Origin of the sequence: Reyranella sp. (assembly GCF_036558665.1) — a bacterium.
Taxonomy (GTDB): Bacteria; Pseudomonadota; Alphaproteobacteria; order Reyranellales; family Reyranellaceae; genus Reyranella.
In genome coordinates, this window is the sequence record NZ_DATBFE010000038.1 from 1 (window position 1) to 98,435 (window position 98,435).

General features: G+C 65.6%; 109 protein-coding genes, 2 tRNA genes and 1 pseudogene. 59 read left to right on the forward strand and 53 right to left on the reverse strand.

What is annotated here, in order from left to right:
• The 5 genes from VH499_RS05460 to tsaD all read right to left on the reverse strand — a co-directional run.
• A partial coding sequence (locus VH499_RS05460) for a DMT family transporter (RefSeq protein ID WP_332051684.1) occupies positions 1-534 on the reverse strand: 534 nt, incomplete at its 3' end.
• Positions 531-941 (reverse strand): EVE domain-containing protein, encoded by a 411-nt coding sequence (locus VH499_RS05465; RefSeq protein WP_332051685.1) that lies wholly within the window; start codon positions 939-941, stop codon positions 531-533. The genes VH499_RS05465 and VH499_RS05460, both read right to left, overlap by 4 nt.
• Position 942: 1 nt before the next feature.
• Positions 943-1,932, reverse strand: a complete 990-nt coding sequence (locus VH499_RS05470; protein ID WP_332051686.1) for an NAD(P)H-dependent glycerol-3-phosphate dehydrogenase — start codon at positions 1,930-1,932, stop codon at positions 943-945.
• 6 nt (positions 1,933-1,938) lie between these two features.
• Complete coding sequence (locus VH499_RS05475) at positions 1,939-2,562, reverse strand: 2OG-Fe(II) oxygenase family protein (protein WP_332051687.1); 624 nt, start codon at positions 2,560-2,562, stop codon at positions 1,939-1,941.
• Positions 2,559-3,596, reverse strand: a complete 1,038-nt coding sequence (gene tsaD / locus VH499_RS05480; protein WP_332051688.1) for a tRNA (adenosine(37)-N6)-threonylcarbamoyltransferase complex transferase subunit TsaD — start codon at positions 3,594-3,596, stop codon at positions 2,559-2,561. The genes VH499_RS05475 and tsaD overlap by 4 nt, the downstream gene beginning before the upstream one ends.
• A 46-nt stretch (positions 3,597-3,642) precedes the next feature.
• Here tsaD and hemC point away from each other — a divergent pair, with 46 nt between their 5' ends.
• The 7 genes from hemC to VH499_RS05515 all read left to right on the forward strand — a co-directional run bounded on the left by hemC (position 3,643) and on the right by VH499_RS05515 (position 10,116).
• Entirely contained in the window at positions 3,643-4,566 is a 924-nt protein-coding gene (gene hemC, locus VH499_RS05485; protein ID WP_332051689.1) for a hydroxymethylbilane synthase, read from the forward strand.
• An 83-nt stretch (positions 4,567-4,649) separates the two neighbouring features.
• The gene (locus tag VH499_RS05490) at positions 4,650-5,462 is read left to right on the forward strand and encodes a M48 family metallopeptidase (RefSeq protein WP_332051690.1); all 813 of its coding nucleotides are present in this window, start codon (positions 4,650-4,652) and stop codon (positions 5,460-5,462) included.
• Entirely contained in the window at positions 5,459-5,686 is a 228-nt protein-coding gene (locus tag VH499_RS05495; protein ID WP_332051691.1) for a sulfurtransferase TusA family protein, read from the forward strand. Before VH499_RS05490 ends, VH499_RS05495 begins: the two co-directional genes overlap by 4 nt.
• A 40-nt stretch (positions 5,687-5,726) precedes the next feature.
• Positions 5,727-6,929, forward strand: a complete 1,203-nt coding sequence (locus VH499_RS05500; RefSeq protein WP_332051788.1) for a phosphoglycerate kinase — start codon at positions 5,727-5,729, stop codon at positions 6,927-6,929.
• Between the two features lie 11 nt (positions 6,930-6,940).
• Positions 6,941-7,540 (forward strand): NUDIX hydrolase, encoded by a 600-nt coding sequence (locus VH499_RS05505; protein ID WP_332051692.1) that lies wholly within the window; start codon positions 6,941-6,943, stop codon positions 7,538-7,540.
• An 84-nt stretch (positions 7,541-7,624) separates the two neighbouring features.
• Positions 7,625-8,689, forward strand: coding sequence for a S8/S53 family peptidase (locus VH499_RS05510; protein ID WP_332051693.1), 1,065 nt, complete (start codon positions 7,625-7,627; stop codon positions 8,687-8,689).
• A 95-nt stretch (positions 8,690-8,784) separates the two neighbouring features.
• A complete protein-coding gene (locus VH499_RS05515; protein ID WP_332051694.1) occupies positions 8,785-10,116 on the forward strand; it encodes a Rieske 2Fe-2S domain-containing protein in 1,332 nt (443 codons plus the stop codon).
• Positions 10,117-10,146: 30 nt separating this feature from the next.
• On the opposite strand, the gene VH499_RS05520 is transcribed toward VH499_RS05515, so the two are convergent.
• The 4 genes and pseudogenes from VH499_RS05520 to VH499_RS05535 form a co-directional block, all read right to left on the reverse strand.
• Positions 10,147-10,734, reverse strand: a complete 588-nt coding sequence (locus VH499_RS05520) for a septation protein A (protein ID WP_332051695.1) — start codon at positions 10,732-10,734, stop codon at positions 10,147-10,149.
• A pseudogene (gene ftsY, locus VH499_RS05525) lies at positions 10,731-11,678 on the reverse strand (signal recognition particle-docking protein FtsY); the annotation flags it as partial. The gene VH499_RS05520 and the pseudogene ftsY, both read right to left, overlap by 4 nt.
• 9 nt (positions 11,679-11,687) lie before the next feature.
• On the reverse strand, positions 11,688-12,536 hold the full coding sequence (gene dapF / locus VH499_RS05530) for a diaminopimelate epimerase (RefSeq protein WP_332051696.1): 849 nt from the start codon (positions 12,534-12,536) through the stop codon (positions 11,688-11,690).
• Between the two features lie 6 nt (positions 12,537-12,542).
• Positions 12,543-13,427 carry a hypothetical protein gene (locus tag VH499_RS05535; protein WP_332051697.1) on the reverse strand — a complete coding sequence of 295 codons (885 nt, stop codon included), beginning with the start codon at positions 13,425-13,427 and terminating at the stop codon, positions 12,543-12,545.
• Positions 13,428-13,506: 79 nt separating this feature from the next.
• Between VH499_RS05535 and VH499_RS05540 the strand changes: the two genes are divergently transcribed.
• On the forward strand, positions 13,507-14,109 hold the full coding sequence (locus VH499_RS05540) for a 2-hydroxychromene-2-carboxylate isomerase (RefSeq protein WP_332051698.1): 603 nt from the start codon (positions 13,507-13,509) through the stop codon (positions 14,107-14,109).
• 1 nt (position 14,110) lies between these two features.
• On the opposite strand, the gene VH499_RS05545 is transcribed toward VH499_RS05540, so the two are convergent.
• Positions 14,111-14,767, reverse strand: coding sequence for a type II CAAX endopeptidase family protein (locus VH499_RS05545; RefSeq protein WP_332051699.1), 657 nt, complete (start codon positions 14,765-14,767; stop codon positions 14,111-14,113).
• A gap of 146 nt (positions 14,768-14,913) precedes the next feature.
• On the opposite strand from VH499_RS05545, the gene ffh reads away from it, so the two are divergent.
• The 9 genes from ffh to leuB all read left to right on the forward strand — a co-directional run bounded on the left by ffh (position 14,914) and on the right by leuB (position 22,340).
• On the forward strand, positions 14,914-16,317 hold the full coding sequence (ffh, locus tag VH499_RS05550; RefSeq protein WP_332051700.1) for a signal recognition particle protein: 1,404 nt from the start codon (positions 14,914-14,916) through the stop codon (positions 16,315-16,317).
• Between the two features lie 45 nt (positions 16,318-16,362).
• A complete protein-coding gene (gene rpsP / locus VH499_RS05555; protein WP_332051701.1) occupies positions 16,363-16,740 on the forward strand; it encodes a 30S ribosomal protein S16 in 378 nt (125 codons plus the stop codon).
• Positions 16,740-17,255, forward strand: coding sequence for a ribosome maturation factor RimM (gene rimM / locus VH499_RS05560; RefSeq protein WP_332051702.1), 516 nt, complete (start codon positions 16,740-16,742; stop codon positions 17,253-17,255). Before rpsP ends, rimM begins: the two co-directional genes overlap by 1 nt.
• Before the next feature lie 6 nt (positions 17,256-17,261).
• Positions 17,262-17,981, forward strand: a complete 720-nt coding sequence (gene trmD / locus VH499_RS05565) for a tRNA (guanosine(37)-N1)-methyltransferase TrmD (protein WP_332051703.1) — start codon at positions 17,262-17,264, stop codon at positions 17,979-17,981.
• Positions 17,982-17,997: 16 nt separating this feature from the next.
• Positions 17,998-18,480: a 50S ribosomal protein L19 gene (gene rplS / locus VH499_RS05570; RefSeq protein WP_332051704.1), complete on the forward strand. Its 483-nt coding sequence runs from the start codon at positions 17,998-18,000 to the stop codon at positions 18,478-18,480.
• 7 nt (positions 18,481-18,487) lie between these two features.
• Positions 18,488-19,933, forward strand: coding sequence for a 3-isopropylmalate dehydratase large subunit (gene leuC, locus VH499_RS05575; RefSeq protein WP_332051705.1), 1,446 nt, complete (start codon positions 18,488-18,490; stop codon positions 19,931-19,933).
• A gap of 78 nt (positions 19,934-20,011) precedes the next feature.
• The gene (locus VH499_RS05580; protein WP_332051706.1) at positions 20,012-20,506 is read left to right on the forward strand and encodes an RDD family protein; all 495 of its coding nucleotides are present in this window, start codon (positions 20,012-20,014) and stop codon (positions 20,504-20,506) included.
• Between the two features lie 71 nt (positions 20,507-20,577).
• The gene (leuD, locus tag VH499_RS05585; RefSeq protein ID WP_332051707.1) at positions 20,578-21,192 is read left to right on the forward strand and encodes a 3-isopropylmalate dehydratase small subunit; all 615 of its coding nucleotides are present in this window, start codon (positions 20,578-20,580) and stop codon (positions 21,190-21,192) included.
• Between the two features lie 29 nt (positions 21,193-21,221).
• The gene (gene leuB, locus VH499_RS05590; protein ID WP_332051708.1) at positions 21,222-22,340 is read left to right on the forward strand and encodes a 3-isopropylmalate dehydrogenase; all 1,119 of its coding nucleotides are present in this window, start codon (positions 21,222-21,224) and stop codon (positions 22,338-22,340) included.
• 9 nt (positions 22,341-22,349) lie between these two features.
• Here the strand turns inward: leuB and VH499_RS05595 are convergent, their stop codons facing one another.
• Positions 22,350-23,117, reverse strand: a complete 768-nt coding sequence (locus VH499_RS05595) for an anti-sigma factor (RefSeq protein WP_332051709.1) — start codon at positions 23,115-23,117, stop codon at positions 22,350-22,352.
• Positions 23,098-23,655, reverse strand: a complete 558-nt coding sequence (locus tag VH499_RS05600; protein ID WP_332051710.1) for a sigma-70 family RNA polymerase sigma factor — start codon at positions 23,653-23,655, stop codon at positions 23,098-23,100. The genes VH499_RS05595 and VH499_RS05600 overlap by 20 nt, the downstream gene beginning before the upstream one ends.
• A 107-nt stretch (positions 23,656-23,762) precedes the next feature.
• Between VH499_RS05600 and VH499_RS05605 the strand changes: the two genes are divergently transcribed.
• Both VH499_RS05605 and VH499_RS05610 read left to right on the forward strand, forming a co-directional pair.
• Complete coding sequence (locus VH499_RS05605; protein WP_332051711.1) at positions 23,763-24,635, forward strand: metallophosphoesterase family protein; 873 nt, start codon at positions 23,763-23,765, stop codon at positions 24,633-24,635.
• A gap of 4 nt (positions 24,636-24,639) precedes the next feature.
• Complete coding sequence (locus tag VH499_RS05610) at positions 24,640-24,993, forward strand: cupredoxin domain-containing protein (RefSeq protein ID WP_332051712.1); 354 nt, start codon at positions 24,640-24,642, stop codon at positions 24,991-24,993.
• 2 nt (positions 24,994-24,995) lie between these two features.
• Here the strand turns inward: VH499_RS05610 and VH499_RS05615 are convergent, their stop codons facing one another.
• On the reverse strand, positions 24,996-26,678 hold the full coding sequence (locus tag VH499_RS05615; RefSeq protein ID WP_332051713.1) for a helicase HerA-like domain-containing protein: 1,683 nt from the start codon (positions 26,676-26,678) through the stop codon (positions 24,996-24,998).
• 63 nt (positions 26,679-26,741) lie between these two features.
• Between VH499_RS05615 and VH499_RS05620 the strand changes: the two genes are divergently transcribed.
• The 4 genes from VH499_RS05620 to VH499_RS05635 all read left to right on the forward strand — a co-directional run bounded on the left by VH499_RS05620 (position 26,742) and on the right by VH499_RS05635 (position 29,731).
• The gene (locus tag VH499_RS05620) at positions 26,742-27,629 is read left to right on the forward strand and encodes a sugar phosphate isomerase/epimerase family protein (protein ID WP_332051714.1); all 888 of its coding nucleotides are present in this window, start codon (positions 26,742-26,744) and stop codon (positions 27,627-27,629) included.
• Positions 27,630-27,668: 39 nt separating this feature from the next.
• On the forward strand, positions 27,669-28,307 hold the full coding sequence (locus VH499_RS05625; protein WP_332051715.1) for a hypothetical protein: 639 nt from the start codon (positions 27,669-27,671) through the stop codon (positions 28,305-28,307).
• A gap of 8 nt (positions 28,308-28,315) precedes the next feature.
• Positions 28,316-29,188: a PhzF family phenazine biosynthesis protein gene (locus VH499_RS05630; RefSeq protein WP_332051716.1), complete on the forward strand. Its 873-nt coding sequence runs from the start codon at positions 28,316-28,318 to the stop codon at positions 29,186-29,188.
• A 111-nt stretch (positions 29,189-29,299) separates the two neighbouring features.
• Positions 29,300-29,731: a CBS domain-containing protein gene (locus VH499_RS05635; protein ID WP_332051717.1), complete on the forward strand. Its 432-nt coding sequence runs from the start codon at positions 29,300-29,302 to the stop codon at positions 29,729-29,731.
• A 2-nt stretch (positions 29,732-29,733) separates the two neighbouring features.
• On the opposite strand, the gene rpe is transcribed toward VH499_RS05635, so the two are convergent.
• Together rpe and VH499_RS05645 are read right to left on the reverse strand one after the other, a co-directional pair.
• Positions 29,734-30,417, reverse strand: coding sequence for a ribulose-phosphate 3-epimerase (gene rpe / locus VH499_RS05640; RefSeq protein ID WP_332051718.1), 684 nt, complete (start codon positions 30,415-30,417; stop codon positions 29,734-29,736).
• Between the two features lie 8 nt (positions 30,418-30,425).
• The gene (locus tag VH499_RS05645; protein ID WP_332051719.1) at positions 30,426-31,322 is read right to left on the reverse strand and encodes a prephenate dehydratase; all 897 of its coding nucleotides are present in this window, start codon (positions 31,320-31,322) and stop codon (positions 30,426-30,428) included.
• 231 nt (positions 31,323-31,553) lie between these two features.
• Here VH499_RS05645 and VH499_RS05650 point away from each other — a divergent pair, with 231 nt between their 5' ends.
• Positions 31,554-32,132 (forward strand): cytochrome c family protein, encoded by a 579-nt coding sequence (locus VH499_RS05650; RefSeq protein ID WP_332051720.1) that lies wholly within the window; start codon positions 31,554-31,556, stop codon positions 32,130-32,132.
• A 14-nt stretch (positions 32,133-32,146) separates the two neighbouring features.
• Positions 32,147-32,926 carry a histidinol-phosphatase gene (gene hisN, locus VH499_RS05655; protein ID WP_332051721.1) on the forward strand — a complete coding sequence of 260 codons (780 nt, stop codon included), beginning with the start codon at positions 32,147-32,149 and terminating at the stop codon, positions 32,924-32,926.
• Positions 32,927-32,939: 13 nt separating this feature from the next.
• Here hisN and VH499_RS05660 read toward each other — a convergent pair whose 3' ends face one another.
• Positions 32,940-33,458: a GNAT family N-acetyltransferase gene (locus VH499_RS05660; protein WP_332051722.1), complete on the reverse strand. Its 519-nt coding sequence runs from the start codon at positions 33,456-33,458 to the stop codon at positions 32,940-32,942.
• Between the two features lie 89 nt (positions 33,459-33,547).
• Between VH499_RS05660 and VH499_RS05665 the strand changes: the two genes are divergently transcribed.
• The 8 genes from VH499_RS05665 to hisH all read left to right on the forward strand — a co-directional run bounded on the left by VH499_RS05665 (position 33,548) and on the right by hisH (position 40,112).
• Positions 33,548-34,024: a Spy/CpxP family protein refolding chaperone gene (locus tag VH499_RS05665; RefSeq protein ID WP_332051723.1), complete on the forward strand. Its 477-nt coding sequence runs from the start codon at positions 33,548-33,550 to the stop codon at positions 34,022-34,024.
• Between the two features lie 32 nt (positions 34,025-34,056).
• Positions 34,057-34,746 (forward strand): response regulator, encoded by a 690-nt coding sequence (locus tag VH499_RS05670; RefSeq protein ID WP_332051724.1) that lies wholly within the window; start codon positions 34,057-34,059, stop codon positions 34,744-34,746.
• Between the two features lie 9 nt (positions 34,747-34,755).
• Positions 34,756-36,009: a HAMP domain-containing sensor histidine kinase gene (locus tag VH499_RS05675; protein ID WP_332051725.1), complete on the forward strand. Its 1,254-nt coding sequence runs from the start codon at positions 34,756-34,758 to the stop codon at positions 36,007-36,009.
• A 10-nt stretch (positions 36,010-36,019) separates the two neighbouring features.
• Positions 36,020-36,451, forward strand: coding sequence for a GFA family protein (locus VH499_RS05680; protein WP_332051726.1), 432 nt, complete (start codon positions 36,020-36,022; stop codon positions 36,449-36,451).
• A gap of 13 nt (positions 36,452-36,464) precedes the next feature.
• Positions 36,465-37,730, forward strand: coding sequence for an acyl-CoA dehydrogenase family protein (locus VH499_RS05685; protein WP_332051727.1), 1,266 nt, complete (start codon positions 36,465-36,467; stop codon positions 37,728-37,730).
• Between the two features lie 153 nt (positions 37,731-37,883).
• Complete coding sequence (locus VH499_RS05690) at positions 37,884-38,756, forward strand: DMT family transporter (RefSeq protein ID WP_332051728.1); 873 nt, start codon at positions 37,884-37,886, stop codon at positions 38,754-38,756.
• A 129-nt stretch (positions 38,757-38,885) separates the two neighbouring features.
• Entirely contained in the window at positions 38,886-39,458 is a 573-nt protein-coding gene (gene hisB, locus VH499_RS05695) for an imidazoleglycerol-phosphate dehydratase HisB (RefSeq protein WP_332051729.1), read from the forward strand.
• A 12-nt stretch (positions 39,459-39,470) separates the two neighbouring features.
• On the forward strand, positions 39,471-40,112 hold the full coding sequence (gene hisH, locus VH499_RS05700; RefSeq protein ID WP_332051730.1) for an imidazole glycerol phosphate synthase subunit HisH: 642 nt from the start codon (positions 39,471-39,473) through the stop codon (positions 40,110-40,112).
• Positions 40,113-40,141: 29 nt separating this feature from the next.
• Here hisH and VH499_RS05705 read toward each other — a convergent pair whose 3' ends face one another.
• Positions 40,142-40,858 (reverse strand): hypothetical protein, encoded by a 717-nt coding sequence (locus tag VH499_RS05705; RefSeq protein ID WP_332051731.1) that lies wholly within the window; start codon positions 40,856-40,858, stop codon positions 40,142-40,144.
• Between the two features lie 242 nt (positions 40,859-41,100).
• On the opposite strand from VH499_RS05705, the gene VH499_RS05710 reads away from it, so the two are divergent.
• On the forward strand, positions 41,101-42,315 hold the full coding sequence (locus tag VH499_RS05710; RefSeq protein ID WP_332051732.1) for an SMP-30/gluconolactonase/LRE family protein: 1,215 nt from the start codon (positions 41,101-41,103) through the stop codon (positions 42,313-42,315).
• A gap of 131 nt (positions 42,316-42,446) precedes the next feature.
• Here the strand turns inward: VH499_RS05710 and VH499_RS05715 are convergent, their stop codons facing one another.
• The gene (locus VH499_RS05715) at positions 42,447-45,230 is read right to left on the reverse strand and encodes a DNA translocase FtsK (protein WP_332051733.1); all 2,784 of its coding nucleotides are present in this window, start codon (positions 45,228-45,230) and stop codon (positions 42,447-42,449) included.
• A 16-nt stretch (positions 45,231-45,246) separates the two neighbouring features.
• Positions 45,247-46,452: an aminotransferase class I/II-fold pyridoxal phosphate-dependent enzyme gene (locus VH499_RS05720; RefSeq protein ID WP_332051734.1), complete on the reverse strand. Its 1,206-nt coding sequence runs from the start codon at positions 46,450-46,452 to the stop codon at positions 45,247-45,249.
• A gap of 228 nt (positions 46,453-46,680) precedes the next feature.
• Here VH499_RS05720 and VH499_RS05725 point away from each other — a divergent pair, with 228 nt between their 5' ends.
• The gene (locus tag VH499_RS05725; RefSeq protein ID WP_332051735.1) at positions 46,681-48,819 is read left to right on the forward strand and encodes an alpha-galactosidase; all 2,139 of its coding nucleotides are present in this window, start codon (positions 46,681-46,683) and stop codon (positions 48,817-48,819) included.
• A gap of 39 nt (positions 48,820-48,858) precedes the next feature.
• Here VH499_RS05725 and VH499_RS05730 read toward each other — a convergent pair whose 3' ends face one another.
• The 3 genes from VH499_RS05730 to VH499_RS05740 form a co-directional block, all read right to left on the reverse strand.
• Positions 48,859-49,197, reverse strand: a complete 339-nt coding sequence (locus VH499_RS05730) for a P-II family nitrogen regulator (RefSeq protein WP_332051736.1) — start codon at positions 49,195-49,197, stop codon at positions 48,859-48,861.
• 178 nt (positions 49,198-49,375) lie between these two features.
• Positions 49,376-50,686 carry an ammonium transporter gene (locus tag VH499_RS05735; RefSeq protein WP_414709750.1) on the reverse strand — a complete coding sequence of 437 codons (1,311 nt, stop codon included), beginning with the start codon at positions 50,684-50,686 and terminating at the stop codon, positions 49,376-49,378.
• 43 nt (positions 50,687-50,729) lie between these two features.
• Positions 50,730-51,068: a P-II family nitrogen regulator gene (locus tag VH499_RS05740; RefSeq protein ID WP_332051737.1), complete on the reverse strand. Its 339-nt coding sequence runs from the start codon at positions 51,066-51,068 to the stop codon at positions 50,730-50,732.
• A 306-nt stretch (positions 51,069-51,374) separates the two neighbouring features.
• Between VH499_RS05740 and VH499_RS05745 the strand changes: the two genes are divergently transcribed.
• From VH499_RS05745 to VH499_RS05760, 4 genes are all read left to right on the forward strand, one after another.
• Positions 51,375-52,637, forward strand: a complete 1,263-nt coding sequence (locus tag VH499_RS05745; RefSeq protein ID WP_332051738.1) for a UbiH/UbiF/VisC/COQ6 family ubiquinone biosynthesis hydroxylase — start codon at positions 51,375-51,377, stop codon at positions 52,635-52,637.
• A gap of 76 nt (positions 52,638-52,713) precedes the next feature.
• Positions 52,714-53,679: a GTP-binding protein gene (locus tag VH499_RS05750; RefSeq protein ID WP_332051739.1), complete on the forward strand. Its 966-nt coding sequence runs from the start codon at positions 52,714-52,716 to the stop codon at positions 53,677-53,679.
• Positions 53,680-53,683: 4 nt separating this feature from the next.
• Entirely contained in the window at positions 53,684-54,730 is a 1,047-nt protein-coding gene (locus VH499_RS05755; protein ID WP_332051740.1) for a WD40 repeat domain-containing protein, read from the forward strand.
• Between the two features lie 4 nt (positions 54,731-54,734).
• Complete coding sequence (locus VH499_RS05760) at positions 54,735-55,523, forward strand: HEAT repeat domain-containing protein (protein WP_332051741.1); 789 nt, start codon at positions 54,735-54,737, stop codon at positions 55,521-55,523.
• Here VH499_RS05760 and VH499_RS05765 read toward each other — a convergent pair.
• On the reverse strand, positions 55,520-56,761 hold the full coding sequence (locus VH499_RS05765; protein ID WP_332051742.1) for a Bcr/CflA family multidrug efflux MFS transporter: 1,242 nt from the start codon (positions 56,759-56,761) through the stop codon (positions 55,520-55,522). The genes VH499_RS05760 and VH499_RS05765 overlap by 4 nt on opposite strands.
• 56 nt (positions 56,762-56,817) lie before the next feature.
• Between VH499_RS05765 and VH499_RS05770 the strand changes: the two genes are divergently transcribed.
• From VH499_RS05770 to VH499_RS05785, 4 genes are read left to right on the forward strand one after another with little or no spacing between them, the layout of a single operon-like run.
• Positions 56,818-57,591, forward strand: coding sequence for a molybdopterin-synthase adenylyltransferase MoeB (locus VH499_RS05770; RefSeq protein ID WP_332051743.1), 774 nt, complete (start codon positions 56,818-56,820; stop codon positions 57,589-57,591).
• Positions 57,588-57,983: a DsrE family protein gene (locus VH499_RS05775; protein ID WP_332051744.1), complete on the forward strand. Its 396-nt coding sequence runs from the start codon at positions 57,588-57,590 to the stop codon at positions 57,981-57,983. The genes VH499_RS05770 and VH499_RS05775 overlap by 4 nt, the downstream gene beginning before the upstream one ends.
• Positions 57,984-58,011: 28 nt before the next feature.
• Entirely contained in the window at positions 58,012-58,989 is a 978-nt protein-coding gene (locus VH499_RS05780) for an adenosine kinase (protein ID WP_332051745.1), read from the forward strand.
• On the forward strand, positions 58,986-60,374 hold the full coding sequence (locus VH499_RS05785) for an AmpG family muropeptide MFS transporter (RefSeq protein WP_332051746.1): 1,389 nt from the start codon (positions 58,986-58,988) through the stop codon (positions 60,372-60,374). Before VH499_RS05780 ends, VH499_RS05785 begins: the two co-directional genes overlap by 4 nt.
• Positions 60,375-60,531: 157 nt before the next feature.
• Here VH499_RS05785 and phoB read toward each other — a convergent pair whose 3' ends face one another.
• From phoB to VH499_RS05855, 14 genes are all read right to left on the reverse strand, one after another.
• Positions 60,532-61,236, reverse strand: coding sequence for a phosphate regulon transcriptional regulator PhoB (gene phoB / locus VH499_RS05790; RefSeq protein ID WP_332051747.1), 705 nt, complete (start codon positions 61,234-61,236; stop codon positions 60,532-60,534).
• A gap of 32 nt (positions 61,237-61,268) precedes the next feature.
• Positions 61,269-61,982: a phosphate signaling complex protein PhoU gene (gene phoU / locus VH499_RS05795; protein ID WP_332051748.1), complete on the reverse strand. Its 714-nt coding sequence runs from the start codon at positions 61,980-61,982 to the stop codon at positions 61,269-61,271.
• Positions 61,983-62,006: 24 nt separating this feature from the next.
• The gene (pstB, locus tag VH499_RS05800) at positions 62,007-62,834 is read right to left on the reverse strand and encodes a phosphate ABC transporter ATP-binding protein PstB (protein ID WP_332051749.1); all 828 of its coding nucleotides are present in this window, start codon (positions 62,832-62,834) and stop codon (positions 62,007-62,009) included.
• Positions 62,831-63,682 (reverse strand): phosphate ABC transporter permease PstA, encoded by an 852-nt coding sequence (gene pstA / locus VH499_RS05805; protein WP_332051750.1) that lies wholly within the window; start codon positions 63,680-63,682, stop codon positions 62,831-62,833. The genes pstB and pstA overlap by 4 nt, the downstream gene beginning before the upstream one ends.
• Before the next feature lie 3 nt (positions 63,683-63,685).
• Positions 63,686-64,621 carry a phosphate ABC transporter permease subunit PstC gene (gene pstC / locus VH499_RS05810; RefSeq protein ID WP_414709751.1) on the reverse strand — a complete coding sequence of 312 codons (936 nt, stop codon included), beginning with the start codon at positions 64,619-64,621 and terminating at the stop codon, positions 63,686-63,688.
• A 114-nt stretch (positions 64,622-64,735) separates the two neighbouring features.
• Positions 64,736-65,779 (reverse strand): phosphate ABC transporter substrate-binding protein PstS, encoded by a 1,044-nt coding sequence (gene pstS, locus VH499_RS05815; RefSeq protein ID WP_332051791.1) that lies wholly within the window; start codon positions 65,777-65,779, stop codon positions 64,736-64,738.
• 129 nt (positions 65,780-65,908) lie between these two features.
• Positions 65,909-67,300 (reverse strand): ATP-binding protein, encoded by a 1,392-nt coding sequence (locus VH499_RS05820; RefSeq protein ID WP_332051751.1) that lies wholly within the window; start codon positions 67,298-67,300, stop codon positions 65,909-65,911.
• A 23-nt stretch (positions 67,301-67,323) separates the two neighbouring features.
• Positions 67,324-70,479, reverse strand: a complete 3,156-nt coding sequence (locus tag VH499_RS05825) for a multidrug efflux RND transporter permease subunit (RefSeq protein WP_332051752.1) — start codon at positions 70,477-70,479, stop codon at positions 67,324-67,326.
• A gap of 18 nt (positions 70,480-70,497) precedes the next feature.
• Positions 70,498-71,616 (reverse strand): efflux RND transporter periplasmic adaptor subunit, encoded by a 1,119-nt coding sequence (locus VH499_RS05830; protein ID WP_332051753.1) that lies wholly within the window; start codon positions 71,614-71,616, stop codon positions 70,498-70,500.
• Positions 71,617-71,708: 92 nt separating this feature from the next.
• Positions 71,709-72,401: a rhomboid family intramembrane serine protease gene (locus tag VH499_RS05835; RefSeq protein ID WP_332051754.1), complete on the reverse strand. Its 693-nt coding sequence runs from the start codon at positions 72,399-72,401 to the stop codon at positions 71,709-71,711.
• 39 nt (positions 72,402-72,440) lie between these two features.
• On the reverse strand, positions 72,441-72,704 hold the full coding sequence (locus VH499_RS05840) for a hypothetical protein (RefSeq protein WP_332051755.1): 264 nt from the start codon (positions 72,702-72,704) through the stop codon (positions 72,441-72,443).
• On the reverse strand, positions 72,701-74,113 hold the full coding sequence (locus VH499_RS05845; RefSeq protein ID WP_332051756.1) for a radical SAM protein: 1,413 nt from the start codon (positions 74,111-74,113) through the stop codon (positions 72,701-72,703). Before VH499_RS05845 ends, VH499_RS05840 begins: the two co-directional genes overlap by 4 nt.
• The gene (locus tag VH499_RS05850) at positions 74,098-74,823 is read right to left on the reverse strand and encodes a prolipoprotein diacylglyceryl transferase family protein (protein ID WP_332051757.1); all 726 of its coding nucleotides are present in this window, start codon (positions 74,821-74,823) and stop codon (positions 74,098-74,100) included. The genes VH499_RS05845 and VH499_RS05850 overlap by 16 nt, the downstream gene beginning before the upstream one ends.
• Before the next feature lie 140 nt (positions 74,824-74,963).
• On the reverse strand, positions 74,964-76,220 hold the full coding sequence (locus tag VH499_RS05855; protein ID WP_332051758.1) for an argininosuccinate synthase: 1,257 nt from the start codon (positions 76,218-76,220) through the stop codon (positions 74,964-74,966).
• 95 nt (positions 76,221-76,315) lie between these two features.
• Here VH499_RS05855 and VH499_RS05860 point away from each other — a divergent pair, with 95 nt between their 5' ends.
• Positions 76,316-77,365, forward strand: a complete 1,050-nt coding sequence (locus VH499_RS05860; RefSeq protein ID WP_332051759.1) for a class I SAM-dependent methyltransferase — start codon at positions 76,316-76,318, stop codon at positions 77,363-77,365.
• A 69-nt stretch (positions 77,366-77,434) separates the two neighbouring features.
• Here VH499_RS05860 and rlmN read toward each other — a convergent pair whose 3' ends face one another.
• On the reverse strand, positions 77,435-78,571 hold the full coding sequence (gene rlmN / locus VH499_RS05865; RefSeq protein ID WP_332051760.1) for a 23S rRNA (adenine(2503)-C(2))-methyltransferase RlmN: 1,137 nt from the start codon (positions 78,569-78,571) through the stop codon (positions 77,435-77,437).
• 49 nt (positions 78,572-78,620) lie between these two features.
• Positions 78,621-79,181, reverse strand: coding sequence for an RNA methyltransferase (locus tag VH499_RS05870; protein ID WP_332051761.1), 561 nt, complete (start codon positions 79,179-79,181; stop codon positions 78,621-78,623).
• Positions 79,182-79,273: 92 nt separating this feature from the next.
• Between VH499_RS05870 and VH499_RS05875 the strand changes: the two genes are divergently transcribed.
• Entirely contained in the window at positions 79,274-80,524 is a 1,251-nt protein-coding gene (locus VH499_RS05875) for a class I SAM-dependent methyltransferase (RefSeq protein WP_332051762.1), read from the forward strand.
• Here VH499_RS05875 and VH499_RS05880 read toward each other — a convergent pair.
• From VH499_RS05880 to VH499_RS05890, 3 genes are all read right to left on the reverse strand, one after another.
• Positions 80,514-81,737, reverse strand: coding sequence for an RNA polymerase sigma factor (locus VH499_RS05880; protein WP_332051763.1), 1,224 nt, complete (start codon positions 81,735-81,737; stop codon positions 80,514-80,516). The two genes, VH499_RS05875 and VH499_RS05880, sit on opposite strands and share 11 nt — an antisense overlap.
• An 8-nt stretch (positions 81,738-81,745) precedes the next feature.
• Entirely contained in the window at positions 81,746-82,132 is a 387-nt protein-coding gene (locus tag VH499_RS05885) for a YciI family protein (protein ID WP_332051764.1), read from the reverse strand.
• A gap of 81 nt (positions 82,133-82,213) precedes the next feature.
• Positions 82,214-83,206, reverse strand: coding sequence for a D-2-hydroxyacid dehydrogenase family protein (locus tag VH499_RS05890; protein WP_332051765.1), 993 nt, complete (start codon positions 83,204-83,206; stop codon positions 82,214-82,216).
• A gap of 69 nt (positions 83,207-83,275) precedes the next feature.
• On the opposite strand from VH499_RS05890, the gene VH499_RS05895 reads away from it, so the two are divergent.
• The 7 genes from VH499_RS05895 (at position 83,276) to VH499_RS05920 (ending at position 86,891) form a co-directional block, all read left to right on the forward strand.
• Positions 83,276-84,160: a TauD/TfdA family dioxygenase gene (locus tag VH499_RS05895; RefSeq protein ID WP_332051766.1), complete on the forward strand. Its 885-nt coding sequence runs from the start codon at positions 83,276-83,278 to the stop codon at positions 84,158-84,160.
• 11 nt (positions 84,161-84,171) lie between these two features.
• Positions 84,172-84,342, forward strand: a complete 171-nt coding sequence (locus VH499_RS05900) for a hypothetical protein (RefSeq protein ID WP_332051767.1) — start codon at positions 84,172-84,174, stop codon at positions 84,340-84,342.
• Between the two features lie 50 nt (positions 84,343-84,392).
• Positions 84,393-84,605 (forward strand): SEC-C metal-binding domain-containing protein, encoded by a 213-nt coding sequence (locus tag VH499_RS26135; RefSeq protein ID WP_414709752.1) that lies wholly within the window; start codon positions 84,393-84,395, stop codon positions 84,603-84,605.
• A gap of 92 nt (positions 84,606-84,697) precedes the next feature.
• On the forward strand, positions 84,698-85,075 hold the full coding sequence (locus VH499_RS05905) for a hypothetical protein (RefSeq protein ID WP_332051768.1): 378 nt from the start codon (positions 84,698-84,700) through the stop codon (positions 85,073-85,075).
• A gap of 1 nt (position 85,076) precedes the next feature.
• A complete protein-coding gene (locus VH499_RS05910; RefSeq protein ID WP_332051769.1) occupies positions 85,077-85,334 on the forward strand; it encodes a DUF5985 family protein in 258 nt (85 codons plus the stop codon).
• On the forward strand, positions 85,334-85,606 hold the full coding sequence (locus tag VH499_RS05915; RefSeq protein WP_332051770.1) for a DUF5985 family protein: 273 nt from the start codon (positions 85,334-85,336) through the stop codon (positions 85,604-85,606). Before VH499_RS05910 ends, VH499_RS05915 begins: the two co-directional genes overlap by 1 nt.
• Before the next feature lie 40 nt (positions 85,607-85,646).
• A complete protein-coding gene (locus VH499_RS05920) occupies positions 85,647-86,891 on the forward strand; it encodes a DUF763 domain-containing protein (protein WP_332051771.1) in 1,245 nt (414 codons plus the stop codon).
• 55 nt (positions 86,892-86,946) lie between these two features.
• Here VH499_RS05920 and VH499_RS05925 read toward each other — a convergent pair.
• Positions 86,947-87,021: transfer RNA gene (locus VH499_RS05925), tRNA-Gly, on the reverse strand.
• A 77-nt stretch (positions 87,022-87,098) separates the two neighbouring features.
• The gene (gene rfbA, locus VH499_RS05930; protein WP_332051772.1) at positions 87,099-87,965 is read right to left on the reverse strand and encodes a glucose-1-phosphate thymidylyltransferase RfbA; all 867 of its coding nucleotides are present in this window, start codon (positions 87,963-87,965) and stop codon (positions 87,099-87,101) included.
• A 21-nt stretch (positions 87,966-87,986) separates the two neighbouring features.
• Here rfbA and VH499_RS05935 point away from each other — a divergent pair, with 21 nt between their 5' ends.
• Both VH499_RS05935 and VH499_RS05940 read left to right on the forward strand, forming a co-directional pair.
• Positions 87,987-88,478: a prolyl-tRNA synthetase associated domain-containing protein gene (locus VH499_RS05935; protein ID WP_332051773.1), complete on the forward strand. Its 492-nt coding sequence runs from the start codon at positions 87,987-87,989 to the stop codon at positions 88,476-88,478.
• Positions 88,479-88,521: 43 nt separating this feature from the next.
• Positions 88,522-89,379, forward strand: coding sequence for a metal ABC transporter solute-binding protein, Zn/Mn family (locus VH499_RS05940; RefSeq protein WP_332051774.1), 858 nt, complete (start codon positions 88,522-88,524; stop codon positions 89,377-89,379).
• Positions 89,380-89,448: 69 nt separating this feature from the next.
• On the opposite strand, the gene folD is transcribed toward VH499_RS05940, so the two are convergent.
• The 6 genes from folD to VH499_RS05970 all read right to left on the reverse strand — a co-directional run bounded on the left by folD (position 89,449) and on the right by VH499_RS05970 (position 92,262).
• Positions 89,449-90,351 (reverse strand): bifunctional methylenetetrahydrofolate dehydrogenase/methenyltetrahydrofolate cyclohydrolase FolD, encoded by a 903-nt coding sequence (gene folD, locus VH499_RS05945; RefSeq protein WP_332051775.1) that lies wholly within the window; start codon positions 90,349-90,351, stop codon positions 89,449-89,451.
• A complete protein-coding gene (locus tag VH499_RS05950) occupies positions 90,344-90,679 on the reverse strand; it encodes a DUF167 domain-containing protein (RefSeq protein WP_332051776.1) in 336 nt (111 codons plus the stop codon). Before VH499_RS05950 ends, folD begins: the two co-directional genes overlap by 8 nt.
• A complete protein-coding gene (locus VH499_RS05955; RefSeq protein ID WP_332051777.1) occupies positions 90,646-90,939 on the reverse strand; it encodes a YggT family protein in 294 nt (97 codons plus the stop codon). Before VH499_RS05955 ends, VH499_RS05950 begins: the two co-directional genes overlap by 34 nt.
• A gap of 91 nt (positions 90,940-91,030) precedes the next feature.
• Complete coding sequence (locus VH499_RS05960; protein ID WP_332051778.1) at positions 91,031-91,693, reverse strand: FHA domain-containing protein; 663 nt, start codon at positions 91,691-91,693, stop codon at positions 91,031-91,033.
• 1 nt (position 91,694) lies between these two features.
• Positions 91,695-91,949 carry a hypothetical protein gene (locus VH499_RS05965; protein ID WP_332051779.1) on the reverse strand — a complete coding sequence of 85 codons (255 nt, stop codon included), beginning with the start codon at positions 91,947-91,949 and terminating at the stop codon, positions 91,695-91,697.
• Positions 91,942-92,262 carry a Rid family detoxifying hydrolase gene (locus tag VH499_RS05970; RefSeq protein ID WP_422662701.1) on the reverse strand — a complete coding sequence of 107 codons (321 nt, stop codon included), beginning with the start codon at positions 92,260-92,262 and terminating at the stop codon, positions 91,942-91,944. The genes VH499_RS05965 and VH499_RS05970 overlap by 8 nt, the downstream gene beginning before the upstream one ends.
• Before the next feature lie 171 nt (positions 92,263-92,433).
• Here VH499_RS05970 and VH499_RS05975 point away from each other — a divergent pair.
• From VH499_RS05975 to VH499_RS05985, 3 genes are all read left to right on the forward strand, one after another.
• Positions 92,434-92,509: transfer RNA gene (locus VH499_RS05975), tRNA-Ala, on the forward strand.
• 95 nt (positions 92,510-92,604) lie between these two features.
• Complete coding sequence (locus VH499_RS05980; protein WP_332051781.1) at positions 92,605-93,264, forward strand: hypothetical protein; 660 nt, start codon at positions 92,605-92,607, stop codon at positions 93,262-93,264.
• A gap of 5 nt (positions 93,265-93,269) precedes the next feature.
• Entirely contained in the window at positions 93,270-93,923 is a 654-nt protein-coding gene (locus tag VH499_RS05985; RefSeq protein ID WP_332051782.1) for a hypothetical protein, read from the forward strand.
• Between the two features lie 60 nt (positions 93,924-93,983).
• Here VH499_RS05985 and VH499_RS05990 read toward each other — a convergent pair whose 3' ends face one another.
• Positions 93,984-95,051, reverse strand: coding sequence for a ferritin-like domain-containing protein (locus VH499_RS05990; RefSeq protein WP_332051783.1), 1,068 nt, complete (start codon positions 95,049-95,051; stop codon positions 93,984-93,986).
• A 151-nt stretch (positions 95,052-95,202) separates the two neighbouring features.
• On the opposite strand from VH499_RS05990, the gene VH499_RS05995 reads away from it, so the two are divergent.
• Entirely contained in the window at positions 95,203-96,225 is a 1,023-nt protein-coding gene (locus VH499_RS05995; protein ID WP_332051784.1) for a ferredoxin--NADP reductase, read from the forward strand.
• Between the two features lie 56 nt (positions 96,226-96,281).
• Positions 96,282-96,902, forward strand: coding sequence for a YoaK family protein (locus VH499_RS06000; RefSeq protein ID WP_332051785.1), 621 nt, complete (start codon positions 96,282-96,284; stop codon positions 96,900-96,902).
• Between the two features lie 69 nt (positions 96,903-96,971).
• Here VH499_RS06000 and VH499_RS06005 read toward each other — a convergent pair whose 3' ends face one another.
• A complete protein-coding gene (locus VH499_RS06005; RefSeq protein WP_332051786.1) occupies positions 96,972-98,039 on the reverse strand; it encodes a ferritin-like domain-containing protein in 1,068 nt (355 codons plus the stop codon).
• Positions 98,040-98,117: 78 nt separating this feature from the next.
• Positions 98,118-98,435 (reverse strand): winged helix-turn-helix domain-containing protein (locus VH499_RS06010; protein ID WP_332051787.1); only part of this gene is annotated, 318 nt, incomplete at its 5' end.

A 98,435-nucleotide genomic window follows, 5' to 3' on the forward strand; every position in this document is an offset into this window, starting at 1 on the left:
CACGACCAGGGTCGGCACGGCGGCAGATACATAGCGGCTCAGGATGTCGCGCAGGGCGCCGAGAAGCGCGGCAGCCACCACTGCCCACATCCAGGCATTGATGTCGCCGGACCTCGGCTGGATCACCATCACCACGCCGACGAAGCCCAGCACGATCGTGCTCCAGCGTCGCCAACCGACCTTCTCCCTGAGCATCAGCACCGCGAGCACAGCGAGAAAGAGCGGAGTCGACAGATTGACCGCCGTCGCAACGGCAAAGGGAATATGCGACAGCGCGATCAGATAGACGATGGCCGCGGCCGCCTCGAGTGCCCCGCGCGCCAGCACCGGCCGATGGGCGATTCCTGCCACATGGCGCCAGCCGCCGCTCGTCCACAGGGCCAATCCGCACCACAGGATTGCAAAGATGCCGCGCAACCCGATCGCCTGGACCGCCGGCATGGTCTCGGTGGCCAGCTTCATCAATGCATCGTTGAAGACGAAGACGACGACCGCACCCGACATCGCGACGATGCCGCGGCTGTTATCGATCACTTCCCGCCGGACATCTTCGAGAGCAGCTTCCAGTGCTCGGCACTTACCGGTACGACGGACAGGCGCGACTGACGCACCAGCTTGAAGTCCTTGAAGCTCGGATCGGCCTTGATGGCAGCAAGCGTGACGGGCTGCTTCACCGCCCCGACCGGCGCCACATCGACCGTCACCGCTTTGCCGGCCTTGTCGGTCGGGTCGGGGTAGGCCGCCTTCACCACCTCGGCGATGCCCACGATCTCCTTGCCCTCGCCGGAATGATAGAAAAAGCAGCGATCGCCCGCCTTCATCGCCTTGAGGTTGATCGTTGCCTGCGGGTTGCGCACCCCGGTCCAGGAGGTGCGTTTCTCCTTCACGAGCTGATCCCACGAATAAGCCGAGGGCTCGGACTTGATGAGCCAGTAGGCCATGTCACTCCCCTTCCCGGCGCAAGGGCCGCGCGAGCAAGCTGCGGATCGCCTGATCGAGATCCGCGCCGCGATGGAGAATAGCATCGACGGCGCTGCAAATCGGCATCTCGATCCCGAGCCGATCTGCCCGCGCGAGCACCGCGGGCGCCGTCGTCTCGCCTTCCACGACCTGGCGTCGCCCCTTCATGTAGTGCGCAAGCGACTGCCCCTTGCCGAGCGCGACGCCAAGCGAGCGGTTGCGCGACAGCGGCCCGTGGCAAGTCAGCACCAGGTCGCCGAGGCCGCTCAGCCCGGTCAGGGTTTCGAGCTCGGCCCCCATCGCCTGGCCGAGACGCGCCATCTCCGCGAAACCGCGCGTGATCAGTGCAGCCGCCGCATTGGCGCCCAGCCCACGGCCCTCGACGATGCCGGCCGCGATCGCCAGCACGTTCTTCACTGCGCCACCCAACGCCACACCCAGCACATCGTGCGTCCAGTAGGGCCGGAAGACGCCGGACGCGAGCGCTGCCGCAAGCGCGCGACCCCGCTCCGGATCGGCCGTGGCGATGCTGATCGCCGTCGGCAGGCCGCGCACGGCCTCTTCGGCGAAGCTCGGCCCCGAGAGCAGCGCCACCGGCCGTCCCGGCAGGATCTCGGCCAGAACCTCGGGCATGAGTAGGCCTGTCGTCGCCTCGATGCCCTTGGCGCAAATCACGATCGGCCCACCGCCGGCAAGTCTCGCCGCCAGGTCCCGCACGGCCTGCGCCGGGCAAGCGAGCAGGATGATCTCGCAAGCGGTGAGATCGCCCAGACTCGCGGCGGCTTCGATGCCCTCGTCGAGGACGATATCCCGTAGATAGACGGGATTGACGCGGCGCTCGGTGATCGATCGGGAGATCGAAGGATCGCGTGACCATAATGTCACCCTGCGCCCGGCACGGCGGGCAAGGCAGGCAAGGGCTGTACCCCAGGCACCGCCGCCGACCACGCCGAAGTGCGCGATGGCATTCACGGACGTTCAGAGGCTGAGGTTGAAGGCAATCGAGATGCGCTCGGCGTTTCCCTTGTACGGCCGCACCTGATGCAGCAGCCACGAAGGGAACATGACGAGCCGTCCCGCCCTGGGCCGGACCATTTCATTGGCGCCCACCGACAGTCCGGCCGCGCCAAAGGCAAGCTGTGGAGCATACATGGCAGGCCCTGGCCCGCGTGGATCCATGAACTCCAATTCACCGCCCAGCGACGGATCGTCGGCGATGCCGCCATCATCGACGTAGTAGACGCCGGACCAGAAGCTGCCGGGATGTGAATGGAATTCGTTGGCATGGCCGCTGCGATTGACGTTGGCCCACATGTTGGCGCGCCACACGATCGCCACCGGCTTGCCTTCGCGGTCGGTGGTAACGCGGTTGGCGGTATTGCGCCCGAACGCCAGCAGTTTGATCGCGGGAGCTCCTCCCCAACGCTCCATGTCCCAGCTCGATTGCCAGCCACCGAGATTGGAGTGCTGCGTGCCGGAGTGCGCCTTTTGCCGCTCGACGATCGCGGTGCGCAGCTCCACATTGAGCGCCTGCGCCTCCGGCACGTCGAACAGCACCACCGGCGTGCCGAACAGTGTCGTGACCTTCGGGGCCCCGGTCATGCGGCCGACTGCCCGACGGTATCGAGCGGCCAGCGCGGCCGCGGGCGAAAATCGAGCGTGTCGGTCCGGCCGAGCCGCAGGCGCTCGAGGCCGGCCCACGCAATCATCGCACCGTTGTCGGTACAGAGCTTTACCGGCGGCGCAACCAGCCTCATGCCGTGCGCGACGGCAAGCGCCTCGAGCCGCGTCCGCAGATAGGCGTTCGCCGCCACGCCGCCGGCGACTACGAGGGTCGGCGCAGAGGCAAGCGCGAGTGCATTGGCGCAGCGATCGACAAGCACGTCACCCACCGTGCGCTGGAACGAGGCGCAGAGATCGGCGACAGCCTGCCGGTCGTTCGCCGGCAGCTTCTCGGCAGTCTGCCGGATCGCAGTCTTGAGGCCGGAAAAGGAGAAATCGCAGCCTGGCTTGCGCCACATCGGTCGTGGCAGGGAGAAGCGGTCCGGATCACCGTCGAGTGCCGCACGCTCGACCGCCGGCCCGCCCGGGAAACCCAGACCCAGAAGCTTCGCGGTCTTGTCGAAACATTCTCCGACTGCATCGTCGACCGTCGTGCCGAGGCGCCGGAACCGGCCGGGACCTTGCACGGTCAGGAGCTGGCAATGGCCGCCCGAAACCAGCAGCAGCAAATAGGGGAAGGACACCTCGGCCGTCAGACGCACCGAAAGCGCATGACCCTCGAGGTGATTGACGGCGAGGAATGGCCTTTCGTGCGCGAAGGCGATCGCCTTGGCCATCATCACGCCCACCATGACGCCGCCGATCAGGCCTGGCCCGCCGGTAGCGGCGATGCCATCGAGATCGGCAAAGTCGAGCCTCGCCTCCGACAGTGCATCGGCGATCAGTCCATCGAGGCGCTCGAGATGGGCGCGCGCGGCTACCTCGGGCACCACACCGCCGAAGCGCCGGTGCTCGGTCAACTGACTGTAAACGACATCGGCCAGGATCCGGCCGACGGGCTTCGCGCCCGGCGGCGCCTCGACGATGGCGACCGCCGTCTCGTCGCAACTCGTCTCGATGCCCATCACGCGCATGCGGGCCCTTCTAGCCTCGGAAGCGGCGCTGCGCTAGAGCAGCGCCATGAGTTCCCTCCTCCTGCGGCTCGGCACGCGCGGCAGCAAGCTCGCCCTCGCCCAGGCGCGGCTGGTGCGCGATGCCCTCGCGGGGGCGGTGCCCGCGCTCGCCGCGCCCGACGCCATCGAGATCATCGCCATCAGAACGACCGGCGACGTGATCCAGGATCGGCCACTGGCGGAAGCGGGTGGCAAGGGCCTCTTCGTGAAGGAGATCGAGGAAGCGCTGCTCGCCCGTCGCATCGATGGCGCCGTGCACAGCATGAAGGACATGCCGACCGCGCAGCCACCGGGACTCGTGATCGCCGCCTTCCTCCCCCGTGAGGATGCGCGTGACGTGCTGATCGCGGGCGTCGACCGCATCGACGATCTCAAGCAAGGCGCGGTCGTCGGCACGTCCGCGCTTCGGCGCAAGGCGCAGCTCCTGCATCGCCGTCCCGATCTGCAGATCGTAAACTTTCGCGGCAATGTCGACACGCGCCTTGTCAAGCTCGCAGCCGGGACGGTCGACGCAACCCTGCTTGCCCTCGCTGGCCTCAAGCGGCTCGGCCTCGCCGTCGGCACGCCGGTGCCGGAGGACGAGATTCTGCCCGCTGTCGGCCAGGGTGCGGTGTGTGTCGAATGCCGCGCCGACGACGAGCGAATGCGCGGCTGGCTCGCTGCGATCGATCATGCTCCGACCGCCAACCGCGTCGCCGCCGAACATGCAATGCTCGCGGTGCTCGACGGTTCGTGCCGGACACCGATCGCCGGCCATGCCGTGCTGGAGGAAGCCGGCATGCTTCATCTTCGTGGTTTGATCGCCAAGCCCGACGGCTCCGATCTCATCGCTACCGAGAGGCGCGGCCCGTCCTCCGACGCCGGACGGCTGGGGCATGACGCGGGCGAGGAGCTCAGGCGCCGGGGCGGACCGGGTTTCTTCTCATTCTGATCGTTCTGGCCTTGCGGCAAACAAGAAGGAACTGACATTCGGTCGCGCTCGACCGAGTCAAGCGTGACGACTAGACTCGCGCCATGCACAAGCTTCTGCGAGTTCTGATCGCCCTCGGCGGCGTGTCAATCGTGCTGTCGGCGTGTGAATCGGCACCGGTCACCGGCCGGTCCCAGCTCATGCTCGTAAGCGAGAGCCAGGAGCGCGAGATGGGACTGCAGGCCTATCGCCAGGTGCTGGCCCAGGAGCCGGCGTCACACGACGCGGAGTTCAATGCCCTGGTCGACAAGGTGGGCCGGCGCATTGCCGCCGCGGCCGAATCGCCGCCGGCTGAAATGTGGCGTGCCCCGCACTATCACTGGGAATTCCGCGCCATCAAAAAGAATGTCCCCAACGCCTTCTGCCTGCCCGGCGGCAAGATCGCCGTCTATTCGGGACTGCTGCCGATTACCCGCAACGAGGCCGGTCTGGCGACCGTGATCGGCCACGAGGTCGCCCATGCGCTCGCTCGCCACAGTGCCGAACGGCTGAGCGATCAGACGCTTGTCACAGCGGGCGTCGCCGCAGCAGCGCTCGCTCTCAGTGCGAGCAGCGATCAGCGCACCGCGTCCTATTCCCCGTTGGTGATCGCAGCGCTGGGGGCCGGGGCCAGCGTCGGCATTCTCCTGCCGATGTCGCGTGAACAGGAAGCGGAGGCCGACCATATCGGGCTCGTTCTCATGGCACGCGCCGGCTACGATCCACACGAGGCGATCGGCCTGTGGGAGCGGATGCGCGCCGCCAACAAGGGCGGCAGGCAGGCCGAATGGCTGAGCACCCATCCGGCAGACGAGACCCGCATCGAGAACATTCGACGCTGGGTCCCGGAAGCGATGCGGTACTATCACCATCCATGATCCCGACGCTGGAATACGACGCCACCGGATTGCTCTGTCCGCTGCCCGTGCTGCGGGCCAACCGGAAGCTGCGCGAATTGCCGGTGGGCGGTGTCCTCACGGTACGCGCGACCGATCCCGCCGCGGAGCAGGATTTTCCGGCCTACTGCAGACAAACCGGCCACGAACTGGTTTCGGCCGGCCGCGAGGGCGAGGTGCTGGTGTTCGTCATCAGGAAGCGCTAGGCAGCGCTGATGAAGGCCTCAAGGCGTTCCAGAGAGTGAAATCATGAGCGACTTCAGGACGATCGATGCCGAGAAGGTCAAGGACAAGCGCGTGCTGGTGCGCGTCGACCTCAACGTTCCGATGAAGAACGGCAAGGTGACCGACGCCACGCGGATCGAACGCGCAGCGCCCACCTTGTCCGAACTCTCGTCCAAGGGCGCCAGGGTGATCGTGCTCAGCCATTTCGGCCGGCCTGACGGCAAGCGTGTGCCGGAGATGTCGCTCAAGCCGTTGGTCGAGCCCTTGAGCAAGGCGTTGGGCAAGCCGGTGGCTTTCGCCGACGACTGCGTCGGCCCCGCCGCGGAAGCGGCTGTGAGCGCGCTGAAGCCGGGCGAGGTGCTGCTGCTGGAAAATCTGCGTTTCCACAAGGAAGAGGAGAAGAACGATCCAGGCTTCGTCGGCAAGCTCGCGGCGCTGGGAGATCTCTATGTCGACGACGCCTTCTCGGCGGCCCATCGCGCGCATGCCTCGACCGAGGGCATCGCCCATCAGCTGCCGGCAATGGCGGGGCGACTGATGCAGGCCGAGCTCGAGGCGCTGCACAGGGCGCTGGGCAATCCCAGGCGGCCGGTCTGCGCGGTCGTCGGCGGCGCCAAGGTCTCGACCAAGCTCGAGCTGCTCGGCAACCTGGTGGGCAAGGTCGACAAGCTGATCATCGGCGGCGGCATGGCCAACACCTTCCTGCAGGCGCAGGGCATCCCGGTCGGCAAGTCGCTGTCGGAGAAAAATCTCGGCGGGACCGCCCTCGACATCCTCGACAAGGCCAAGACGGCGAAGTGCGCCGTCCTGTTGCCGGTCGACGTCGTCGTCGCCGGCGAGTTCAAAGCCGGCGCGCCCAACAGAGTGGTCGATGCCAAGGCCTGTCCGGACGACCAGATGATCCTCGATGTCGGGCCGAAGTCGATCGCGCTCTACCAGAAGGAAGTGAGCGAGTGCGCGACCCTGGTCTGGAACGGCCCGCTCGGGGCCTTCGAGATAAAGCCGTTCGATCGCGGCACGGTGGCTTTGGCCCGGACGGTCGCCGACCGCACCGCGGAGAAGAAGCTGCTTTCCGTCGCCGGTGGCGGCGACACAGTGGCGGCGCTGGCCGCCGCGGGCGTGGAGGACAAGTTCTCGTACGTCTCGTCGGCCGGCGGCGCCTTCCTCGAATGGATGGAAGGCAAGACCCTGCCCGGCGTTGCGGCGCTGATCCGGGCAGCGTAGGACGGCAGGCGATGAGCACGCCTCCCGTCCTTCCCGACCGGCCGCGGCTTCCCTGGGACCCGCCGGAGCATTTCGAGAAGCGCATTCCCGACGGCGACAATCGCGAACGCCTGGTCTGCGCGCGGTGCGAGTTCATCCACTACCAGAACCCCAAGATCGTCGCCGGCGCCATCTGCAGCTGGGGCGACAAGATCCTGCTCGCCAAGCGCGCCATCGAGCCGCGCAAAGGCTTCTGGACGGTTCCCGCCGGCTATATGGAACTGGGCGAAACCACCGAGCAGGCGGCGCAACGCGAGGCGCGGGAGGAGGCCTGCGCCACGATCGAGATCGACCGTCTGCTCGCGATGTACAGCGTGGCGCGGATCGGGCAGGTGCAGATCATGTATCGCGCGCGCCTCGTGAGCGCCGACGTGGCGCCGGGCGTGGAAAGTGAGGCCGTGGCCTTGCTCGACTGGAGCGACATCCCCTGGGAGCAGCTCGCCTTTCCGACAGTGGTCTGGGCGCTGGCGCATTTCCACGACGCGCGCGGCAAGGCCGACTTTGCGACCTATTCCAATCCAACGGGCGAGCTCGCCCGGATGTGGCCGCCGCGCAAGCCGCCAACGGTGTGACTTCGCAAGGCCCGCCGGCGCGGCGTCCGTCTTGCAGATCCCGCCTGCCGAGGGCCATCATGGACGGGCAGCGGGGAGAAGGGCATGCCAAGCAGTGCGTGGAATATCGATGCCGTGCGCTCTCGTGAGGCAATGACCCGTGTCTCGGCGGAACTCGGGCCGACCAACGACTGGCGGGGCGTCGTCGTCGCCCATCTCGATACCGGATTCACCAACCACGTGGTCTTCAATCTGGCGACCGCCACTCCGGCACTTCGGGTCGCCGATGGCATCAACTACATGGACCCGGGAGTCGTGGAGCCGCGCGATCCTCTCAACTATTCCGGCGGCCTGGGGATCAATCCCGGTCATGGCACCCGCACGCTCGGCACATTGTGTGGCGACCTTGCCGGTACCTATACCGGCGTCTGTCCGACCGTGCCCGTGGTGCCTTATCGGGTGACCAACGGTGTCGTGCTGACAGGCAGGACCATCGTGAATGTCGCGCTCGCGGTCATGGATGCCGTCGATCGCAACCTCGCCGACGTGATTTCGATCAGCCTCGGCGTGCAGTCGGTCTTCGGCAACATCAAGCAGATGCACGCCCTCGGCCGGGCCGTCGACCATGCATATGAACGGGGCGTCATCGTGGTTGGCGCTGCCGGCCAGACCGAGGATGCGCCGGAGCTGGTCGGCTTCACCGTCTATCCGGGCCGGTATTCACGCAGCATCCTCGTCGGCGGCATCAATTCCCGCCGCCGGGTGTGCTTCGACTACGATGATGGGCGAAAATACATCGATGTCTGGGCGCCGGCCGATGACGTGCCGCGGCCCAATTCGGTTTTCGGCCTGCCGGAGCCCTTCACCGACGTTTCCGGGGTCGGAGACGGCACCTCCTATGCTACCGTCCACGTTGTCGGCGCCGCTGCAATGTGGCTCAGGATGCGCGGTGACGAACTGGAGGCTTCCGGCTATGCGGGATGGCAGCGCGTCGAGGCTTTTCGGGCAATGCTGCGCGCCAACAAGCAGGCGCTCGCGGGCAACGACGTTCCGACGAAACCGACGCCGAGGGATACCGGCATCCTGGATTGCGTCGCCCTGCTGGATGCCAAGTTGCCGAGGCTCGACACTCTCAAGAAGGCGCCATTGGCCGAGCCGCAAGTCGACTGAGGCCAACGTATCGCTTCCTGCCTCTGATTGAAAACGGATCAAACTGTGTCTGAGGTGCCATACGAACGGTAGATCGGCGAGAACGGAGGAAACCGATGTTGACTGCCGCCAACAACGAGATGCTGTGCCGCGTTGGGCCAGGTACGCCCATGGGCAATCTCATGCGCGAATACTGGATTCCGGCGTGCCTTTCGTCCGAGCTCAAGGCGGACGGAGAGCCGATGCGGCTCCTGCTGCTTGGCGAGCAGCTCGTCGCCTTCCGCGACACGAATGGTCGCGTGGGCATCATGGAGCACCGCTGTCCCCATCGCTGCGCATCGCTGTTCTTCGGCCGCAACGAAGCAGGCGGCCTGCGCTGCATCTATCACGGCTGGAAGTTCGACGTGGAAGGCAATTGTCTCGACATGCCGAACGTGCCGCCCGCGCAGGACTTCAAGCATCGCGTCAAGGCGAAGGCCTACAGGGTCGTGGAACGCGCGGGCTTCGTCTGGACCTACATGGGCTCGCGCGCCGAGGCGCCGCCGCTACCCAACCTCGAGATCCTGATGCTGCCGGAGGAAGACCGCTTCACGCGCGTGCACCAGCGCGAATGCAACTGGTTCCAGTCGCTGGAAGGCGATATCGACACCTCGCACTTTGGTTTCCTGCACATCGGCGGGTTGAAGATGGAGGATGTCGATCCCGACACCATTCACAAATGGGGCGTCGGCGATCGCGCGCCCGAATACAAGGCGACCGAGACCGAATGGGGCACGATGTACGCGGCCTACCGGCCCGCCGAGCCGGGCCACTACTACTATCGCTTCGCCCACTTCATGTTCCCGTTCATTACGCTGACGCCGAACGGCTCGTTCGAGGACCAGGTTGCCTGCACCATGAACGTGCCGATGGATGACACGCATACCATGACCTACAACCTCGGCTGGAAGCAAAAGACGCGACCGCTCGAGACGCTCAGGAACGGCGACTGGATCCCGGGTCTCGCGCCCGACATGCAATTCTTGCCGAACACCAACGACTGGTACGGCCGGCACCGCCTCGTGGCGCGGCGCGAGAACGACTACTTCGTCGACCGCGAGATGCAGAAGCATGTCAACTACACCGGCATTCAGGGCATCGGCCGGCAGGACCAGGCGGCGGTCGAATGCATGGGAGAGATTGTCGACCGCACTCTCGAGCATCTGGCGCCGTCGGACCGGATGATCGCCCTCACCCGCAAGCGCGTCCTGGAAGCCGCGCAAACGCTCCTGAGAGAAGGCAAGGTGCCGGCGACAGTCGACACTCCCGATATCTGCCGTGGCGCGCGGGGCGGCGCGTTCGTGGCGCCCGCGACCGTCGACTGGCTCGACGCCTATTTCGAGAAACTCAAGACCGCGAGAAGTCCGCTGGGCCTCCTGACGCGCGACATGCCGCTGGCCGCAGAATAGCAGCGGTGACCAGGATCCTGCTGAACTCCTTCAGCCGAACGGACTCTCCTCGCCGTCCCAGTGCCGCTTCAGCAGCGGCACCTGCAGGAAGGCGAAGACCAGCGTCAGCGGAAAGCTCAGGAACATCTTGCTGGCGATCCAGGTCTCGGTCGAAAAGCTGCGCCACATCACTTCGTTGACGGCCGCCAGCACGAAGAAGAACAGCGACCAGCGAAGGGTGAGCTTGCGCCAGCCGTCGTCGGTGAGGCGGAAGGCAACGCCGAAAATGGGCTTCAGGAGTGGCCGGCGCAGTATCAGGAGCCCGCCACCCAGGATGATGCCGAACAGGCTGTTCACGATCGTGGGTTTGAGCTTGATGAAGGTCTCGTCGCGCAGCCAGATCGTGAGTCCGCCGAACACCAGCACGAAAAAGGCGCCGACCAGCGGCATGACGGGCCAGCGGCCCTCCAGCCAGCGGTAGCAGGGCAAGGAAAAGGCCGACGCCGCGATGAACACACCAGTTCCGACGTAGATGCCCCACCTCGAGTTCGCGATGAAGAAGAGCAGCAATGGCCCCAGCTCGAGTGCCGTCGCGTAAAGCCGGCGGATGCCGTGGTTCTGGCTTTCGCGCGTGCTCATGCCGGCAACCCCATCAATCCCCGCGCGAACGCCCGCGCCTCGAACGGCCGCAGGTCGTCCAGACCCTCGCCCACGCCGACCGCCACCACTGGCAGCTTGAACTTCTCGGCAAGCGCCACCAGTACGCCGCCCTTGGCGCTGCCGTCGAGCTTGGTCAGGACCAGCGCATCGACCGGCGACATGGTCTTGAAGGTCTCGACCTGGGCATGTGCATTCTGGCCCGTGGTCGCGTCCAGCACCAACAGGCAGGAATGCGGCGCCGAGGGATCGAGCTTCCTGATGACGCGCACGATCTTGGCCAGTTCCTCCATGAGATTGGTCTTGTTGTGCAGTCGCCCGGCAGTATCCACGAGAAGCACGTCGCACCTCTCGGCCCGCGCCTTTTCGAGCGCCTCGAAGGCGAGGCCGGCGGCATCGGCGCCGGTCGGCTTGGCGATGACCGGCACGCCGGCGCGATCGCCCCAAACCTTGAGCTGCTCCACGGCGGCGGCACGGAACGTGTCACCGGCGGCCAGCATGACCTTGCGCCCCTCGCCCTTGAAGAGGTGTGCGAGCTTGGCGATGGTCGTGGTCTTGCCGGATCCGTTGACTCCCACGACCAGCACGACGTGCGGCTTGTGCGCGGTGTCGATCGCGAGCGGCGTTGCCACCGGGTGCAGGATCTCGGCGATATCGTCGGCGAAGGCGGCGCGTACCTCCTCGTCCGTCACTTCCCGGCCGAACCGTTCCTTGCCGAGCTTCTCGACCAGCCGCGCGGCCACATTGACGCCGAGGTCGGCCTGGATGAGTGCGTCCTCGAGCTCGTTCAGGGTCTCCTGATCGAGCTTCTTCCTGGTGAAGAGGCCGGTGATGCTCTCGGTGACGCGTTTGGTCGACTTCGACAGTCCTGCGCGCAGACGCGACAGCCAGCCGCCTTTCCTCTCGGTCTCGACCACGTCGCTCACATCACACCTTCACGCCAGCAGCGAGACATCGAGCTCGCCCTTGAAGGCGATCGCAATGCCGCCGGTCATCAGCACGTGGTCGTCGCGCAGCCACTCGATCGCGAGCGAACCCCGCTCCAGGATCACCTCGGCCTTGCGGTCGATCAGCCCGCGCCGGCTCGCGGCCACCACCGCAGCGCACGCGCCCGAACCACACGCCAGCGTAATCCCCGCACCGCGCTCCCAGACCCGCAGCCGGAGCCGCCCTTCGCTCACGCGCTGGACGACACCGATGTTGGCACGCTCGGGAAAGAACGGATCGTGCTCGAGCTTCGGTCCCAGCTCCGCCAATGGAATGGCGCCAAGATTGTCGACGAAGAAGGTGGCATGCGGATTGCCCATGTTGGTGCCGACCGGATCGTGCAGCGGGCCAACGCCCACGGGCATGTGATTGGTGTCGCAGGCGTCGCGCACCGGGATGTCACGCCAATCGAGCCGGGCCAGCCCCATATCGACGGAGATCACCGGCAGGCCGTTGGCAGCGCGGCCTGTCCGCTGCGACTCGAGCAGGCCCGAAATTGTTTGCACCGTCACCAGATCGGTCTTGCGCTCATCCATCAGCACCGACGCAACGCAGCGTGTGGCGTTGCCGCAAGCGCCGGCCTCGCCGCCGTCGGGATTGTAGATTCGCATGAAGACGTCGGCGCCGCGCTCGGTCGGCGGTTCCAGCACGATCAACTGATCACAGCCTACTCCGAGACGGCGATCAGCGATGGCACGGCGACGCTCGGGCGTCAGGGCAAGCGCTGCCCTGCGGCCATCGAGCACGACGAAGTCATTGCCCAACCCGTGCATCTTCAGGAACGGCGCTCCGGTCATGGCGCGCTATATGGCCGTTCGGCCGGGCCAGCGCAACGAGCGGGCACGAACCTCGCCGGCATGATTACCGCCCACCTCGCGCACATCCAAGGCAGCAAGCTTCTTGGTATAGATCGTGAGATGCAGGATGCCGAGCGGCTCGTAGGGCATGGCCGGCTCGACAAACAGCCCATGCTCGGCGTCCCAGGCTGGCGTGGCATGATGCACCGGCCAGTTGCAGCGGCTGGGCAACGGCTCATGGGAAAAACCCTTGTCGTAGACCAGTACGTTGAGCGCAATCTGATCGGCCATGTCGGTCGAGCGCTGCAGCGCTTCATCCAGCAGCTCGGCCCAGCCCTGCCAGTGGCACGCATCGCGGGCAAGCGCAAAGACCCCGGCATTGATCAAAGGATAGCGGATCAGCCGCTCGGCGGTTTCCCTGCCGAAACAGGCCTCGTAGGCGGCGCCGTTCACCGTCGAGAATTCCTTCCAGGCATGGTGATAGTGCCGCATCGACCGGTGGATCTCCGGCGCCACTGCGAGCTTGCCGGTGCGCGCCGCGCCCAGGAACAGCTCCACCGCATTGCCCTGCTGCACCCAGCAGTCGCCGTCGACCCAAAGATAGAGATCGAAGCCCGGGAAGTAGCGCGGCAGGAAGGGCCGCGCGGTCAGCGCCTTGTAGCCGTCCCTGAGGCTGTCGCGTGCGGGAAAGTTGAAGTCCCATTCGGGCGCGACAAGAGCAGCGCCGCGCGCGCGACACCAGGCGCGCTGCTCCTCCGTCAGCCCGCAGTCGAGAATGCCGAGCGCGAGGGCACGACCCTCCGGAATGGATTGGAGGGAGCCGACGCAGTCGCGCATCAGCTCGAAATAGCCGGCATCGCCGCCGGTGATGGCGATCGCCCGTTCCGTCACGGGGTCAGGATGGCGTATCGCCCCTTTGCTGTCGCCTGCCTTTCGGCCACAGTCCGGGGGAAAGGGAGGGCCGCATCGCATGGCCAAGCACGTGGACTACTACGTTTCGCTGAATTCGCCCTGGACCTATCTCGGCTCCAGGCGCTTCGAGGCGATCGCCAAGAAGAACAACGCACATGTCACGATCTGGCCGGTCGATTTCGGCTCGGTCTTTGCCGTCTCGGGCGGCCTGCCCCTGCCCAAGCGCGCGCCGCAGCGCCAGGCCTACCGCATGATGGAGCTGAAGCGCTGGCGCGACGCCCTCGGCGTGAAGCTGAACGTCGAACCCAAGTTCTTCCCGGCCAACGAGCTGCCAGCGGCCAAATGCGTGATCGCCTTGCGCGAGTTGGGGCGAATGGCCGATGCGATCAAGCTCGCCCATGCGGTGCTGAACGCGCTCTGGGCCGAGGACAAGAATACCGGCGACCCTGCGACCCTGCGCGAGATCATTGCCGGCTGCGGTCTCGATGCCGATTCGGTGCTCAAGGCGAGCGAGACGCCGGGCATCGCCGAGAAGCGTGACTCCTATACGAAGTACGCCATCGATCAGGGCGTGTTCGGCGCGCCCTCATTCGTCATCGACCGCGAGATCTTCTGGGGGCAGGATCGCCTCGACTTCGTCGACCGCAAGCTCGCGGCCTGAATCAGTTTCCGAGATAGGCCGCCGCGAGCACGGCAAAGCCGTTGTTGACGATATGGGCCGAAAGGGACGGCAAGAGCGAGTCGGTGCGACGTCGCAAATAGCCGAACAGCACGCCAAGCGGCAGCACCAGAAGGATGTGCGCGGGCTCGTAGTGGGCGAGCGCGAAGGCGACCGAACTCACGAGCCACGCCGGGATCGTGCCCCAGCGACCGGCCACCCAGCCATAGAGCAGGCCGCGAAACACCAGCTCCTCCACGACGGGCGCCAGCAGCGCCAGGATGACGAAGGTCGTGGCCAGTGACCCCGGCTGGCGCGCGATCTCGACGGCCTCCTTCATGGCCTTGGGTTCGAGGCCAAGCTGACTGACCCCTACCGAGAGGGCGAGGGTGCCGATCACCCCGAATACCACCGGTCGCCAGTGCGCGGGCCGAATTCCCAGCCCCGGCAGCGCCGCCCGCCCAAGCGGAGCGACGGCCACCAGCACCGCACAAAGTCCTATGCCGTAGAACACCGCGAGGATGGTCAGGACCGCGCCGCTCGCCAGGAAATGCACGCCGACGAAGCACAGGACGGCCAGAGCAAACAGAAAGAGCAGGAGCGCCCAGCCCGGGATGGGGCGATAGTCCTTTTCCATCAACGGCTTGTACTCCGACGCCAAGTCTTTGACTCCATGCCCGTCTGGCCTTATACCCCGGCCGCTCAATCGGTCGTGCCGATTTCTATGGCTCCCCCTTTCGGGGAGCTCCGTCGATCCGCGAGGGTTCGCGCATCGGCGCGATACCCTTTTGGGCTGGCGGGAGTGCGATGTTCGAGGGTCTCAGCAAGCGTCTGGGCGACGTTTTCGACAAGCTGAAGGGGCGCGGGGCGCTTTCCGAGGCCGATGTCGATGCCGCGTTGCGCGAAGTGCGCACGGCCCTGTTGGAGGCCGACGTGGCGCTGCCCGTCGTCCGCCAGCTCATCGACGAAGTCCGGCCCAAGGCGATCGGCGCGGACGTCATCCGCTCGGTGACGCCGGGTCAGATGGTGATCAAGATCGTGAGCGATCACCTCGTCGAGATGCTGGGCGGCACGGTGGCCGACCTCGATCTCAATGCCATCCCGCCGGCCGTGATCCTGATGGTGGGCCTGCAGGGCTCGGGCAAGACGACGAGCTCGGCCAAGATCGGCTATCGGTTGGCGCAGGGCCCGCAGGGCATGGCCGCCGAAATGTTCGGCGGCACCTTCTCGACCCGGCGCCGCGTCATGATGGCATCGCTCGACACGCGCCGCCCCGCCGCGCAGCAGCAGCTCAAGGTGCTGGGCGAGCAGACCGGTGTCCCGACGCTGCCGATCGTACCGCTCGAGATGCCGCTCGCCATCACCCGGCGCGCGCTCGAGACAGCGCGGCGCGAGGGCTTCGATGTCCTGATCCTCGATACCGCCGGCCGGCTCTCGATCGACGAGGAGCTGATGGCGGAGGTCAAGGAGATCTCCGATCTCGCCAGGCCCAAGGAGACGCTGCTCGTCGCCGACGCCATGACCGGTCAGGATGCGGTCAATGTCGCCAAGGCGTTCAACGAGCGGCTGGCCGTCACCGGCATCGTGCTGACGCGCGTCGACGGGGACAGCCGCGGCGGCGCCGCGCTTTCGATGCGCGCCGTCACCGGCCGGCCGGTCAAGCTGATCGGCGTCGGCGAGAAGTTCGATGCGCTGGAGCCGTTCCATCCCGACCGCATCGCGTCCCGTATCCTCGGCATGGGCGACATCGTCTCGCTGGTGGAGCGGGCGGCCGAGACGATCGACAAGGAAGAGGCCGAGAAGCTCGCCGCCAAGGTGCGCAAGGGCCAGTTCGACATGGACGACCTGCTGGCCCAGCTCCGGCAACTGCGCAAGATGGGCGGCTTGCAGGGCCTGATGGGCATGCTGCCGGGCGCCATGCAGGCCAAGGCCGCGATGGCCAAGGCCAAGATCGACGAGAAGCAGCTCAAGCGCCAGGAGGCAGTCATCCTGGCGATGACGCCGAGAGAACGGCGCAACCCGGACCTGATCCATGCCTCCCGCAAGAAGCGCATCGCCAGGGGTTCGGGTGTGCAGGTCCAGGACGTCAACAAGCTCCTGAAGCAGCACGCCGACATGGTGAAGATGATGAAGCGCGTCAACAAGCTCGGGGAGAAGGGATTCATGCGCAGCCTCGGCGGCATGACGCCGCCGCCCGGCTTCCCGCGCTGAACTTTGGTGAACGTGAACCGTATCTGACGAATCAAAGGAGAGAGAATGCTAGCCATCCGCATGACCCGCCACGGCGCCAAGAAGAGGCCGTTCTTCCACATCGTGGTGGCCGATTCGCGCAGCCCGCGCGATGGCCGCTTCATCGAGAAGCTCGGGACCTACAATCCGCTCCTGCCGCGCGAGCACGCCCAGCGCGTGACCATGGACAAGGAGCGCATGGCGCATTGGCTCAAGGTCGGCGCCCGGCCATCGGACCGGGTCGCGAAGTTCCTGGCCGAAGCCGAGCTGATGAAGCCGCGCGAGCGCCGCGAACAGACCAGGAAGAACCAGCCGCGTGCCAAGGCGCAGGAGCGGCTGAAGGCGGCCGCCAGCGCGGGGGCCGCGCCGGCGGAAGGTGAGAAGACGGAGGCTGCTGCCTCCTGATGAGCAAGGGCCGCGTTCTGTTGGGCGTCGTCGCGGCGCCGCACGGAGTGCGCGGCCTGGTGCGCATCAAGAGCTTCACCGAGGACCCGATGGCGGTCGGCACGTACGGCCCGCTGTCGGACGAGGCAGGGGATAAGGAGTACCGGGTCGAAGCGTTGAGTGCCGCACGTGGCACGGTGTTGGCCCGGATCGAGGGTGTCGCCGATCGCGCGGCGGCGGAAGCGTTGCGCGGCTTGCGGCTCTACGTAGGGCGCAGCGCCTTGCCCGAGGCCGGCGAGCGGGAGTGGTACGAGGCAGACCTGATCGGTCTGCCGGCGGTTGGCCGGGATGGCCGGGACTGGGGGCAGGTGATCGCCTTCCACGATTTCGGCGCCGGGCCGGTCATGGAGGTGTCGGGAGGCGCGATGCTGCCCTTCACCGATGAAGCAGTGCCCGAGATCGACGTCGAGGGCGGCAAGGTCGTGGTGGATCCGCCGGCAGGCTTGCTGGCGAAGGACGAAACGAAGGAGGCGTGAAGCAACGTGTGGCGCACGACGGCGCTGACGCTCTTCCCGGAGATGTTTCCGGGCCCGCTGGGCGAGAGCCTGGCCGGCAAGGCATTGAAGGAAGGCGTGTGGTCGCTGAAGGCGGTCGACATCCGGCAGTTCGCCGCGGATCGGCATGGCACGGTGGACGATGCGCCGTTCGGCGGCGGCGCCGGCATGGTGATGAAGCCCGACGTGCTGTCGGCGGCGATCATCGAGGCGTCCGAACCCGGCATGCCGAAGATCCTGCTCTCGCCGCGCGGTGCGCCCTTCAGCCAGGCGCGCGGTCGGAAGCTGGCTGAGGGACCGGGGGTGCTGCTGGTGTGCGGAAGGTTCGAGGGCATCGACGAGCGTGTGGTCGAGGCCCACGCGTTGGAGGAGGTCTCGGTCGGCGATTTCGTGCTTTCGGGCGGCGAGATCGCGGCCATGGCGGTGATGGATTGCTGCGTGCGGCTGCTGCCCGGGGTGATGGGCGAGCCGGCGTCGGCCAGCGAGGAGAGTTTCGAGGACGGTCTGCTTGAGTACCCGCACTACACCCGCCCGGCAGTCTGGTCGGGTCCCGACGGAACCGAACGGCGCGTGCCGGAGGTCCTGGTCTCGGGTCACCACGGCAAGGTTGCCGAGTGGCGATTGAAGCAGCGGGAAGAGATCACGCGGCGACGGCGGCCCGATCTGTGGGCGCGCCGGCGGATCGCGTCAGGTAACGAAGAGAAGTGACGAAAGGATGGATGCGATGAACATTCTCGATACGCTGGCACAGGCCACGATGGACAAGGTGACGGCCGAGCGGCCGGTGCCGCGCTTTGAGCCGGGCGACACGCTGCGCGTGCACGTCAAGGTGCAGGAGGGCAACCGCGAGCGCATCCAGGTTTACGAGGGCCTCTGCATCGCGCGCAAGAACGATGGCGTGAACTCCTCGTTCACAGTGCGCAAGATCAGCTTTGGCGAGGGCGTCGAGCGCGTCTTCCCGCTCTACAGCCCCGGCATCTGGGAAATCGAGGTCGTCCGCAAGGGCACGGTGCGCCGCGCCAAGCTCTATTACCTGCGGGCGCTGCGCGGCAAGGCGAGCCGCATCGCCGAGGACGTCGAGGCCCAGCGCGAGCTGATCGCTGAGCAGGCCGAGGAGGCGGCGAGGCGTCCACGGCGCGAGAAGCTCAAGAAGGAAAAGCCCAGGGACGAGAGGACCGTCCGCGCGGCCAAGAGCGGCAAGAAGTAGGCGCGCCATGGCCTTCCGCAAGAAGTCGGCCACGCCGCCGCCGCCCCCGCCGCCGCCCCGGACGCTGTTCGAAAAGATCTGGGACGGCCACGTCGTCCACCGTCAGGACGACGGCACCTGCGTCATCTATATCGACCGTCATCTCGTGCACGAGGTGACGAGTCCGCAAGCCTTCGAAGGCCTGCGCATCGCGCACCGTCCGGTGCGCCGGCCCGACGCTACCGTGGCGCTCGCCGACCACAACACACCGACGACCGACATGAGCCAGGGCATCCCCGACGAGGAATCCCGCATTCAGGTCGAGACGCTCGAGAAGAACGTCGCCGACTTCGGCGTGCCCTACTTCGGGCTGAATGATCCCCGCCGCGGCATCGTTCACGTGACCGGTCCCGAGCAGGGGCTCACCCTGCCCGGCATGACGATCGTGTGCGGCGACAGCCATACCTCGACGCACGGCGCCTTCGGCGCACTCGCCTTCGGCATCGGCACGTCCGAGGTCGAGCATGTGCTGGCGACGCAAACGCTGATCCAGAAGCCGGCCAGGAACATGCGCGTTGCGGTCGAGGGCAGCCTGCCGCTGGGTGTCACGCCCAAGGACGTGATACTCGCCATCATCGCCCGGCTCGGCACCGCCGGCGGCACCGGTCACGTGATCGAATATTCCGGCCGCGCCATCCGCGAAATGACGATGGAAGGCCGCATGACCGTCTGCAACATGTCGATCGAGGCGGGCGCGCGCGCCGGCCTGATCGCGCCGGACGAGACGACCTTCAAGTACCTGATGGGCCGGCCCTATGCGCCCAAGGGCGGCGCCTGGGATCTGGCGCTGGCTCAGTGGCGGCGTTTGCCGTCGGACAAGGGCGCGCATTTTGACACCCAGATCGACCTCAGCGCTTCGGACATTCCACCGATGGTGACCTGGGGCACGAGCCCGCAGGATGCGCTCCCCATCACCGACGTCGTTCCCGACCCCGCCACTGCGCCCGACGATAACCGCCGCGAGGCCTGGGCGCGCTCGCTCGCCTATATGGGCCTCATCCCGGGCACCAGGCTCGTCGATGTGCCCATCGACCGCGTGTTCATCGGCTCCTGCACCAACGGCCGCATCGAGGATCTTCGCGCCGCGGCCGAGATCGCGAAGGGCCGCAAAGTGGCGCCCGGCGTCTCGGCGATGGTGGTCCCGGGCTCGGGCCTGGTGAAGGCCGAGGCGGAGAAGGAAGGTCTCGACAAGATCTTCCTCGAGGCGGGCTTCGAATGGCGCATCCAGGGCTGCTCCATGTGCCTGGCCATGAACGCCGACCGGCTCGAGCCCGGCCAACGCTGCGCCTCGACCTCGAATCGCAATTTCGAGGGCCGGCAGGGGCGCGGCGGACGCACCCATCTCGTGAGCCCGGCCATGGCCGCCGCGGCGGCCATCAAGGGATCCCTCGCTGATGTGCGCGACTTCCAATAGCCGTTCCGCAACGAATGGTGGTACATTTCCGGGCGGTGCAGCGATGCACCGCCCGATTTCTTTGGGGAGAGGAAGTCGATGACTACCGTGCCGCCACCACAGCCCGTGTGGAACGCTCAACCTGCCGGCCCCGCAAACGTCGCCTATGGCGGCTTCTGGGTCCGCGTCGTGGCCTACATTATCGACGCCATCTTGCTGAACATCGCTTTCGGAATCATTGGCGCGATCGTGGGCGTCAGCGTGATTCCGGTTGATCCGAGCAAGTTGGACTCGGCGGAAACCATGGCGCATGTGGGACGCCTCCAGGTCATCGCGCTCGTCATAACGTGGCTTTACTTCGCGTTCATGGAAAGCTCTCCACGTGGCGCCACCGTCGGCAAGATGGCACTGGGTTTGCGGGTGGTCGACGAACAGGGCAACCGGATCTCCTTCGCCAGAGCCACCGGACGCTTCTTTGCGAAGTTCGTCTCCACCATCATCCTGATGATCGGCTACCTGATGGTGGCCTTCACCGACAGGAAGCGCGGATTGCACGACATGATTGCCGGCACGCTGGTGATCAAGAACCGCTGAATCGGCTTTCGGAGGAGAACTTGACGGGGCCCGCGAAAGCCCGTTAATTCCGGCGTTTCGCGAGGGAATCCATGGAAAAGTTCACGACGCTACGCGGCGTCGCCGCACCGCTGCCGATGGTCAATATCGACACCGATATGATCATCCCGAAGAATTTTCTGAAGACCATCAAGCGCACGGGCCTGAAGGACGGCCTGTTCTACGAGATGCGCTTCACGCCCGACGGACAGAAGAAGGACTTCATCCTCGACCAGCCGGCCTACCAGAACGCCAGGATCATCGTCGCCGGTCCCAACTTCGGTTGTGGTTCGAGCCGCGAGCATGCGCCGTGGGCACTGCTCGATTTCGGCATCCGCTGCATCATCTCCGAGGGTTTCGCCGACATCTTCTACAACAACTGCTTCAAGAACGGCATCCTGCCAATCAAGGTGCCGAAGGACGTGATCGCCAAGCTGATGGACGATGCGAGCCGCGGCTCAAACGCCATCATCGAGATCGATCTCGAGAAGCAGGAGATCAGGGGCCCGGACGGCGGCACCGTCCATTTCGACATCGATCCCTTCCGCAAGCACTGCCTGCTGAACGGGCTCGACGATATCGGCCTCACCATGGAGAAGAAGTCGGAGATCGACGACTTCGAGGCCAGGCAGAAGGAAGCCCAGCCCTGGCTGCACCCCGCGGCCTGATGGCCGCTCTGGTTCGAGAGAAGAAGACAATGGCGTCAAACCGCACCCTGCTGGTGCTGCCCGGCGACGGCATCGGCCCCGAAGTCATGAACGAAGTTCGCAAGATCATCGCCTGGATGGGCAAGAAGCGCGCGGTCGGCTTCGACATCAAGGAAGATGTGGTGGGTGGCGCGGCACTCGACAAATACGGCGTGCCGCTGTCCGACGACGCCATGAAGGCGGCCCTCGATGCCGACGCCGTCCTGTTCGGCTCGGTCGGCGGGCCGAAATGGGACAACGTCGAGTTCGACAAGAAACCCGAGCGCGGGCTCCTGCGCCTGCGCAAGGAGATGGACCTCTTCGCCAACCTGCGTCCGGCCAAGGTGTTCGACGCGCTGGTCGATGCAAGCTCGCTCAAGCCGGAAATCGTCAAGGGCCTCGACATTCTGATCATCCGCGAGCTCACCGGCGGCGTCTATTTCGGCGAGCCGCGCGGGCGCACCACGCTGCCGAATGGCGAGTTCGAGGCGGTCGACACGCAGCGCTACAAGTCGAGCGAGATCCGCCGCGTCTGCGCCGTCGCCTTCGAGCTGGCGCGCAAGCGGCGCAACAAGGTCTGCTCGTCCGAGAAGGCCAACGTCATGCACACCGGCGTGCTGTGGCGCGAGGAGGCAACGAAGCTGCACAAGGCAAACTATTCGGACGTGCAGCTCAGCCACATGTATGCCGACGCGCTCGCCATGCAGCTCCTGCGCGCGCCCGGCCAGTTCGACGTCATCGTCACCGACAATCTGTTCGGCGACATTCTCTCGGATGAAGCCTCGATGCTGACGGGGTCGCTCGGCCTGCTGCCCTCGGCCTCGCTCGGCGCGCCTGATGCGACTGGCCGGCGCAAGGCGCTCTACGAGCCGATCCATGGCAGCGCGCCCGACATCGCCGGCAAGGGACTCGCCAATCCGATCGCCGAAACGCTCTCCTACGCGATGATGCTGCGCTACTCCTTCGACCTCGGCCGCGAAGCCGATCTCGTCGAGAAAGCGGTCGAGAACGTGCTGGCCGCGGGCTATCGCACCGGTGACCTGATGGTCGGCAGGACCGAGGGTGTGAAGAAGGTCGGCACGCAAGAGATGGGCGACGCGGTCGTCAAGGAACTTGACCGGCTGACCTGATCGTCAGCGCTACCGATCCGGCCCCCCGGCGCCGTCGACGGCTTTGACAAAGGCCGTCATCTCCGCCGGCTCGATGTCCGATACGGCGCGGAACTCGAACCCGTCCCGGCGCCACTGCGCCAGCACGAAGCCGTCGCGTTGAGCGATGTCGGCCGGCACACCATTGCCCGATCCCGCGGGCCACAGCGTCAATGCCACCTTGTGCTGGTTGTGGCGGTAGACAAGGACCGCCACCTTGCGGCCGTCGAAGATGTCGATCCGGCCGCCCAGAAGCGGGAAGCCTTCGGTCGTGAGGTCGTGCACCGGGGGCGAATAGTCGATCTTGCCGGCGAACCACGGCTTCACCGTATGGCGATCCGACGAGACGACATCGACCGGATGCTCGCTCGAGGCGACCCGCAGATAGCCCGCGACCAGCTCGTCGGCATCGCGGCTGCCCTGGGTCGAGAGCGACCCGCCGAGCCAGCCGATGCTCACGGCCACGACGAGGCCCGCAGCCATCGCCGTCCATCGCAGCGAGGCACGCGGCATGACGACCGCTGGTCGCGATCTACCGGCGATGGCACGCAGCTCGCGTTCGATGCGCGCGCGCAGCAGATCCGGTGCCGGCTCCGCTGGCAGCTCGCGCAGCATCGCGCTCAGGGCACGCGCCTCGTCCAGACGCTTACGGCACTCCGGGCAACTTTCCAGGGCGCGCTCGAACTCGACGCAATCGGCCGCGGCCATCTCGCCGTCGAGATAGACGTCGACCATCGCCTCACAGGTCGCGCAGTCCATGATCTCTCCTTCCCAGGCGGCGCTTGAGGTCGCACGCCAGACGTTCCCTTGCGCGGGCCAGTCGCGACATCACGGTCCCGATCGGCAGGTCGAGCACGGCCGCGATCTCCTTGTAGGTGAGGTCCTCGACCTCGCGCAGGACGAGGATCTCACGCGATTCCGCCGGCAGTGCCGCCAGCACGGCGGCGAGATGGCGGCGGCGGTCGCCGGCCATTGCCGACTGTTCCGGATCGGGTCCGTCGGCCGCTTTCTCGTCCGCTGCCTCGAGCGGCTGGTCGGCGCCGCGGCGCAGCCGCGCATCGTGCCAGGTGTTGCGAACAATCCGCAGCAGCCACGGCCGCGCTTCCCCGCCGCGAAAGGCGTGGAAATAGCGCAGGGCCCGCAGCATCGCTTCCTGTGCGACGTCCTGCGCCTGCACGGGATCGCGCGTCAGCCAGCGTGCGAAACCGTAAGCCGCGTCGAGATGCGGCAGCATCACCGTCCTGAACCGCTCGACCGCATCGCGATCGGGTTCCAGCGCCTCCGACATGCCGTCCATAGGACAGCAATACCGGCCGACCGTCGAACTTATTCCGTCACGCCGATCGAGGAATAAACCCGGGGGCCGCCCGGTATCGCCCCCAGTCAACCACGCCGGAGGGCACCATGTTGCAAGCCGATCGCCGCGATTTCCTGAAGCTCGCCGGAGTGGCGGGCGTCACGTTCACCGCCGGGCTGTTCCCCGGCCGGGACGCCTCGGCGCAAGCCGCCGACTTCCATTTCGTGCAGTTCTCGGACACCCATTGGGGCTACAAGGGACCGGCCAATCCGGACGCCGAACATACGCTGGAGAAGGCCATCGAGACCGTGAACGGCCTCGCCAAGCAGCCCGACTTCATCGTCTTCACCGGCGATCTCACTCACACCACGGAAGATCCGAAGGAGCGGCGTGCCCGCATGAAGCGCATGCGCGAGATCGTCGGCGGCCTCAACGTCAAGGATATCCGCTTCATGGCGGGCGAGCACGACGCCGCGCTCGACAAGGGCGAGGCCTACAAGGAATTCTTTGGCGACACGCACTACACCTTCGACCACAAGGGCGTGCACTTCATCGCCCTCGACAACGTCTCCGACCCGGGCGCCAAGCTCGGCGACGACCAGCTCGCCTGGCTGGCGGCCGATCTCAAGCAGCGCAAGCCCGACGACCGGATCGTCGTCATGACTCACCGCCCGCTGTTCGATCTCCAACCCTCGTGGGATTGGACGACGGCCGACGGCGCCAAGGCGATCGACCTCCTGATGCCCTATCAGAACGTCGTGGTGTTCTACGGCCATATCCACCAGGAGCATCACCACATGACGGGCCACATCGCCCATCATGCCGCGAAGTCGCTGATCTTCCCGCAGGCGACGCCCGGCCCGCAGCCCCGCCGCCCGCCGCCGCCGCCTTACGATGCCTCGCAGAAGGGGATGGGCACCCGCGACATCACGATGGCGAAGAGCGCAACCTTCGTCGAGCTGCCGGTCACCAGGGCATAGAACAATGAGACGCAGGTATCTCATCGCGCTGCTGATCGCCGGCAGCGCGGCGGGCGGAGTCGCGCGCCTCGCGGCCGCGACCCCGAACGAAGTCGAAATCATGGCCATGAAGTTCGATTTCACGCCCGACACGATCAAGGTGAAGGCCGGGCAGCCCGTGACTCTCGTGCTGACCTCGATCGACCGCGTTCATGGCTTCAAGATGCCCGACTTCGGGGTGCGGACCGACATCGTCCCCGGCCTCGAAACGCGCGTCACCATCACGCCGGCCAAGGCCGGGACCTTCGCCTACTTCTGCGACGTGTTCTGTGGCGACGGTCACGAGGAAATGTCGGGCACCCTCATCGTCGAGACCTGACGCTACTTCACCAGCCCGCCCAGCACGCCGCGCACGAGGCCGCCCAGCAACCCCCCGCTGCTGCCGCGGCCGCCGCCCAGCACTGCTCTCGTCACCTCACGCACCGCAACGTTGGTCACGGTGCGGGCCGCCGACTTGGCGATCGCCTCCCCGAGCGTATCGCTGCGGCGGGCCGGCGCTCTTGCCTGGGGTGGGGGCGCCGGCGGCTGGGCCTCGCGCAGGCGCGGCTGCGGCCTGGGCGCATCGGCCGGGCCTGCCTCCGGCGAACCACCCCAAGGACCGGCGGTTGGCGTGGGCGCTGCGGGCGGGACGTCTACCGACGATGGCACGGAGCCGTATTGGCCGCGGCGACGCTGGCCGCCGTTCGACGTGGCGGCGCCGTCATCGTGCCGCACCTGGCCTCCGGTCGCGCGGCCGGTCAGAACCTCATAGGCCGAATCCCGATCGACCGTACGCTCGTATTTTCCCGCAAGCGGGCTCGCCTTGACGACGGCCGCCCGTTCGGCATCGGTGGCGGGTCCGATCCGGCCTTGGGGTGGCGCGATGAAGCAGCGCTCCACCGGCGTCGGCACGCCCTTGCCGTCCAGGAACGAGACCAGCGCCTCGCCGACGCCCAGTTCCACGATGGCATCGGCGGCGGAGAATTTCTTGTTGGGGCGGAAAGTGTCCGCCGCGGTCTTCACCGCCTTCTGGTCCCTGGGCGTGAAGGCCCGCAATGCATGCTGAACGCGGTTGCTGAGCTGGCCCAGCACCGATTCGGGAATATCGAGCGGGCTTTGGGTCACGAAATAGACGCCCACGCCCTTCGACCGGATCAACCGCACCACCTGCTCGATCTTGTCGAGCAGCGCCTTGGGTGCGTCATCAAACAGAAGATGCGCCTCATCGAAAAAGAACACGAACTTCGGTCGGTCGGGATCGCCCACCTCGGGCATGACCTGGAACAGCTCGGACAGGAGCCAGAGCAGGAAGGTGCTGTAGAGGCGGGGGCTTTGCATCAGCTTGTCCGCCGCCAGGACATTGAGGTAGCCCGCTCCGGATGCGTCGCGCCGGATCATGTCCTTGAGGTCGAGGGCCGGCTCGCCGAAGAAGCGCTCGCCACCCTGCTGCTGCAGAGTGAGCAACGCACGCTGGATAGTGCCGATCGTCTGCTTGGAGACATTTCCATATTTGGTGGTGAGCGTCCCGGCATTCTCCGCCGTCCACTGGAGCACTGCCTGCAGGTCCTTGAAATCGAGCAGCAACAGGCCTTGCTCGTCGGCGACCTTGAAGACGATGTTGAGCACGCCTTCCTGCGTGTCGTTGAGCTGAAGCAGCCGCGCCATCAGCACCGGCCCGATCTCGCTCACCGTCGTGCGCACCGGATGACCCTTGTCGCCGAACAGATCCCAGTAGATGGTCGGGAAGCTGCGGCCCTTGTAGCCCTCGATCTTGAGGAGCTTCGCCCGCTCGACCGCCTTCGGATTGTCGCCGCCCGGCTGGCTGATGCCCGACAGATCGCCCTTCACGTCTGCCATGAAGACCGGCACGCCGAAGGCGGAGAAGCCTTCTGCCAGAGTCTGCAGCGTGACGGTCTTGCCGGTGCCGGTGGCGCCGGCGACGAGGCCGTGGCGATTGCCGTACTTCAGGAGGAGATACTGGTCCGAGTCGCTCGCGCCTACGAAGATCTCCGCATCGTCGCTCATGCCCACTCCTTTGCCTTCTCGACGATCTTAGCCAAACCGTTCGGCTCATAGTAGGGTCGCGACATGGCTCTTCCTCGTCTTGCCCTCGCCGTGATCGGCGATGAAATCGGCCCTTCTCTTCCGGAGATGATCTCGTTCTGTGCCGAGCATGGCGTCGGCCGCCTCGACATGCGCACGGTCGATGGCCGCAACCTTCTTGCCATGACGCTCGAAGAGGTGGCGGCCATCGGCGAGAAGCTGGCCTCGGCCGGCATCAAGGTGCCGGCGGTCGTCTCTCCGCTGCTGAAGTGGCCCGCGCCAGACAAGGACCCGCCGGGCGGGCCGGTCGATTTCGCCTTCGACCCGGCGCAGTGCCCTCAGGACGACGTGCTGACTCATGCGTTCGATGTCGCAACGGTGCTCGGCGCATCGCGCGTCAGGATCTTCAGCCATTTGCGCTATCCCGGTTTCACGCCGCGCGATCTTCACCACACGGTCTACCGCTTGATGGATATCGCCGCCGCCCACGATGCGATCGTGGAGATCGAGAACGAGCCGGTATGCAACCTGGGTTCGATTGCCGAACTGGCCCGCTTCTTCGCGGCGCTCCCCGAATCGGTGGACCAGCAAAGTCGGCGGGCCGAGCCACTGGGCCTTCAACCCCTGGTCGATATCGGCAATAGCTATGCGATGGGAGCACCGCCGGCCGAGGCGGATATCGCCTACCTGGCGCCGATGGTCGACATGATCCATCTCAAGGACTGCGACCTCGACGCCAGGCGGACGGTCCCCCTGGGCGACGGCGACATCCCCTGGACGAAGGAGCTGGAGCGGCTGCTGGCCGGCGTCGAAGCCAGCGAGGTCATTGCCAGCATCGAAACCCACTGTCCCCACGATCCGCGCAACGCGACAGCCCGTTCGGTGAGCGCGCTGCGGCGCATCGCCGGCGAGATCGGCGCCGAGGTCGTTTAGCCGGGACGGCCTGTTGCCTGAATCGCCGGAGGCATGGAGATGAAGGATGCTCCCAATCATCGCGTCCCTCGGGCGCTGGCCGACGAATTCGTGGCGAGCCAAAAGCAAGGAACCTTGGCCGCGTTCATGGAAGGCGGATTTCCGCGCCTGTCGCTTCTGCCGTTCATCAAGGACGGCCAGTCGATCGAGATGCACTGCGTCCAGCTCGACCCCACGTTTCAGGCCCTCTGTCACAATCCCCGTGTCACGTTCATGGTTTCCGACTATCTTGGGATCTATCCGAGCGAATGGGTCGATCCGGATGACGGTGGCCGGGGCTCAACGGTGTTTCGCGCCGTGAGCTTCGATTGCATGGCCAAATACGACACGGACCCGGCCGCCGTCGCCGCTGCTCTCACGAGGCTGCTCAGCGTCTATGAGCCGGGCGCGCGCCACGGCACGATCACCGACGGCGAGATCTACGGTGCACGGCTTCGGCAGCTCGCATTCGTCAGGCTCGAGATCGTCGCAATGCAGGCGAAGTTCAAGATCGGTCCGCCGGGTCCCGGGGAGAAGAGCCGGAGAGCGAACGTAGCGGCGCAGTTGAGACGACGGGGTCAGCCAGGGGACCACGGAGCCGCACGTTGGATCGACTACTACAACGAACTTCGCCGGGAGGACGGAAGTTGGTCGGTATAGGCCGGACGATGCGGCGCTTCTCCTTCGTCACCGTCGACGTGTTCACGGATCGCCGCTTCGGCGGCAATCCGCTCGCGGTCTTTCCCGACGCGCAAGGCTTGAGCGACCAGGAGATGCAGGCGCTGGCGGCCGAATTCAATCTTAGCGAGACGACGTTCGTGTTGCCGGCGGAGGACCCGAAGAATACGGCGCGCGTGCGCATCTTCAATCGCACGGCCGAGATGCCGTTCGCCGGACATCCCAATGTCGGCACAGGCTGGGTGCTGGCCGAGCTCGGTCGCGCCAAGGACGGGCTCTTGCGCTTCGAGGAGATCGCGGGCCTCGTCGAGGTCCGCGTCGAGCGGAGGCTGGTGACCATCGCGGCGCCACTGCCGCTGTCGCTGGGGCCGGAAATGCCCGTCGAGCTGCTTGCCGGATGTGTCGGATTGGAAGCGAAAGACATCATCGTTACCGCGCATCGCCCGGTGCTCGCCTCGGTCGGCAATTCCTTCGTCCTCGCCGAGGTCGCGGCGACGGCCCTGGCAAGGGCGACACCCGATACGGCAAGGCTCCGCTCGGCCGCCGCGGTCTATACCGCGGCCGGCGCCAACCGACTGCCGCTCTACCTCTATGCCCATGGTCGCGACGGTCTGCGGGCGCGGATGTTCTCGCCGCTTTCCGGCACGATCGAGGATGCCGCAACCGGAAGCGCGGCAACGCCGCTGGCGGCACTCCTGCTTTCGCTAACGGCTGATGAGGAGGGACGCTATGACATCACCCAGGGAGTCGAGATGGGGCGGCCGAGCCGTCTGTTCGCCAGGGCAAGACGTACTGCCGACGGCATACGGACAAGCGTCGGCGGCAACTGCGTACCGGTTCTGAGAGGCGAGATCCCGCTTTAGCCCCGCCGCTCGTGGCGTTCGCAACCGTACTGTCTTGCCGCGGCGCGCAACTGTGATTGGGGACGAATCATTCTGTGAGGGATCGGCGCCAGAAAGGTCCAGGAGGTCCCCATGCAAGTTTGCGAAGCAATGAGCACCCCCGTGCAGATCGTCCTGCCCAACCACACCATCCAGCAGGCTGCCCAACTGATGCTGCAGGTCGACTCGGGCGCGCTTCCGGTCGGCGACAGGGATCGGCTGGTCGGCATGATCACCGACCGTGACATCGCGCTGCGTGCAGTGGCCGGCGGCAAAGGTCCAGAGACTCTGGTACGCGATGTGATGAGCGGCGAGGTGATGTACTGCTTCGACGACGAGGACATCGAGCATGTCGCCCACAACATGGGCGAACTCCAGGTGCGCCGTCTGCCGGTCGTCAACCGCGACAAGGAGCTGGTCGGCATCCTGTCGCTGGGCGATGTGGCGACGCTCCATGGCAGCGGCGCGGCAGGGAGTGCCCTGGGTGACATCAGCCAGCCGGGCGGCGCGCATACTCGGATCTGAGACTATGGCCGCGTGTGGCGCATCGGACCGCGCAGCGCCTTGATGTTCGCGGCGTACTCGTCCGGGCCGCCGTGGAAGACTGCGGTCCCGGCGACGAGAACGTCGGCTCCGGCCTGAAGGCAGCGATCCGCTGTGTCCAAATTGACGCCGCCGTCGACCTCGAGATCGATCGGCCTGCCGAGCGTGTCGATCGCCTTGCGCAGGCTCGCGATCTTCGCCAGCTGGCTCTCGATGAAGGCTTGCCCGCCGAAGCCTGGATTGACGCTCATGACCAGCACCAGATCAAGATCGCCGAGGACAGGCTCGATGGCGGCGATCGGCGTCGCTGGATTGAGTACGGCGCCCGCCTTCTTCCCGAGGCTCTTGATGAGTTGGATCGTCCGGTGCACGTGTGGGCCGGCTTCGGGGTGGAAGGAGATCACGTCGGCGCCTGCCTCGGCATAGGCCGGGACGAGAGGATCGACGGGTGTGATCATGAGATGAATGTCGAACGGCAGGGCGCTATGTCTGCGCAAGGCCTTCACCACCATGGGGCCAATGGTGAGATTGGGCACGAAGTGACCGTCCATCACGTCGACATGGATCCAGTCGGCGCCGGCCTTGGTCAGCGCTTGCACCTCCCGGCCGAGGGCCGCGAAGTCGGCCGACAGAATCGAGGGCGCAATGCGCACGGCCTGTTGCGGCATGGCAGGCCTCAGGTCCCGGGACGCGTCGGCGCGTCCCAGCCCTTGCGCCTGAACGGATTGGCCGGAAAGGTGCCGAGCATCTTCAGCTCCTCTGAGAAAAAGCCGAGCTCCTCGAGGGCGAGCCTGAGGCCCCGCTGTTCGGGGTGACCTTCGACCTCGGCATAGAACTGCGCCTGTTCGAAATGTGGCCCGGACAGATAGCTCTCCAGCTTCACGATGTTCACACTGTTGGTCGCGAAGCCACCCAGCGCCTTGTAGAGCGCAGCCGGCACGCTTTTGACGCGAAACAGGAAGGCGGTCATGCAGGCCACGATGCGCCCGTCCGGTCGTCCCGCCTCGCGACTGAAGACCAGCATGCGCGTGGTGTTGTGGTCGGCGTCCTCGATGTTGCGCGCCAACACCTTCAGCCCGTAGATCCGTGCCGCCAACGACGAAGCGATGGCGGCCACCTGAATGTCGCCGAGCTCGGCCACTTCGCGCGCGGCACCGGCCGTGTCGGCATGGACCACGGGCTGTATGCGATGCTTCCTGAGGAAGTTGCGGCATTGCGACAGGGCCTGGACGTGGCTCTTCACGATCTTGACCGTGCCGAGCGAAGCGCCCGGCAGCGCGACCAGGCAGTGCTCGACCCGCTGGAAGTGCTCGGCGACAATCTTGAGCCGGGTATGCGGCAGGAGGCTGTGCAGATCCGCGACGCGTCCGGCGATCGAGTTCTCGACGGGGATCATCGCGAGCTCGGCCTTGCCGGCCTGGACGGCAGCCATGGCAGCCTCGAAGGTCGGGCAGGGCAGCGTCAGCATGTAGGGAAAGGCGGCCCGGCAGGCCATGTCCGAATTGGCGCCGGCCTCACCCTGGAATGCGATCGTGTTGCCGGCCCTGTTTTTGCCGGTGCGCGCCTTGGCCATCTTCCATTTCTCCCCGTCCTTCGTGTCAGGCCTTGCGCCGATCGTTCGCCGTCGGCTGTTTCGCCCGCCGGATCGGCCTCGGTCAACTCGCGTCTCACGCCAAAAAACCGTGTTAAATCGGGCACTTGCGACGTTCCGCCGCGCGAGGGACCCGAGGCGATCAGATACTACTGGCGCCGCTCGGGGCGTGCTACAGCAACCTCCGAAGAATTTGCGCGGGCGAGATCGAGAATGGTCAATTTCAATACGGCGGCCGGCTGCTTCCTCGCATCGGCGCTTTTTGCGATGGTGGTCGGCAAGGTGTCGAACGCTCTGGTGGAACCGCACCACCTCGAGAAGCCGGCCATCGCAGTCAGCGAAGCGGCGCCGGAAGCCGCCGCCCCTGCAGCGCCGGCAGAAGTGCCGCCGATCGCTCCCATGCTCGCCAAAGCCAACGTCGATCACGGCAAGCAGCTCTACCAGAAGATCTGCACTGCCTGTCATACCGACGACAAGGGCGGCGCCAACAAGGTCGGTCCGAATCTGTGGGACATCGTCGGGCGCAAGAAGGGCAGTCATCCGGGCTTCAGCTATTCCTCAGGCATGGAAGCCAAGGGCGGCGAGTGGACCTATGAGGACCTCAATCACTGGCTCCTTAAGCCCAGCGCCTTCATCAAGGGCACGAAGATGGCGTTCGCCGGCCTGCCGAAGGAGCAGGAGCGCGCCGATGTGATCGCCTATCTGCGGACGATGAACGACAATCCGCCGCCACTGCCCGAGGCCAAGCCCGAGGGCAAGCCGGAGCCGCAGGGCCAGCCCGAGAAGAAGTAGGCTGAAGAATGCCGATGACCGGGTCGGTTCCCGCCGAGCTGGTCAGTCTGGCCCATCGTCTCGCCGACGCGGCGCGTCCGATCGTGGCTCGCCATTTCCGCACGCCCGTCGTCATCGACGACAAGAGCGACCATAGTCCCGTCACCGTTGCCGATCGCGATGCCGAAGCCGCGATGCGTCACCTGCTCGAACGATCCGTTCCCGATCACGGCATCTTCGGCGAGGAGCATGGCGCGCAGCGCACCGATGCCGAATACGTCTGGGTGCTCGACCCGATCGACGGCACCAAGGCCTTCATCACCGGCTTGCCGATCTTCGGCACGCTGATCGCACTCTTGCACCGGGGCAAGCCGGTGCTGGGCGTGATCGACCAGCCGATCCTCGGCGAGCGCTGGCTGGGCACGACCGGGCAGGCCTCGACCTTGAACGGCAAGCCGATTCGCGTGCGCGCGTGCGAAACCCTCGATCGCGCCTACATGTATTCGACGGCGCCGATCATGTTCTCGGGCGAGATCGAAGGCCGTCATGCCGCACTCGCCAGGCAGGTGAAGCTCTTCCGGTGGGGCGGCGATTGCTATGCCTACGGCCTGCTGGCCGCCGGGCACGTCGATCTCGTGGTCGAGAACTCGCTGAAGCTTTACGACTTCGCCGCGCTCGTTCCGGTGATCAAGGGCGCCGGCGGGCTGATCACCGACTGGCATGGCCGGGACCTCGATATGACCTCGGACGGCTCGGTGCTGGCCGCGGGCGATCCGGCCATCCATCACGCAGCCTCGCGGATCCTCGCCCCTTGAAATTCCGCCCTCCTCAGCAAGACGATCGCAGCCAGGCCGGACGATCGATGTCGAACCAGACCGATTCGATATCGCGATAGACGACATCCTTGCGATAGGCGAGGCCAAGCCGCGCCATCACCGCTCTCGAGGCGCGATTGTCCGGCTTGGTCACGGCGAAGATCAAATCCAGGCCCACCGTCCGGAAGCCGAAATCGAGCGCGGCCCGACCCGCTTCGGTGGCCAGACCTTGCCCCTGGGCATCGGGATGCAAGGACCACAACACTTCCGTTTCGCCGAACTCCGACACGAAATTGAGACCGGCGTGACCGATCAGCCGGCCATCGCGAAACATCGCCCATGGTCCGTACCCGCGATCCCGCCAGGACCGGGCATAGCGCTCGATCGCGGCCTGCGCGGCGTCAAGCGGATCGGCCGGAGCGGGCAACAGCCATTTGGCCACCTCCGGGTGATAACGCATGGCGGCGTAGGCGCGGGCATCGCCGGGATGCATGGGCCTGAGCGTCAGCCGCTCTGTCTTCAGCACGGTCATCTTTACACAACTTTACATAGCCGAGATGGGCGCGAAACCGGCCTGCTCCATATCGGGACAACGCGGAAACCCGCTTGATGGAGATGACAATGGCAAACCTCGACATGAAGACGATGATGGCAGCCCTTCTCGCGGGCAGCCTGGCGATGACGGCAGGCGGCTTCGCCTACGCCAAGCCTGGCAGCCCGGCTTTCGACCCGGCGCAGTTCCAGCAGCGCATCGAAAAGCGCGTCGATCGTGCGCTCAACGGCACCGACGCTACCACCGACCAGAAGAAGCAGATTGCCGACATCCTGTCGGCGAGCTTCAAGGACATGAAGCCCTTGCGCGACCAGCGCCTGGAAAACCGCAAGGCAATGCAGGAAGCGCTGCAGGCACCGACCATTGACCCATCCAGGATCGAGGCGATCCGCAGCGAGCAGATGAAGATCGCAGACGAAAGCTCGAAGCGCTTCACCAAGGCCCTGACCGATGCCGGCAACGTCCTGACGGCGCAGCAACGCCAGGCCTTCTTCAAGAACTGGAACAACCACGAGCACGGGCGTCACCACGGCAAGCGTGGATGACATCAGGAGCGTCACGGCCTGATACTGGGCGTATGGCCGAGCGCATCCTGATGATCGACGACGACGAGCGCCTCGCCGGGATGGTATCCGACTATCTCGGCGGGGCGGGCTTTCGTTTGACCCTCGCCGGCACGGCGCGCGACGGCGAGGCCTGGCTCAAGCGAGAAAGCTTCGACGCCGTCATTCTGGATCTGATGTTGCCCGACGCCGACGGCCTCGACCTCTGCCGCCGACTGCGCGCCACCAACGACGTGCCGATCCTGATGCTGACCGCACGCGGCGAGCCCATGGACCGGGTCGTCGGCCTCGAGATCGGCGCCGACGACTATCTCGCCAAGCCGTTCGAGCCGCGCGAGCTGCAGGCTCGCCTGCGCGCCATCCTGAGGCGCAAGGGCACGGCTGCGCCAGCGGACGTCCTGCGTTTCGGCCGGCTCGAGATCGACAAAGGCGCTCGCACGATCCGTCTCGACGATGAGGAGCGATCGCTCACCTCCTATCAGTTCGCACTTCTGCTGGCGCTCGCCGAGCGCGCCGGCCGCGTCCTGTCGCGCGACGCCTTGATGGACCTGACGAAGGGCGAGAAGCTCGAAGCCTTCGACCGCTCGGTCGACGTCCATATCTCGCGCATCCGCGCCGCCATCGAGGACGATCCGAGGAAACCGCGTCGCATCCTGACCCTGCGCGGCGCCGGCTACGTCTTCGCGCGCGACCAGGACCGCTAGCGTTCCCGCATGCAGCGTCTCTACCTCAAATTCTATCTGACCATCGTGGCGGTGCTCGTTGTGTTCGTCGGCGCCGCGGCGCTGTTGTGGCGCTTTGCCGAGGAAGAGGCGCGCACGCCACAATATCTCGACGTCGCGGCCGAGCTCACCGGAGCGCTTTTGCCCGATTCCGACGCGCCGCCCGCCGACGACCAGAAGGCGCTGGAAGCGTTGCATCGCAAGCTTCGCTTCGATCTGGCGCTCTACCGGGCCGACGGCACGATCGTCGCCGTGGCAGGCCGGCCGCCACCGCGCTTCGACCCGCACCGCGCCCGCCCCGGCTGGCGGCGCGGGCGCGACGGGCCGAGCTTCACCCTGCAGCTTCCCGACGGCCGCTGGCTGGTCGCACGCCAGGTGCGTGACCGTCCCAGCCCGACCTTCTGGATCGCCGCCTTCCTCGCGCTTGTCGCGGCAGCCGTCGCGGTCGGCGCCTACCCCGTCGTCCGCGGCCTCGGCCGGCGCATCGAGCGACTGAAGGCCGGCGTCGAGAAGCTGGGAACCGGCGACCTCGGCGCGCGCGTCAAAGTCGAAGGCCGCGACGAAATCGGCGCCTTGGCCGAAAGCTTCAACCGCTCGGCGGCACGCATCGAAGGGCTGGTCGCCGCTCACCGGCTGCTGCTCGCCAATTGCAGCCACGAGCTGCGCACGCCGCTGGCGCGTATTGGCGTCGCGGTTTCGCTGCTGGGCGAGTCCGCCGATCCAAGGACGCGCGAGTCGCTCAAACGCGACGTCGCCGAGCTCGACCAGCTGATCGATCAGATCCTGCTGACCAGCCGCCTCGAAGCCGTGCCCGGCCTCGACCGCCGCGAACCGGTCGATCTGCTGGCACTTGCCGCAGAGGAGGCCGCTCACTACGACATCGAGGCCGAGGGCACACCGGTCATGGTCAGCGGTGATCGCCTGCTGTTGCGTCGGCTCGTCCGCAATCTCCTGGAGAATGCCCGACGATACGCCGGCGACGGACCAATCGAGGTTTCCGTTACCGCGACGGCCGGGCACGCCGTGCTCGAGGTGCGAGACCATGGGCCTGGCGTGCCGCCGGACGAGCGCGAGCGCATCTTCGAACCCTTCTATCGGCTGGCCGCGGCGCGCGAGAGCGGGCGCGGCAGCGGACTGGGCCTCGCTCTCGTCCGCGAGATCGCGCGTCGTCACGGCGGCGACGCGGTTTGCTTGGCGGCAGAAGACGGCGGCAGCCGCTTTCGCATCGACCTGCCCGCGGCGTAACCTCCGCTCCATGGCGATGGAGCACCAAGGCGGTTGCGTCTGCGGCGCGGTGCGGTTCAAGGCGACCGGCGAGCCCTCACGCGTGACGATCTGCCATTGCACCTGGTGCCAGCGCCGCACCGGCACGGCGTTCGGCGCGGAAGTCGTCTTCCAGGATAGCCAGGTGGTGCTCGCCGGCGGCGAAATCGGCCGCTACCGCCACATCTCCGACGAATCCGGCCGCTGGCTCGACGTCGAGTTCTGCCGGCGCTGCGGTTCCAACCTCGGCTTTACTCTCGAGGCGGCACCGGGCATCCGTACGCTGCCCGCCGGCGCCTTCGACGATCCTTCGTGGATTCGCGCCGACAGCTACAGGACCCGCCACGTCTTCCTGCGCTCAAGGCGTACCTGGTCCGATCTTTCGCCCTTAGTCGAACAGCACGAACAACATTTCAGGCAGTAACAGGGAGCGGCTCATGGATTTCGACATTCCGGCCGACGTCGCGGCCTACCTGCGCGAGCTCGACGAGTTCATCGAGCACGAGATCCGACCGCTCGAGCGCGAGAACGACAATGTCCGCTTCTTCGACCATCGCCGTGAGCACGCCCGCACCGATTGGGACAATGATGGGCAACCGCGACGCGAATGGGAGGAGTTGCTGGCCGAAATGCGCCGCCGGGCCGACAAGGCCGGCCATCTGCGCTTCGGATTGCCGAAGGAGCTGGGCGGCAAGGACGGCTCCAATCTCGCCATGGCGATCATCCGCGAGCATCTGGCGCACAAGGGGCTCGGCCTGCACAACGACCTGCAGAACGAGAGCTCAATCGTGGGCAACTTCCCGGTGGCGCTGTTGCTGCATCGCTTCGGCACCAGGCAGCAGAAGGAGCGCTATCTCGAAGGCATGTTCGCCGGCCGCGAACGTATCGCTTTCGGCCTGACCGAACCCGGCCACGGTTCCGATGCGACCTTCATGGAGACGACAGCGGCCAGGCAAGGTGACGATTGGATCATCAACGGTATGAAGCGGTTCAATACCGGCATGCATACCGCAACCGTCGATCTCGTCTTCGCCCGCACCTCGGGCCGGCAAGGCGATGCGCGCGGCATCTCGGCCTTCCTGGTGCCGGTCAAGTCGCCCGGATTCAAGGTCGAGCATATGTGGTGGACCTTCAACATGCCGTCGGACCACGCCGAGGTCTCGCTCGCCAACGTGAAGGTGCCGGGTTCGACCATGCTGGGCGAGGAAGGCCGCGGCCTCGATGTGGCGCAGACCTTCGTGCACGAAAACCGCATCCGCCAGGCCGCCTCGAGCCTCGGCGCCGCGCAATACTGCATCGACATGTCGGTAGCCTACGCCAAGAACCGCAAGGTATTCGGCAAGCCGCTCGCCGTGAACCAGGCCATCCAGTTCCCGCTGGCCGAGTTGCACACCGAGGCCGAAATGACCCGTGGCCTGGTGCGCAAGACCGCCTGGCACCTCGACCGCCAGCACCACATGCAGGTGAGCGAATGGGTGGCGATGTCGAACTACCGCGCCAATCGCCTGGTGTGCGAGGCGGCCGATCGTGCGATCCAGGTCCATGGCGGCATCGGCTATTCGCGGCATACGCCGTTCGAGCACATCTATCGTCACCACCGCCGCTACCGCATCACGGAGGGTTCGGAAGAGATCCAGATCCGCCGCGTCGCCGGTGCGCTGTTCGGCTTTTGGGGCGCACAGAAGGCGACGACAGCACGATGAACGAATGCTTCCTCCCCACGCAGTGGGGAGGAAGCCGCAAACCGGTGGGGTCAAAGGCGACCGATGTCTGCGGCTCACGACCCCTCTGCCCCTCCGGGGCGCATCCCCTCGTATGACGAGGCCAGGAGAACAAAATCGGGCGGCGACGTCATCATGCTCGTGACCGCCCTCCTGATGGGCTCGAGCTATCCCTTTGCCAAGGACGTGCTCGTGACCATGAGCCCTTTGCTCTATAGCGGCTCGCGCTATCTGATTGCCGGTCTGTTCCTGGTCGCGGTGATGGCGCTGAAGCGCCAGCCAATGAGCCTGCCGCAGCGCGACTGGCTGCCGATATTCTTGCTCTCGATCCTCGGCGTCGCGTTGTTCCAGGCCTGCTGGGGGCTCGCCATGGCGCGCAGCGCGCCGAGCCTGGGCTCGATCGTCATGACCACGACGACCGCCTTTTCCGCCATCCTGGCACGGCTCGCGGGCCGTCGTCTGCCGACCCTCGGATGGCTGGGCATCGTGGTCGCCTTCGCCGGCGTCGTCCTCGTCGTCAACAACAGCCTGGTTCGTCTCACCCTCGCGACGGCGAGCCTCGACGGCGCCCTGCTCTGGATGGCTTCGGCTTTCGCCTGGGCACTTTACGTCGACCGCTGCGCCCCCTACACGCTGCGGCTCGGCACGCTCCGGGTCATGGCCTGGACCACGCTCGTGGGCGCCGCCGTGTTGACGCCGGTCTCCCTCTTGTTCGATTCGATCGGAGAATTTGCCCAGCTGAGCGACCGCCAACTGGGCTACTGGCTTTACACCGCCATCTTCCCCGTAGGTGTAGCCTTCCTCGGCCTGACAGCCGGGCTCGAGCGGCTCGGGGTGAGCCGGGTCATGGTCTACATGTACCTGATCCCGGTGGCCGGAGTGGGGCTGTCGGCCGCCTTTTTCGGCGATCCTCTGACGCCAGCCCGCGTCCTGGGCGGCCTGACCGTGCTCTTGGGGGTCGCTCTGACGCGCGTGGCGCTCGACCGCGCGGCCCGCGTTCCTGTATGAACAGGGCCATCATCGAGAGGACTTCCAATGGCCCGCCAGGGCACTAAAAGGGCTGTCACCAAAGCCCCTGCGAAGACAGCCGAGCCGGCCGCTCTCAGCACGCCGGGCACGGGCGGGCGACGGGCGGCCGTGACGCGTCGGACCAAGGAAACGCGTATCTCCGCTGCCATCAACCTCGACGGCGCGGGTAAATACGACATCCGGACCGGTATCGGCTTCCTCGATCACATGCTGGAACAGCTTTCGCGCCACAGCCTGATCGACATCACGCTGCGCGCCGAGGGCGACCTGCATATCGACTATCACCATACGACCGAGGATTCGGGCATCGTTCTAGGCGAGTGCCTGGCCAAGGCCTTGGGCAATCGCGCCGGCATCCGTCGCTATGGCAATGCAGTGATTCCCATGGACGAAACGCTGACTGAAGTGGCAGTCGATGCCAGCAACCGGCCCTACCTGATCTGGAAGGTGAACTTTTCCAAGCCCAAGCTCGGCGCCATGGACACCGAGCTGTTCAAGGAATGGTTCCAGGCCTTCGCCCAACTCGGCGGGCTAACGCTTCATGTCTGGAACCAGTACGGCGAGAACAACCACCATATCGTCGAGAGCTGCTTCAAGGGACTGGCGCGCGCGCTGCGTGTCGCGGTCGAGACCGATCCCCGGCAGCAGGCGGCGGTGCCCAGCACCAAGGGCATGCTTTAGGCAGCATTCCCCATGACCGTCGCCATCGTCGATTACGGCTCGGGCAATCTCCGCTCGGCCGCCAAGGCCTTCGAGCGTGCCGCGCGCGAAGCGGAAGCTGACGATTGCGTTGTTGTGACGGCGAGCCCGCGCGAAGTGGCGGACGCGGACCGCATCGTGCTGCCGGGCGTTGGTGCCTTTGCCGATTGCCGCGCAGGGCTCTACGGCGTGCCGGGTATGGTCGACGCCTTGCAGCGCGAAGTGATCGAACGCGGCAAGCCCTTCCTTGGGATTTGCGTTGGCATGCAGTTGATGGCCACGCGCGGCGTCGAGTACGGCGTGCATGCCGGACTCGACTGGATCGCAGGCGACGTGGTGCGGATCGAGCCCGGCACCGGCCATCTCAAGATCCCCCATATGGGGTGGAACGAGCTGCTCGACCTCAAGGTCCATCCGTTGCTGGAGGGCCTGAAGGCGCATGATCACGCCTATTTCGTGCATTCCTTCCAGCTCAAGGCGGAAAAACCGGAAACATTGCTGGGCATCACCGACTATGGCGGGCCGATCACCGCCGTCGTCGGCCGCGACAATCTCGTCGGCACCCAGTTCCATCCGGAAAAGAGCCAGATCACGGGATTGCGCCTGATCGCCAACTTCTTGCGCTGGAAGCCGTGAGATAGCGAAACTCGGTTCTTCCGCCTTCGCTATGGGCCTGCCCTGATCCAGGCCTTGATCTTGTCGACGGTCGCTTTCTCGATGCCGTTGTAGCCGTGATGGGACCAAGCCTCGCAATCGTCGCCCACGGACTTGCCGCCGTCCATCAAGATCAGGTCGGTGCCGTAGCGGCGATGCGACGCCTCGGCGGCCGAAGGCCTGGTCACCTTGCAGACATCGCGGCTATGAGCAACGAGCAGATGCCGACTCTTGAACTTGCGCGGATCGAGGCTGGCGATGGCGTTCATCGAGGAGGTATGGACGAACCCCGCCACTTCGCCATCCAAAGACTCGGCGAGCGCTTGCGTGGCTTCGGTGCTCCGTGACGTGCCGATCACATAGACCGAGAGCGGCCCGAAGCGGCGCTCCATGTCCTGCTTGATCGCAAGAATGCTGGCGGCCCGCGAGGTCGCTGACGTCGAGGCGGCGACGAACTGCGGATCGGCGAACAACGCGCGCGACCGGATGAGAAAATTGGCGCTCAGCTTGCCGGTCAATGGTCCGTCCTGCAGTTGCAGTGCAAGGTGGCCATTGCCTCCGGGCATCAGGATAACCGCATACCTCGGTGTCGTGCCGACGCTGGTCAGGACGTAGCGAACGGTAGTGCCGTCGCCCGCCTTGACCGAAGTCACGATCTCGTCGGCCGCCAGAGCCGGCGAGACCTGGACGCCGATGAGCAAGGCCAGGCCGGCCAACGAGACTTTCATGAAAGGGCGGTTCCCATGCTTGGCCAGTGTAGGCGAACCTGGTGAGGAAAGTGATCCATCACCGCAAGTGTCCCGAGCCATGCAGCAGCGTTCATTGTCGATGCCCTCTCCGGACCCTAGGCTTCGCCGGTACCGTCGCGCTAGTTTGCGCGGAACGTGGACCGTTATTGTTCAGCGTTCGCTTCGTACAAGCGCACCAGTGCATGAGTTGAATGCCCGATAATCCTTTGGGAGGAGCTCTCATGACACAACACGCCAATGTCCGCGACTTCTCGCGTCGCGGCTTGATCGCCGCCGCCGGAGTCGGTGCCGCCGCCCTGCCTGGCCTCGCGCTAGCACAGGCGCCTGCCGGCACGCCCCCCGGGCCGCCCAGCACCGTCACCATGCCGCCGCGCGACTTCAGCCGGCGCGGAGCACCGACCACCTACTTTACCGATCCCGACGTGCTCTCGGTCGATCCGGCCTTCGATGCGCTGGTGCAGCCGAACGCGGCCATCACACGACTCTGGACGGGAGCGCTGTGGTCCGAAGGCCCGGCGTGGAACGCGCAAGGCCGCTATTTCATCTGGAGCGACATCCCGAACAATCGCCAACTCCGTTGGCTGGAGGACGATGGGCATGTCAGCGTGTTCCGCATGCCCTCCAACAACAGCAACGGCAACAGCTTCGACTTCCAGGGCCGACAGCTGTCCTGCGAGCATCTCACGCGTCGCGTGGTGCGCTACGAGCTCGACGGCTCGGTGACGGTGCTGGCCGACAGCTACAACGGCAAACATCTCAATTCGCCCAACGACGTGGTGCCTCACCCCGACGGCAGCTACTGGTTCACCGATCCGCCCTACGGCAGCAACCTCTATGAAGGTGCGCCGGACGCGGCTGGCGGCCCGGTCAATCCGCAGGGCCATCTGAAGCCCACCCTGGGGCAGGCGCAGGGTATAGGCACGCTGAAACGTGAACTGCCCACCAGCACCTATCGGGTGGATCCCGCCGGCAAGATCGAGCTCGTCCTCACCGAGGAGCAGGTGCCCGATCCCAACGGCCTCTGCTTCTCTCCCGACTACAAAAAACTTTATGTCGTGAGCACCGGCAAGGGTCCGGGCGACAAGGGTCCCGGCGGCAAGGGTGACGTCTTCGTGTTCGACGTCGGCGCCGACAACAAGCCGGCCAATGGCAAGCGTTTCTCCGACTTCATGGTCGACAACGTGAAGTGCGGACCGGACGGCATACGCTGCGACGTCGATGGCAACCTCTGGTGCGCCAGCAATGCCGGTCGCGCGGTCGGCTACAACGGCGTCACCGTGTGGACGCCCGAGGGCAAGTTGATCGGCCGCATCCGCTTGCCCGAGGTGTGCGGCAACATCTGCTTTGGCGGCCCCAAGCGGAACCGGCTGTTCATGGTGGCGAGCCAGTCGCTCTACGCGCTCTACGTCAACACGCAGGGCGCCACTCCGGGTTGAACGGCAGGAGGCATTCCTCCCCGCAATGCAGGGAGGTGTCCGCGAAGCGGAGGGAGGAGTCATGACCCCATCGTCGCCGTATGACGGCGACACTTCCCCTTGGCTCGCCAAGGGGAAGAAAACGAAGAATATCAGCGCGTGCGGTCGTCGATATCGCGCGCCAGAACCTCGCGCTTGCCGACGTGGTTGGCGGCACTCACCACGCCCTCGCGCTCCATGCGCTCGACGATCCGCGCGGCGCGGTTGTAGCCGATCTGCAGGTAGCGCTGGATGAAACTGGTGCTGCATTTGCGTTCGCGCGCGACGAGGGCGATCGCCTGGTCGTAAAGCTGGTCGCTTTCGCCGTCCTCGCTCTCGCCCGGGAAGCCCGTGCCCCCCTCCTCGCCCTCGGGATCGTCGGTAACCGATTCGATGTAAGCCGGCGTCCCCTGGGCACGCAGATGGCGCACCACCTCCTCGACCTCGTTGTCGCTCACGAACGGCCCGTGCACACGCGCGATCTTGCCGCCGCCGGCCATGTAGAGCATGTCGCCCTGGCCCAGGAGCTGCTCGCCCCCCTGCTCGCCCAGAATCGTGCGGCTGTCGATCTTCGACGTGACCTGGAACGAGATGCGGGTCGGAAAGTTGGCCTTGATGGTGCCGGTGATGACATCGACCGAGGGGCGTTGCGTCGCCATGACGACATGAATGCCGGCGGCGCGCGCCATCTGCGCGAGACGCTGCACCGCCGCCTCGATCTCCTTGCCCGCGACCAGCATCAGGTCGGCCATCTCGTCGATGATGACCACGATGAAGGGCAGCGGCGTGGTGTCGATCTCTTCCTCCTCGAATGTCGGCCGACGCGTCTCCGGGTCGATGCCGGTCTGGACCTTGCGGGTGAGCGCCTGGCCCTTGCGCGCCGCCTCGCTCAGCCGCTCGTTGTAGCCCGCGATGTTGCGCACACCGAGCGAGCTCATGGCGCGGTAGCGGTCCTCCATCTCGCGCACCACCCACTTCAGCGCCACGATCGCCTTGCGTGGCTCTGTGACGACCGGCGTGAGCAGATGTGGAATGTCCTGATAGACGCTGAGTTCCAGCATCTTGGGATCGATCATGATGAAGCGGCAGCGGTCCGGCGGCAGCCTGTAGAGCAGCGACAGGATCATCGTGTTCACCGCTACCGACTTGCCCGAGCCCGTGGTGCCGCCGATCAGCAGATGCGGCATGCGCGCAAGATCGGCAATCACCGGGTCGCCGCCAATATCCTTGCCCAGCGCCAGCGGGAGATTGAGCCGGCTGTCCTCATAGTGGCGCGTCGAGAGCAGCTCGCGCAAATATACGGTCTCGCGCCGTGCATTGGGCAGCTCGATGCCGATCACATTGCGGCCGGGCACGGTGGCGACGCGCGTCGAGACGGCGCTCATCGAGCGCGCAATATCGTCGGCAAGACCGATCACGCGGCTCGACTTGGTGCCGGGCGCCGGCTCGAGCTCGTAGAGCGTCACGACCGGGCCGGGCCTCACCTTCACGATCTGGCCCTTGACGCCGAAATCCTCCAGGACCGTCTCCAGCAGGCGCGCATTCTGCTCGAGCGCGCTTTCGTCGATCTTGGTCTCGGTCGATATGCGCGGCGGCAGCGACAGGATGTCGAGCGGCGGCAGCTCGTATTGCCCGACGCCGAGATCGAGCTCGCGCTGGCCGACCTTCGCCGCACGCCTGCCCTGCGCCGCGGCCGACTTGCGCGGCACGATCGTCACGCCCGGTGCCGCCGGTCCCGCCTGCTGTTCGGCCAGCACGGCATCCGGCGCAAACGGATTGTCGCCCTCCTGCGCTTCGGCCTCCTCCTCAGAATCCGCCGGCGAGGGAGCAAATCGAACCACTTCGGTCGGCGGCTCGGCACGCGCCGGCAGCGACGGCGGCCCGACGGAACGCAGGCGACCCAGGATCGGCTCGATGCGAAAGCCACCCGCCAGGCGATCGAACAGGGTGCGCTCGACCAGCGACTCGGGGCTCGCCGGGTCAAGCGCGGGGGGCGGCGCGGGATGGAGCGCCACAGGCGCCGTCGGAATGGCAGGTGGCGGCCGTTCGATCGGTGAATGAGGCGCGTCGACCATCAGCGAATCGCGCGGCGGCAACGCCTGGCCTTCCTCGGGAATCTGCTCGAAGCGAGACGGATCGTACTGGCTGGCGTCGATCTCGCCGGGGATTTCGGCATAGCCAATCTCCGGCGCCGGAGGCTCACCGTAGTCATCGAGCGGCTCGGGCCGCCCGCGCCACAGGCCAACCGCCGCCCGCATCAGCCACACGGCACCCAGGAAGGGCGCGCGCAGGATGCGGAAGATCAGCGGCAGATCGGTGCGATTCATGCCGAGCGCCGGCGCCATGGCGATGAAGGCAAGCGCCGCACAGCCCGGCTCGATCAGGGCGAGGCTGCCGCCGCTCGAATGGCTCAGCACGAATTCGCGGAAGCGGCCGACCAGCGCCAATCCGACCAGGCCGCCGGGCCCGGCATGGGTCGCTGCGCCACCGACGTCGCCAAGGCCGATGCAGGCCACGCTCATCATCAGCAATGCCAACAGCAAGAGCGACAGACGCAGACCAAAGAAGCCGAGATGATGCGTACGCACCAGACGGACACCCCAGGTGATCATCGCGATCGGCACCAGCACGATCGCGAGCCCGAACGTCTGCAGGAGCAGGTCCGACACATAGGCCCCGGACAGGCCCAAAAGATTGTTCGGCGGATTGCCCGTTGCGTGATTGAGCGACGGGTCGGCGTTGCTGAAGGTAAAGACCGCCATCAGCAGCATCACGCCAAGAGCCGCGAGGCCGAGGCCCGTAAGCTCCATCAAGCGGCGGTGCAGGAAATCGCGCCCGCCTTCCGGCAGGATCGCGATCTTGTGCTGCATTGCCGAGCCGATACCCATGATGGCCATGGTCCCTGCCCGCCGCCTACAGCACCGAAGCGAGGCGGCCCAGCCCCTCGCGCGTGGTCTTCTCGTCGTGAACGAGCGCCACGCGTATGTAGCGCCTGGCCGCATTGATGCCGTCGGTCTCGCGGCAGACATAGGCGCCGGGCAACACCTTGACATGCGCCTCGCCCCACAGCCTGCGGGTCGCCGCTTCGCCGTCGCCGACGTCGAGCCAGAGAAAAAAGCCGCCGCCCGGCGTGAAGTAGCCGAAGCGGTTGTGCAGGATCTGCTCGGCGACGCGGAAATTCCGGCGGTACCATTCACGCGTTTCTATCGGATGGGTCTCCTCCCGCCACAGTGCAGCCGACGCCTTCTGGACGGCGAAGGGAATCTGCGGGCCGCCATAGGTGCGCCAGCGCAGCACCATGGCGACGAGGCCGGGATCGCCCGCGACGAAGCCGGAGCGCAGGCCCGCCGCATTGGAGCGCTTGGACAGCGAATGGAAGACGGCGAGATTGCGGAACGGATCCTCGCCGCCGGTCTCATCCATGGCGAGCGCTGCCTGCAGGGCGCCAACCGGCGCATCTCCTGTGTAGATCTCGGCATAGCATTCGTCGACCGCGAGCACGGCATCGTGCTTGCGGCAGAGACGGATCAGCTTCTGTAGATAATCCATGCCGGCTATCGCTCCCTGTGGGTTTGCCGGCGAGCAGAGATAGACGACGGACAGGCGACGCCAGGTCGCCTCGTCGAGGCCTTCGTAGTCCGGCAGGAAGCCGTTCGAGGCGTTGGCGTTCACCAGCAGTGGCTCGGCCCCTGAAAGCACGGCGCCGCCGAGATAGGCCTGGTAGAACGGGTTCGGCAGCGCGACCACCGGCTTGTCGCCACCCTTCTGGTGCGGCGTCGCGACGGTGGAGATGATGTAGACCCCTTCCTTGCTGCCGGCTGTTGGATGGACGTGCCGCGCGGGATCGAGCAGCCCCTGGGGCAGCTTGTAGCGGCGCGTCAGCCATTCGCAGATCGCGAGATTGAGATCGGGGAGGCCCTGGTTGGGCGGGTACTTGTTCCATCCCTCGATCTCGTCGGCTACGATCTGACGAGCGAAGCTCGGCATTGCCCCTTGGGGTTCGCCCACCGACATGTTGATCAGCGAAAGATGCGCCGGCGGCGCGATTGGACCGAGGAGGGCGTTCAGCCGCGCGAACGGAAAATCAGTCAGCGTCTCGGTGAGGCGCGGATTGAACATCAAGACCTTTCCAATGGGCCGAACAGCCGGCCGACGACAACGAACCGGCGGGGAGGGACCAGTCCGGCTCGACGAACAACGCATTGTATTTGACGGATTAGTCTTTAACAACAAGGCAATAGCCTTGGTTCTTGAGGCAATTGGTCGGACTTGACGAAGGCCTTTGGTTGCAGCTTTGGGCAGATCACGCTGAAGTAATCGAGGAATTCCAGGGCGAGGAGCGGCGGAGTGAAGCGAAGGGATCTTCTCGTCGCGGGAGCCGCCTTCGGCGGAGCGGAGGCGATGACGGCTTTCCGCGGATCCGCCCTTGCCCAAGGGACCTCGGCCGAGGACCCGGCAATCCTGGTCGCTCCGGGTCATCGTTACGAAATCAGCCTCAAGGGGCCGGTCCTCGCGGTCGACTGCTTTACCCCGGCGAGCGCGCCAAACGCGCCGTACGAACTCGCTGCCAGGGAGGGCGCATCCATGGTGAGCCTCGGCCCGACCAAGCGGCCCATCTCATGGGCGGTCGCCTCGTGGGCCGAAGCCAATGCGGCGACGCGCATGATCACCCTCAAGGCTGTCGGTCAACCGTTGCAGGCGGTCGTCTCGTTCGAGCTCGATGCACTGACCGGCTTCCTCACCCGGCGCACCGTGCTGCGCCACACCGGCGGCCCGCGCGAGATCGACATCCAGAGCACCTTCGCGTTCCTGGTCTCGATCTATGAGCCGATTGAACAGATCATCTACCTCACCGGAGAATGGCTGCAGGAAGCCGACATCGTCCGCGCCGATCCTGCCCAGGGTGCGATCACGCTCGAGAGCCGAACCGGAAAGACAGGTTTCGAGTTTCAACCCTACGTCGCTCTCAAGACGCGCTCGGCGCACTACGTCTGCCAGATCCTCTGGTCAGGGAACTGGATGCTGCACGTCGCCCCGGACAGCGAAGGCGCGACCCTGTCCGGCGGCTTCAACAACTGGCAATTCCGACACCGCCTGACCGCCGGCCGCAGCCTGGACCTGCCGACCGTGCTGTTCGGGCGGTTCGACGGTCCGCTCGGCAACGCGACCCGCCGGCTCCATGACTATCGGCGGGCGCGCCGTCCCGATCCCGAGCGGGCGATCCCGGTACAGTTCAACAGCTGGTATCCATTTCTCGGCGAGCCTTCGGCGGAAGCGCTCGTCCCGCTCGTGCCCATCGTGAAGCAGCTCGGCTGCGAGACTTTCGTCGTCGATGCCGGCTGGTATCGCGACGAGAATGGCGAGTCGGACGCCGAATGGGACTACCGGACGGGCGACTGGCGCGTCAGCCGCCAGCGGTTCCCGAACGGCCTGAGGGAGATCTCGGCGCATTGCCGCGAAGCCGGGCTGGGCTTCGGCCTCTGGTTCGAGCCCGAAGTCGCCGGCCCGACCTCCTCCGTCCGGCACAATCATCCCGAATGGATGCATCATATCGATGGCAAGCCCCCGCCCGCCAACGAACGCGCCGTCATCAATCTCGGCGTTCCCGCCGCGTGGCAGCATGTCTTCGAGCGGATTTCCCGGCTGTTGCGTGTCATCGGCGTCGACTGGATGAAATGGGATTTCAATTCCGATCTCGACGCGGGCGGATGGGCGCCATCGCTCCCTGAAACACTGACCGGGCAGGCGCCGCTGGTTGCTCATTACGACGGTCTCTATCGGCTGCAGGATGCGATCTGCGCGGCATTTCCCGACCTGATCCTGGAGATGTGCGCAGGCGGCGGCGGCCGATTGGATGGTGGAATCTTGTCCCACGCCCACGTCAACTGGATGAGTGACCAGGCCGGCGCCTTGCGCAAGCTGGCGATCCATTTCGGCACCCAGCTCGCCCACCCCGCCATCGTGTGCAACGACTGGCTGATCGACTGGCCAGGCGGCAGCGAGAAGCCCGACCAGCCGCCGCCGCTCGTTGATCCACGCGGCGACCTCGCGTTCCGATTGCGCGTGGCGATGCTCGGGGCGTTCGGCATCAGCGCGCCGATCCATCGCTGGCCGGAGGCCGATCTCGCCACAGCCGCCGCGCATGTCGCCATCTACAGGGAAAGCATTCGCGCCATCATCCACCACGGCGACCGATACGCCCTCACTGCGCCGCCGCCGTCCAATGGAAATGGCGACTGGGCCGCGATCTGGTATGTCGCCAAGGACGGCCTGCAGGGCGTGCTGTTTGCCTTCCGATTGGCCGGCCCGCACGCTTCGCACGTGTTCCGCCTGCGCGGGCTGCACAGGGATCAACGCTATCGTCTGTCGTTTCAGGGCGACGCGCAAAGCACTGCGAGCGGGGCCGAACTCGATGCCGGCCTGACCATTGTCCTCGACCAGACCTTCCGGTCGGCGCTCTGCCTCGTCGAGGTTCGGAACGGCTGACCGCCGGCGCCCGGCGGCTACCGGACCCGCTGCCTGTGCCTAAAGCGCGTTGGAACCCTGCTCGCCGGTACGAATTCGCACGGCCTGCTCCACCGCGGTGACGAAGATCTTGCCGTCACCGATCTTGCCGGTGTGGGCAGCCTTCTGGATTGCCTCCACGGCACGTTCGACCTGCGAGTCGTCGACCACGATGTCGATCTTCACCTTGGGCAGGAAGCTCACGAGATATTCGGCGCCGCGATAGATCTCTGTCTGTCCCTTCTGGCGGCCAAAGCCCTTGACCTCGCTCACCGTAAGCCCTGACACGCCGACGCCGGTCAGCGCATCTCGCACGTCGTCCAGCTTGAACGGCTTGATGATGGCGGACACAAGTTTCATCGCCTCTTCTCCCGACCCAGCGAAGGGCCGGAGAGTGGCGTGCGATCACGCCGCCGTCAAATTCGCTGTCGCAGAAAAAACCGGCGGCTGTGCCGCCGGCTGGAGGGTTCGCCGCCCAAGGTGGCAGCGGATCGGGAACGCGGGAGGAGCGAGTCCCCGAATTCGCAGAGGCGGCCGCTCAGTGCACCGTCTCTCCGTGAAGGTTGATGTCGAGGCCTTCCACTTCCTCCTCGGCGGTGACGCGCAAGCCGATCATCGCATCGATGACCTTGAGGATGATGAACGTGGCGACGGCACACCAGGCGATCGTCACCAGGCAGCCCCAGAGCTGGGTCAGAACCTGGCCGGCATTGCCGTCGATCAGGCCTTTTTTGCCCTCGCCGCCGACCGCCTCGACCGCGAAGACCCCGGTCAGGATGGCGCCGAGGAAGCCGCCCACGCCATGCACGCCGAACGCATCGAGCGAGTCGTCGTAGCCCAGCGCCCTCTTGAGGCTGGTCGCCGACCAGAAGCAGACGACGCCGGCGGCGATGCCGATCACCAGACCGCCGATCGGATTGACGAAGCCGGAGGCCGGTGTGATGGCCACGAGCCCCGCGACAGCTCCCGAGACGATGCCGAGGACCGATGGCTTGCCGCGCGCCAGCCATTCGGCGAACATCCAGCCGAGCGCCGCCGCCGCGGTGGCGATCTGCGTCACTGCCATGGCCATGCCCGCATTGGCGCTCGCGCTCACGGCCGAGCCGGCGTTGAAGCCGAACCAGCCGACCCACAGCAGCGACGCGCCGATCACGCTCAGCACGAGGTTGTGCGGCGCCATGTTGTCGATGCCGTAGCCCTTGCGCTTGCCCAGCACGAGGGCGCAAACGAGGCCCGCGACGCCGGCGTTGATGTGCACGACCGTGCCACCCGCGAAATCGAGCACGCCCCAGTCGCCCAGGAAGCCGCCGCCCCAGACCCAGTGCGCGATCGGGGCATAGACGAAGATCGCCCACAGCGCCATGAACCACATCAGGGCCGAAAACTTCATGCGTTCGGCGAAGGCACCCGCGATCAGCGCCGGTGTGATGATGGCGAAGGTCATCTGGAAGGTCATGAACACCGATTCGGGAATCGTCTTGGCGAGGTCGTTCACGGCGTCCAGCCCCATGCCGGCCAGGAAGAGGCGACTCGTGCCGCCGATAACGGCGCTGCCCGGTGTGAAGGCGAGGCTGTAGGTGATCATCATCCACAGGACGGTCACCAGACAGGTCACGGCGAAGCTCTGCATCACCGTCGCCAGCACGTTCTTCTTGCGCACCATCCCTCCGTAGAACAGTGCCACGCCCGGAACGGTCATCATGAGGACAAGCGCCGTCGAGGTCAGCATCCATGCGGTGTCGCCGGTATCGAGCTTGGGCTTGCCGTCGGCAGCCAGCGCCAGAGCCGGCAGAAGCAGCAGGCCGGCGGCCCCCAGGCCGGCAAGAGCGGAACTAGACGTACGTGTCATCGATCTTCCCTCGGATTTTTGCGTTTGTTGCTGAAATGGCCGGTCAGAGCGCCTCGACGCCCGACTCCCCGGTTCGGATGCGGATCGCCTGCTCGATCGGAAAGACGAAGATCTTGCCGTCACCGATCTTCTCGGTTCCCGCCGCCTTGCGAATCGCCTCGACGGCGCGCTCGACCAGGCCGTCCTCGATGACGACCTCGATCTTGACCTTGGGCAGGAAGCTCACGGCGTATTCGGCGCCGCGATAGATCTCGGTCTGGCCCTTCTGCCGGCCGAATCCCTTCACCTCGCTCACCGTCAATCCCTGGATGCCGAGAAGAGTCAGCGCATCGCGCACTTCGTCCAGCTTGAACGGCTTGAAGATCGCCACGACCATTTTCATTCCGGTTGTCCTCCAACGGCGGCGCCGTCGCCCCCTAATCGCAGCAGCATAAAAAGCAAATCCCGTGCCAGAAACGTAAAACTCGCTTCAGGTATCACTGCCAAGTCGATTGCCCACAGCTGTATCGCCCAGTATGCGCTGTATCAGATCAACGACCTGTTGAAGATCGTCGACATTGGCGCCATCAACAGCTCGCAGCTCACGATGGCCGGCGACATCCTCATCAAACTCCGATCTGACGCCTTACGGTGACGATTGGTCGGTGGCAGGCTTGCCGCCCGACTGTCGCGCTGCCATGAAACAGGCATGGACAGCGAACGCTTCGACCTCGCGATCGTGGGAGCCGGTCTGAGCGGCAGCCTCCTCGCCCTGGCCGCCGGCGAGGCTGGTCTGCGAACAGCCCTGATCGACCGCCTGGCCTTGAAATCGATGACCGAGGCGGGGTTCGACGGGCGCACCACGGCGATCGCCTTCACCAGTCAGCGTCTCTTCCAGGTGCTGGGCGTCTGGGCCGACGTGGCCGATCTGGCTGAACCGATCCTCGATATCCGTATCTCCGATGCCGCAACCGACGGCCGCGCGAGCCCCTTCTTTCTCCACTTCGACCATCGCGAAGCCGACACAGGCGAGGCCCCGGCGGCTGCCGCGATGGGATGGATCGTCGAAAACCGCTACCTGCGCAGGGCGCTGTTGCGCCGGATCGCCGCCTGCCCTTCGGTCGAGCTGGTGGCGCCCGACCAGGTGCTCGAGACGACACGAAGCGCCGACAAGGTCGACATCGCCCTGGGGAGCGGCCGCCGCCTCGTCGCGCGGTTGGTCGCCTCGGCCGAAGGGCGTCAGGGCACGATGCGCGAGGAAGCGGGCATTGGCGCGCGCGCCTGGTCCTACAACCAGATCGCGCTCGTCCTGGTGGCGCGCCACGAATTGCCGCATCGCGGCGTCGCCCAGGAGAAGTTTCTGCCCGGCGGGCCCTTTGCCATTCTGCCGATGCGCGACAGCGAGGCGGGCGAGCATCGCTCGTCGATCGTCTGGACCGAGCGCGCGAGCATCGCACGACGCCTCCTCGAGCTCGATGTGCCACGCTTCCAGGCCGAGTTCGCCCGCCGCTTCGGCGATTTCCTGGGCAAGGTCGGAACGGTCGGGCCGCGCTGGTGGTACCCGCTGCATCTCGTGCATGCCGAACGCTATGTCGAGGAGCGCCTGGTCCTGGTGGGCGACGCGGCGCACGGCCTGCATCCGATCGCAGGCCAAGGCTACAATCTCGGCGTGCGAGATATCGCGGCGCTGGTTGAGGTCCTGATCGAGGCCAAGCGGCTCGGACTCGATATTGGCGCTGCCGACACGCTGGAACGTTACGCGCGATGGCGGCGGGCCGACAACTTCACCATGGTGGCGGCGACCGATCTGCTGAACCGCCTCTTCTCCAACGACATCAAGCCGCTCCGGCTCGCACGCGACCTCGGCCTCGCCGCCGTCCATCGCACGCCGCCGATGCGCCGCTTCTTCCTTCGCCACGCCATGGGCCTGGTTGGCGATCTGCCCAAGCTGATCCGCGGCGAAAAACCCTAGGGTGGCTGGGGACGCCACCGGAGTTGCGCCGGCCCGGCGAAGACCTTATCTCAAGGGCCAAATATCGAGGAAAACCATGGCTCAAGCGCAAGTGCCCGTGACGGTGCTGACCGGCTATCTCGGCGCCGGCAAGACCACACTTCTGAATCGCATCCTGAGCGAGCAGCACGGCAAGAAGTACGCAGTGATCGTGAACGAGTTCGGCGAGCTCGGAGTCGACAACGACCTCGTGGTCAATGCCGACGAGGAAGTGTTCGAGATGAACAACGGCTGCATTTGCTGCACCGTGCGCGGCGATCTCATCCGCATCATCGAAGGGCTGATGAAGCGCAAGGACAGGTTCGACGGCATCCTGGTCGAAACGACCGGCCTTGCCGATCCCGGTCCTGTCGCGCAGACCTTCTTCACCGACGACGACGTGAAGGCCAGGACGAGGCTGGACGCCATCGTCACCGTTGTCGATGCCAAGCATTTCCTCGGCCAGCTCGAGCAGGGCGACGAGGCTCAGGAGCAGGTCGCCTTCGCCGACGTGATCCTGTTGAACAAGACCGACCTTGTGAGCGCCGACGAACTCAAGAAGGTCGAAGACAGAATCAAGGCGATCAATCCCTACGCCCGCATCCACAGGACCGAGAAGAGCAAGGTCGAGCTCGAGGCCGTTCTTGACAAGGGCGCGTTCGACCTGAAGCGCATCCTGGAGTTCGAGCCCGACTTCCTCGAGCACGGCCATGATCACGACCACGAGGAGGAGGTGAAGAGCCTCAGTCTCACCGCCGACCGTCCGGTCGATCCCGACAAGTTCCAGAAATGGATGGGCGCTCTCCTGCAGATCAAGGGACCCGACATCTTCCGCAGCAAGGGGATTCTTGCGATCGACGGCGCCCCGCGACGCTACGTCTATCAGGGCGTGCACATGATGATGGATGCCGACTGGGGTCAACCCTGGAAGAATGGCGAGACGAGATCCAGCAAGCTCGTCTTCATCGGCCGCAATCTCGACGGCGAGAACCTGAAGCGCGGCTTTCAGGACTGCCTGAAGTAGGGCCGTGAAACCCGATCTCGCGAACCCGGCCTGGCGCTCGACCTTGCCGCCATCGCGGACGGTTTCGGCCGATGCGCCTGTCGCCGCCTGCGCCTTCAGTCGCGCCGATGACACCGTCGCTTTTGCCCTCGGGGACGGGCGGGTGCGCCTCGTGCCGGCCGATCCTTCAGCAGCGGAAATTGCAGCCCCCGGAGAACCCGTGCACGAGGGTGTCGTCCTCGCGCTCGCGGCCGATCCGGCAGGCGACGGCTTCGTCAGCGGCGGTGACGACGGCCGCCTCCTTCGGCTCGCCCCAGACGGCACGGTGACCGAGCTTGCGACCCAGAAGGGCAGGTGGATCGACCACATCGCCACGCACAGGGCGAGCGGGGCGCTGGCGGCTGCGGCCGGCAAGATGGCGCTGGTGGCGAAGGCGGGCGAGTTGCGCGAGTTCGGACCGCACCAAAGCACGGTGGCCGATCTCGACTTCAGCAAGGACGGCAGCCGCATCGCCTGCGCGCACTATGGTGGCGTCACGGTGTGGAGCATCGGCAACGCTACCCTGCCACCGCGCCGCTTCGCCTGGGCGGGCAGCCATGTCGCGTTGAAATGGAGCACCGACGGCAAATTCATCGCCACCGGCACGCAGGAGAACGACATCCATGTCTGGCGCATGGCGCAGGCAACCGACATGCGCATGCAGGGCTATCCGGCGAAGGTGAAATCACTCTCCTGGTCAGCCGATGCGCGCTGGCTCTACACGTCGTCCCAGCCGATGTTCACTGCCTGGCCCTTCGCCGGCAAGGGGCCCGAGGGCAAGCCGCCCCTTCAGTTCGGTGAGGAAGGTGCCGGTCTCATCACCGTCGTGGCAGCCCATCCCACGGCCGAGTTCGTGGCCGGCGGGTACGACTCGGGCGAGCTGCAGCTCGGCGACGTCAGGACCAAGCGTTCGGTCGTTCTGAAGATGGCCGACGGTGCGGCGATCACGTGCCTCGCCTGGTCGGCTGACGGCCTTCGTTTGGCGACGGGCAATGAGCGCGGCGATCTGTTGGTCGTCGACCTCAAGCGATGATGCCATGAGCCGATCTCCCGACCCGCGACGCGATCCGCGCTCGACCGCCGAACTCGTCAAGGCCGCGCTCGCCGAGGCACAGCAAGGCGACGAGGCGGAGACCGAATATCCGGCGCTCTCGATCCTCCATGCACGCGGCACACGAGACGTGCTCGAGGCCGGGCGCGCGCTCTGCGCCTCGCGCGAGGCCAGGCTGCGGGCTCTTGGCGCCGACATCCTGGGCCAGCTTGGCATGCCCCAGCGTACTTTCCCCGAGGAATGCTGCGACGCGCTGCTGGCCGTCCTGAAAAAGGAGACCAACACCGGCGTACTCGTGTCCGCAGTCTTCGCACTCGGCCATCTGCGCCTCAGACGCGCCGAATCGGAGATCATCGGGCAACGCGGACATCGGGAGGAGGCGGTCCGTCATGCGGTCGCCTTCGCGCTCTATGGCTCGGAGTCGCCGGCCGCCGTGCATGCCCTGCTCGAGCTTTTGGAGGATCCGTCCGAGATGGTGCGCGACTGGGCGGCCACCAGCATCGGCGAGACGGTTTCTCTCGACGGTCCGCGCATCCGCGAGGCACTGCTGAAACACGTCGAGGACGAGGACGAGATCACGCGCGCCGAGGCGCTGCATGGCCTCGCTCGCCGTCGTGACCCGCGCGTGCTGCCTTTCCTGGTCAAGGAATTGTCCGTGCGCCGCGCCGATCCGGCGCCCTTCATCGACGCCGCCAAGGACTTTCTCGGCCTCGGCGAGAAGGACGCGATCGGCACCAAGGCTCTTCTTGCCGCGCTGAAATCGAGGCAGCGTTAGCCCATTCGGCCGCTGCGCGACACCATCAGGCGGTGGAACATGAAGCAGAGCAGTCCCGCGATGCCCATGGCCGTGGTCATCGGCGCGATCGTGCCATCGAAGGTCTGGCCGACAATGGCGCCAAAGATTGCGCCGAGGCCGAACTGCATGACGCCCATCAAGGACGAGGCCGTCCCCGCCATGTGGGGATAGCGCTGAAGCGCCATGGCGGTCGCGTTGGGACCGATCATGCTGATGGTCGCGATCTGCGGCGCGAAGCAGAGGAAGAACGGCCACACGCCGATCGTACCGTAGCGCGCCTCGATCAGACCGAGGACCAATGCGGCCGGCCCGGCAATCGCTGGAACGATCACGGCGTAGCGCAGGATCGTGCCGGCGCCGAACACCGGCGCGAACCTGGCATTGAGCAGACTGCCGATGGTCATGAACACGACGATGCCGCCGAACAGAAGACCGTAGACCCGCGGTTCGATGCCGTAGCGCTCGATGAACACGAAGGGCGAACCGGAGAGGAACGACAGCAGGGCAGCGAACTGGAACGAGCTCGTGAACGCATAGCCCATGAACGCCTTGTGACGCAGCAGCTGGCCGAAGCGCTCGAGGATTGCCGACACGACCAGGGGCTGGCGGTATTCCGGTCGCAGGGTTTCGGGCAGCCGGAGAAAGGCCGCCGTCCAGGCGAACACGCCGATGCCCGCCAGGATGAGGAAGATCGCGCGCCAGCCCAGGAACCACAGGATCTGCCCGCCGACCAGCGGCGCCAGCATCGGCGCTATCGAAGTGCAGGCCATCATGAGCGACATGGCGCGCGCCGCCTGATCGCGCTCGGCCAGGTCGCGCACCATGGTTCGGGCCAGCACAACGCCGCCGCAAGCGGACAGGCCCTGCAGTAGCCGCAACAGGACGAGCTGGCCGGCGGCGGCGGCAAAGGCGCAGCCGACACTCGCCAGCACATAGATCGCGATGCCGCCCAAGATTACCAGCCGCCGGCCAAAGCGGTCGCCGGCGGGGCCGTAGAAGATCTGGCCGACGCCGAAGGCAACCATGAAGGCCGACAGGGTGAGCTGGATATCGCCCACGCTCGCCCCGAGGTCGTCCTCGATCACCGGCAGGGCCGGCAGGTACATGTCGATCGACAGCGGCGTGAAAGCCGACAGGAGCGCGAGCACCGCGAGCAGCACCGGCGTCAAGGTCGGCCGGGTCCCGGGCGCGATGGAGGAGTCGGAAAGCGTCGTCATTGGGGGCGCTCGCTGTAGCAGCCAACCAGCCTGCCGCACCATGCTATAACCGCGCCATGACGGTGTTACCCGATATGACCGAGGCGCAGATCAGACGTTATGCGCGCCATATCGTGCTGCCGGAGATCGGTGGTGTGGGCCAGAGCCGGCTGATTGCCGCCAGGGTGCTGGTGATCGGGGCCGGCGGACTTGGCGCGCCCGCACTGCAATATCTGGCCGCCGCGGGCATTGGCACGCTGGGTGTGGTCGACGACGATACGGTCGATCTCTCCAACCTGCAGCGCCAAATCATCCATCGCACCAGCGATATCGGCATCTCGAAGGCCGACAGCGCACGACGCACCTTGGGCGACATCAATCCCGAAGTGAAGGTCTGCGCCCACAAGGAACGGCTGACGACAGCCAACGCCGAGCACATCGTGGCCGGCTACGATGTGGTGGCGGACGGTAGCGACAATTTCGCCACGCGCTACCTGTTGAACGACACATGCTATCACCTCAAGAAGATCCTGGTTTCTGCGGCGATCCTTCGTTTCGATGGCCAGATCTCGACCTACAAGGCCTGGCAGGGCGATGGTCATCCCTGCCTGCGCTGCATTTTCCCGGCAGCCCCGTCGGAGGACTCGGTGCCAAGTTGCGCCCAGGCAGGTGTGCTCGGCGCACTGGCGGGCACCCTCGGTGCATTGCAGGCGACGGAAGTGGTGAAGGAGATCCTGGGGATCGGTCGCTCGCTGTCGGGCCGGCTTCTGACCTACGATGCCCTCGACGCCGCGTTCGACGAGATGGCCATCACCAAGCGTTCCGATTGCCCGACCTGCGGGAAGCGATGACAAGCAACGAGGGCGGCCTGTCCCTGATCGTGCGCTCCGGCGACTTCGAGAGCGTCCACTATGCACTGGCACTTGCGAGCGCGGCTCTGGCCGTGAACCAGCCGGCCGTGCTGTTCTTCACCATGGGCGGCCTGCGCGCGCTCACCGGCCCACCGCCCGGCCTCGACGGCTGGGGCCGCGACGCGCTCATGCGGGAACGCCGTGTCGGCGACTTCGAGACGCTCCTGCAGGCCTGCATCGAGCTTGGCGCGCGCTTCATCGTGTGCGAGATGGGGCTGCGCGCGCTCGGCATCGAGCGGAGCCAGTTGCGAGCCGACGTGCCGTTCACGGTCGCCGGCATCGTGACCCTGCTGGAAGAAACCAAACCCGGCATGCACTTGCTGACATTGTAGTTGCCCCTCGAACCGCTCCGGAGACTTCATGACATCTGCCGCCTTCGACGTGCTGGGAATCGGCAATGCCATCGTCGATGTCATCAGCCATGCCGACGATGCCTTTCTTGCCAAGCATTCGCTGAACAAAGGCAGCATGACACTGATCGACGAGGCGCGCGCCGAGACGCTCTATGCCGCCATGGGGCCGGGCATCGAGATGTCCGGCGGCTCGTGCGGCAACACCATGGCGGGCGTCGCCTCCTTCGGCGGCAAGGGCGCCTATATCGGCAAGGTGCGCAACGACCAGCTCGGCGCCGTGTTCGCCCACGACATGCGGGCAACGGGCGTCGCCTTCGACACGCCGCTCGCAAGCTCGGGGCCGGCCACCGCGCGTTGCCTGATCGTGGTGACGCCCGACGCGCAACGCACCATGAACACGTATCTCGGCGCCTGTACCGGGCTCGGACCCGCCGATATCGAGCCCGAGATCGTGGGCGGCGCGCAAGTGACCTATGTCGAGGGCTATCTCTGGGATGCACCGGAAGCCAAGAAGGCGGTGCTGAAAGCGTTCGACGCGGCCCACGCCGCCGGCCGCCTGGTCTCGATCACGCTGTCCGATTCGTTCTGTGTCGATCGCTATCGCGACGAGTTCCGCGCGCTGATCCGCGGCAAGGTCGACATCCTTTTCGGCAATGAGAGCGAGATCAAATCGCTCTACCAGGTCGACAGCTTCGAGTCGGCGCTTGAGGCGACGCGCAGGGAAGCCAAGGTCGCCGCCCTGACACGGAGCGAGAAAGGCTCGGTCGTTGTCATGGGCGGCGAGACCCATGCCGTTGCTGCCATGCCCGTCGCCAAGGTGATCGACACGACCGGCGCCGGCGATCTCTATGCCGCAGGCTTCTTGCACGGTTTCACCCACGGCAAGCCCCTGCCCGAATGCGCGCGTCTGGGCGGCATCGCTGCCGCCGAGGTCATCTCCCACGTCGGCGCGCGACCGGAGAAGCCGCTGCGGGAGCTCGTTTGAGGAGCCAGGCGAAGCGCGACTGGAGCGAGACGCTCGCGACCTACACGCATCCGCGTGTCGTCACGCTGCTGTTCCTGGGATTCTCGGCGGGCCTGCCGTTCCTGCTGGTCTTCTCGACCCTGTCCGCGTGGCTGCGCGAGTTCGGCGTCAGCCGGACGGCGATCGGTTTCATCAGCTGGATCGGCGTCACCTACTCCTTCAAGTTCGTCTGGTCGCCGGTCGTCGATCGCGTTCCGCTACCTGTGCTGACGCGCCGGCTCGGCCGCCGGCGCTCGTGGATGCTGCTGGCACAGTCGGCGATCGGGCTCGGGTTGCTGGCAATGTCGTTCTGCGATCCGCGTACCGACCTTTGGTGGCTGGTGGTGTTCGCGCTGGTCGTCGCCTTCTCGTCGGCGACGCAGGACATCGCGCTGGATGCCTTCCGCATCGAGGCGACAGACGAGAGCCTGCAGGGCGCGACCGCAGCGACCTACCAGCTCGGCTACCGAATCGCCGTGCTCGCCGCCGGAGCCGGCGCCCTCTACATTGCCGAATTCGGCTCGTGGCCGCTCGCCTATCGCATAATGGCAGCGTTGGCACTGGTCGGCATCGTAACGACGATCGTGATTCCGGAACCTCCGAAACTCGCCGCCGTCGGCACAAGGGAACGCGAAGGCAAGGTCGCGGCCTTTGCCGAACGGCACGCCGCCATCGGCGCCGCGCTGCGTGAGCCACTGATCTTCCTCTACGGCGCGATCGTATGCCCGTTCGTCGATTTCTTCGTCCGTTATCGCTGGCACGGCGTCACGCTGCTCGCGTTCATCGGCCTTTTCAGGCTAAGCGACATCGCCATGGGCGTGATGGCGAACCCCTTCTACATCGACATGGGGTTCACGCTGCAGCAGATCGCCAATGTCACCAAGATCTACGGCTTCGTGATGTCCATCCTGGGGGCGTTGCTGGGCGGCGCGCTGGTTTTCCGCATTGGCGCCTCGCGGCTTCTCGCGCCATCGGTCTTTCTGATTGCCGTGTCGAACCTAACCTTCGCCTGGCTCGCCTGGCTGGGCACGCCCGACCAGCTCGTTCTCACGGCGGCCATCAGCATCGACAACCTCGTGACAGGCATGGCGGGATCGGTGTTCATCGCCTTCCTGTCCGGTTTGACCAACGCCGCCTATACCGCGACGCAGTACGCTCTGTTCAGCTCGATCATGACCTTGCCCGGCAAGCTGATCGCCGGCTACTCGGGCTGGATCGTTGACACACTGCAGGGGGCAACGCCAGCGGACCACAAGTTCGGCGGCTATGCGGTCTTCTTCGTCTACACTGCCCTGCTTGGTCTGCCGGCACTATTGCTCGCACTGGTCGTCCGGCGGCATTTCGAAAAAGAAGCCCCTCCTTCGTGACCGAAGGAGGGGCAGGTGAGACTGCGGCAACGGCTATCCAGGCGTCGCGGGAACCTGCCTGTTCCGGCGCGCGGCGTGGGGTGAGGCCGGCGCGGAACGGGCGAAGGTCACTTGCCGCACGAAGCTACAAAACCATGACCGGACCTGTGGACAAGCGTCAGGTCTGTGCATCGAGCGCATATCCCGCTGCCCGCACGGTGCGGATCAGGTCGGCGTTGTTGCCGCCGTTCAGCGCGATGCGCAGGCGTCGGATGTGGACATCGACAGTGCGCGCCTCGACATAGACCTCCTTGCCCCACACCGCGTCGAGCAGCTGCTCGCGCGAGAAAACGCGGCCGGGGTGCTCCATGAAATGACGCAGCAGGCGAAATTCAGTCGGTCCGAGATGGATGGGCTTGCCGCTCCGCGTGACTCGATGGGCGACGAGATCCATGACGATATCGGCGTAGTTCAGTGCCTCGTCGGCCAGGGCTGGGCGTATGCGCCGCAGCACCGCGCGGATGCGCGCCACGAGCTCGGTCGGCGAAAAGGGTTTGGGGACGTAGTCGTCGGCGCCGGCATCGAGTCCGCGCACGCGGTCGCCCTCCTCGCCGCGCGCGGTCAGCATGATGATCGGCAGGTTCGCAGTCGCGGTCTTGCGGCGCAGCTGGCGGCAGACCTCGATGCCCGACATCAGCGGCAGCATCCAGTCGAGCAGAACGAGGTCCGGCGAGTCCTCCTGCACCGAAGCCAGCGCCTCCTCGCCGTCATACGCCACGGAGACGTTGAAACCGGCCTGCTCGAGATTGTAGCGCAGGAGCTCGACGAGCGCGCTCTCGTCCTCGACGACCAGTACACGCGGCTTCGTCGATGTCGTCCGCATCTCACGGCGAGAGGGCGTAGTTGCGGTCACGCTCATGAGGCGGCATCCGTTGTGTAGAGCGCGCTGCTGCCTTTGCGGCGAGCCTCGGCAAAATTCTGGCCGGTACTCCGGAAGTTCACCAGCTCGGCGATGTTGGTGACATGGTCGCCTGCCCGTTCGATGTTCTTGGCCATGAACATGAGATGGGTGCACGACGTGATGGTGCGCGGATCTTCCATCATGTAGGTGAGCAGCTCGCGGAACAGGCCGGTGTAGACCTGATCGATCTCCTCATCGCGGTTCCACACGTCGCGCGCCTTGGCGACGTCATCGTCGGCGAAGGCGTCGAGCACGTCCTTCAGCGCGCCTCGTACCAGGCGGCCGAGGCGGTCGATGCCCGCCACAGCCGCGGCCGGCGCCACCCCCTGCGACAAGACGATGCTGCGCTTGGCCGTGTTCTTGGCGTAGTCGGCAATGCGTTCCAGCGCCGCCGCGATCTTGATCGACGACAGCACCACGCGCAGGTCGACCGCCATAGGCTGGCGCAATGCCAGAAGCTTCACGGTCTGTTCCTGTACGGCCACGTCGAGGGCGTCGACGCGCGCATCGTCGGCAATCACCTCCTCCGCGGTCGCCGTGTCGCGCTCGCGCACGGCGGCCAGCGCCTTGGCGAACTGGCTTTCGGTCAAACCACCCATCTCGTTGATCGTGGCGTTGAGTCGCTCCAGTTCCTGGTCGAAACGCTTCAGAATGTGGTCGCTCGCCATGTCGAGGTCCCTTTCACGATTCCGTCAGCCGAACCGGCCGGTGATATAGGCTTGCGTGCGCTTCTCGGTTGGCGCCGTGAAGATCTTCTCCGAGACGCCGAACTCGATCAGCTCGCCGAGGTACATGAAGGCGGTGAAGTCGGAAACGCGCGCCGCCTGCTGCATGTTGTGGGTCACGATCACGATCGTGTAGTCCTGCTTCAACTCGTCGATCAGCTCCTCGATCTTGGCCGTCGAGATCGGGTCGAGCGCCGAGCAGGGCTCGTCGAGCAGTATGACCTCGGGCTTGACGGCAACGGTTCGCGCGATGCACAGGCGCTGCTGCTGGCCGCCCGACAGGCCGAGGCCCGATGCGCCGAGCTTGTCCTTCACCTCGTCCCACAGCGCAGCGCGGCGCAGGGCCAGCTCGACGCGAGAATCGATCTCTGCACGCGGCAGCTTTTCGTACAAGCGGATGCCGAACGCGATATTCTCGTAGATCGACATCGGAAACGGCGTCGGCTTCTGGAACACCATGCCGATGCGTGCGCGCAGAAGATTGATGTCCACGTCCGCGTCGAGAAGGTTCTCCCCGTCGAACATCACCTCCCCGGTGGCGCGCTGGGCCGGATAGAGATCATACATGCGGTTCAGGACGCGCAGCAGGGTGGACTTGCCACAGCCCGATGGACCGATGAAGGCCGTCGTCTTGTTGGCGTAGAGCGAAAGGTCGATCCCTTTGAGGGCGCGCGTATCACCATAGAAGAATTCGAGATTGCGGATCGAGACTCTTTCGATGAGCCCTGCAGGATTGGCGCCGGTTGGGACGCCAACCGGCGCGGCGGGAGGCGCGTTGGGCGAGGCGACGTTCATGTTCTTCTCGCGGTGAGAGTGCGGGCGATGATGCTGAGCGCCAGGACGGAGACGGTGATCAGGAGCGCCCCCGTCCAGGCGAGCCGCTGCCACTCCTCGTATGGCGACAGCGCGAACTGGAATATCACGACCGGCAGGCTAGGCATCGGCGCGTTCATATTCAGGCTCCAGAACTGGTTGTTCAGAGCAGTGAACAGAAGCGGCGCGGTCTCGCCACTGATGCGCGCGACGGCGAGCAGAACGCCGGTGACGATGCCGGCGCGCGCCGCGCGGTAGGCGATGCGCACGATCATATGCGCGCGCGGCAGGCCGATCGACGCTGCGGCCTCGCGCAGCGTATCAGGCACCAGCAGCAGCATGTCCTCGGTGGTGCGTACCACGACCGGAATCACGATCACGGCCAACGCCACCGCGCCGGCGTAGCCCGAGAAATGGCCCATCGGCACCACCATGACCTCGTAGATGAAGAGGCCGACCACGATCGACGGCGCGCTCAGCAGGATGTCATTGATGAAGCGTACGACACTCGCCAGCTTGCCGTGCCGGCCGTATTCGGCGAGGTAGGTCCCGGCGAGAATGCCGATCGGCGTACCGATGGCGATCGCCAGCACCGTCATGGCGATGCTGCCGACGATGGCGTTCAGCAGGCCGCCATCGGAACCCGGCGGTGGTGTGTCCCGGGTGAACACCGCCAGCGACAGACCATCGAGGCCGCGGAAGACCAGCACGGCCAGGATCAAAACAAGCCAGCCGAGCCCGAAGGCGGCCGCCGCATAGGCGAAGCCCTTGGCGACGGCGTCGCCGAGACGACGCTTTGCATAAAGGGTGCCGGTGCGGCTGCTGGCCATGGGTCAACGGCCTTCCTGCTGGAGACGCAGCAGCATATGCCGCGCGATTGCCAGGACGATGAAAGTGATCATGAACAGGATCAGGCCGAGAGCGATCAGCGACGACGTGTAGAGGTCGCCTACCGCTTCCGTGAACTCGTTGGCGATCGAGGCCGAAATGGTCGTGCCGGGCGCCAGGATGGACGCAGAAACGTTGTGCGCGTTGCCGATCACGAAGGTGACGGCCATGGTCTCGCCGAGCGCGCGACCCAGCCCCAGCATCACGCCGCCGATCACACCCCCGCGGGTGTAGGGAAGGGTGACATGCTTGAAAACTTCCCAGGTGGTGCAGCCGAGGCCGTATGTCGCCTCCTTCAGGACTGCAGGGACCGCGTCGAATACGTCACGCGAGATCGCCGTCACGAAGGGCAGCACCATGATCGCCAGGATGAAGCCCGCCGTCAGCAGGCCGATACCGTACGGCGGGCCCGCCAACAGATCCTGCAAGCCGGGCACTCCGTCGAACGTTTCGATCAGGAAAGGCTGGACGTGCTTCTGCAGGAAGGGCGCGAAGACGAACAGGCCCCAGATGCCGTAGATGATGCTGGGAATGCCCGCCAACAACTCGATCGCTATGCCGATCGGCCGGCGCAGCCCCGGCGGGCAGAGCTCCGTGAGGAAGAAAGCGATCATCAGTCCCACCGGCACGGCAATCACCATGGCGATGAACGACGTGACCAGCGTGCCGTAGATCGGCGCCAGGGCGCCGAACTTCTCGGTAACGGGATTCCAGACTTCGGTGGCAACGAAGGAGATGCCGAAAGCCCTGAACGCCGGCACCGAGCCTATCACGAGCGCAAGCATAACGCCGCTCAGCAAGGCCAGGACCGCGAACACCGCGATGCGCGTCAAGTTCCGGAACGCAATGTCGGTCGCGCGCAGTCGATTCAGCGCGGACACCCGACTTGCGACGGTGCCCGCGACATTGGTGTCGTTCAATGCCACTTCTGACACTCTACGCTCCCTCGCGCAGGTTGAAAGGGCCCCCGCCCGCGCGGCCCAAAGGACCCCTTTTCAGGGCGTCGCGGCGAACAGCGGCTTGCCGCTGCCGTCCTTGATGTCCGCAGTCCACATCTTTTCGACGTCGGCGACGACATTGGCGGGCAGCGGCACGTAATCGAGTTCCTTCGCCATGTCCTGCCCCTTGCCGTAGGACCACGCGAAGAACTTCAGCGCCTCGCCCATTGCCGAGGGATCGGCCGGCTTCTTGTGCAACAGGATCCAGGTCGAGGCGGTGATCGGCCATGACTGCTCGCCGGCCTGGTTGGCGAGAATCACGCCGTAGCCCGGTTGTGACTTCCAGTCGGCGCTGGCAGCACTGGCCTGGAACGTCTCGAAGGTCGGCGACACGGTCTTGCCGGCCTTGTTCGTCATTTTCGTAAAGGTGAGCTTGTTCTGCTTGGCATAGGCGTATTCGACGTAGCCAATGGAGCCCTTGGTCTGACCAACGTTGTTGGCGACGCCCTCATTGCCCTTGGCGCCAATGCCGGCCGGCCACTGGACCGCTGTATTGGAGCCCACCTTCGACTTCCACTCGGGACTGGCGTCCGCAAGATAGTAAGTGAAGTTGAAGGTCGTGCCCGATCCGTCCGAGCGGTGTATCAGCGCGATGGCCTGGGACGGCAGCTTGACGCCCGGGTTCAGCTGCGCAATGGCAGGATCATTCCATCTCTTGATCTCGCCGAGGTAGATCCTGGCAAGCGTGGCGCCATCGAGCACCAGATCGCCAGGCTTCACACCCTCGATATTCACCACCGGGACGATGCCGCCCATGATGATCGGGAATTGTGCGAGACCGGCCTCGTCAAGCTCCTTGCCCGGCAAGGGCGCGTCGGAAGCGCCGAATGTCACGGTCTTGTTCTTGATCTGCTTGATACCACCGCCTGACCCGATCGACTGATAATTCAGCCCGACGCCGGTCTGCTTTTTGTAGGCATCCGCCCACTTGGCCAAAATCGGATAGGCGAAGGTCGAGCCGGCGCCGGACAGGTCTCCGGCATGGGCTGTCCACGACGACGTCGCCAACGTGGCGGCCGTCGCCAAAGCGGCAATCCCGATGAATCTCACGAGTCCTCTCCCTTGTTCGAGTCGAACGCGACTGCACTAGGAGGCTCAGGTCTCTTCCCTATGACAGTTGTATGACAGTTCAATGACGGCCCCAGGGGGCCATAGACCACGGCCGAGGTTCTACTGTTCCCTGCCCAGGGCCGGCAGGATGACGGTAAAGATCGACCCCTTGCCCGGCGTGCTCCGGATATCCAACCGGCCGCGGTGGCGGTTCAGCACATGTTTGACAATGGCAAGGCCGAGCCCGGTCCCGCCAAGCTGGCGGGAGCGGGCCGCATCCACACGATAAAAACGTTCGGTGAGGCGCGGCAGATGCTCAGCGGGAATGCCGTCACCCTCGTCGCCGACGGCGACGCAAACGCGGCCCTCCTCGACCGGTCGCGCTTCCACACGCACCGTCGTCGAGGGTCTGGTGTATTTGATCGCATTGTCGATCAGGTTCTGGAACACGATGGTGAGCTCGTCGTAGTCGCCCACCGCTCGCGGCAGCGTGGGATCGATGGCGAACTCGACTGCGACATCGCGCGACGACGCCTTGAGTTGCAGCAGATCCCGCACACCCGCCAGCACGCGGCCGAGATCGACGGCGGCCTCGGGCCGGGCATGTTCGTGTTGCTCGATGCGCGATAGCATCAGGAGGTCGTCGACCAGGCGCCGCATGCGATCGGCCTGCTCGACCATGATGCCGAGGAAGCGATCGCGCGCCGGCCCATCGTCGCGAGCCGGGCCGCGCAACGTCTCAATGAAACCCAGCAGTCCCGCGATCGGAGTTTTGAGTTCGTGGCTGGCATTGGCCACGAAATCGGCGCGCATGCGCTCCGCCCGCCTGAGCGCTGTCGTGTCATGCAGCACGATCAGGGCCAACGATCCGTCAGCCGCGGCGCGCGGCAGCCGACGGACGTGGGCGATCACGTCCAGCTCGGGTGCCCCCGACAGCACGAGCTCGACGGCCGCCTGGTCCGGTCCGATGAAATCGCCGCCTGCCACCGCGAGAAGGGAATCGATCGCCGAAAGCAACTCGGGATGGCGCAGCACCGTCGACAGATCGCGGTCGGCGACGATTGGCCCCAGCACAGCGAGAGCGGCGCGATTGGTGCGCACAATGCGTCGTTGGCGATCGACCGCGATCAGCGGGTCGGGCAGCCCATCGACGATCGCCTGTGCCGAAGCGGCAAGATTGTCGATCGAGGCCCGCTGGCGACGCCACCCCGCGGCCAGCGTTGCTGCAGCGGCCGCGAGCTCCTCGGTGGCCGGTGCGAATTCGAGCCTCGGCATCGTCGGCTCCTCTTCGCCGGAAAGCTCGCTCACGAACCGGGCGAACCGCGCGAGGGACGCGAGGTAGCGCTGCACCAGGATGACCGAGACGACGGCAATACCGGCTGCCGCGATCAGCGCGGGCCCCACGGCGAGCGCGCCGCCCCAATGAAGCCCGGCCAGCGCGGCATAGGAGGGTGCCAGAACGACGGCATTGGCGGCGAGATGGCGGCTGAGCGGGAGCGCCTGGTCGGGCATCCTCCCCTCCTACTCCGGCGCGGTCAGACGCGCGAGGGGTGGACCGACATCTTCGCGCCCTTCCGGCGCTCTTCGAGGCGCTGCAGGACGACGAAGAAGGAGGGCACGAACAGCACGGCGAGAAACGTCGAGGCGATCATGCCGCTGAATACGCAAAGACCGAGCGAAACGCGGGCCGCGGCGCCGGCACCACTTGCCGTGACCAGCGGCACCACGCCGAGAATGAAGGCAAACGACGTCATGAGGATCGGCCGCAGTCGGGTTCTTGCCGCCTCCAGCGCGGCCTCCGCGATCGGCCTGCCTTCGAGCAGCCGTAGCTCGCGCGCGACCTCGACGATCAGGATGGCATTCTTGGCGCTGAGCGCGATCAACAGCATCAACCCGATCTGGGTGTAGAGGTTGTTCGCCGCGCCCAAGACACCCAATGCGACAGCCGGCCCGATCAGGGCCAACGGCACAGCGAAGATGACGCTCAACGGGGCGATCCAGCTCTCGTACTGGCCCGCAAGACAGAGGTAGACGAGCAGGATGGCAAGGCCGAAAACGTACAGGATCTGATTGCCGACGATGTGCTCCTGATACGACATCGCCGTCCATTCGTAGGCCATGCCCGGCGGCAGGGTCTGCTCGGCCACCTCGCCCATCAGGCCCATCGCCTCGCCCGAGCTGAAACCCGGGGCCGCCGCTCCGACCACCGACGCCGAGGGATAGAGATTGTAGAGGTTGATGATGGAGGCCCCTTGCGCCGGCCGCAGACGGGCAAGCGCGCCGATCGGCACCATCTTGCCGTCGCTGCTGCGGACATTGAGCTTCAGTATGTCCTCGGGCCGCGCCCGGAACTGCGAATCGGCCTGCACATAGACCTGGAGGCTCAATCCGAACTTGTTGAACCGGTTGACATACGTCGATCCCAGGTAGGCCGACAGGGTCGAGAAGACGTCGCCCACCTGAACCTTGAGGGTCTCCGCCTTGGAGCGATCGACCTCGACGTCGAGATGCGGTGCGCCGGCGCGGAAAGAGCTGATCGGGTTCGCGATCGCAGTCTGGGTGCGGGCCTGGTCGACGAGATCGCGGGCGACATCCTGCAGCTTCACCAGATCGAAGCTGCCGTCGCGCTGCTCGACCTGCATCTGGAAGCCGCTGACGTTGCCGATGCCCTGGATCGGCGGCGGTGCAAGCACGAACCCTCTGCCATCTTCCAGGGTCGAAAGAGCATGCATCAGGCTCTGGGCGATCGACCGGACGTCCTGACCCTTTTCCTTGCCACGGGCATCCCAGTCGGCAAGGACGATGTAGGCCACTCCCGCGTTGGCCAGGGCAGCATTGTTGTCGAGCAGCGACATGCCGGCGATCGTCACCACCTGCTGCACGCCCGGCGTAGCCTTGGCGATGCGCGTCACCTCCTGCAATGCCGCACTCGTGCGCTCGAGCGATGCGCCGTCGGGAAGCTGGACGCCAGCCAGCAGGTAGCCCTGATCCTCGTTGGGAATGAAGGCGCCGGGCAGGCGCGCCACGCCCCAGCCGCCGAGGCCGGCAAGCAACAAGGCCAGCAGCACCATCAGAGCGCTGCGCTTGACCATGCCGCCGACCATGAAGCTGTAGCCGCGCTCGAAGGAGTCATAGGCCGCGTTGAAGGCGCGGTAGAATACATTGCGCTTCTCGGGGGGCACGGCCGGGCGCAGCCACAGGGCGCACTGCGTCGGCTTCAGCGAGGCGGCGTTGACGGCGCTGATGAAGGCCGTGGCCGCGATCACCAGCGCGAACTGGGCGAACATCCTGCCGGTGAGGCCTGGCACGAACGACGCCGGTATGAAGACCGACATCAGAACGAGGGTGATGCCGATCACCGGTCCGAACAGCTCTTGCATCGCTTTCACCGCCGCATCGTGACCAGACATGCCGCGCTCGATATGCCGGGACACCCCCTCGACGATCACGATGGCATCGTCCACCACGATGCCGATCGCCAGCACGATGCCGAACAGCGTCGAAAGATTGATCGTGAACCCCAGGGCAGCCATGGCGGCGAAAGCGCCGATGATGGTGACTGGAATGGTGGTCGCCGGCACCAGCATGGCGCGCCAGTCCTGGAGGAACACCACGATCACGATCAGCACAAGGATGCCGGCCTCGATCAGCGTCATGAACACCTCGTGGATCGAGGTCTTGACGAAGGTGGTGGTATCGAAGGGCACGACATAGGTCAGGCCCTGCGGAAAGGCCTTCTTCAGTTGCTCCATCTTCCGGTGAACGGCATCGGCCACCTGAAGCGCATTGGCGCCGGGTGACTGGTAAATGGCGATGCCGGCGCCCGGCTTGCCGTCGAGTCGGAAATTCTGGGCATAGGTCTGGGCGCCGAGCTCGACGCGGGCCACGTCCTTCAACCGCAATATGCGGCCGCCGTCGCTGCCTTCCGATTTGACGATGATGTTTTCGAACTGCACAGGATCGGCGAGGCGACCCTCGATATCGACCGTGTACTGAAAGTTCTGGCTCTTGGCCGCCGGCGGCGTACCGACCTGGCCCGCGGTGACCGATTGGCTCTGCGACTGCACCACCTGAATGATGTCGGCCGGCGTCAGGCTGTAGCTGTAGAGCTTCTGCGGATCCATCCAGATCCGCATCGAATATTGGCCCGCCCCCAGCACCGTGACATTGCCCACGCCCGGCACGCGGGCCAGTTCGTTCACCAGGTTGATGGTGGCGTAGTTGCTCATGAACAGATTGTCGAACCGCTCGTCGGGAGAGCTGAGGGCCACGATCTCGAGGATCGACGTCGATCGCTTCTGGACGGTCACGCCCTGCGCCTGGACCGGCTGCGGCAGCGCGGCGAGGGCGGCGCTGACCCGGTTCTGGACCAGCACCTGAGCGAAATCGAGGTCGGTGCCGATCTCGAACGTCACGGTGAGCGTGTAGGCGCCCGAATCCGTGCTGGTCGACTGCATGTAGATCATGCGGTCGACCCCGTTCACCTGCAGTTCGATCGGCAGCGCGACATTGTTGACGACCGTGTCGGCGGAGGCGCCCGGGTAAGTCGTCGTCACCTGCACGGTGGGCGGCACGATATCGGGATATTGGGCGACCGGAAGACCGATCAGCGCGACACCGCCGATCAGGACGAAAAGGATGGCCAGTACGTTGGAGAGCACCGGCCGGTCGATGAAGAACTTGGAGATCATGGCCGCGCGCCCGTTCTGCTACTTCGCTGCAGGCGCCTGAATGACGGTCTGCTTCGGCACGACCTTCGCGCCGGGGATGGCGCGGCCGTTGGTCGTCACGACGACGCGGTCCTCCGCCGTCAGGCCGCTTTCGATGGTCCGGAGATTCCCGGCCAGGAGCTGCCCTGTCTTGACGCGCCGCTGCTCGACCACGTCTTCCTTGTCCACCACCATCAGGTAACGGCCGGCCTGATCTTCGGCCACCACACGGTCGGGCACCACCAGCACCGATTTCTCGGCGAGCCCGACCGGCACGCGCACACGCACGAAGAAACCGGGCAGCAGGGTGCGATCGCGATTGTCGAACACGCCACGCACCAGGATCGTGCCGGTCGCGGCGTCGACGTTGGGCGAGACATAGTCGAGGTGTCCCTTGTGCGGATAGCCCTCCTCGTTCATCAGCCCGATCTCGAGCGGAACCTTGCCCAGCTCCTCCAGCGTGAGCCGGCGGTTGGCAATGTTGCTGCGGATGTTGAGCGCATCCTGCTCGCTCAAATTGAACGAGACGTAGATCGGATCGAGCTGGACAATGGTCGCAAGCTTGGTCGGGCCACTGGCTCCAACCAGTTCGCCGACCGAGACCAGCCGCTTGGTCACGATGCCGTCGAACGGCGCCACCACGCCCGTGTAGTCCAGATTCGCCTGGGCAATAGCCAGATTGGCCGACTGGTTGTCGACGTTGGCCAGGTTCGAATCGCGCTTGGCCTTGGCCTGGTCGTAGCTGTTCTGCGCGGAAACGTTTTGGCGCAGCAGGGTCTCCTGCCGTGTGAACTCGGCCTCGGCCTGCAGCAACAACGCCTTGGCAGAGGCGAGCTCCGCCTCGGCCTGCTTGACCTTGGCCGCGTAGGTCGTCGGATCGATCTTGAACAGCGCCTCGCCCTTCCTGGCGAATTGGCCATCCTGGTACTCGATCTGCGTCAGAAAACCCTCGACACGGGCAACGAGGTCGACGGTGTTGATGGCCTGGGTATTGCCAGTCTGTTCGATATAGGGAACGACGTTCTGCTGCAGCGGCAGCGCGACCGAGACCTCGGCCGGCGGCGGCGCCACGAACTTGTTGTCCGGCTTGCAGGCAGCGAGTGAGAAAGCCAACGCCACCAGGGATATCAGAGAGACAGCCCCGCTACTTGCCATCGTCGATGTCTCCCCCGAAGCATCAGCTCTGCGATAGCGCATCCGCCAGCGCTTTGCTACTGCGGCCGCTGCGGCGGTGGCCGTTCCTCCCGCGCCGATGGTGGCGCGAACATGCGGATCGCGACCAGGCCGTAGATGAAGCCGCCGATATGCGCGGTCCAGGCGACGGGTTGGCCGCCGGCGCCCGGCGTTCCGCCAAAGATGCCGAAGAAGACGTTGAGCGCGATCCAGACGCCGGCGACCGGCAGGAGCGACGGCATGCGTCCCACCCGCCACAGCAGGACAAGCACGGCGCCGAACACGCCGCTGATGGCACCCGAGGCACCTACCACGGGATCCGACGAGTCGGGAAACGACAGGACATGAACGAGACCCGCCGCAAGGCCGGCGGATAAATAGAAGGCGACGAAGCGCCGAACCCCCAGGAACCGCTCCACCGGCGCGCCGAACGCGGCAAGGCTCAGCATGTTCACGCCGAGATGGACCCAGCCACCATGCAGGAATTGGTACGTGAACGGCGCTGCCACGAGCGACAGCCAGTCGGCGCCGGGCTGGCCGGTATAGGCCGTCGGCACCAACCCGAACTCGATCACGAGCCGGCTATCGACAGCCTCGCTCAATAGCTCGCGCAGGAGCTGGACGGCGACATTGAGGCCGATGATCCAGAGAATCGCCGGCGGCAGATTGATCGCGCGCTCGTGGGCGCCGCCGCGTTCGGGTCCATGGCGTCTGATGTCGTCGAAAGGCATCGGAGCTCCGTTCGATCCGTGGCGCTTGCTGACGACTGCTTAGCGCTTTAGGCGGCGCGCGCCCAGCCAAAGAAAGACCGCGCCCAAGGCGAGCGTGGGCGAGCCGCAGACGATGGCGAGGCCCCCATCCTCGCTGAAGGGATTGCCGTCGCTGACGGCAAGCACGCAACCCAGCGTCAGCAGCAGCACAACGGCGCCCGAAACCGCGAAGAACCAGCCGAGCGCGCGGTTCGGAGACGGTTGTGCCGGAGCGAACGAAGGCGGCGGTGGCGGTGGTCGCGGCGGATCGACGGGACCGCTCATCGTCGCGCCTCGGCCAACCGCCGATTGCCGGCCGCACCGGGGCGATAAAGGGTATTGTAGGTGTCGAACGGAATGATGCTGCCGTCCGGCGTCACGAAGTGAATGCAGGAGCGTTTGACATTGGCGAGGCAGAAATTGAAGCGGTCGAGGAATTCCACGATCGTGATCCGAAAGACATTCTGGTAACCCGCGCCTTCAGGCATCGGCACGTCGGGCAGGCAGCAGAGCAACGAGCCGAGCCGTTCACGGGTGTTGGTATCCGTGGTCGACAGCGAAAGGAGGTCGACGAAACGCTGGCGCAGCTCGGGATACTTCTCGAACGAGATTGCATTGGGAATGCTGGGCAGCAACGCCTCGCGTGGCACCAGCGAGGTGAGCGGAACTACCTTGTCGCCATCGCGCAGACCATAGCCGATCGAGATCGACGCCGGATTGCAAGGAAGCGGAATCATGTCGCCGTCGGCGAAAATGCCCGACTCCTCGACGATGCGCCGGCGAATCTCCGACAGCACGATCCGGTTGCGCCTGGGATCGAAGCCGTCGTTGCGACCGGCGTCCTGTACCGGCTGGAAGTTGATCCCGCGCACGCACTTGTAGGTGAGCGCATGGCGCACGATGTCGCCTATCTCCCGGTCGTTGACGCCGCGCTTCACCGTACAAACCAGCGTGGTCGAAATCTCGCGCGCCTCGAGATTGGCCAGCGCCTGCCTGCGAATGCGCGACAGGGCTGCGCCACGGATATTCCTCAGGGCGTCGTCGTTCAGGGAGTCGAACTGCAGATAGACTTCGAAGCCCGGCCTGAGACCAGCAAGCTCGTCGACGAACGTCTGGTCTTCGGCAATGCGGATGCCGTTGGTGTTCAGCATCACATGCCGGATCGGTCGGCTACGGGCCGCCGCCAGGATCTGGAGGATTTCCGGATGCAGCGTGGGCTCGCCACCCGAAATCTGGACGAGGTCCGGCTCGCCCTCGCTCGCCACCAGCGCATCGAGCATGCGGCTGACCTCGGCCAGGCTGCGATGCGTCGTGCGTTTGGGCGACGAATCGGCAAAGCACACCGGACAGGCCAGATTACACGCCTCGTTGATCTCGACGATCGCCAGGCACGAATGCTGCTCATGGTCGGGGCAAAGGCCGCAATCCCACGGGCAGCCGCGTTCCGTTCGGGTCTGCGGTGCCAGGGAACGATCGCCAGGTTTCAGATAGTCGAGCGTGCGGCGCCAGTAGACCGGATCATCCGACACCAGCGTCTTCATGACGCCGTGCTCGCCGCATCGCTTGAGGTAGTAGATGCGGCCTTCCTCCTCGACGATCTTGGCCGGCACGAGGCCGAGGCAGGTCTCGCACAGGGACGTCGTCTGCCCGAGGAAAAGATACGGCGCCGACTTTCGCGCTAGGCCGTCGTACATGCCCCGCTCCCGCTGCGGATCATCAGGGCAGCGTACAGGAGCACGGCAAGGCAGACCATGTGGAAGAGGTTCAAGGGCCCGATCACGCTGGCATAGGGCTTGAGGAACTCCCAGGCGAAGCGCTGCAGCGCGTACCACCCGACCGTCAGATAGAATCCGTTGGCAAGCCAGAAGCGATCGCGGGCACGGAGCCGCTGGATCAGCAGCACGAACATCGCGGCCATGGCAGCCGATTCGTAGAGCTGCACCGGATGGCGGGGGATGCCGTCGCCGAAGTCGACGCTCCATGGCAGCGAGCTCGGCGTGCCGTAGGTGAAGTCCGCCAGGCCGGAGAAAAAGCAGCCGAGCCGGCCGATGGCCACCGTGGCGGCGAACGGCGCGGCGAAGGCGATCCCGGTCGATCCCGTGACGCCGGTGATGCGCTTGAATGCCTCGACCGCAGCGATTGCGCCGGCAATGCCGCCCGCCATCGAGAAGCCCAGCGCATGCACGCCGGACAGCAGCGCATTGGCCGTGCCGAAGAACATGGCGCCGCAGAGCGCACCGGCGCCCGCGGCAACGGCGTAGGCTCCCGGATGGGGCACCTTGTGCGCCGGCAACGCGTCGGCAGGCAGAAGATGGCGCGTCGTCAGCCAGAACACCGTCATCGAGGCGACCCAGGCCGCGACGTCGAAGACGGCATGGACATAGGGCAGTCCGAAATAGCTCACCCAGTTTTCCTCCCCAACGAAGTTCGGGAGGTGGCACCGTCATACGGCGACGGGAGGGTCATGTTCGCTCGGCGTCGATTCATGACCCCTCCGTCCGCTATGCGGACACCTCCCCGCGCAAAGCGCAGGGAGGAATGGCTCTACTTCTTCGGCTCGCCCTGTCCGACGGCGAGCAGGCGCAGACGCAGCGCGTTCAGCTTGATGAAGCCTTCGGCGTCGCGCTGATCATAGGCGCCCTGGTCTTCCTCGAACGTCACATGCTGCATGGAATAGAGCGACCTGGGAGACTTGCGGCCGACCACCGTTGCATTGCCCTTGTAAAGCTTCAGCCGCACCGTACCGGTAACGTTCTCCTGGCTCTTGTCGATCAACGCCTGCAGCATCTCCCGCTCAGGCGAATACCAGAAGCCGAAATAGACGAGTTCGGCGTACTTGGGCATCAACTCGTCCTTGAGATGCGCTGCCCCACGATCGAGCGTGATCTGCTCGATGCCACGATGGGCAGCATGCAGGATGGTGCCGCCCGGCGTCTCGTAGATACCGCGACTTTTCATGCCGACGAAGCGGTTCTCGACGAGGTCGAGACGGCCGATGCCGTTTGCCTTGCCGAGTTCGTTCAGCCTCGTGAGCAACGTCGCGGGCGACATTGCCTTGCCGTCGATCGCCACCGCATCACCCTTCTGAAAGTCGAGCGTGATGTAAGTCGCCTTGTCGGGCGCCTGCTCCGGCGCGATGGTCCGCTGGTAAACGATGTCGTCGGCTTCTTGCCAAGGATCCTCCAAAATCTTGCCCTCGCTCGAGGAGTGCAGGAGGTTGGCATCGACAGAGAACGGCGCCTCGCCGCGCTTGTCCTTGGCGATCGGAATCTGGTGCTTCTCGGCGAACTCCAGCAGCTTGGTGCGCGAGGTGAGCTCCCATTCGCGCCACGGCGCGATCACCTTGATGTCGGGCTGCAGCGCGTAATAGGAAAGCTCGAAGCGCACCTGGTCATTGCCCTTGCCGGTCGCGCCGTGAGCCACGGCGTCGGCGCCCGTCCGGCGGGCAATCTCGATCTGGCGCTTGGCGATCAGCGGCCGGGCGATCGAGGTGCCGAGCAGATACTGGCCCTCGTAGAGCGCGTTGGCGCGGAACATCGGGAAGACGAAGTCGCGCACGAACTCCTCGCGCACATCGTCGATGAAGATGTTCTCGGGCTTGATGCCCAGCATCTCCGCCTTCTTGCGTGCCGGGCCAAGCTCCTCGCCTTGGCCGAGGTCGGCTGTGAAAGTGACGACCTCGCAGCCATAGGCCGTCTGCAGCCACTTCAGGATGACAGAGGTGTCGAGGCCACCGGAATAGGCCAGCACGACTTTCTTGATGTCGCCCTTCTTGTAGGGGCCGGTATAAGTAACGCTCATGGCTCGCCTCGCCGCCGCCGTGTCCTGAGAAGCGCGCGAATATAGCCGCCGACCTTCGTCCCGCAAGGCGCTATAATGGCCGCAAGACCCTGGAAATGGCTTCTTCTCTCGATCGACTCTCCTACGCGGCCCGTCAGGCCGCCCGCGTCGCCTGGTACGCCGGGCACTACGCAGCAGGGCGCCGGCTGCTGAAGCCTATGCCCAAGCCTGATTTTGCCATCGGGCCCATGCCGAGCCGTGGCGAGATGACCTCCGACATGCGGGCCCTGTTCGAGCGCGAATGGCAGGATATCGAGGCCGGCCTGTTCCCCGAGCCGCCCGCGCTGACCCCCGATCCAGGCGAATTCCTGCGCCGCAGCCTGCTCTATTTCAACGACCTGCCGAAGGTCGATGCCCGCCGCCACGGCGAGCTCGACCACGAGCTGCCGGTCGGCGAGCAAGGCGACGCCTTGCCGGGCTATTATCGGCAGAACTTCCATTTCCAGAGCGACGGCTGGCTCAGCGACCACTCGGCGACGCTCTACGACACGCAAGTCGAGGTGCTGTTCACCGGCGCCGCCGACGTCATGCGCCGGCGCGCGCTCAGGCCGATCGCCGAATGGCTGGCCGGCCGCAGTCAGCGTGGGCAGCGCGGCCTCGATGTCGGCTGCGGCACCGGCCGGCTGCTGGCATTCGTGCACAACGCCTGGCCGGGGCTGAGGCTGGTCGGCCTCGATCTCAGCGCGCCCTATCTCGCCGAAGCGCGCCGGCTGATCGGCCGCACCGCGCGCGTGAAGCTGATGGAAGGCGCAGTGGAGCGGCTGCCCTTCGACAACGCCAGTCTCGATCTCGTCGTTTCTTCCTTCCTGCTACACGAGCTACCGCGCGACATCCGTGTCCGGGCGCTTGCAGAGATGGCGCGGGTGCTGAAGTCGGATGGTCTCGTCGTGATCGTCGATTCCATGCAGAAGGGCGATCGACCCGACTGGGACGGCCTGCTTGACCTCTTTCCGCATTATTTCCACGAACCCTACTACGCCGACTATGTCGCCGGCAGTGTCGCGACCTGGGCTACCGATGCCGGTCTCACCGCCGTTGCAAGCGAACGCGCCTTCCTGTCGAAGGTGACGGCGTTCAGGAAAGATCCCTCGCCGCGCTCGGGATGACTCCGCCTTTGGTCAAAGACGCCGTCCCACTCCGAGCGCAGCGAGGGGCATTTCCTTCGACCAATCCCGTTACAGCCACGCCTTTTCCCGCCGGCCGCGGGCGCTGGCGCTCCTGAGCTGGCCGCACGCGGCAAGGATATCGCGGCCGCGCGGGGTGCGGACCGGCGCGCTGAGCCCGCCGGCGTTCACGATCTCCGCAAAGCGATGGGTGCGGTTGTTGGAGCTGCATTCATAGGGCGCGCCCGGCCACGGATTGAAAGGGATCAGATTCACCTTGGCGTGGATCGGCGCGAGAAGGCGCACCAGCTCCCGCGCATCGGCGTCACTGTCGTTGACGCCCTTCAGCATGGCGTATTCGAAGGTGATGCGGCGGCTGTTCCTGGCGCCGGGATAGGCGGCACAGGCGGCCAGCAGCTCGGCGATCGGCCACTTGCGATTGATGGGTACCAGCGTGTCACGTACCTCGTCGGTCACGGCATGCAGCGAGACAGCGAGATTGACGTCGAGCACCTCGCCCACCTTTGCAATCATCGGCACGACGCCCGAAGTCGACAGGGTAATGCGACGACGGGAGAGGGCGATCCCCTGTTCGTCCATCACGATCCTGAGCGCCGCCGCCACGTTGTCGAAATTGTAGAGCGGCTCGCCCATGCCCATCATGACGATGTTGGAGAGCATGCGCGTCGTCTCGATCGGCGTCGGCCATTCGCCGTAGCTGTCGCGCGCCACCATGAACTGGCCGACGATCTCGGCCGGCGCGAGGTTGCGCACCAGGGGCTGCGTCCCGGTATGGCAGAAGCTGCAGCTCAGCGTGCAGCCGACCTGGCTCGAAACGCAGACCGAACCGCGGTCCTCCTCCGGGATGTTGACGGTCTCGGCCTCGTTGCCGTCGCCAAAGCGCAGCAGCCACTTGCGCGTGCCGTCGACCGAGCGCTGCTCGGTCACGATCTCGGGCCGCCCGATCGCGAATCGCTCGGCCAGCCGCTCGCGCGTCTTCTTGGCGATGTTGGTCATCCGCTCGAAGTCGGTGACGCCGTGCCAGTAGATCCACTGCCAGACTTGCCCTGCACGGAACGGTTCGAGGCCCGCCTCGACCAGCGCCGCCTTCAGGGTCTCGCGCGGCAGCCCGACCAGATTCGGCCGGATGTCGTTGCGGCCGGCGAAGGGTTCGACAATTTGCAGCGGCTCGGGAGGCAGGAGGGCCATGGCTGGTTGAGATAGTGCATCGCCGTCCTGTCCGCCAGAGCCGCGCATCTCATTGCTTTGATTGCAGCTTTTGTCTGATGCGGGCCCTGCGCTTGTAGATCGGCTCGCCGAAGGCCGGCAAAGGGACCTCCTCGGTCGGCGGCCCTTCGGCGACTGGGCGCGGCGCGTAGCGGCCGAGCGTCAGCAACCGGTCGTACATGACGAGGGCCCCGGCGATGCCCAGATTCACTGAAAACCGGCTCGGGATCTTCACCACGTAGTCGCAGCAGGCTCGCACATCCGTGGACAGCCCCTCGCGCTCGGCTCCCAGGACATAGGCCGCCTGGCGTGGATGACGAAAGCTCGGCAACTCGATCGCGTCCTCGACGATCTCGACCCCGACCAAGCGGCAACCGAGCGGCAGACGGAAGGTGGAGAGGTCGGCGAAGTGGTAGGTGGGCACCGAGCGCGGTGTGTCCGAAGTATCGCTCAAGGAGCCTTCATGGCGGTTGTATTGAGCCCGAAGCGTGAACACGAAGGATGCACCGAACGCATGGGCTGTGCGGAACAGTGTTCCCACGTTCATGGCCTTACTGATGCCTTCCACCCCGATGCCGAAATAGCCTTTCATGGTCCCGCGTTTTGTTGCAGAAATCGGTAGGCACGCGTCGCCCGGCCCTGCGTTTGGGGGTAGCGCCGCCCCTGCCCGGAAACAAGGCTATAATGACCGTTCCCTCGCCGCTGGAAGACGTCCGCGCCCAATACGAAGCGTTGCCCTATCCGGCCCGCGACCCACGCGACGAGGCGGTCCGACTGATCACCGGCACGCCGAGCCACATCCTCGAGGTCAATCACTATCTCTTCGCCGGTCGGCTGAACTTCAAAAGGCCCTTTCGCGCGCTCGTCGCCGGCGGCGGTACCGGCGATGCCTGCATCATGCTGGCGCAGCAACTCGTCGATCGCCGTTGTCCGGGCGAAGTCGTCTACCTCGATCTTTCCACTGCCTCGCGCACGATCTGCGAGGCTCGGGCCAAGGCGCGCGGCCTGCGCAACGTCCAGTTCCTGACCGGCTCGCTGCTCGACCTGCCGCAAATGAACGTCGGCACATTCGATTACATCGACTGCACGGGAGTGTTGCATCATCTACCCGATCCTGAGGCGGGCATGCAGGCGCTGGCAAGCATCCTCCAGCCAGAGGGCGGCATCGGCGTGATGGTGTACGGCCAGTATGGCCGCACAGGCGTCTATCCCCTGCAGGAACTGTTGCGCACGCTCGCCCCGCCTTCGATGGCGATGGAAGACCGCATCGCCATGACCAAGCGGCTGATCCGCTTCCTGCCGACGACCAATCTCTTCCGCCGCAATCCCTACCTCAACGATCACATCACGGGCGGCGATGCGGGCTTGTACGACCTTCTGCTGCATAGTTGCGATCGCGCCTACACGGTCCCCGAGATCAGCCGGCTGGCGGGCGACGCCGGCCTGCGGGTCGTGGCCTTTCTCGAGCCCGTGCGCTACGAGCCCTCGACCTACATGAGCGACCCGGTGATCGCGCGGCAGGCGAGCTCGCTGCCGCTCATGGAACGGGCCGCATTCGCAGAACGCCTGGCGGGCAATCTGCGCACCCACATCTTCTATGCCACGCGCGCGGGCTACGACACGGTGGCGCGGCCGGAGGACACGCAGGCGATCCCGGTGCTGCGGGAGATGGATCCCAAGAGGCTTGCGGCGGGATTGCAACCGGGCACGCCCCTGGTCGCCAACCTCGACGGCTTTCCCTGGCGCGCGCAGTTGCCGGCGCTTGCGCCGCGCATTATCGCCGAAATCGACGGCCGGCGTTCGGTGGCCGAGATCTATACCTCCCTCGGCGCCCAGGGCAGCCTGCCGCAATGGGAAGAATTTTACGCCCAGTTCGAGGACCTGTACGTCAAGCTGAACGGCGTCAATCACCTGTTGTTGCGCTTCAGGCCCTGAGCCGGCGCTCCATCAAGCGGCGCTCGGGTTCGGTGCGGGCAAGCGCCGTAGCCGCTTCGAAGTGGCGGCGCGCCTCCTCACAGCGGCCCAACTCCGTCAGGAAGACGCCGCGCGCCGCTTCACCATAGGGGCTGCCGTCGATCGTGGGCAGCGCGGCGAGACCGGCGGCTGGTCCTTCGGCACGGCCCACGGCCACCGCGCGAGCCAGGGCGACGACGGGAGAGGCATCGAGGTCGCTCAGGTGATCGTAGATCTCCGCGATGCGGCGCCAGTCGGTCTGCGCAGTACTCGACGCCGTGGCATGCAGCGCCGCGATCTCGGCGCGCAGATGCCATACCGTCAGCTTGCCGCCCCGTGCGGAACGCTCGAGATGCGCGAGGCCGAGCGCGATCAGGCCATGGTCCCATTGATCGCGCGGCTGGTCCTCCAGGAGCTGTGCCACACCATCCAGTCCCACGCGGGTCGGCAACCGTGCCGCCGTCATGGCGAGAAGGGCTGCCAGCGCGTCGCTGGCGGGACCCGCCGTCATCGGATGCTGCGCCAGCGCCCGCGCCAATCGCACCGCCTCGACGCAGAACTCGGGCTGCACCAGCGCCGCGCCGGACGAGGCGGAATAGCCCTCGTTGAACATGAGGTAGAGCGCCGTGCGCACGGATTCGGCGCGATCGGCGAGAAGGTCGGGCGGCGGCGTCTCGATCGCGACGTTGGAGGCTGCGAGCTGCCGTCGCGCGCGCGCCAGGCGCTGGGCGATGGCTGTCGGCTCGCTCAGGAGGCCGCTCGCGATCTGCGTCACGGTAAGGCCGCAGACGGTCTTGAGAGCAAAGGTCACGCGCATTTCCGGCGACAACGCGGGATGGCAGACCGCGAACAGAAGCGCCAGCTCGTCGTCGCTGAGCTCGCGATCGAAGCGACCTTCGTTCTCTGCACTTGCATTGGCCAGCGGCATCAGTTCATCCGCCAACAGAAGGCGCCGCGCCTCGGACCGCGCCAGATCGAGGGCACGATTCCTCGCTACGACCGACAGCCAGGCCTCCGGCTTTGCGGGCACTCCCTTGAACGGCCAGGTGGAAAGCGCCTGCAGGAGGGCATGCTGGACGGCGTCCTCGGCGACTGCGATGCGACCTGCGCCCAGCCGCCGCGCCAGGGCGGCGACCAGCCGGCTCGCCGAATCGCGGGCCAGCGAATCGACGAGCCGGTTGATTTCGACGCCCATGTGGGCGCTCAGCTCGCCGCCGCGGCCTTGCGCACGTCTTCCATCGACTCGATGGGCCGGATCTCGATCCAGTTGGTCGGCGCAAGGGCAAGATGCGGGCAATCCTGGACGATCGCCTCGACTTCGGCCGTGTCGCGGGCCTCGAGGACGAAGTAGCCGCCGATCACGTCCTTCGCCTCGGCATAGGGTCCATCGCTCACGACAGGCTTGCCGTCCTTGGCCCGGACATGACGGACGCCGCCTGCGGCCAGCTTCTCGCCGCCCACCAGCTTGCCCTTCTGGCGCAGCGTGTCCGCCCAGGCCATGTAGCGCTTGGTGACTTCCAGCATTCTTTCGCGCGGCAGGTCGACGTTGTAGTTGGGAACCTGGTGCAAGAGCAGCATATATTGCGACATGTCGATCTCCTTCGGTTGGTGACGGTCCACCCCGTCATCCCATCGACGTTCCGTGTACGCCCGAATCGACATCCTTTTTCGTTATTTCTTGAGCGCCTCAGGATTGATGACGTTGATCGGCTTGCCCTCGAGCCAAGCCTCGATGTCGGCGATCGTGCCCTCGTGGAAGTGGCGGTAGCTCTCTTCGACGACATAACCGAGATGCGGCACCAGCGTGACATTGTCGAGCCTGGTGAGGGGATGCCCGGCGGGCAGTGGCTCCTTGTCGTAAACGTCAAGGCCGGCGTGGGCGATGGTGCCGGTGCGGAGAGCGGCAATCAGAGCAGCCTCGTCGACGATCGGACCGCGCGAGGTATTGATCAGCATCGCGGTCCTTTTCATCTTGGCGAGGTCGGCCGCACCGATCAGGCCGCGGGTGCGGTCCGACAGCACGAGATGGATGGTGACGAAATCCGATGTCGACAGGAGCTCGTCCTTGCTTACGAGCCTGGCCCCGCCCTGCCTGGCCTTCTCCTCGGTGAGGTTCTGGCTCCACGCGACGACCTCCATGCCGAACGCCCTGGCATAGCCTGCGACGCGGCTGCCAAGTCGGCCGAGGCCAATCACGCCCAGCCGCTTTCCCTCGAGTACCACCATGTTCCGGATGCCGTCGTGCCAGCCGCCGGAGCGCATCAGCCGCTCGCCCTTGGCGAGGTCGCGCGCACAGGACATCAGCAGCGCCCAGCACAGCTCGGCCGTCGAGGCATTGGAGCCGCCACCCGGCGTGTTGGAAATCGGAATGCCACGCTCGGTGGCGGCCTTGTCGTCGAGGCTCGAGGCGCGCGCGCCGGTCAGCACCATGAACTTCAGGTTGGGCAGCTTCTCGATCAGCGCCCGCGGAAAAGCCGTGCGCTCGCGCAGCAACTGCAGCACGTCGAATGGCGCCAGCTTCTGCGCCGCGTCGTCGATCGACCTGAAGGGCTCGTTGAATACCGTGATCTCGACGCCGCGTTTGCGCAACCTGTCCCAGTCGGCGAGCTTCAGGGCAACCTTCTGATAGTCATCGAGCAGGGCAAGCTTGATGGTTTGCGGCATGGCGTATCCTGGGAGAGAATGCTGGAAACCCGATCGGGTCGGGCGCCACTATAGCCGCAGGAGGCGGTCGTGAGCATCACCGTCACGCCGACGCATCCCGAGTTCGTTGCCGAGCTTTCCGGTGTCGATCTAGCGCAGCCGCTTGAGCCAGGCGACCGCAGCGCCATTGAGGACGCCATCAACCGCTACGCCGTCGTGGTCTTTCACGACCAGAAGCTTACCGACGACCGGCAGATCGCCTTCGCGCGCCATTTCGGGCCGATCCATTCCTCGGCGCAACGGGCGCGGCACAGGAGTCTCAAGCATCGCCTGGCCTCCGACGAGATCGCCGACATCTCCAACCTCGACGGCGACAACAAGGTGATGGACCAGAATGCGCGCCGCCGGCTCGACTGGCTGGCCAACCGGCTCTGGCACACCGATGCGTCGTTCCGGGCCGTGCCGGGTGCGCTGTCGATGCTCTATGCGCATGTCGTTCCCGACGAGGGCGGCGATACCGAGTTTGCCGACATGCGCGCAGCCTACGATGCCTTGCCAGAGGCGAAGAAGAAGGAGGTCGACGGGCTGGTGGCCGAGCACTCGATCTGGCACTCCCGCGGCCAGCTCGACGTCACCCGATATTCGCCGGAGGAACTGGCGAGCCTTCCGCCGGTGCCGCAGCGGGTGGTGCGCATACATCCCGGTTCGCATCGCAAGACCCTCTACATCGCCAGCCACGCATCGCACATCATCGGCATGCCGGTGCCGGACGGCCGTTTGCTGCTGCTGGATCTGATCGAGCACTCGACGCGGCCCCCATTCGTACATGCCCATCGCTGGCGGCAAGGCGACCTGGTAATCTGGGACAACCGCTGCACCATGCACCGCGCGCGGCCGTTCGACACCACGAAAGTGCGCGACTTGCGTCGCGTCACCACGCGCGACGTCGCCTCGACCCTCGAGCAGGCTGCATGATGGGGGGCGGAATGTCGGAAGCTGCCGTAACCGGCCCGCCTCCGTTGCCGATCGAACTCTATGTCACCGAGCTCGGTTCAACGGATTTTCCATTGGAGGCCGTCGCGCTTTGCACGGTACATTATTCCGAGTCGGGTCCGCTGCTGCGGCGACTGATCGAACGGGCGGCGGCCGGCGCTTGAGGATGGCCTCGAACAAGTCGCGGGCACTTCCATCGAAGATGCCCGCGACGATGCGTGGCAAGCCTTCGCGCGATGCTCTTCTTGAACGCAGCGACCCTTCTGACCTTCGACAAGCGTCGCAGGGGACATCCGTTTGGAAGACGACGAAGACTTCCCCAGCGGCAGCGAACCTGCCGACGGGAGTGACACGCGACGTTGAACTGAGCGACCCCTGCCCCTGTGGCAGCGGGAAGAAGGCCGAGCGTTGTTGTCTGAAGGCCTAGCGACAATACGACAAGGTGGCGCCGCTTGACGCTGCGGGATTCACACGTAATGAAGCGTTGGTCCGGTGTGAATCACGGAAGCCTGGCACCGAATGACGGACGAGCCTGTTCCAGATGACCTGCGCGCCTTCATCCTGGAGCATATCGAATCGGTGGCCCAGCTCGAAGCGCTCCTGCTGCTGCGCCGCGAGGCCAAGCGCGAATGGAATGCCGAGAGCGCCGCCAGGTGGCTGTACGTTCCGCAAAGCGTGGCCGCCGACGTCCTTGCCCGGCTTCGTGCCGACGGCCTTCTCGTTTCCAACCACCACCGGTACCGTTACGCGCCCGCGACGCCCGAGTTGTCGCGGATGGTGGATCGCCTCGCGGAGACCTATTCGCGCGCCCTCATCCCGGTGACGAACATTATTCACAACAATCCGCTGAGGCTGCGCAAGTTCGCTGATGCCTTCAGGTTCAGAAAGGACAAGTGAGATGGCCGCGGCGATCTACAGTCTGTGCTCGTTGGTCGCCCTCGTCTGCACCTTCCTTCTGCTGCGCGCCTATGCTTCCAGCCGCCTGCGGCTGCTGCTGTGGAGCGGCCTGTGTTTCGCCGGACTGACCGCGAACAACGTCCTGCTCTTTCTGGACAAGATTGTCTTCACCGAGATCGATCTGTCGCTCTGCCGCACGGTGGTGGCCGTCGCCGCGATGATGGTGCTGTTGTACGGCCTGATCTGGGATGCCCACTGATGGACGCCTTGTCTTCCATGCTGGTCGGCGCGGCTTCGACGCTGAGCCTCGTGGCCGCCCTCTTCTTCCTCCGCTTCTGGCGACGCACGCATGACGGCTTCTTTCTCTTGTTCTCGATCGCCTTCGCGATCGACGCCCTGACACGCTTCATCCTCGGCTGGGCAGAGGTGCCGGACGAATCCCAGCCGTACTACTACCTGCCGCGGCTCGTGATGTTCGGCCTGATCATCGTCGCCGTGATCCAGAAGAACCGGCCGAGAGCCGGACGGTAGGCATCTGGTACGGACGGGCACGAATGCACAAATAGGACCAATGGCAAGAAGATCCGGCAGCGCCGACCTGCCGCTGCATGGCGGCCGCGTTCCGGCATGGCTTGGCCGGCGCATGGCGCGCCTCGGAGCGGTCATCACCGAGGCGATCGTCCATCACTACGGCCGCGAGGAGTTCCTGCGGCGGTTGGCACATCCGTTCTGGTTCCAGTCGTTCGGCGCCGTGATGGGCATGGACTGGCATTCCTCCGGCATCACGACCAGCGTCGTCGGCGCCCTGAAGCACGGCCTTGCGCCACGCGCCGGCGAGCTCGGCCTGCATGTCTGCGGTGGGCGCGGCAGCCACTCGCGCCAGACCCCGCACGAGCTGGTGGCGATCGGTGACCGCGTCGGCTTCGATGGCGCCGCCCTCGCCAAGGCGAGCCGGCTGGTCGCCAAGGTCGATAGTGCCGCCGTGCAGGACGGCTTCGACCTCTACCTGCATGGCTTCATCGTCACCGACGACGGCAAGTGGGTCGTGGTCCAGCAGGGCATGAACGGCGCGAGCCGGCTCGCCCGCCGCTATCACTGGTTGTCGGCAGATCTCAAGAGCTTCGTCGAGACCCCACACGCCGCCATCGATGGCAGGAACCAGGGCAAGATCATCAACCTCACCGACCGACGGGCGGCGGCATCCCGGCAAGGTCAGCTCGATCTCCTCGCCGATCTCGGGCCCGACCTCATCGTGCGCGAGGTTGCCCGGCTCGAAGGCAAGGAGCCGGTGCCCTTGCTGCCGCATCTCGTGATGCCGGTCCATCACGATGTCCGTCCCAAGGACGTGATCCTGCGCCGTCTGCATGGCGCCCTGGCAGCGGCGAGCGAAAGCGGCCCCACCGACTTCGCCGATCTTCTGCTCGTGCCCGGCGTCGGCGCACGCACCGTGCGTTCCCTCGCCATGGTGGCCGAGGTCGTGCATGGCGCACCCTGCCGCTTCGCCGATCCGGCGCGCTTCTCGCTGGCCCATGGCGGCAAGGACCGCCATCCTTACGCGGTGCCGACCAGGGTGCTCGACGAGACGATCGGCGTGCTCAAGTCTGCACTCGCGAGCGCCCGGCTCGGCAACGACGAGAAGCTCGAGGCCATTCGCCGCCTCGATCATCAGGCGCGCGCGCTCGAGGGCCGAGCCATGGGCCCGTCGTTCGAAGCCTTCACGGCGGAGGAGTTCCGTCGTTCGCCCGACTATGGCGGACGAAGCGTCTTCGGCTGGGAACCGCGTTCCAACGGCGCACCTCAGAAGGGAACGCGCTAACCAGCGCCGCGAGCGCGACCTGCATCGACACAATTGCCCTATGCGATGTGAAGATTGGAGCGGGCGAAGGGATTCGAACCCTCGACCCCGACCTTGGCAAGGTCGTGCTCTACCCCTGAGCTACGCCCGCGCTCCGAACCGGCAGGGTAGGTGCCGGAAGGCGGTGGTGATAAGGGTTTTTGTCTTCCTTGGCAAGTCACCCCCAACTCAACCGCGGGCCAGCAGGCGCTGTAGATATTTGCCGTATTCGCTCTGCTTGATGGGCTCGATCAGGCGCGCGAAGGCCCCGTCGTCGATGTAGCCCTTGCGCCAGGCGACCTCTTCCGGGCTGCCGATCTGCAGGCCTTGTCGTTCCTCGACCGTCTCGACGAATTGCGCGGCGCGCAGCAGGCTGGTCGGTGTTCCCGTGTCGAGCCAGGCATAGCCACGACCCAGCTTTTCGACAGTGAGCCGGCCTTCCTTCAGGTAGTGCGCATTGACGTCCGTGATCTCGAGCTCGCCGCGTGCCGACCGCGGGATCGAGGCGGCCAGGTCGCATACATCGGCATCGTAAAAATAGAGCCCTGTCACGGCCCAGTTCGAGCGTGGAGCCTTGGGCTTCTCGACGATCGAGGTCGGACGCCCCGAGCCGCCGAACTCGATCACCCCATAGGCCGACGGATCGCTCACCCAGTAGGCGTAGATTACGGCGCCGCTTGCCGTGGCTCCCCGCTCGGCCATCGCCGGCAGCGAATCGCCGTAGAAGAGATTGTCGCCGAGGATGAGCCCGACCCGATCGCTGCCGATGAACTCGCGGCCGACGAGGAAGACCTCGGCGATGCCGCCGGGCCGCGGCTGCACCGCGTAGTCGATGCGCAAGCCCCATTGGCTGCCGTCACCGAACAGGCGGCGATAGGCGTCCTCGTCCTGGGGATTGACGACCAGAAGGATCTCGCGGCACCCCGCCAGCATCAGCGTCGTGAGCGGGTAGTAGACCATCGGCTTGTTGTATACCGGCAGGAGCTGCTTGTTGGCGGCCCGCGTCATCGGGTAAAGCCGCGTGCCGCTGCCGCCAGACAGAACGATGCCTTTCATGCCTTACTGTAGACCGTGCCGATGCTGACGCCGCAACAACTATTCGCCCACCTCGACACGCTGGGCCTTGCCCATCGCTCGGTCGAGCACGCACCGGTCTTCACGGTCGAGGAAGCCAAGGCGCATCGCGGCGAGCTGCCAGGTCACCACATCAAGAACCTCTTCCTGCGCAACAAGAAGGAGCAGATGTGGCTGGTCGTGGCGCTCGAGGATCGAACCATCGACCTCAAGTCGCTGGGCGAGATTCTCGGTGCGGGCCGGCTGTCGTTCGGCAGTCCCGACCGCTTGCGCCGAACGCTGGGCATCGAGCCGGGCTCGGTGACGCCCTTTGCGCTGATCAACGACAGGGAGCGCCGCGTAACGCTCGTCCTCGACCGTGCCTTGAGCGCCGGCGGTCCGATCAACGCGCATCCGCTCACCAACACCATGACGACGGCCATCAGCTTCACCGACCTCGGGCGCTTTTTCGATGCCACCGGCCATCAGCCTCGGTGGCTCGACTTTCCGCTTTGACGGGCTTCGTGACAGAGGCTGGGCGCGTGTTACATTGTAACCGATGTTGTTGCGTGCTTTCTTCGTCGCCCTGCTCGTTCTCGGCACCCTGCCCGCGTCGGCCCAGACGAAGCTGAAGGCAGTGGCGACCTTCTCCATCCTCGGCGACTTCGTGGCCGAGGTGGGCGGCGACAAGGTCGAGGCAAGCGCGATCGTCGGGCCGGACACCGATGTACACACCTACCAGCCCCGGCCGCGCGACGCGCGCCTGCTGGCGGGTGCGCAGGTGCTGGTGAGCAATGGCCTCGGCTTCGAGGGCTGGCTCGACCGGCTGGCCGAGGCATCGTCCTTCAAGGGCCGCCGCATCGTGGCGTCATCGGGGGCACCGACGGCGAAAGATCCGCACTGCTGGCAGGATGTCGCCTGCGCACGCCGCTACGTCGCCAATATCGCCGACGGCCTCGCCGCCGCCGATCCTGCCGATGCCGCCTTCTATCGCGGCCGTGCCGCCGCCTATGACAGGAAACTTGCCGCTCTCGATGCGTGGATCCGCGCGGAAATCGCCACGGTGCCAAGCGACCGGCGCAAGGCGATCACCGGTCACGACTCGTTCGAGTACTTCGCGCGCGCCTATGGCGTCCGGTTCGCCGCGCCGCGCGGCTACAGCAGCGACAGCGAGCCGACGGCGCGTGACATGGCGGCGCTCATCCGCGAAGTGCGCAGGCAGGGGATCAAGGCGCTGTTCGTCGAGAACCTTACCAATCCCGCCTTGGTCGACGAGATCGCGCGCGATGCCGGTGCCACGGTCGGCCCGCGGCTCTACAGCGATGCGCTCTCGGGAGCCGAGGGGCCCGCGGCGACATACGATGCGATGATGCGCTACAACGTGGCGACCCTGGTCGCGGGAATGAAGAAGAACTGAGTCTTCGGGACGGCGAGCATCTTGCTCGCTCATGATCATGAGCGAGCCGAAGGTCGCGGTCCAAAAGACTCAGACCGCCACGAACGGCAGGCCGGCTTTCCGTCGCGCCGCCTGCAGCGTGTTGTACATCAGGCAGGCAACTGTCATCGGCCCGACGCCGCCGGGCACCGGCGTGATCTGGGCTGCGATCGGCAAGGCCTCGGCGAAGGCGACATCGCCCACCAGTCGGGTCTTGCCCTCCGCCGCCGGCACGCGATTGATGCCGACATCGATCACCGTGGCGCCTGATTTGATCCAGTCGCCGCGCACGAAGCCCGGCTTGCCGATCGCCACCACCAGGATATCGGCAAGCCGGCAAAGGGCGGGCAGATCGCGCGTGCGCGAGTGGCCGATGGTGACGGTGCAACTGGAGCGCAGCAGCAGTTGCGCGACGGGCCGCCCGACGAGATTGGAACGTCCGATCACCACCGCGTGCCGGCCGGCGAGCGGGCCCAGCGCATCGGCGAGCAGCATCGAGCAGCCGAGCGGTGTGCACGGAACCGGGAAGTCGAGCAACGCGCCGGGCGCGATCGAGCCCAGGCGCCCGACATTGATGGGGTGTAAGCCGTCGACATCCTTGTCCGGATCGACCGCGAGCAGCACGCGCGACGTGTCGATCTGCCTGGGCAGCGGGAGCTGCACCAGGATGCCGTTGACGGCGGGATCGGCATTGAGCTTTCGCACCAGCGCCAGCAGCTCCTCCTCGCCGGTCTCGGCCGGCAAGCGATGCTCGAAGCGCGTCATGCCGAGCTCGGCCGCCATCTTGCCCTTGCTGCGGACATAGACCTGGCTTGCCGGATCCGCGCCTACCAGGACGGTGGCGAGACCCGGCGTCGATCCCGCCGCCGCCTTCAGCTCGGCGACACCCTTGCCCACGCGCTCGCGCAGCCCTGCCGCAAACGCTTTGCCGTCGATCAGCTTCGCCTCAGCCATGCTGCTTCACCCACTCTTCTATCCGACCGACCAGCATCTGCGGATCGCCTGCCACGCTGACCGTCTTGTCGCGCGAGGTCGCACCCTTGATGACCGCGAAGGACGATTTCGGCAGCCGCCAGCTCTCCGTCAGCAACGCCACCAGAGCAGCATTGGCCTTGCCATTCTCCGGCGGTGCCGTCACTGCCGCCTTGAGTACGTCCCCGGAAATCTCCAGCGCGGTCCGCCGGGCGCGCGGCTGGACACGCAACTCCACCGTGACGCCGGAACGGCCGCGACGCAGGAACGGCGTATTCAGCGCACCAACGTTGGCCAGACGTACTCCCATAGCAGGCTGCGAATGAAGAACAGGCCGAGAAGGAGGATCACCGGGGAAATATCGATGCCGCCGAGGTTGGGCAAGATGCGCCGGATCGGCCGCAGTACCGGCTCGGTGATACGATAAAGGAAATCGACCACCCAATGGATGAACTGGTTGCGCACATTCACCACACCGAATGCCACGAGCCAGCTCATGATCGCGCTCGCGATCACGATCCAGGTGTAGATGTCGATGATTTTGTCGATCAGCAACGCCAGCGACAGCATCGGCTCCCCGTCTCCAACTCCGGCACGCCGCCGGGCCGGGCGCACCCTACTCGGCGGATATTGCCGATCACAAGCTTATTTCCCGCCGGCCTTACAGCCGAGAAAGCGTCAGCTCGACGCCGCCCAGGCGAATCGTACGCACCGACGTGATGTCGCGCGGCCCGTGTTCGGGCAGCAGCCGCGCACCGTCGATCAAGGTTCCGCCGGCACTGCCAAGGTCGGCGAGGCCCAATCGCGCGCCCGCGACCATCAGCCGGGCGTGCGGCCAGCCCACCGACGGATCGGGCACGGAGAGGTCGGTCGGCTGCGCCGCGGGCGCACCGGTCAGCATCCAGGCGGATGACGAAGCATCGAAGGAGAGCGACACCGCGGCGCCGTCGGCGAGCTTGCCCGTCAGCGTCCAGCCGCGCGCGTCGGCCAGCGCTTTGGGTGGCGGCGGCAAGGCCGATGGAGCGGCCGGCGCTCGCGCCGTGCCCGCCGCTGGCCCCGATCCCGCCGGCGCCGCCGCTGCGCGCGTCACGGCTGCCGCGTCGCGCGGCCAGCGCATGAAGGCGAAGATCCAGAGCAGCACCAGCGGCACGATCGTGCCGACCGCGGTCAGGGTCAGCAGAACGGCACCGAGGCCTGTCCAGCCCGGCAGGCCTGCTTTTTCGACAATGCGCCACGCCATCCACGCCGCCAGCACCAGCGCCACCAGCGCGAAGGCGCTGCTCAGCCCGACGAGACCCAGGAGAGCAGCGATCCCGGTACCCATGTCAGCCCGAGTCCGGCGTCGCCTCGCCGTTCGGCCAGTCGCCGAAGGCCAGGATCGCCATGACGATGAACGAGCCGATCATCGGAATCAGATGCAGGAGCGACCACGCGCCGGCGAAGCCTGCGCGCACGCAGATGCGCCAGGTCGGGATGATCAGGAACAAGGCGATGAAGATATGGCCGATCAGCAGCATCAGCAGGACGAAGGAGCCGATGCCCAGGAACCACGAGAGAACGTAGTAGAACGTGTCAGGCAAGTGCTACGACCTCGATCTCGACCAGCGCGTCGCGCGGCAGCCGCGCCACCTCGACGGTCGAACGTGCCGGAGGATTGGGGCCAAAATATTCCGCGCGGCCGTACACTTCGTTCATGGCCGCGAAATCGTTCATGTTCTTGATGAAGACCGTCGTCTTGACGACGCGGTCGAGATCACTGCCGGCGGCTTTCAGTACGGCTCGCAGGTTCTCGAGCACCTGCTTGGTCTGCTCGGCAACCCCGCCCGGAACGATGTTGCCGGTCGCCGGGTCGAGCGGAATCTGGCCGGCGCAATAGACCATGCCGCCGGCCATGATGGCCTGGGCATAGGGGCCGAGCGCCTTGGGCGCGGTATCGGTCTGGACCGGTTTCTTGTCGCTTGCCACGGCTCGATACTCCACTGAGACAGGCCGCGACGCTACCACAGGGTCGTTTGCTTGACAGGTGGCCCAACAGGCATTATCCGCGCGGTCTTCGGGAAACGGGGGGCTGTAGCTCAGCTGGGAGAGCGCCTCGTTCGCAATGAGGAGGTCAGGGGTTCGATCCCCCTCAGCTCCACCAACCGCTTCCCGATTGCGACCCCTTTCCGCAACGCGAGGATCGGGTCATCCCGCCGGGATGACAAGCGAGACCGCGACACGGCACACTTGCCGGCGATGCGCCTCACGAAGCCTACCCTCGCGCAGCTCGGACTGACCGGCGAAGAAGGCCGGATCCTGCGGGCGCTCAGGACACCGGTGCGCATCCAGCAATTCGTGATCGGCCTCAATGCCAACTTCGAGCCTGGCGGCGACACGCTGCGGTCGGTGCGGGGCGTATTGCGGCACCGCCAGGCGCACTGCATCGAAGCGGCCCTCACCGCCGCCTGCGCGCTCTGGCTGCAGGGCGAACCGCCATTGCTGATGGATCTGACGGCCAAGGGCGATTCCGACCACGTCGTCGCCCTGTTCAGGCGTCAAGGCTGCTGGGGCGCCATCTCGAAGAGCAATCACGTTTGGCTGCGCTGGCGCGATCCCGTCTATCGCAGCCTGCGCGAGCTTGCCATGTCCTATCTCCATGAATACACCAACCATGCACGCAAGACGTTGCGCACCTATTCGGTGCCGGTCGACCTTCGGCGTTTCCCCTCCGCGATGTGGGTGACCAACGACGAGGATTGCTGGGAAGTCGGCGCGGCCCTCGACGATGTGCGGCACTATCGCTTGCTGACACCAGCCCAGGCGCGGCGTCTGGCGCCGCGTGACGCCACCGAGCTGCGCGCCGACGACCTCGTGCAGTACGAAAGCGACGACCGCAGAACCGCACGAAAGTATTGAGCAGCATGACCTGTATCGTTCTCGCCCTCGCCTTCGCCCTGATCGCCCCGGTCGTTCATGCGCAGATCCCGGCGGAGTGGAAGGCGGCCGCTCAGGCCGTGATCGGCGATCTCGAGCGCGACACGCCCCAAGCACAGGCGCCGTGGGGGCCCGAATTGCATCAGGGATGGCGGCTCGCCCGCACCTGGCGTCAGCACAACCATGGCAATGTAGAGATCATCCTCGCGGAATATCTCACCTTCACCCTGCTCTGCCGCGAATCCGGCTGCCCGGGCGAGACGATCGAGGGGAAGTCCTACGGCGAAGTGGCGCACGATATGAAAGCGCTGCGCGCCGCGCAGGGCAACTCCTACGCACTGGCGAGGAACATCCACACCTGGCTGGCCGGCCTCAGCGATCCGACCGGCGCGGCGGCGAAGAACGCTGTGATGTGGAGTCGTGATCTCGACAACGTTGCTGCGGATGTCGAGAAGGCCGATCTCTATGCCCTCTACTGGATGCTGGCACGCACGCGGCCGTCAACGGCCGAGCAGGCGGCGGTCTTCTCCCGTCTTGCCCTGTTCGTCCAGCAAAAGGCTTGGATCGGCGGCAGATGCCTCGACATCTCGCATATCGCGACCATCCTCGGCGCGCCGCCGCAGATCGACCGCTGCAAGTGACTCATTTCTCTTCCTCCTCTCCCCCCGCCAGGGGGAGAGGAACATGAAGAAGACCGACCACTACTCGGCCGCGATCGCGTCCTTGACGAACTTCTTGGCGTCGAAGTCCTCGGCGACCTTCATGTCGTTACCGATCAGCTTCTCGACATCGATCTTGGCGTATTCCATCACGCCCATGTCGCCCAACGCCTTCTGCACCTTGGGCCCGAACAGACCGATCTCCTTGAGAATCGGAACGATTCGGGTGAAGAGCCGCGAGCGGAACTGCTGCATGGCGCCCGACTCGTAGGCGTACTTCATCAGTTCGTCGACGGGCAGACCCGAGCGCTGCCAGACCTCGGCCTGGTTGAAGCGGTCACGCATGAAGTAAAGCGCCTCGACCGTGAACTCCTCGCGCTCGGCGCGCTCGGCGTCGGAAAGGTGGGGATAGTACTCCCGCAGCGCCATACGACCGAACGTGACATGACGTGCCTCGTCCTGCATGACGTAGGCGTTCACCGACGCGGCAAGGTTATTTTTGGCCTGGTCGCGGATGCGCTGGAAGGCGGCAAGCGCGAGCCCCTCGATCAACACCTGCATGCCGAGATAGGTCATGTCCCAACGCCGATCGTTCAGCGTCTGTTCGAGCAGGTTCTTCAGCGACTCGGTGATCGGGTAGGCGCTCTTGAACTTCTCGTGGATCAGCCGCTTGTAGCTTTCGACATGGCGCGCCTCGTCCATGACCTGCGTGGCGGCATAGAATTTGGCGTTGATGTCGGGCACCGTGTTGACGATCTTGGCAGTGGCGATCAGCGCGCCCTGCTCGCCATGCATGAACTGGCAGATCGTGTGACACTGCAGGTTGAAGCGGAGCCAATTCCGCTCCTTCTCGGTCATCCTCTCCCAAATCGGCGAACCGTAGATGGGAATGGACTCGTCGGCCAACCCCATCGGGTTTTCCTCGAACAGCTCCTGCGACCAGTCGATGCGGGTGCTGGCATCCCACTGCTGCTGCTTGCCCTTTTCATACAGGTTCAGGAGATCGGCCGAGCCGTCGTCGTATTCCCAGTTGAAATGGATTTCGGTCGCGCCGTCGAATTTCCAGTCGGTAATCTCGACCGGCAACTGATAGATCTTCTTGGTCGTCATAGGCCCTTGCCTCCTGAGCTTGAACCTTGTCCCATCCGAAAGTCCGGACGTCTCAAAATGACGCTCTGTTCATTTTTCTCGGCGACGCTAGCACACTCTGCTACGAGAGTCCCCGGGTAAAATCGCACCCTGACTGAGAGCAGATTTATCAATGGCTTATCATCAATTGCGCATCGCCAAGATCGTCCAGGAGACCGCCGATGCGCGGTCCTTCGTCCTCGAAGTGCCGGCCGACCTGGTCGACAAGTTCAAGTACCGCGCCGGCCAGTTCCTGACCTTCCGCGTGCCGCATGACGAAGGCGCGTTCAACCGCTGCTATTCGCTGTCGAGTGCGCCGGAAACGGAAGGCCACCTCAAGGTAACGGTGAAACGCGTCACCGGCGGCAGGGGCTCCAACTGGTTCAACGACGCGCTGCGGGAAGGCGGCACGCTCGAGGCCCTGCCGCCTGCCGGTCGCTTTGTGCTGGCCGAGAGCGACGTCCCGCTGCTGCTGTTCGGCGGCGGCAGCGGGATCACGCCGATGATGTCGCTGATCAAGAGCGCGCTGCAGTCGGGCCGGCGCCGCATCCGCCTTTTCTACGCCAATCGAGACAGGCCTTCGATCATCTTCGCAGCCGAGTTGGTTGCCCTGCTGGGCGGCAATGCGGGACGGCTGGAGATCATCCATCATGTGGATGCCGAGCAGGGGCTCACCAGGCCGGACGAGGTCGTCGACGCGCTGAAGGGATTCGAGGAGGCCGATGCCTATCTCTGCGGCCCCGGACCATTCATGAACCTGGTAGAGACCACCTTGCTCGGCGCCGGGATGCCGCGCGAGCGCCTGCGGATCGAGCGGTTCGAGGCTTCGGGCAACGATGCCGTGCCGGTCGAACCGCAGGAGGAGGGCGACGTGATCCCGGGCGAGATCACCCTCCACTTCGAGAACAAGGTTCACAAGATTCCCTACAAGAAAGGGCAGACCGTGCTCGAGGCGGCGCGGGCCGCCGGACTGAACCCGCTCTCCTCTTGCGAGGAAGGCTTCTGCGCCTCATGTGCGGCCAAGCGCATCAAGGGCAAGATCGTGCTGGCGAAGAACGACATCTACACGGCCGACGACCTCGCCAACGACTGGATCCTGACCTGCCAGGCGCATTGCTTCGGGCCGGAGGTCGAGATCACCTACGACGTGGTGTGATTCCCGGGCGCCCCGTGATCCCGTTCACGACAGGTTGCCGTTTCGGGCGCTGATCGGTGGGCCGCGTCGCCATCCAGGCTGTTACGCTCGCCACCATCGCCGGCATCGCCGATGCCGTGGGCTATCTCAACATGGGCGGCGTTTTCGCCGCCAACATGACCGGCAATACCGTCCTGGCCGGCATCGCCGCGGCGCAAAAGGATCTCACCGGAACGTGGCACCACCTGGCGCCGCTCGCCGCCTTCTTCGCCGGCGCAATGCTCTCGCGGCTGCTGCTGCGGCTGACAGGTCGAGCGGCGCCGGGGCTGATCGCCGAGGCGATGCTGATGGCCAGTCTCGGCTTCCTGCCGGTCGCGCGCGAGCTGCAGGTGCTGGCGCTTGCAGTGGCAATGGGTCTGCAGGCCTCCGCGGTGACGCAGTTCAACGGCGTCACCCTCAGCACCGTCGTGGTGACGAGCACGCTCGCGCGCACCGCCGACGGCCTGCTCGACTGGCTGGCCGGCGGACCGGCAAAGCCGGCATTGCCTGCCGTAGCAAGGCCATGGCTGCTCGCGTCCACCTTGATCAGCTATTTGATCGGCGCGATAGCAGGCGCATTGCTGGTTGCGCTCGTGGCCTGGCCGCTATTGGTGCCGGCGGCGCTGCTGGCATTGCTGTTGCTGGTCGCGCGGCCATAAGGCCGGGCAATCAACCGCAGAAATCGTGATCGCCGCGCACACCGGCCTCGGGCGCCGTGGCGGCCATCGTCATTCGGCGGCCACCGCCCGCTCGACGAACATCTTGCGGTCGAAGTCGTCGGCGACCCGGCCATCATTGGCGAGCTGCTCGCTCACGTCGACCTTCGCATAATCCATCACGCCCATCTCGGCGAAGGCTTTCTGCACCCGAGCGCCCCACAGGCCGATATCCTTGACCGTGGGCACGACGCGGCTGAACAGCCGGCCGCGGAACGAGTTCATCTGCTTTGAATTGTAGTGGATGTCGTCCAACACCTTGGCCGGGAGACCCAGCCGTTCCCATACTTCCGACTGGTTGAAGCGGTCTCGCATGAAAAGAAGCGCTTCGACCACGAACTCCTCGCGCTCGTCGCGCTCGGCGTCGGACAGCTGCGGATAATAGTCGCGCAAAGCCAGGCGCCCGAACGAGACGTGGCGGGCCTCGTCTTGCATCACGTAGGCGTTTACCGCGCCGGCAAGGGTATTGCCGGACTTGTCGCGGATCGACTGGAAGGCGGCGAGCGCCAGGCCCTCGATCAGGACTTGCATGCCGAGATAGGTCATGTCCCAGCGGCGATCGGTGAGCGTCTGCTCCAGGAGCGCCTTCAGCGCCTTGTTGATCGGATAGGCGAGCTGGAACTTCTCGTGCAGCAGGCGCTTGTAGGCTTCGACATGGCGCGCCTCGTCCATGACCTGCGTGGCGGCATAGAACTTGGCGTTCATGTCGGGCACGGTGCCGACGATCTTGGCGGTCGCGATCAGGGCGCCCTGCTCGCCGTGCATGAACTGGCTGATCGAATTGGCCTGCAGGTGGCGGCGCAGCCAGGACTTCTCCTTGTCCGTCATCTTGCGCCAGTATTCCGTGTCGTAGATCGAGATCGCCTCGTCCTTCAGCTCCATCGGATTGTCGGGATTGAGCTCGAGCGACCAGTCGAGCCGCGTGCTGGCGTCCCACTGCTGCTTCTTGCCCTTCTCGTAGAGCTCGAGCAGCGAGTCCGAGCCGTCATCGTACTCCCAGTTGAACTGGATCTCGGTGGCGCCGTCGAACTTCCACTCGGTGGTCTCGATGGGCAGGGCGTAGATGCGCTGCGTGCTCATGAGCGGGCCCTCCCGGGCGCATTATCGTCGGGTTTTGGAAAAGATGACGCTTTGGTCACCTTTTGGCAAGAGCGCCCGTCAGGGCTGCAGCCGGTAGCCGCCGCGGTCGGTGATCAGAATGGCGGCGCTGGCCGGATCGCGTTCGATCTTCTGGCGCAGGCGGTAGATATGCGTTTCGAGCGTGTGGGTGGTGACACCGGCGTTGTAGCCCCAGACCTCGTTCAGGAGGACGTCGCGCGCCACCGGCCGGTCGCCGGCGCGGAACAGGTATTTCAGGATCGAGGCTTCCTTGTCGGTCAGCCGGATCTTCTTCTTGCCGCCCTTTTCCAGCAGCACCTTGCCGGCCGGATGGAACTCGTAGGGCCCGATCGTCATCACCGCGTCCTCGCTGCGCTC

What these genes read in the sequence shown, in the direction of transcription:
- VH499_RS05465 (WP_332051685.1), bottom strand. Translation starts at nt 941, where the DNA reads ATGGCCTACTGGCTCATCAAGTCCGAGCCCTCGGCTTATTCGTGGGAT.
- VH499_RS05475 (WP_332051687.1), bottom strand. Translation starts at nt 2,562, where the DNA reads ATGACCGGGGCCCCGAAGGTCACGACACTGTTCGGCACGCCGGTGGTG.
- tsaD (WP_332051688.1), bottom strand. Translation starts at nt 3,596, where the DNA reads ATGCGCGTGATGGGCATCGAGACGAGTTGCGACGAGACGGCGGTCGCC.
- hemC (WP_332051689.1), top strand. Translation starts at nt 3,643, where the DNA reads ATGAGTTCCCTCCTCCTGCGGCTCGGCACGCGCGGCAGCAAGCTCGCC.
- VH499_RS05490 (WP_332051690.1), top strand. Translation starts at nt 4,650, where the DNA reads ATGCACAAGCTTCTGCGAGTTCTGATCGCCCTCGGCGGCGTGTCAATC.
- VH499_RS05495 (WP_332051691.1), top strand. Translation starts at nt 5,459, where the DNA reads ATGATCCCGACGCTGGAATACGACGCCACCGGATTGCTCTGTCCGCTG.
- VH499_RS05505 (WP_332051692.1), top strand. Translation starts at nt 6,941, where the DNA reads ATGAGCACGCCTCCCGTCCTTCCCGACCGGCCGCGGCTTCCCTGGGAC.
- VH499_RS05510 (WP_332051693.1), top strand. Translation starts at nt 7,625, where the DNA reads ATGCCAAGCAGTGCGTGGAATATCGATGCCGTGCGCTCTCGTGAGGCA.
- VH499_RS05515 (WP_332051694.1), top strand. Translation starts at nt 8,785, where the DNA reads ATGTTGACTGCCGCCAACAACGAGATGCTGTGCCGCGTTGGGCCAGGT.
- VH499_RS05520 (WP_332051695.1), bottom strand. Translation starts at nt 10,734, where the DNA reads ATGAGCACGCGCGAAAGCCAGAACCACGGCATCCGCCGGCTTTACGCG.
- dapF (WP_332051696.1), bottom strand. Translation starts at nt 12,536, where the DNA reads ATGACCGGAGCGCCGTTCCTGAAGATGCACGGGTTGGGCAATGACTTC.
- VH499_RS05540 (WP_332051698.1), top strand. Translation starts at nt 13,507, where the DNA reads ATGGCCAAGCACGTGGACTACTACGTTTCGCTGAATTCGCCCTGGACC.
- ffh (WP_332051700.1), top strand. Translation starts at nt 14,914, where the DNA reads ATGTTCGAGGGTCTCAGCAAGCGTCTGGGCGACGTTTTCGACAAGCTG.
- rpsP (WP_332051701.1), top strand. Translation starts at nt 16,363, where the DNA reads ATGCTAGCCATCCGCATGACCCGCCACGGCGCCAAGAAGAGGCCGTTC.
- rimM (WP_332051702.1), top strand. Translation starts at nt 16,740, where the DNA reads ATGAGCAAGGGCCGCGTTCTGTTGGGCGTCGTCGCGGCGCCGCACGGA.
- rplS (WP_332051704.1), top strand. Translation starts at nt 17,998, where the DNA reads ATGAACATTCTCGATACGCTGGCACAGGCCACGATGGACAAGGTGACG.
- leuC (WP_332051705.1), top strand. Translation starts at nt 18,488, where the DNA reads ATGGCCTTCCGCAAGAAGTCGGCCACGCCGCCGCCGCCCCCGCCGCCG.
- VH499_RS05580 (WP_332051706.1), top strand. Translation starts at nt 20,012, where the DNA reads ATGACTACCGTGCCGCCACCACAGCCCGTGTGGAACGCTCAACCTGCC.
- leuD (WP_332051707.1), top strand. Translation starts at nt 20,578, where the DNA reads ATGGAAAAGTTCACGACGCTACGCGGCGTCGCCGCACCGCTGCCGATG.
- leuB (WP_332051708.1), top strand. Translation starts at nt 21,222, where the DNA reads ATGGCGTCAAACCGCACCCTGCTGGTGCTGCCCGGCGACGGCATCGGC.
- VH499_RS05595 (WP_332051709.1), bottom strand. Translation starts at nt 23,117, where the DNA reads ATGGACTGCGCGACCTGTGAGGCGATGGTCGACGTCTATCTCGACGGC.
- VH499_RS05600 (WP_332051710.1), bottom strand. Translation starts at nt 23,655, where the DNA reads ATGGACGGCATGTCGGAGGCGCTGGAACCCGATCGCGATGCGGTCGAG.
- VH499_RS05605 (WP_332051711.1), top strand. Translation starts at nt 23,763, where the DNA reads ATGTTGCAAGCCGATCGCCGCGATTTCCTGAAGCTCGCCGGAGTGGCG.
- VH499_RS05610 (WP_332051712.1), top strand. Translation starts at nt 24,640, where the DNA reads ATGAGACGCAGGTATCTCATCGCGCTGCTGATCGCCGGCAGCGCGGCG.
- VH499_RS05615 (WP_332051713.1), bottom strand. Translation starts at nt 26,678, where the DNA reads ATGAGCGACGATGCGGAGATCTTCGTAGGCGCGAGCGACTCGGACCAG.
- VH499_RS05620 (WP_332051714.1), top strand. Translation starts at nt 26,742, where the DNA reads ATGGCTCTTCCTCGTCTTGCCCTCGCCGTGATCGGCGATGAAATCGGC.
- VH499_RS05625 (WP_332051715.1), top strand. Translation starts at nt 27,669, where the DNA reads ATGAAGGATGCTCCCAATCATCGCGTCCCTCGGGCGCTGGCCGACGAA.
- VH499_RS05630 (WP_332051716.1), top strand. Translation starts at nt 28,316, where the DNA reads ATGCGGCGCTTCTCCTTCGTCACCGTCGACGTGTTCACGGATCGCCGC.
- VH499_RS05635 (WP_332051717.1), top strand. Translation starts at nt 29,300, where the DNA reads ATGCAAGTTTGCGAAGCAATGAGCACCCCCGTGCAGATCGTCCTGCCC.
- rpe (WP_332051718.1), bottom strand. Translation starts at nt 30,417, where the DNA reads ATGCCGCAACAGGCCGTGCGCATTGCGCCCTCGATTCTGTCGGCCGAC.
- VH499_RS05645 (WP_332051719.1), bottom strand. Translation starts at nt 31,322, where the DNA reads ATGGCCAAGGCGCGCACCGGCAAAAACAGGGCCGGCAACACGATCGCA.
- VH499_RS05650 (WP_332051720.1), top strand. Translation starts at nt 31,554, where the DNA reads ATGGTCAATTTCAATACGGCGGCCGGCTGCTTCCTCGCATCGGCGCTT.
- hisN (WP_332051721.1), top strand. Translation starts at nt 32,147, where the DNA reads ATGACCGGGTCGGTTCCCGCCGAGCTGGTCAGTCTGGCCCATCGTCTC.
- VH499_RS05660 (WP_332051722.1), bottom strand. Translation starts at nt 33,458, where the DNA reads ATGACCGTGCTGAAGACAGAGCGGCTGACGCTCAGGCCCATGCATCCC.
- VH499_RS05665 (WP_332051723.1), top strand. Translation starts at nt 33,548, where the DNA reads ATGGCAAACCTCGACATGAAGACGATGATGGCAGCCCTTCTCGCGGGC.
- VH499_RS05670 (WP_332051724.1), top strand. Translation starts at nt 34,057, where the DNA reads ATGGCCGAGCGCATCCTGATGATCGACGACGACGAGCGCCTCGCCGGG.
- VH499_RS05675 (WP_332051725.1), top strand. Translation starts at nt 34,756, where the DNA reads ATGCAGCGTCTCTACCTCAAATTCTATCTGACCATCGTGGCGGTGCTC.
- VH499_RS05680 (WP_332051726.1), top strand. Translation starts at nt 36,020, where the DNA reads ATGGCGATGGAGCACCAAGGCGGTTGCGTCTGCGGCGCGGTGCGGTTC.
- VH499_RS05685 (WP_332051727.1), top strand. Translation starts at nt 36,465, where the DNA reads ATGGATTTCGACATTCCGGCCGACGTCGCGGCCTACCTGCGCGAGCTC.
- VH499_RS05690 (WP_332051728.1), top strand. Translation starts at nt 37,884, where the DNA reads ATGCTCGTGACCGCCCTCCTGATGGGCTCGAGCTATCCCTTTGCCAAG.
- hisH (WP_332051730.1), top strand. Translation starts at nt 39,471, where the DNA reads ATGACCGTCGCCATCGTCGATTACGGCTCGGGCAATCTCCGCTCGGCC.
- VH499_RS05705 (WP_332051731.1), bottom strand. Translation starts at nt 40,858, where the DNA reads ATGAAAGTCTCGTTGGCCGGCCTGGCCTTGCTCATCGGCGTCCAGGTC.
- VH499_RS05710 (WP_332051732.1), top strand. Translation starts at nt 41,101, where the DNA reads ATGACACAACACGCCAATGTCCGCGACTTCTCGCGTCGCGGCTTGATC.
- VH499_RS05715 (WP_332051733.1), bottom strand. Translation starts at nt 45,230, where the DNA reads ATGGCCATCATGGGTATCGGCTCGGCAATGCAGCACAAGATCGCGATC.
- VH499_RS05720 (WP_332051734.1), bottom strand. Translation starts at nt 46,452, where the DNA reads ATGTTCAATCCGCGCCTCACCGAGACGCTGACTGATTTTCCGTTCGCG.
- VH499_RS05730 (WP_332051736.1), bottom strand. Translation starts at nt 49,197, where the DNA reads ATGAAACTTGTGTCCGCCATCATCAAGCCGTTCAAGCTGGACGACGTG.
- VH499_RS05735 (WP_414709750.1), bottom strand. Translation starts at nt 50,686, where the DNA reads ATGACACGTACGTCTAGTTCCGCTCTTGCCGGCCTGGGGGCCGCCGGC.
- VH499_RS05740 (WP_332051737.1), bottom strand. Translation starts at nt 51,068, where the DNA reads ATGAAAATGGTCGTGGCGATCTTCAAGCCGTTCAAGCTGGACGAAGTG.
- VH499_RS05745 (WP_332051738.1), top strand. Translation starts at nt 51,375, where the DNA reads ATGGACAGCGAACGCTTCGACCTCGCGATCGTGGGAGCCGGTCTGAGC.
- VH499_RS05750 (WP_332051739.1), top strand. Translation starts at nt 52,714, where the DNA reads ATGGCTCAAGCGCAAGTGCCCGTGACGGTGCTGACCGGCTATCTCGGC.
- VH499_RS05760 (WP_332051741.1), top strand. Translation starts at nt 54,735, where the DNA reads ATGAGCCGATCTCCCGACCCGCGACGCGATCCGCGCTCGACCGCCGAA.
- VH499_RS05765 (WP_332051742.1), bottom strand. Translation starts at nt 56,761, where the DNA reads ATGACGACGCTTTCCGACTCCTCCATCGCGCCCGGGACCCGGCCGACC.
- VH499_RS05770 (WP_332051743.1), top strand. Translation starts at nt 56,818, where the DNA reads ATGACGGTGTTACCCGATATGACCGAGGCGCAGATCAGACGTTATGCG.
- VH499_RS05775 (WP_332051744.1), top strand. Translation starts at nt 57,588, where the DNA reads ATGACAAGCAACGAGGGCGGCCTGTCCCTGATCGTGCGCTCCGGCGAC.
- VH499_RS05780 (WP_332051745.1), top strand. Translation starts at nt 58,012, where the DNA reads ATGACATCTGCCGCCTTCGACGTGCTGGGAATCGGCAATGCCATCGTC.
- phoB (WP_332051747.1), bottom strand. Translation starts at nt 61,236, where the DNA reads ATGCGGACGACATCGACGAAGCCGCGTGTACTGGTCGTCGAGGACGAG.
- phoU (WP_332051748.1), bottom strand. Translation starts at nt 61,982, where the DNA reads ATGGCGAGCGACCACATTCTGAAGCGTTTCGACCAGGAACTGGAGCGA.
- pstB (WP_332051749.1), bottom strand. Translation starts at nt 62,834, where the DNA reads ATGAACGTCGCCTCGCCCAACGCGCCTCCCGCCGCGCCGGTTGGCGTC.
- pstA (WP_332051750.1), bottom strand. Translation starts at nt 63,682, where the DNA reads ATGGCCAGCAGCCGCACCGGCACCCTTTATGCAAAGCGTCGTCTCGGC.
- VH499_RS05820 (WP_332051751.1), bottom strand. Translation starts at nt 67,300, where the DNA reads ATGCCCGACCAGGCGCTCCCGCTCAGCCGCCATCTCGCCGCCAATGCC.
- VH499_RS05825 (WP_332051752.1), bottom strand. Translation starts at nt 70,479, where the DNA reads ATGATCTCCAAGTTCTTCATCGACCGGCCGGTGCTCTCCAACGTACTG.
- VH499_RS05835 (WP_332051754.1), bottom strand. Translation starts at nt 72,401, where the DNA reads ATGCCTTTCGACGACATCAGACGCCATGGACCCGAACGCGGCGGCGCC.
- VH499_RS05840 (WP_332051755.1), bottom strand. Translation starts at nt 72,704, where the DNA reads ATGAGCGGTCCCGTCGATCCGCCGCGACCACCGCCACCGCCGCCTTCG.
- VH499_RS05845 (WP_332051756.1), bottom strand. Translation starts at nt 74,113, where the DNA reads ATGTACGACGGCCTAGCGCGAAAGTCGGCGCCGTATCTTTTCCTCGGG.
- VH499_RS05855 (WP_332051758.1), bottom strand. Translation starts at nt 76,220, where the DNA reads ATGAGCGTTACTTATACCGGCCCCTACAAGAAGGGCGACATCAAGAAA.
- VH499_RS05860 (WP_332051759.1), top strand. Translation starts at nt 76,316, where the DNA reads ATGGCTTCTTCTCTCGATCGACTCTCCTACGCGGCCCGTCAGGCCGCC.
- rlmN (WP_332051760.1), bottom strand. Translation starts at nt 78,571, where the DNA reads ATGGCCCTCCTGCCTCCCGAGCCGCTGCAAATTGTCGAACCCTTCGCC.
- VH499_RS05870 (WP_332051761.1), bottom strand. Translation starts at nt 79,181, where the DNA reads ATGAAAGGCTATTTCGGCATCGGGGTGGAAGGCATCAGTAAGGCCATG.
- VH499_RS05875 (WP_332051762.1), top strand. Translation starts at nt 79,274, where the DNA reads ATGACCGTTCCCTCGCCGCTGGAAGACGTCCGCGCCCAATACGAAGCG.
- VH499_RS05880 (WP_332051763.1), bottom strand. Translation starts at nt 81,737, where the DNA reads ATGGGCGTCGAAATCAACCGGCTCGTCGATTCGCTGGCCCGCGATTCG.
- VH499_RS05885 (WP_332051764.1), bottom strand. Translation starts at nt 82,132, where the DNA reads ATGTCGCAATATATGCTGCTCTTGCACCAGGTTCCCAACTACAACGTC.
- VH499_RS05890 (WP_332051765.1), bottom strand. Translation starts at nt 83,206, where the DNA reads ATGCCGCAAACCATCAAGCTTGCCCTGCTCGATGACTATCAGAAGGTT.
- VH499_RS05900 (WP_332051767.1), top strand. Translation starts at nt 84,172, where the DNA reads ATGTCGGAAGCTGCCGTAACCGGCCCGCCTCCGTTGCCGATCGAACTC.
- VH499_RS26135 (WP_414709752.1), top strand. Translation starts at nt 84,393, where the DNA reads ATGCGTGGCAAGCCTTCGCGCGATGCTCTTCTTGAACGCAGCGACCCT.
- VH499_RS05905 (WP_332051768.1), top strand. Translation starts at nt 84,698, where the DNA reads ATGACGGACGAGCCTGTTCCAGATGACCTGCGCGCCTTCATCCTGGAG.
- VH499_RS05910 (WP_332051769.1), top strand. Translation starts at nt 85,077, where the DNA reads ATGGCCGCGGCGATCTACAGTCTGTGCTCGTTGGTCGCCCTCGTCTGC.
- VH499_RS05915 (WP_332051770.1), top strand. Translation starts at nt 85,334, where the DNA reads ATGGACGCCTTGTCTTCCATGCTGGTCGGCGCGGCTTCGACGCTGAGC.
- VH499_RS05920 (WP_332051771.1), top strand. Translation starts at nt 85,647, where the DNA reads ATGGCAAGAAGATCCGGCAGCGCCGACCTGCCGCTGCATGGCGGCCGC.
- rfbA (WP_332051772.1), bottom strand. Translation starts at nt 87,965, where the DNA reads ATGAAAGGCATCGTTCTGTCTGGCGGCAGCGGCACGCGGCTTTACCCG.
- VH499_RS05935 (WP_332051773.1), top strand. Translation starts at nt 87,987, where the DNA reads ATGCTGACGCCGCAACAACTATTCGCCCACCTCGACACGCTGGGCCTT.
- VH499_RS05940 (WP_332051774.1), top strand. Translation starts at nt 88,522, where the DNA reads ATGTTGTTGCGTGCTTTCTTCGTCGCCCTGCTCGTTCTCGGCACCCTG.
- folD (WP_332051775.1), bottom strand. Translation starts at nt 90,351, where the DNA reads ATGGCTGAGGCGAAGCTGATCGACGGCAAAGCGTTTGCGGCAGGGCTG.
- VH499_RS05950 (WP_332051776.1), bottom strand. Translation starts at nt 90,679, where the DNA reads ATGGGAGTACGTCTGGCCAACGTTGGTGCGCTGAATACGCCGTTCCTG.
- VH499_RS05955 (WP_332051777.1), bottom strand. Translation starts at nt 90,939, where the DNA reads ATGCTGTCGCTGGCGTTGCTGATCGACAAAATCATCGACATCTACACC.
- VH499_RS05960 (WP_332051778.1), bottom strand. Translation starts at nt 91,693, where the DNA reads ATGGGTACCGGGATCGCTGCTCTCCTGGGTCTCGTCGGGCTGAGCAGC.
- VH499_RS05970 (WP_422662701.1), bottom strand. Translation starts at nt 92,262, where the DNA reads ATGGCCGGCGGCATGGTCTATTGCGCCGGCCAGATTCCGCTCGACCCG.
- VH499_RS05980 (WP_332051781.1), top strand. Translation starts at nt 92,605, where the DNA reads ATGCGCCTCACGAAGCCTACCCTCGCGCAGCTCGGACTGACCGGCGAA.
- VH499_RS05985 (WP_332051782.1), top strand. Translation starts at nt 93,270, where the DNA reads ATGACCTGTATCGTTCTCGCCCTCGCCTTCGCCCTGATCGCCCCGGTC.
- VH499_RS05990 (WP_332051783.1), bottom strand. Translation starts at nt 95,051, where the DNA reads ATGACGACCAAGAAGATCTATCAGTTGCCGGTCGAGATTACCGACTGG.
- VH499_RS05995 (WP_332051784.1), top strand. Translation starts at nt 95,203, where the DNA reads ATGGCTTATCATCAATTGCGCATCGCCAAGATCGTCCAGGAGACCGCC.
- VH499_RS06005 (WP_332051786.1), bottom strand. Translation starts at nt 98,039, where the DNA reads ATGAGCACGCAGCGCATCTACGCCCTGCCCATCGAGACCACCGAGTGG.